General features: G+C 56.7%; 79 protein-coding genes, 2 tRNA genes and 1 pseudogene (1 of these 82 running past the window's edge). 47 read left to right on the plus strand and 35 right to left on the minus strand.

The window, feature by feature from the left end:
- Positions 1–451, plus strand: partial view of an MOSC domain-containing protein gene (locus ABJF76_RS02220; RefSeq protein ID WP_413821438.1) — the 3' portion only. 26 nt of this gene lie to the left of the window's left edge; 451 of the gene's 477 nt are visible here — the last part of the coding sequence; its start codon lies beyond the left edge, outside the window; its stop codon occupies positions 449–451.
- Positions 452–457: 6 nt separating this feature from the next.
- Positions 458–1,003, plus strand: coding sequence for a sugar O-acetyltransferase (locus tag ABJF76_RS02225; protein WP_413821437.1), 546 nt, complete (start codon positions 458–460; stop codon positions 1,001–1,003).
- Here ABJF76_RS02225 and ABJF76_RS02230 read toward each other — a convergent pair.
- The 6 genes from ABJF76_RS02230 to ABJF76_RS02255 all read right to left on the minus strand — a co-directional run bounded on the left by ABJF76_RS02230 (position 1,000) and on the right by ABJF76_RS02255 (position 7,857).
- Positions 1,000–2,811, minus strand: coding sequence for an ABC-F family ATP-binding cassette domain-containing protein (locus ABJF76_RS02230; protein ID WP_413821436.1), 1,812 nt, complete (start codon positions 2,809–2,811; stop codon positions 1,000–1,002). The two genes, ABJF76_RS02225 and ABJF76_RS02230, sit on opposite strands and share 4 nt — an antisense overlap.
- A 511-nt stretch (positions 2,812–3,322) precedes the next feature.
- Positions 3,323–4,999: a Na/Pi cotransporter family protein gene (locus tag ABJF76_RS02235; protein WP_413821435.1), complete on the minus strand. Its 1,677-nt coding sequence runs from the start codon at positions 4,997–4,999 to the stop codon at positions 3,323–3,325.
- Between the two features lie 473 nt (positions 5,000–5,472).
- Positions 5,473–5,685, minus strand: coding sequence for a hypothetical protein (locus tag ABJF76_RS02240; RefSeq protein ID WP_413821434.1), 213 nt, complete (start codon positions 5,683–5,685; stop codon positions 5,473–5,475).
- 58 nt (positions 5,686–5,743) lie between these two features.
- On the minus strand, positions 5,744–6,052 hold the full coding sequence (locus ABJF76_RS02245; protein ID WP_413821433.1) for a hypothetical protein: 309 nt from the start codon (positions 6,050–6,052) through the stop codon (positions 5,744–5,746).
- Between the two features lie 595 nt (positions 6,053–6,647).
- Positions 6,648–7,370, minus strand: coding sequence for a GNAT family N-acetyltransferase (locus ABJF76_RS02250; RefSeq protein WP_413821432.1), 723 nt, complete (start codon positions 7,368–7,370; stop codon positions 6,648–6,650).
- Between the two features lie 46 nt (positions 7,371–7,416).
- The gene (locus tag ABJF76_RS02255; protein ID WP_413821431.1) at positions 7,417–7,857 is read right to left on the minus strand and encodes an outer membrane protein assembly factor BamE; all 441 of its coding nucleotides are present in this window, start codon (positions 7,855–7,857) and stop codon (positions 7,417–7,419) included.
- A 102-nt stretch (positions 7,858–7,959) separates the two neighbouring features.
- Here ABJF76_RS02255 and ABJF76_RS02260 point away from each other — a divergent pair, with 102 nt between their 5' ends.
- The 8 genes from ABJF76_RS02260 (at position 7,960) to ABJF76_RS02295 (ending at position 14,308) form a co-directional block, all read left to right on the plus strand.
- Positions 7,960–8,517, plus strand: coding sequence for a YceD family protein (locus ABJF76_RS02260; RefSeq protein WP_413821430.1), 558 nt, complete (start codon positions 7,960–7,962; stop codon positions 8,515–8,517).
- 289 nt (positions 8,518–8,806) lie between these two features.
- Positions 8,807–9,013 carry a 50S ribosomal protein L32 gene (gene rpmF, locus ABJF76_RS02265; protein WP_413821601.1) on the plus strand — a complete coding sequence of 69 codons (207 nt, stop codon included), beginning with the start codon at positions 8,807–8,809 and terminating at the stop codon, positions 9,011–9,013.
- A 34-nt stretch (positions 9,014–9,047) separates the two neighbouring features.
- On the plus strand, positions 9,048–10,148 hold the full coding sequence (plsX, locus tag ABJF76_RS02270; protein ID WP_413821429.1) for a phosphate acyltransferase PlsX: 1,101 nt from the start codon (positions 9,048–9,050) through the stop codon (positions 10,146–10,148).
- Positions 10,145–11,116, plus strand: a complete 972-nt coding sequence (locus ABJF76_RS02275; RefSeq protein WP_413821428.1) for a beta-ketoacyl-ACP synthase III — start codon at positions 10,145–10,147, stop codon at positions 11,114–11,116. Before plsX ends, ABJF76_RS02275 begins: the two co-directional genes overlap by 4 nt.
- Positions 11,117–11,243: 127 nt before the next feature.
- The gene (gene ihfA, locus ABJF76_RS02280; protein ID WP_413821427.1) at positions 11,244–11,546 is read left to right on the plus strand and encodes an integration host factor subunit alpha; all 303 of its coding nucleotides are present in this window, start codon (positions 11,244–11,246) and stop codon (positions 11,544–11,546) included.
- 4 nt (positions 11,547–11,550) lie between these two features.
- A complete protein-coding gene (locus ABJF76_RS02285) occupies positions 11,551–12,969 on the plus strand; it encodes a MerR family transcriptional regulator (protein ID WP_413821426.1) in 1,419 nt (472 codons plus the stop codon).
- Positions 12,970–13,036: 67 nt separating this feature from the next.
- A tRNA-Pro gene (locus ABJF76_RS02290) sits at positions 13,037–13,113 on the plus strand.
- A gap of 100 nt (positions 13,114–13,213) precedes the next feature.
- Positions 13,214–14,308, plus strand: coding sequence for a 2'-deoxycytidine 5'-triphosphate deaminase (locus ABJF76_RS02295; protein ID WP_413821425.1), 1,095 nt, complete (start codon positions 13,214–13,216; stop codon positions 14,306–14,308).
- Here ABJF76_RS02295 and ABJF76_RS02300 read toward each other — a convergent pair.
- The 8 genes from ABJF76_RS02300 to ABJF76_RS02335 all read right to left on the minus strand — a co-directional run bounded on the left by ABJF76_RS02300 (position 14,305) and on the right by ABJF76_RS02335 (position 22,559).
- Positions 14,305–15,543, minus strand: a complete 1,239-nt coding sequence (locus tag ABJF76_RS02300) for a hypothetical protein (protein ID WP_413821424.1) — start codon at positions 15,541–15,543, stop codon at positions 14,305–14,307. The genes ABJF76_RS02295 and ABJF76_RS02300 overlap by 4 nt on opposite strands.
- 94 nt (positions 15,544–15,637) lie before the next feature.
- A complete protein-coding gene (locus tag ABJF76_RS02305) occupies positions 15,638–15,910 on the minus strand; it encodes a hypothetical protein (protein ID WP_413821423.1) in 273 nt (90 codons plus the stop codon).
- A 62-nt stretch (positions 15,911–15,972) separates the two neighbouring features.
- Complete coding sequence (scpB, locus tag ABJF76_RS02310) at positions 15,973–16,575, minus strand: SMC-Scp complex subunit ScpB (protein WP_413821600.1); 603 nt, start codon at positions 16,573–16,575, stop codon at positions 15,973–15,975.
- A 65-nt stretch (positions 16,576–16,640) separates the two neighbouring features.
- Positions 16,641–17,441 (minus strand): segregation and condensation protein A, encoded by an 801-nt coding sequence (locus ABJF76_RS02315; RefSeq protein WP_413821422.1) that lies wholly within the window; start codon positions 17,439–17,441, stop codon positions 16,641–16,643.
- Between the two features lie 21 nt (positions 17,442–17,462).
- Positions 17,463–18,452 carry a beta-N-acetylhexosaminidase gene (nagZ, locus tag ABJF76_RS02320; protein ID WP_413821599.1) on the minus strand — a complete coding sequence of 330 codons (990 nt, stop codon included), beginning with the start codon at positions 18,450–18,452 and terminating at the stop codon, positions 17,463–17,465.
- Positions 18,449–19,492 carry an SPOR domain-containing protein gene (locus ABJF76_RS02325; protein ID WP_413821421.1) on the minus strand — a complete coding sequence of 348 codons (1,044 nt, stop codon included), beginning with the start codon at positions 19,490–19,492 and terminating at the stop codon, positions 18,449–18,451. Before ABJF76_RS02325 ends, nagZ begins: the two co-directional genes overlap by 4 nt.
- Positions 19,493–19,605: 113 nt before the next feature.
- The gene (gene argS, locus ABJF76_RS02330) at positions 19,606–21,348 is read right to left on the minus strand and encodes an arginine--tRNA ligase (protein WP_413821420.1); all 1,743 of its coding nucleotides are present in this window, start codon (positions 21,346–21,348) and stop codon (positions 19,606–19,608) included.
- A gap of 62 nt (positions 21,349–21,410) precedes the next feature.
- On the minus strand, positions 21,411–22,559 hold the full coding sequence (locus ABJF76_RS02335) for a deoxyguanosinetriphosphate triphosphohydrolase (RefSeq protein ID WP_413821419.1): 1,149 nt from the start codon (positions 22,557–22,559) through the stop codon (positions 21,411–21,413).
- 81 nt (positions 22,560–22,640) lie between these two features.
- On the opposite strand from ABJF76_RS02335, the gene ABJF76_RS02340 reads away from it, so the two are divergent.
- Entirely contained in the window at positions 22,641–22,964 is a 324-nt protein-coding gene (locus tag ABJF76_RS02340; RefSeq protein ID WP_413821418.1) for a HesB/IscA family protein, read from the plus strand.
- A 2-nt stretch (positions 22,965–22,966) separates the two neighbouring features.
- Here ABJF76_RS02340 and ABJF76_RS02345 read toward each other — a convergent pair whose 3' ends face one another.
- Together ABJF76_RS02345 and ABJF76_RS02350 are read right to left on the minus strand one after the other, a co-directional pair.
- Positions 22,967–24,034 (minus strand): DUF6902 family protein, encoded by a 1,068-nt coding sequence (locus tag ABJF76_RS02345; RefSeq protein WP_413821417.1) that lies wholly within the window; start codon positions 24,032–24,034, stop codon positions 22,967–22,969.
- 46 nt (positions 24,035–24,080) lie between these two features.
- Entirely contained in the window at positions 24,081–24,482 is a 402-nt protein-coding gene (locus ABJF76_RS02350; protein WP_413821416.1) for a hypothetical protein, read from the minus strand.
- A gap of 375 nt (positions 24,483–24,857) precedes the next feature.
- On the opposite strand from ABJF76_RS02350, the gene xth reads away from it, so the two are divergent.
- Positions 24,858–25,640: an exodeoxyribonuclease III gene (xth, locus tag ABJF76_RS02355; RefSeq protein WP_413821415.1), complete on the plus strand. Its 783-nt coding sequence runs from the start codon at positions 24,858–24,860 to the stop codon at positions 25,638–25,640.
- A gap of 2 nt (positions 25,641–25,642) precedes the next feature.
- Here the strand turns inward: xth and ABJF76_RS02360 are convergent, their stop codons facing one another.
- From ABJF76_RS02360 to pdxH, 5 genes are all read right to left on the minus strand, one after another.
- Positions 25,643–26,200 (minus strand): hypothetical protein, encoded by a 558-nt coding sequence (locus ABJF76_RS02360; RefSeq protein WP_413821414.1) that lies wholly within the window; start codon positions 26,198–26,200, stop codon positions 25,643–25,645.
- Positions 26,201–26,464: 264 nt separating this feature from the next.
- A tRNA-Pro gene (locus ABJF76_RS02365) sits at positions 26,465–26,541 on the minus strand.
- 76 nt (positions 26,542–26,617) lie between these two features.
- Entirely contained in the window at positions 26,618–27,100 is a 483-nt protein-coding gene (locus ABJF76_RS02370) for a DUF192 domain-containing protein (protein ID WP_413821413.1), read from the minus strand.
- Entirely contained in the window at positions 27,090–27,629 is a 540-nt protein-coding gene (locus ABJF76_RS02375) for a cold-shock protein (protein WP_413821412.1), read from the minus strand. Before ABJF76_RS02375 ends, ABJF76_RS02370 begins: the two co-directional genes overlap by 11 nt.
- Before the next feature lie 115 nt (positions 27,630–27,744).
- Complete coding sequence (pdxH, locus tag ABJF76_RS02380) at positions 27,745–28,350, minus strand: pyridoxamine 5'-phosphate oxidase (protein WP_413821411.1); 606 nt, start codon at positions 28,348–28,350, stop codon at positions 27,745–27,747.
- A 137-nt stretch (positions 28,351–28,487) separates the two neighbouring features.
- Between pdxH and fabI the strand changes: the two genes are divergently transcribed.
- The 7 genes from fabI (at position 28,488) to ABJF76_RS02415 (ending at position 36,743) form a co-directional block, all read left to right on the plus strand.
- Entirely contained in the window at positions 28,488–29,294 is an 807-nt protein-coding gene (fabI, locus tag ABJF76_RS02385; RefSeq protein ID WP_413821410.1) for an enoyl-ACP reductase FabI, read from the plus strand.
- A 5-nt stretch (positions 29,295–29,299) separates the two neighbouring features.
- Positions 29,300–29,908: a LysE family translocator gene (locus ABJF76_RS02390; RefSeq protein WP_413821409.1), complete on the plus strand. Its 609-nt coding sequence runs from the start codon at positions 29,300–29,302 to the stop codon at positions 29,906–29,908.
- Between the two features lies 1 nt (position 29,909).
- Positions 29,910–30,428, plus strand: a complete 519-nt coding sequence (gene gpt / locus ABJF76_RS02395) for a xanthine phosphoribosyltransferase (protein WP_413821408.1) — start codon at positions 29,910–29,912, stop codon at positions 30,426–30,428.
- Between the two features lie 106 nt (positions 30,429–30,534).
- Positions 30,535–31,710: an aminotransferase gene (locus tag ABJF76_RS02400; RefSeq protein ID WP_413821407.1), complete on the plus strand. Its 1,176-nt coding sequence runs from the start codon at positions 30,535–30,537 to the stop codon at positions 31,708–31,710.
- 76 nt (positions 31,711–31,786) lie between these two features.
- On the plus strand, positions 31,787–33,631 hold the full coding sequence (locus ABJF76_RS02405; protein WP_413821406.1) for a peptidyl-prolyl cis-trans isomerase: 1,845 nt from the start codon (positions 31,787–31,789) through the stop codon (positions 33,629–33,631).
- Positions 33,631–35,139, plus strand: a complete 1,509-nt coding sequence (trpE, locus tag ABJF76_RS02410; protein ID WP_413821405.1) for an anthranilate synthase component I — start codon at positions 33,631–33,633, stop codon at positions 35,137–35,139. The genes ABJF76_RS02405 and trpE overlap by 1 nt, the downstream gene beginning before the upstream one ends.
- 74 nt (positions 35,140–35,213) lie before the next feature.
- Complete coding sequence (locus ABJF76_RS02415; protein ID WP_413821404.1) at positions 35,214–36,743, plus strand: hypothetical protein; 1,530 nt, start codon at positions 35,214–35,216, stop codon at positions 36,741–36,743.
- 97 nt (positions 36,744–36,840) lie between these two features.
- Here the strand turns inward: ABJF76_RS02415 and ABJF76_RS02420 are convergent, their stop codons facing one another.
- Entirely contained in the window at positions 36,841–38,460 is a 1,620-nt protein-coding gene (locus tag ABJF76_RS02420; RefSeq protein WP_413821403.1) for a divergent polysaccharide deacetylase family protein, read from the minus strand.
- Positions 38,461–38,639: 179 nt separating this feature from the next.
- On the opposite strand from ABJF76_RS02420, the gene ABJF76_RS02425 reads away from it, so the two are divergent.
- The 6 genes and pseudogenes from ABJF76_RS02425 to lexA all read left to right on the plus strand — a co-directional run bounded on the left by ABJF76_RS02425 (position 38,640) and on the right by lexA (position 43,594).
- Positions 38,640–39,221, plus strand: coding sequence for an anthranilate synthase component II (locus tag ABJF76_RS02425; protein ID WP_413821598.1), 582 nt, complete (start codon positions 38,640–38,642; stop codon positions 39,219–39,221).
- A pseudogene (gene trpD / locus ABJF76_RS02430) lies at positions 39,218–40,233 on the plus strand (anthranilate phosphoribosyltransferase). Before ABJF76_RS02425 ends, trpD begins: the two are co-directional and overlap by 4 nt.
- Positions 40,234–40,348: 115 nt before the next feature.
- The gene (gene trpC, locus ABJF76_RS02435) at positions 40,349–41,164 is read left to right on the plus strand and encodes an indole-3-glycerol phosphate synthase TrpC (protein ID WP_413821401.1); all 816 of its coding nucleotides are present in this window, start codon (positions 40,349–40,351) and stop codon (positions 41,162–41,164) included.
- On the plus strand, positions 41,165–41,638 hold the full coding sequence (gene moaC, locus ABJF76_RS02440) for a cyclic pyranopterin monophosphate synthase MoaC (protein WP_413821400.1): 474 nt from the start codon (positions 41,165–41,167) through the stop codon (positions 41,636–41,638).
- Entirely contained in the window at positions 41,635–42,810 is a 1,176-nt protein-coding gene (gene glp / locus ABJF76_RS02445; RefSeq protein ID WP_413821399.1) for a gephyrin-like molybdotransferase Glp, read from the plus strand. Before moaC ends, glp begins: the two co-directional genes overlap by 4 nt.
- Before the next feature lie 79 nt (positions 42,811–42,889).
- Complete coding sequence (lexA, locus tag ABJF76_RS02450) at positions 42,890–43,594, plus strand: transcriptional repressor LexA (RefSeq protein WP_413821398.1); 705 nt, start codon at positions 42,890–42,892, stop codon at positions 43,592–43,594.
- Between the two features lie 43 nt (positions 43,595–43,637).
- Here the strand turns inward: lexA and ABJF76_RS02455 are convergent, their stop codons facing one another.
- On the minus strand, positions 43,638–45,725 hold the full coding sequence (locus ABJF76_RS02455) for a ComEC/Rec2 family competence protein (RefSeq protein ID WP_413821397.1): 2,088 nt from the start codon (positions 45,723–45,725) through the stop codon (positions 43,638–43,640).
- Between the two features lie 80 nt (positions 45,726–45,805).
- Here ABJF76_RS02455 and gltX point away from each other — a divergent pair, with 80 nt between their 5' ends.
- The 3 genes from gltX to ABJF76_RS02470 all read left to right on the plus strand — a co-directional run bounded on the left by gltX (position 45,806) and on the right by ABJF76_RS02470 (position 49,620).
- On the plus strand, positions 45,806–47,206 hold the full coding sequence (gene gltX, locus ABJF76_RS02460; RefSeq protein ID WP_413821396.1) for a glutamate--tRNA ligase: 1,401 nt from the start codon (positions 45,806–45,808) through the stop codon (positions 47,204–47,206).
- A gap of 104 nt (positions 47,207–47,310) precedes the next feature.
- Complete coding sequence (gene gltA / locus ABJF76_RS02465) at positions 47,311–48,606, plus strand: citrate synthase (protein ID WP_413821395.1); 1,296 nt, start codon at positions 47,311–47,313, stop codon at positions 48,604–48,606.
- Positions 48,607–48,765: 159 nt separating this feature from the next.
- Positions 48,766–49,620 (plus strand): calcium-binding protein, encoded by an 855-nt coding sequence (locus ABJF76_RS02470; RefSeq protein WP_413821394.1) that lies wholly within the window; start codon positions 48,766–48,768, stop codon positions 49,618–49,620.
- 68 nt (positions 49,621–49,688) lie between these two features.
- Here ABJF76_RS02470 and ABJF76_RS02475 read toward each other — a convergent pair whose 3' ends face one another.
- From ABJF76_RS02475 to ABJF76_RS02520, 10 genes are all read right to left on the minus strand, one after another.
- Positions 49,689–50,465: an enoyl-CoA hydratase-related protein gene (locus tag ABJF76_RS02475; RefSeq protein ID WP_413821393.1), complete on the minus strand. Its 777-nt coding sequence runs from the start codon at positions 50,463–50,465 to the stop codon at positions 49,689–49,691.
- Between the two features lie 75 nt (positions 50,466–50,540).
- The gene (locus ABJF76_RS02480) at positions 50,541–50,996 is read right to left on the minus strand and encodes a cytochrome c-type biogenesis protein CcmH (RefSeq protein WP_413821392.1); all 456 of its coding nucleotides are present in this window, start codon (positions 50,994–50,996) and stop codon (positions 50,541–50,543) included.
- Positions 50,993–52,957, minus strand: a complete 1,965-nt coding sequence (locus tag ABJF76_RS02485) for a heme lyase CcmF/NrfE family subunit (protein WP_413821597.1) — start codon at positions 52,955–52,957, stop codon at positions 50,993–50,995. The genes ABJF76_RS02480 and ABJF76_RS02485 overlap by 4 nt, the downstream gene beginning before the upstream one ends.
- Before the next feature lie 146 nt (positions 52,958–53,103).
- Positions 53,104–53,676 (minus strand): holin family protein, encoded by a 573-nt coding sequence (locus ABJF76_RS02490; protein WP_413821391.1) that lies wholly within the window; start codon positions 53,674–53,676, stop codon positions 53,104–53,106.
- Entirely contained in the window at positions 53,667–54,278 is a 612-nt protein-coding gene (locus tag ABJF76_RS02495; RefSeq protein ID WP_413821390.1) for a holin-associated N-acetylmuramidase, read from the minus strand. Before ABJF76_RS02495 ends, ABJF76_RS02490 begins: the two co-directional genes overlap by 10 nt.
- An 84-nt stretch (positions 54,279–54,362) precedes the next feature.
- Positions 54,363–54,806, minus strand: coding sequence for a cytochrome c maturation protein CcmE (gene ccmE, locus ABJF76_RS02500; RefSeq protein ID WP_413821389.1), 444 nt, complete (start codon positions 54,804–54,806; stop codon positions 54,363–54,365).
- Positions 54,807–54,822: 16 nt separating this feature from the next.
- Positions 54,823–55,851, minus strand: coding sequence for an N-acetyl-gamma-glutamyl-phosphate reductase (gene argC / locus ABJF76_RS02505; protein WP_413821388.1), 1,029 nt, complete (start codon positions 55,849–55,851; stop codon positions 54,823–54,825).
- Between the two features lie 24 nt (positions 55,852–55,875).
- Complete coding sequence (locus tag ABJF76_RS02510; RefSeq protein ID WP_413821387.1) at positions 55,876–56,685, minus strand: glutamate racemase; 810 nt, start codon at positions 56,683–56,685, stop codon at positions 55,876–55,878.
- A 32-nt stretch (positions 56,686–56,717) separates the two neighbouring features.
- Positions 56,718–57,611, minus strand: a complete 894-nt coding sequence (locus tag ABJF76_RS02515; protein WP_413821386.1) for a lysophospholipid acyltransferase family protein — start codon at positions 57,609–57,611, stop codon at positions 56,718–56,720.
- A 146-nt stretch (positions 57,612–57,757) separates the two neighbouring features.
- Positions 57,758–61,159: an indolepyruvate ferredoxin oxidoreductase family protein gene (locus ABJF76_RS02520; protein ID WP_413821385.1), complete on the minus strand. Its 3,402-nt coding sequence runs from the start codon at positions 61,157–61,159 to the stop codon at positions 57,758–57,760.
- 165 nt (positions 61,160–61,324) lie between these two features.
- Here ABJF76_RS02520 and ABJF76_RS02525 point away from each other — a divergent pair, with 165 nt between their 5' ends.
- From ABJF76_RS02525 to purL, 3 genes are all read left to right on the plus strand, one after another.
- Entirely contained in the window at positions 61,325–62,230 is a 906-nt protein-coding gene (locus tag ABJF76_RS02525) for a LysR family transcriptional regulator (RefSeq protein WP_413821384.1), read from the plus strand.
- 378 nt (positions 62,231–62,608) lie between these two features.
- Entirely contained in the window at positions 62,609–63,013 is a 405-nt protein-coding gene (locus ABJF76_RS02530; protein ID WP_413821383.1) for a hypothetical protein, read from the plus strand.
- A 204-nt stretch (positions 63,014–63,217) separates the two neighbouring features.
- Entirely contained in the window at positions 63,218–65,377 is a 2,160-nt protein-coding gene (gene purL, locus ABJF76_RS02535; protein WP_413821382.1) for a phosphoribosylformylglycinamidine synthase subunit PurL, read from the plus strand.
- Positions 65,378–65,431: 54 nt separating this feature from the next.
- Here the strand turns inward: purL and ABJF76_RS02540 are convergent, their stop codons facing one another.
- The gene (locus tag ABJF76_RS02540) at positions 65,432–66,685 is read right to left on the minus strand and encodes a vWA domain-containing protein (RefSeq protein ID WP_413821381.1); all 1,254 of its coding nucleotides are present in this window, start codon (positions 66,683–66,685) and stop codon (positions 65,432–65,434) included.
- 58 nt (positions 66,686–66,743) lie between these two features.
- On the minus strand, positions 66,744–67,664 hold the full coding sequence (locus ABJF76_RS02545; RefSeq protein WP_413821380.1) for an AAA family ATPase: 921 nt from the start codon (positions 67,662–67,664) through the stop codon (positions 66,744–66,746).
- Positions 67,665–67,886: 222 nt separating this feature from the next.
- Here ABJF76_RS02545 and ABJF76_RS02550 point away from each other — a divergent pair, with 222 nt between their 5' ends.
- From ABJF76_RS02550 to ABJF76_RS02625, 16 genes are all read left to right on the plus strand, one after another.
- Positions 67,887–68,915 carry a glycosyltransferase family 2 protein gene (locus ABJF76_RS02550; protein ID WP_413821379.1) on the plus strand — a complete coding sequence of 343 codons (1,029 nt, stop codon included), beginning with the start codon at positions 67,887–67,889 and terminating at the stop codon, positions 68,913–68,915.
- Positions 68,912–69,538 carry a hypothetical protein gene (locus ABJF76_RS02555; RefSeq protein ID WP_413821378.1) on the plus strand — a complete coding sequence of 209 codons (627 nt, stop codon included), beginning with the start codon at positions 68,912–68,914 and terminating at the stop codon, positions 69,536–69,538. The genes ABJF76_RS02550 and ABJF76_RS02555 overlap by 4 nt, the downstream gene beginning before the upstream one ends.
- Entirely contained in the window at positions 69,538–71,904 is a 2,367-nt protein-coding gene (locus ABJF76_RS02560) for a glycosyltransferase family 2 protein (protein WP_413821377.1), read from the plus strand. Before ABJF76_RS02555 ends, ABJF76_RS02560 begins: the two co-directional genes overlap by 1 nt.
- A gap of 1 nt (position 71,905) precedes the next feature.
- Complete coding sequence (locus ABJF76_RS02565; RefSeq protein ID WP_413821376.1) at positions 71,906–72,595, plus strand: FkbM family methyltransferase; 690 nt, start codon at positions 71,906–71,908, stop codon at positions 72,593–72,595.
- Positions 72,592–73,638 carry a glycosyltransferase family 2 protein gene (locus ABJF76_RS02570; RefSeq protein WP_413821375.1) on the plus strand — a complete coding sequence of 349 codons (1,047 nt, stop codon included), beginning with the start codon at positions 72,592–72,594 and terminating at the stop codon, positions 73,636–73,638. Before ABJF76_RS02565 ends, ABJF76_RS02570 begins: the two co-directional genes overlap by 4 nt.
- An 88-nt stretch (positions 73,639–73,726) precedes the next feature.
- Positions 73,727–74,701 (plus strand): phosphoadenosine phosphosulfate reductase, encoded by a 975-nt coding sequence (locus ABJF76_RS02575; RefSeq protein WP_413821374.1) that lies wholly within the window; start codon positions 73,727–73,729, stop codon positions 74,699–74,701.
- A 34-nt stretch (positions 74,702–74,735) separates the two neighbouring features.
- Positions 74,736–75,767, plus strand: a complete 1,032-nt coding sequence (gene pyrC / locus ABJF76_RS02580) for a dihydroorotase (RefSeq protein ID WP_413821373.1) — start codon at positions 74,736–74,738, stop codon at positions 75,765–75,767.
- 81 nt (positions 75,768–75,848) lie between these two features.
- Complete coding sequence (locus tag ABJF76_RS02585; RefSeq protein WP_413821372.1) at positions 75,849–76,523, plus strand: orotate phosphoribosyltransferase; 675 nt, start codon at positions 75,849–75,851, stop codon at positions 76,521–76,523.
- Positions 76,524–76,833: 310 nt separating this feature from the next.
- Positions 76,834–78,339 (plus strand): replicative DNA helicase, encoded by a 1,506-nt coding sequence (locus tag ABJF76_RS02590; RefSeq protein ID WP_413821371.1) that lies wholly within the window; start codon positions 76,834–76,836, stop codon positions 78,337–78,339.
- A gap of 98 nt (positions 78,340–78,437) precedes the next feature.
- Positions 78,438–79,265 carry a DUF1194 domain-containing protein gene (locus ABJF76_RS02595; RefSeq protein WP_413822499.1) on the plus strand — a complete coding sequence of 276 codons (828 nt, stop codon included), beginning with the start codon at positions 78,438–78,440 and terminating at the stop codon, positions 79,263–79,265.
- Between the two features lie 101 nt (positions 79,266–79,366).
- Complete coding sequence (gene alr / locus ABJF76_RS02600) at positions 79,367–80,401, plus strand: alanine racemase (protein WP_413821369.1); 1,035 nt, start codon at positions 79,367–79,369, stop codon at positions 80,399–80,401.
- A complete protein-coding gene (locus ABJF76_RS02605) occupies positions 80,398–81,171 on the plus strand; it encodes an MlaE family ABC transporter permease (RefSeq protein ID WP_413821368.1) in 774 nt (257 codons plus the stop codon). Before alr ends, ABJF76_RS02605 begins: the two co-directional genes overlap by 4 nt.
- Before the next feature lie 61 nt (positions 81,172–81,232).
- Entirely contained in the window at positions 81,233–81,979 is a 747-nt protein-coding gene (locus ABJF76_RS02610; RefSeq protein ID WP_413821367.1) for an ABC transporter ATP-binding protein, read from the plus strand.
- Between the two features lie 60 nt (positions 81,980–82,039).
- Complete coding sequence (locus tag ABJF76_RS02615) at positions 82,040–82,477, plus strand: paraquat-inducible protein A (RefSeq protein WP_413821596.1); 438 nt, start codon at positions 82,040–82,042, stop codon at positions 82,475–82,477.
- 153 nt (positions 82,478–82,630) lie between these two features.
- Entirely contained in the window at positions 82,631–83,395 is a 765-nt protein-coding gene (locus ABJF76_RS02620; protein WP_413821366.1) for a DNA repair protein, read from the plus strand.
- 39 nt (positions 83,396–83,434) lie between these two features.
- A partial coding sequence (locus ABJF76_RS02625) for an ATPase domain-containing protein (protein WP_413822500.1) occupies positions 83,435–83,845 on the plus strand: 411 nt, incomplete at its 3' end.

Consider the following 83,845-nt stretch of genomic DNA (forward strand, 5'->3'; position numbering starts at 1 on the left):
CCATACAACACCGAAAGCACGCGCTCCGATGGTCGAACAAACCACGGCCGAGCTGATCGCGGGCGTCGGCATCACAGGGGATCGCTATGCGATTGGCACCGACACGGGCACCTATTCCGCCCAACCCGATGTGCGCGAAGTCACCCTGATCGAGGTCGAAACGCTAGAAGCCTTTGCGCGCGATCACGACATCACGCTTGATGCGCAAGAACACCGGCGCAACCTGACGACCCGCGATGTGCCGCTGAACCACCTTGTCGGGCGCCGGTTTCGCGTCGGCGACGTAGTGCTTGAAGGTGGGCGGTTGAACTTCCCCTGCCGCTACATCGATATGATCACCAAAAAGACGATCTGCGATCTGCTCGAACACCGTTCGGGCCTGAATTGCCGGATCATAACCGGCGGCATCATACGCCCTGGTGATGTGATCCGTTTAGATGTGGACAAGTAACACACGATGACCAGTGAACGGGCCAAGATGGCGGCAGGCGATTGGTACACCTGCCTTGATCCGGAGTTGGAGGGATTGCGCCTTGCTGCCCTCGAGGCCGTGCACGCACATAACCACCTGCCCCCAAAGAAACGGCGCACGTTAAGCGCACCGTTGCGCGCGCTGTTTGCGCAGGCCGGACCGGATTGTCTGATTGAAACCCCATTTCACTGTTCTTATGGGATCAATATCCACCTTGGCGACGCCGTGTTTATCAACAGCGGTTGCGTCATTCTGGACAGTGCGCGCGTAGAGATTGGGAATAACACCCTGATCGGCACTGGGGCACAAATCCTTTGCGCAGATCACCACAGAAATGTGGACAAGCGCCGCTTGGGTATCGAAATCGCGCACCCTATTACGATTGGCTCGGATGTGTGGATTGGCGCCGGGGCAATCATTTTGCCCGGTGTCACCATTGGAAACGGGGCAATCATCGGTGCCGGCAGCGTGGTTGCAAAGGACGTCGCGGCAAATAGCACCGTGGTCGGCGTACCTGCGCGCGTGCATTAAGCAGTGCTGGCCTTTTCCTCAAGCATCAGCCACTCTTCCTCGGCATCATCAAGACGGGCTTGACGTTCAATCAACGCGTCCGTCGCCTTTTGAAACTTCACCGGGTTTTCGGTGAACAGATCAGGGTCGCTCATCAATTCTTGCAGCTTGACGATCTCAGCCTCAAGGCGCTCCATCTCGGCTGGGATTACCTCAAGACGGTGCTTTTCAGTAAAGCTAAGGCCCGACGTTTCGGCCTCTTTCTGCTTTAACTTCCCACCAGCAGCCTTTGATTTTGCGACCTCTTCTTTGGACGCTTTGGGGCGGCGCTGACTTTGATAATCGCTCCAACCGCCGGCATAGGCCGTGGCCTTGCCATCACCTTCCATCGCGATGGTGGTCACGGTGACACGGTCCAAAAAGTCGCGATCGTGGCTGACGAGCATGACGGTGCCATCATATTGGTCGATCAAATCCTGCAACAGATCCAGCGTTTCCACGTCCAAATCGTTTGTCGGTTCATCAAGCACCAAAAGGTTCGATGGCTTGGCCATGATCTTGGCCAGCAACAGCCGCGCCTTTTCACCACCCGACAGTGATCGGATCGGCGCGCGGGCCTGTGCCTCGTCAAACAGAAATTCCTTAAGGTAGCCCACAACGTGTTTGGGCATACCGCGCACCATGACCTGATCGGCCTTGCCGCTGACACGCATATCAGGATCGCCGGTCAAGCTGTCCCAAAGGGTCATATCAGGATCAAGCTGCGCCCGCGTCTGATCAAACAGCGCGATTTCAAGATTGGTGCCAAGGGTCACAGTGCCGCTATCTGGCGCTTCGCGGCCCACAAGGATATTCAGCAGCGTCGTTTTGCCCACCCCGTTTGGTCCAACAAATGCGATGCGATCGCCGCGTTGAATGGTCAGCGAAAATGGCTCGACAATCAGCTTGTCGCCAAAGGATTTCGCGACGTCCTTAACCTCGATCACTTTGCGCCCGGATTTCGGACCCTGTTCAAACGCCATCGCTGCCGTGCCTTGGCGCGTGATCTGGGCTGAACGTTCGGCGCGTAATTCTTGCAATGCACGCACCCGGCCCTGATTGCGTTTGCGCCGCGCCGAAATACCTTCGACCGCCCAACGCGCCTCAGCCTTGATCTTGCGGTTCAGCTTGTGGCGCTGCATGTCTTCTTCGTCCCAAGTGGTATCGCGCCACGCCTCGAACGCATCAAATCCTTTTTCTTGGCGACGCACCATTCCTCTGTCGATCCAAAGGGTTGCGCGCGCCAATTCACGTAAAAATGCACGGTCGTGGCTGATCAGCACAAAGCCCGCTCGCGTCGATTTCAATTCGGATTCCAGCCAGCCAATCGCCTCAATATCAAGGTGGTTTGTCGGCTCGTCCAGCAACATCAGATCAGGTGCCAAAGCCATCAAACGGGCCAATGCCGCACGGCGGCGTTCACCACCCGAGGCGGTGGACACAGGGCGCGCAGGATCGAATTTCAACCCCTCGCCCGCGCGTTCGACTTTGTACAAATCCGACGCATCCAGACCATGCATGGCAAAGTCGCCCAACGTGGCAAAGCCCGCCATGTCAGGGTCTTGTTCCATGTAGCCTACCGAAACACCGGGGCCTGCAACGACTTCGCCGGTGTCAGCCTCGACAAGGTTCGCCATGACTTTCATCAAGGTGGACTTGCCCGAACCATTGCGCCCCACAAGGGCCACCCGGTCACCGGGCTGCACCACAAGGGACAGACCATCAAACACAGGATCGCCCCCAAATGTGAGCGAAATATCAGAGAGTTGAAGAAGGGGTACACGTGCCATGCACGCCAGCTAGAGCCTTGCTGTCATGGCGTCAACCAAACTTACCTTATAAGGGCGCCGGTCCACTCGTTTCGTGGGTGTGAACAGCGCTGAATAGCTGATTACATTCTGAAAAATTAAGGAAAGACTCGAACTGACCTACACAGTACTGCGAATGGTCGGATAAGAGGTGCCATGGCGCTCGATGCCGCATCAGACATTTTCGTGCTTGTAGCTTGCCGTATTGGACAGAATTCAAATTTTACCACCTACGCACGCGCAAAGCATCAAGGCGCCCTGTTGTCTCGGGGATGAAGGTGTCACCGACATTCAAGACGCCGTAAGCATCAAATACAAAAGCATCAACGTGACCCGCAGCCTCCATAAAGGAACCAATGGCCTATGTTTTCCGGGAAACGTGGCTGTGAGCAAGCGTTCCCGAGCGCATTGATAACAATCAAAGATGCCTTGGACGGTTGCCATCAGGCGTTTGGCTTTCAATTGATCGCGCGGTTTGTACAGGCACTTTTTCTTAGACGTTGGCTTTTGACTTTGTTGACAAGCGTGTCGACAAAAGATCGCCTGATCGCGCAGCAATCGGATGACCGATTGTCGCAAATGCGGCGTTGATCGTTTTAAGCGTGCGCAATGTGTCTTGATGGATGTGGCTTGTGTCAAAGCTGGCAGGGATATTTTTACGTAATCGCGCCAGATGACGTTCCTGCAGCTTTTGTTCAGCCTTGCGTACTTTGTCTTTGGCGCGCAGCAATTGCCGCGCGGCGTCTGGCGCGCCTGTCATTAGCACGCTTAATGCAAGCTGTGTGTTGCTCAGAACGCGGTCGTGGAAATCCGCTAGCTCTGACCAACCATCTTCCGAAAATTCCAGCCCATTTGCGCTAAGTTGCTCGGCTTGCGACACAAGGTTCTGTGAAATTGCATTTGCCGCAGTTTCTAAATTAAACGCGATGGAGGCCAGTTCACTCGCTTTATCTCGTTCCGTCTCTGATAGTTGCTTGTGATTTAGTCCTGCTAGAAACCCTTTGATGTCTGCATGCTGCTTACTGACGTCCTCGGACTGTTTGGTAATCGCTTTTGCATTGGGTACGTCCCAGGTTTGGAACAAGGCCATCGACGACCGTAGCATGGTCTCCGTCGCTTCGCCCATTTTCATGACCTCGCGCGCGGCACACGGCAAGGCACGCGATGGCCGGTCAAGTGTTGTCGGATCAAGGGCTGAGCTTTGCGAAAGCGGACTAACTGCATCTTCTCGGTCAGGCATCAACTTCAGCGTTACAGCAACGATCCAACCTAGGAGCGGCAGACAAAACAGCGCCAGCCCGATGTTGAAAACCAAATGCAGGTTGATGATCTGACGCGCAGCGTCGGCGCCCAGCCAGTTAAGATTGCCCGCGCTTTTGGCCAAGACCAAAAGGACCAGCGCCGCACCACCACCGCGCAGAACCAAATTGGCCATGACCATACGGCGTGCCGTCGTTGGCGCGGTCAGTGTCAGCACATAGGCCAATAACGCGCCGCCTGCGTTTGCGCCCAATACCATTGCAGCGGCCCCGCTTGGCGGCAAAAGCCCTTGTGCTGTCAAAGTGACAAAAAACAGAACGGCAGCCACAGACGAATGCACGCCCCATGCAAACAACCCGCCGATAAAAAATGACGTCACCAGATCGCCTGCCAGATAACCCATGACACCGGCAGTTGCAGGGCTGCCGATGAGGGGGCCAGTTGCTGCGCGGATCATGTCAAGAGAGACAAAGATCAACCCCACCCCAATCAACATGCGCCCCAATTGTCGGATTTCATTGCGTGAACTGCGCAGAAACAAGACAACTCCGCAGAGCAAAAGCAGTGGAATCAAAAACTCTTGGCGGACCAGCAAAATCTGGGACACAATCGCAGACCCGATGTCAGCCCCCAGCAAAATCGCCATGCCCGCCAGCAACCCAACGCCGCCCTTTGTTGCAAAGTTCGATACCAAAACCGCAACAGCAGTGGCACTTTGCAAGCACAGAGCAGCAAGCGCGCCGCTGACCAATGCCTGAAGCCTATTTGTATTGGAGCGGCGCAAGAAGGCGCGGAGTTGTACGGAAAACGCTCGCTCGACCCCAGTACGCAGTAAACGGACGGCCCAGATCAGAAGAGCGGCGGCACCCGCGACATGAAGTGCAAACAGGATAATACTTGTGTCATTCATGGATCAGGACTCAGACCATCTATTTGGATAGAACAAAAGTGGCCCGTCGTAATCGCCGACCGGAGCATGATGGTTGATGATACCACCACACACATCATGCATGAAAAAAGCCATTCGGTTCTTTGGTCAAGCAATTTGGCGCGCTTTCCTTAAGTTCCGTAGAGTCAGCGCACGAAACACCGGCCCCGTTCTGCCACACTACGTTATCAAACGGGGCCGCAATATTGCGGTGAGTATGCACGCAAGTCAGTCGCAACTCCCCCTTGTTGTCAGACAGGATCGATTTCAATTGCTTGCTTTCTCTTAGGTTTTGAATGTCCATCGCCTTGAAACCCCCTAATAATTGGCAGGTGATGCATTGTCACGACGGTGGTTTGTTCGTCTTGGCCCGCAAGCGTCATGGCTAAGAACGGCAACGTGACGTCGTGTAGGTACCTACGCGTAGCGCCCACAGCGCTGCGATCCATGCCAATCTACGCGACATCGCCAAGATGCGCCGCCCAATTGAACGGGCCATCGGCTGGTATCTGCGATCCGTCCACAAAGCATATGCGCATCACGTCGATGTTGTCATGGTCACCTGAAATGCCGATCCGGCAGTGAGTGCCAAGGATCGTTACGATTTCGACCTGACCGCGCAAGGGGCCGCCGTCGCCGACACGCACATCCCCGGCGCGCAGAAACATGGTTTGGTTCGCGCCATTTGCCGACAAAGTCCGCGACAAAGGATGAAGTTAGTTTGCATTATCGGCCCTTTGACGTCCCGCTTTGTGCCACTCGGCCATGCGACATGGCGGCGACATCATCGGTGAAGGCCATCGCTTTATCTTGGTCGTGGGCCACGAAAATTGCGATTATGTCCAATCCACGCAAAAGTACGGCCAATTCGTCGCGCAGGGTTTCGCGCAAGGATGTGTGCAGGGCCGACAATAGCTCGTCTAGCAAAAGAAATCTGGGACACGGTGCGATTGCGCGCGCAAGGACGACGCGATGGCGTTGAACGTCCGACATCGCGGTAATCGCGCGGCTGGCAAAGGCGTGAAGCTGGCACATGTCCAAGACGTCGGTGACCCGGGCGTCTACAGATCTAGGGACTATTTACAATTAATTGGGACTGAAGTCCGGATAGGTTCGCAAACGTTCTTCACACACGAAAATAGTCCACGTCAAAACAAGCTATAAACGCCGATCGATATCCAACCAATTTATTGGAAGGTAAGAACCACACCGGTATTCCACGTATGGAGGCGCTGAAGAAAGAGACGATTCTATTCTGTGGCTTTGACGGCTCAACATCACCCACAAATGAAAATGAGCTGACCCTATGTAGAGTGCAACAGTCGTCATTCTTGAGAAAATTGCATACGCGGGGCGGTCCCGTTTTGTCCCAAAAGTGAGCCATCCACACTTCCCACGTTAAGGGCATTTGATCTATTTTCCTCAGCCGTATCTGCGTTTCTTGGTCGCGACATTTGAAAATGTAGACTCCCGCTTCTGGAACAGTGATAGCTGCATTGCTTAGCATAGTGGATATTGGATCGTCGCGCTGTCAATGGCACCTAGAAGCACGGCGAGCTTAACCCATTCCACGTCGGAACATGGCATACAGCAAGGTTCAAAACACCCGCCCCTCAAGCCCCTGCCCCCTTTACCCCAACAGTGCGCGCAGCACGCGTTTGCGTGCGGCTGGAATGGCGCGAATCTCTACGCCGGTGAACACATGCAGCGTGTTCATCCGCGCATCCACCACCGCATGATCGCTGACCCAGCCACCCATCATCAGATAGGTGCGCAGCAAAGGCGGCATGCCAAGCTGCGCCTTTTTCGCATCCGGCTTACGCCGAAGTCGGGCTGCGAATCTAAAGACATGCGGCGCTTTCACCCGGGGCAGCCAGCGCTTGGGCGCCAAATGGCGCGCCTTGAGCATCGCAAAAGCATCCAAGTAATCATGCGTTTCAATGCCTGCAAAAGATGAGCACCCAAAAAGCAGCTCAACCCCGTTATCATCCACATAGGCCGTCATCGCGCCCCATGCCGCGCGCAGAATATCCGGGTCGTTCAGATCAGGATCAATGCAAAAGCGCCCCATCTCGACCATCTTGCCGCGATAAGCTGCCAGCGCATCCAAAGCGTAATATTGCGCGGAATAGCTGCGTGAAATCTCTGCGCCCGACAACGGCATCATGCGAAAACAACACACCAGCGCGCCATCGCTGTCACGGCTGATTAGGATATGCGTGCATTGGTGATCAAAGGCATCTTTGTCTTGCTCGACCCCAAAACAACGCGCGCGCAGGGCTTGTGCCGCAGCAATATCTTGCGCGTTTTGGGCATGATGCGCGCGGTAGCGTCCCTTTTTCAATCCGATCATGCCAGATACCTAACATGAATGACATGATCGGACCATGACGCCTTAACTAGCTACCAAAGCCCGGGCCAATGCGGCCGATGCTTCCTAAAAGCTGACGCAGGAACGTCCCGTTGGTCACACCATTGTCGGTCACACGACGCGACAAGACCACAACGCGACCATCCTCTAGGCCGAAGCTTTCGATATTACTTAGCACACCGCTGTCATCAAAAGACACGGCAAGGACCTCGCGGTTTATCACCTTAGGGCGACGCGGGCCAATGATGCGCAACGTGCTGCGCACGTAAAAGAAGTCACCGCCTTCAAGCACGCCACCCGCTGTGGGTGGGCCCACAATGTCCTCGACGCTGGCACGCGTGTCGATGCCAACGGCCAGTTCCTGCAACTGCTCTTCCGGCGGAATATAGCCATGGTTGCGAAAGGTTGGCGCGCATGCCGACACAGAGAGGGCAACTATTCCGACGATCAATACTGAAAAGGTCCGCATCGGGCCTCCCTTTTATACGCCGCCCCTTGCTCACGGGGCGTGGTGCTTATAACTCGACTTACCCAAGGTTTGCTCTTGGTTCAATAAACGAAAGTTAACGCAATGGCCAAGACTCAACCTTCAAGATCCGCTTTGCGGGTCTCGGACCTCGCTCAGAACAGTGCGACTGGCTTTGAAATCACCCCCGATGCAGGCGTTATGCGCGCCATCGCGGACGAATTGGATCTGACGTCTTTGCGCAAAATGCGCTTTGTCGGCGACGTCCGTGCGCAAGGATCGGCTGACTGGATTCTAAGCGGCACACTTGGGGCGACCGTTGTTCAGCCATGTGCTGTGACGCTGGTTCCGGTCACAACCCGCATCGACGTCCCTGTCCGCCGTGTATTTCTGCGCGACTTCGCCGATGACATAGACGAGCCCGAAGTGGAAATGTCCGAAGACGACGAAGTCGAAAAGCTTGGCGCGTGGATTGATCCTGAGGCTGTCATGATCGAGGCCCTCAGCCTTACGACCCCCGACTACCCGCGCGCGCCCGATGCCGCGTTGGGAGAGATCGTTCTAACAGAACCGGGCAAAGTCCCCCTGACCGACGAAGCGGCCCGCCCTTTTGCCGGATTGGCCGATTTACAGGCCAAAATGGGCAAAGGTGACACTGACTAAGCACATTACAACGTGTCTTTGGCCTTGAACTGGAAAAAGATGTAGGTATTTTGCCGCCTTCAGGTCATTTTGGGTTGGACATGGCTCAGGCCATTGCCTAAACGCACGGCACACCCCAATTGGGCGGCCAGTACATTGCCCGTCTTTGGGCGATCCGAATTGCGCCCCGTCTGGGGTGATTTATCCGCGCCCCTCTGGGGCAACCAAATCCGCGCCCCTCTGGGGCAACATGAAACACGCAACCGCGCATCTGCATGCGGCTCTGCCCGAATTCCAAAGGCCCATTCCAATGGCTGTGCAACAGAACAAAGTGTCAAAATCGCGCCGCAACAATCGCCGTGCCCACGACAGCTTGACGCCCGCGAACCCAAATGAATGCGCAAACTGCGGTGAGCTGAAACGCCCTCACCACATCTGTGCAGCTTGCGGTCACTATGCCGACAACGAGATTGTCGCGATGGCCGAAGAAGTCGATCTCGACGAAGACGCGGCATAAACAAACACGAAGGCGGCACGGTTAGCAGAAGTTTATGACGGCCCCACTCTCCGATAAGGCCGACACAGGCACCGCCCTCGCGTTTCCAATCATACTTTCGGTCGACACAATGGGCGGGGATCAAGGCCCCGCCGTAGTTGTGTCTGGCTGTTCTATTGCGGCCAAGATCAATCCCGACTTGGGGTTTATCCTGCATGGCCCGCGCGACGAGCTGGAAAAGCTTGTTGCGCGACGCAAGCCCTTACGCGGGCGCTGCGAGATTCGTGACGCCAGCGGCGTTGTCACCATGGACGACAAACCCAGCCACGTTGTACGCAACGGCAAGGGCACCTCGATGTGGTCCACCATCGAATCTGTGCGCGCAGGCGAAGCAACTGTCGCTGTCAGCTGTGGCAATACCGGCGCGTTGATGGCGCTGTCGATGATCCGGCTGCGCAAAATTCCCGGTGTGAACCGCCCTGCCATCGCGGTCCTTTGGCCCAGCCGCAATCCTCAAGGGTTTAACGTCATGCTGGATGTGGGTGCCGATGTGCGCGCGGATGCCGACGATTTGCTGCGTTTTGCATTGATGGGCGCGTCTTACGCGCGCAACGGCATGGGGCTGACCCGCCCCCGCGTTGGCTTGCTGAATGTCGGCACCGAAGAACACAAAGGTCGCACAGAACTGAAAGAAGCCTACGAACTTATCGGAACCCAAGCCGAAGCCGCCAATTTTGATTTTGTCGGCTTTGTTGAAGGCGGCGACATCCCCGGCGATGTGGCCGACGTCATTGTGACAGACGGTTTCACCGGTAATGTCGCCATCAAGACAGGCGAAGGCACGGCAGGGCTGATTGGCGATTTACTGCGTGAAGCGTTTAAATTTTCCCCCCTCTCCAGACTGGCCTATCTGTTGGCCCATACGTCTATGGGACGCCTACGAAAACGCATCGATCCGCGCCGCGTGAATGGTGGCGTTTTTTTGGGCCTAAACGGCACAGTCGTGAAATCGCATGGCGGCGCAGACGACACCGGCGTGTCGGCGGCCATCAGCTTAGCAGCACAACTGGCCGAATTGCGCTTTGGCGACAAATTGGCTGCCCGCGTCGCAGCCGCCACGCACAACAGTGATACCACCAAGGAGAGCGACACATGACCTTGCGCGCAGTTGTTCGCGGCGTGGGGCATTTTTTGCCCGCCCGCGTTGTCGAAAACGCCGAATTTGAGGCCTCGCTCGATACCACCGACGAATGGATCAAGTCCCGTTCCGGCATCGAACGCCGTCACTTTGCAACCGAATCCGACACAACGTCGAGCATGGCCACAGCCGCCGCCCAAGCTGCCCTTAAAGACGCAGGTATGGATGTCGACGATATCGATGCGATCGTTGTTGCCACCTCGACTGCCGACCTGACCTTTCCGTCGGCGGCGACGATGGTGCAAGCCCAGCTTGGCATGGAGCGCGGTTTTGCTTTTGATGTGCAAGCGGTGTGCGCGGGCTTCGTCTATGCGCTAAGCAACGCAAACGCGCTTATTCTGTCGGGACAAGCCGAACGAGTCATGGTCATCGGGGCCGAAACATTTTCGAAAATCATGGATTGGACAGACCGCAGCACATGTGTGCTGTTTGGCGACGGCGCGGGTGCAGTATTTCTTGAAGCACAGGATGGTGCGGGCACCAACGCAGATCGCGGTATTCTGGCCACTGACCTTAATTCCGACGGGCGACATCGCGATTTATTGTATGTGGATGGCGGCGTCAGCACCGGTTCAAGCGGGTATTTGCGGATGCAGGGCAATCAAGTATTCCGCCATGCGGTCGAAAAATTAGCATCGACAGCCCATACAGCGATGGACCGCGCGGGCGTCACGGCGGATGATGTTACATGGGTTGTACCACATCAGGCCAACATCCGTATCATCCAAGGCACCGCCAAAAAGATGAATGTCCCGATGGAGCGTGTCGTTGTGACGGTACAAGATCACGGCAACACATCAGCCGCATCGATTCCCCTTGCCCTGTCCACAGCCCGCGCGCGCGGGCAAATTAAAGACGGCGATCTGGTCGTCACGGAAGCCATCGGCGGTGGTCTGGCCTGGGGATCTGTCGTTTTACGTTGGTGATTCTCTTAGCTTTTTCATGCAATGGGCACTATTTCCCGTTCTGGTTGCACATTTCCGCAGTTACACAAGCCATTGATATTGACTCGTAATTTGGCATCCACTTATGTTCCATCAAAGGGGAGTTCACATGACCGATAAGACTTTGACGCGTATGGACCTAAGCGAAGCAGTGTTTCGCGAAGTCGGCTTGTCGCGTAACGAAAGCGCACAGCTGGTGGAAAGTGTGCTGGAACATATGTCCGACGCATTGGTGAAGGGCGAGCAAGTAAAGATTTCTTCGTTCGGCACATTTTCGGTGCGCGACAAATCTGCCCGTGTGGGACGTAATCCCAAGACCGGCCAAGAAGTCCCAATTAATCCGCGCCGTGTTTTGACTTTTCGCCCATCGCACCTGATGAAAGACCGCGTCGCCGCTGGCAATAAGTCCTGACGCAATGAGCAAATCCGCAGACGCCTTTCGCACCATTTCCGAAGTGGCCGACTGGCTGGGCGTGCAAAGCCACGTGCTGCGCTTTTGGGAAAGCAAATTTCCGCAAGTCAAACCGGTGAAACGCGCAGGCGGTCGTCGTTACTACCGTCCGCCGGATATGTTGCTGTTGGGTGGCATCCGTAAACTGCTGCACGAAGATGGCCTCACGATCAAAGGCGTTCAAAAGCTTTTGCGGGAAGAAGGTGTTGCGCATGTCTCGGACATGTCGCTGCCGCTTGATGACGATACCTCGGCGGTGTTGGAAGGCGATCTGGTTACGCATCAGCCGCAACCTTCAGAAACACCGCAGCCCGCACCGCAAGCTTCAGTTGTGTCCATCTATGACAACGCCACCTCTTTGGAAGCGGACGCAGATGACACGGACGAACAGGCCAATGACCCCCTGCCCGACGGGATCGACCACACACCGATCAATACCCTGCAACGCGAAGGCCCGTTTTCCGACGACGATGATGATGATGATGATGATGATGGCGAAATTGACGCCCCATACGTCGAAGAACAAGCCGCCGCTCCGCCCCCTGCTCAACCAATTCCTGTTCCGTCCTTTATGAGCACCCCTAAGTTGGACGCCGAAATTATCGCCAAAGAAGAGCGCGGCGAAGATGTACCAATATTGACCCCAGACTTTACGCCAGATCTGGCCGCCCCCACTGTTGCTGAAACCAACGAAACTGAACCGAACATAGAAACGGAACCACACGTGCCCACCGAGCCCGAAGAACAAGGATCGCTTTTTGGCACGCCGCCCGGGCCGTTTGAGACTGAAGAACAAGATCAGGCGAAACCTTCACAACAGGTTAGCGCGCTGGATTCTGCGCCTGAACCGATCGCAGACGTTACGCCAGAAGCCGATCTAACGCCCGATCCAACCCCTGCAAACACCCCGCAGGAAGAACCGCAAACGACGCCGACACCCCTGTTCCACCACTTTAAATCGGCGGAGCCCGAGGCACCGACCCCCGAACTTAAACCTGACCCTGAACCAATTCCGGAAGCATTTGCCGCGGAATCAGAACAACCGGTCACCGCCCCCGTGGTCAAGGCAGACGCACCCGCGCCTATCATCGATGAACAAGCCCCTGCGCCTGAAACCGTTGAACAGCTTGCGCCCGAATCCGTTGTTGAACCTTCACCCGAAACAGTTGAACAACCTGCCCCAGTCGCGATTGTACGGCCACGCATTGTGGATGTTCCAGATGATGACAACATCGATGAGACAGGCATCAAGGCCTCTGTGCTTACGAAAAGTGCTGTCCTCAGTCGGCTGACACCGCAACAATGTGATGCCATTCGCCCGCTTGTGGACCAGTTGACGGCGCTGCGCGACCAGATGGCTAACGCGCACGGCGATCACAACTAAAGAGTATCACGGGGATGCGAATTCTCCCTTGCCCCCGGCTAGAATTCGGGTATGACACGAGCAACGTCGGGCTATGGCGCAGCCTGGTAGCGCGTCCGTCTGGGGGACGGAAGGTCGCAGGTTCGAGTCCTGCTAGCCCGACCAAATCACCCTGCCCCAGCGCTACGGGGCATACGATTTTCACCCCGCCCATCGGGCACGCAGTGTCCTTTGCTTACACCGCAAACGACCACGAGGGCACGGGATGACCGGCGTACTTGCAGACAGCCAACTTAAGGACATGATTGCACGCGGCGACATTTCTGCGCGCCCCGCGATCACACCTGCCCAAATCCAACCAGCCAGCCTAGACCTACGCCTTGGGCAAGTCGCATACCGTGTGCGTGCCTCTTTTCTTGCAGGACACGGGCGCACGGTCGCGGACCGCCTTAGCGAATTTGAAATGCACCGCGTTGATTTGACAGAAGGCGCAGTGTTGGAAAAAGGCTGCGTCTATGTCGTTCCGCTTATGGAGCGACTGACGCTACCCAAAGGTGTGCAGGCCGTCGCCAATGCCAAAAGCTCCACCGGGCGGCTTGATCTGCTGACCCGCACGATCTGCGACGGTGGCACCGAATTTGACCGCATCGTGCCGGGCTATGATGGCCCGTTGTATGCAGAAATTTGCCCGCGATCCTTTTCGGTGCTTGTGCGCCCCGGCATGCGGCTGAACCAAATTAGATTTCGCGATGGCCAAGCTATTCTGAACGACGCAGACCTGTCTGCGTTGCACAGTGACACACCGCTGGTGAACGGACCGGCTGTCATTGACGAAGGCCTTGGATTTTCTGTTGATCTACGCCTTTCCGGTACTGACGGTGCCGCCGGATCAACGTTGGTCGGTTACCGCGCAAAACCGCATACGGGCGTTATCGATCTGGACAAGATCGGTCACTACGATCCAACCGAGTTCTGGGAAGAGGTCCACACGCGCGATGGCCATATCATTCTGGATCCCGGCGCATTTTACATTCTTGTCAGCCGCGAATCTGTATGCATCCCGCCCGATTACGCTGCCGAAATGGCACCTTATCTGGCAATGGTTGGTGAATTCCGCGTGCACTACGCTGGCTTTTTTGACCCCGGTTTTGGCTTTGACGCAGCAGGTGGCACAGGGTCACGCGGCGTGCTTGAAGTGCGATGCCACGAAGCGCCGTTTGTACTAGAGCACGGCCAAATCGTCGGGCGCTTGATCTATGAACGCATGGGACAACGCCCGGACCAAATGTACGGCGCGGGCATTGCGTCCAACTATCAAGGTCAGGGCCTAAAGCTGTCCAAACACTTTGCAGCGCCTTAAACAGACCCCTCTTTAGCGGCTTCGGCTTTCTGTTCTTCATCCTGCGCAATCAGTGCCTTAGCCTCTTCTAACTTGTCGAGGGCTGCACCTTCTGTGTTGAAAATACGTTTGCCTGCGGCTTGGATCGAAGCAAAGGCGTCCTCTGCCATGAAGCCTGACAAAAAGGCGACAAAGGCAACCGTGTACGGGCTAAGTTCGACGCTATGTTCGGCCCCACCACCGCCTTGGGTCAGCGCCAACATGCCTGCACCTGAAAACAGGAAAATGGCGATAGCTGCGGCAATGCCTTCGCCCACATTCACGAACAGACGCGAAAGCGACAGTTCATTTGCCGTTGTGTTAGAATAATAGCGCCGGGAAAAGGCGACGACCGTGCCCAAAGCCCCCGCCGCAATTGTGACGATCAGCGTCAGGAAAATGGTCGGAAAGCTAACAAGCCGCAACAGCAATTCAGGGGCGATCGGCAACTCAAGCGACAATGACGACAACCGCGCACGGATCACAGAATCCAATGGCAACGCACGCCGCAGTGCCGCGATATTTTCATCATACGTCACATTCTGTGCCTTTCGCGCGGCGATTTGTTCGTCAATGACAAGACCGGCCTGTTGCAGCTTGTGCGAGGCTGCATTGGCCAGTTCCACAGCATCAAGAGCGTCTTCCAATCCGCCTTTGGCCGCGCCGCTTAAGTCAGCAAAGGCATCGCGTCCAGCATCGTCAAGATCCGCATTGGCCATACCGCCATCAAGAACATTCAGAAGCTCGGTCAACTTGGCGAAAGGGTCCAAGCCTTCATCGTTTAACGCCAGCTCGTATTTGGTTCGATCCGTGTCGGTCATGGCGTATTGATATTTTGTTAGGTCCACAATTGTGCGGTTCACGAACAAGCGCAGTCCTTCGCGTTCACGATTGATCGGACCAAACGATTGTTTGACCAAAACCTGATTGTCGGCGGACTGACTGTGCAGGTCCCTGATCTCGGCCAGAATAAGTAACTTGTCGGCTTCAATGGATTTTTCGCGGCGCAACAGAAAGATATTGTTGTCGATATCCGTGTCTATTGCGACCTCACTTGCACCGTCTTCCACGACCGGCGGATTCGATTGCCACGTGGTGCGATAGATATAAGTCCCAAAGCCGAAGGTGACCAATGACACAAAGATCGCGTACATTACGATCACAGTGATCCCAAGCGACAACGAAGACGCGTGATAACCAATATTTTGATCCGCCATGACCCAATTCCCCAAATCAAATAAGTATTTGGAATGACGCTAGGTTACGACCTGCGTTCAATCAACGGGGGAATTCCTGACTGACCTTTAAAGGTCAGCCGCGCGGGTCGCTTCCATTCTGGCGCGCCTGTCTGGCTGCACGTTTGGCTTTGCGGGCTTGGCGCACTTCGGCTTGGGTCGGCCCCGATTGCGCCTTAGGTGGCGCGTTGCGCACCCCGCCGTCGTCCAACATCGGATCATAGTCATCGTGGTGCTGTTTCTGGCCACGTTTGCGCCCGCGCGACACCTTATTGATGCCCGCGTTGATACCCGAATTGATCGCCTTACGCATGATGATGCGCATAATCATATTGATGATCTGGTTCATACCCATTGGTATCCTGTTACTTTCTTGACCACACTATAGAACAAATTGCGGCGGTTTTCAGGTCAATCTTCGAAAAGCTCTGACTGGCCTTCGACTTCTTCGATATCATCGTCGTTTTCTGGCCCCGGCAACGCCGAAGGCGACGGTCGGTTTTCAAGCAACCCAGCCGCGCGCAATTCTTTGAGCCCCGGCAGATCACGCGCATTTTCAAGGCCGAAGTGATCTAGGAAATGTTGCGTAACAACAAAGGTCACCGGCCGCCCCGGTGTCATGCGACGTCGCCCAAACCGGATCCATTCCATTTCAAGCAATTGATCCACCGTCCCCCTGCTCACACTCACGCCGCGAATTTCTTCGATTTCAGCGCGGGTGGCGGGTTGATGATAGGCAATGATGGCCAGCGTTTCGATAGCCGCGCGTGACAGTTTGCGGGTCTCGATGGTTTCTTTTTGCATCAAGAACCCAAGGTCCGCTGCCGTGCGGATGGCCCACGCGTCGCCGATCTTCATCACTTGAACACCGCGTCCCTCGTATCGTTTGCGCAGGTACACCAACGCCTCGGCTGCGTCGCATCCATGGGGCAATCGCGCCTCAAGCTCGCGCACTGTGATGGGTTCTGCCGTGGCAAACAATATCGCTTCGATCATGCGTTCTTGTTCGGCCATAGGCGGCGCTTCAAATAGGCTTTCTTCTTTTTGTTCAGTATCTTGCGTCACGTTATTCACCTTAGTCAGGTTGCATCACGGGGTTCATCCCGTTTGCGCAATTGGATCGGTGCAAAACTTTCGGTCTGGCGGATTTCAAGGTGCCCTTCCTTGACCAATTCAAGGCTTGCCGCAAAGGTTGCCGCCGTGGCCGAGCGGCGCTTGACCGGGTCCAGTTCCCACCCTTCGGGCAGGTAAGACAAAATATCTGTCCAGTCGCCCGCATAGCCAATCAACCCGCGCATCCGGTCCAGCGCTTGTTCCATCGTGAACACCGCATCTCGGTCCATCACAAAGGGGCGGAATTCATCCTTGGTGCGGATGCGGGCATAACCTTGCATTAAATCAAGCAGCGTCGCCGAATAGGTGACTTTGCGCACGCGCGTCACCATCTCGGATTGGCCACGCGCAAAGAAATCGCGCCCCAGCTGATCACGCGCCATCAACCGCGCAGCCGCGTCGCGCATCGCTTGCAAGCGTTCCAATTGAAACGCCAGATGCGCGGCCAATTCTTCGCCCGACGGTCCCTCTTCGGTTGGGTCGGGGGGCAAAAGCAGCCGGGATTTCAAAAACGCCAACCACGCGGCCATCACCAAATAGTCAGCCGCCAGTTCCAGACGCAACGCCTTGGCCTTTTCCACAAAGGCCAGATATTGGCGCGCGAGTTGCAGCACTGAAATCTTACGAAGATCAACTTTTTGCGTCCGCGACAGCGTCAAAAGTAAGTCAAGCGGGCCTTCGTACCCATCCACGTCAATAATTAACGCCTCAGCGGCGAGGCGATCTGCGACGGAAATCTTGTCTTCTTCGAATGCGTCGTCAGCCATGCGCGTGCCCGATTTGTTGACTTAGGCCAAAAGCGCCTCAAGTTCAGCGTTCAGGTCGACAATGTCAACATTGTCGGGTGCGTGGCGCGCCTTTAGCGTGGCCTCGGCGCGGGTTTGAGCGGCGTCTGTCATGCGCCCTGCGGCATTTGCACAGGCAATCCGGTCTGCAAGGGACGCGTTGCAGTGCAAAATCACGTCGCATCCGGCCTCAAGCGCCCCATTTGCGATTTGGGGGATTGTGCCGCTCAGCGCCTTCATGCCGATATCATCGGTCATGATCAGCCCATCAAAGCCAATATCGCCGCGCACCAAATCCATCATATCGCGCGACAAGGTGGCCGGGGCATCATCGACGGCGTCGTACACAACATGGGCTGTCATCGCCATCGGCAGGTCGTTCAAATCACGAAACGGGGCAAAATCCGTTTCGCGTAGTTCATCCAATTCCGTGCTGACGCGCGGCAAGTCATAATGGCTGTCAAGATCAGCGCGCCCATGGCCGGGAATGTGTTTCAGCACCGGTAAAACACCACCATCCAACATGCCGTCAGCCGCCGCACGACCCAAAGCGGCCACATCTGTAGGCGACGCACCATAGCAGCGATTGCGCAGGAAATCGTGGGTTTCTTTCACGATCACATCGACCATCGGCGCGCAGTTGCTGTCAATGGAAAGCACTTTAAGTTCGTGAGCGATGTGCCTGTAACGCAAGTACATTGCGCGTTCGGCATTATCCCCGGCTTTGCGAATAAAATCGAGCGGTGCGCCCCAATCTGTCCAGTTGGGCGCGCGCAACCGCTGTACCCGCCCGCCTTCTTGATCGATGGTTATGACGGCGTCACGTCCAACCGCTTCGCGAAAGTCGCTACACAGCGCATAGACCTGATCTGCATCACTGATATTGCGGCCAAACAGGATAAACCCAAAGGGGTCCGCCTCGCGAAAAAAGGCCGTTTCGTCTTTGCTAAGGCGCAGACCTTCGGCGTCTAGGATTGTGGCGCCAAAGTTCATCGCGTCACGACCGGAATGCATTCGGCCCCCTCGGCGACCAAGGCCGAACAAAAGCGGCGTGCCTCTGAAAGGTCTGCAAATCCGTGGGCCCGTAAACGGTAAAATGTGCGACCACCGCTTTCCGCGGTTTGCACGATACGTTCTTTGCCCGCGAGGTAGTCGCCAAAGCGGTGCTGCATTTGTTCCCACTGAGCGCGGGCGATATCGGGGCTGTCAAATGCGCCAAGCTGTACCAAGCGCGTTCCAGCCGGAATAGTTGCCGCATCCAATTCGTTTGCACCGCTTGTCGCAGTCGTTGCAGAGGTCGACACAATCGACGTGGGCGCAGCCGCAGAGGCGGAAGATGTCGACGCATTGCGCGGGCGCAATTGCGGGCGATGCGATTGCTTTGGACCGGGGCCTGTGATCACGGCAGTCGTTTCAGCGGCGTCTGGTGCAGACAAGCTGGTCACGACCGGGGCGCTTTCGACGGTTTCGGCGTCGATCGGCTTTGCCCCTTCGATCAACTGACGCACAATTTCATCAACGTCTCGTTCTGCGGCGGCATCAACTGGTGCAACCGGGGTTGCATCGAGGCTGGTTGCAACGTCCAAAGGCGCAGGTTGCTGCACCGGTTCGGACTGTGGCAACGGTTCAGGCTGTTGCACAGGTGCCACCGTTTCGACCTGCATTGGCTGATCTTCGAGCGACAATTCAACCGGTTTGGGCGCGAGAATGACGCTATCGACGGGCCCTGCGGCCTCGCCGGCTGCTGCGACGGCATTCACTGCAAGACCTGTGTTTTGCGCCAGTTGACCACCGGGATTTTCAGGGCGAACGCGCATTTCACCAGCCGTGGCACGCACCACTGGAATGCCGGACACATCGCGCACCACAAGCTGATAGCCCCACACAGCAACCCCACCAATCAGCGCAAGGGACGTGACCGCACCTGCGATATTGGTGAATTTCCTCAGGGGATTAGAAGGCGCACTTGAAGTGGATTCCGAATCTGCATAACCCACATGACCCAAGTCATGGGAATAGTTCATATCTGCCATCTCTGCCTCATTGCCCGCGCCGATACATGCCAGCGCAGATCATCTGATTGTTGTCGCGCCCAGCGATCCGGGTGCTTAGGGATACGTGCCTGTGGTGCCCCTTTTGGCGGGGCTTAACGCAGCTCTTTGGCTGGTTCTACACCAAGAATACCAAGACCGGCCGCAATTACAACGCCGCAGGCGCGTGCAAGGGCGATTTTTGATTGAGTGGTCGCTGCATCATCCTGCACAAAGCGCAATTCGGGCACATCGTTGCCCCGGTTCCAAAGCCCGTGCAACGCGGCGGCCAGCTCGCCAAGGTAAAACGCAACCCGGTGCGGTTCATTGCTGCGCGCAGCCGTTTCGACCAAACGCGGCCATTCCGCCAACTTGCCCGCGAGTGCCAATTCGGCTTGGTGATCGAGCTTGGTCAGGTCAGCGCCCGCAAGGGTCGTATCATCCACTGCAACGCCTGCCTCAGTCGCTTTGCGCACCACGGATGCGACACGCGCGTGGGCGTATTGCACATAAAACACTGGGTTTTCGCGGCTTTGTTCCAACACTTTGTCAAAATCGAAGTCCAACATCGCATCGTTCTTGCGCGTCAGCATATGGAACCGCGTCGCATCCGCGCCCACCTGATCGACCACATCGCGCAGGGTCACAAAGGTCCCTGCCCGTTTGGACATCTTGAACGGTTCGCCGTTTTTAAACAGCTTCACCAATTGGCACAGCTTGATATCGAGCGGAACCGAACCACCAGACAGCGCCGACACAGCCGCCTTCATCCGTTTGACATAACCACCGTGATCCGCACCAAACACATCGATCAGCGCATCATAGCCGCGCTGCACCTTGTCAAAGTGATAAGCGATGTCGGGCGCGAAATAGGTCCAACTGCCGTCCGATTTCATGACAGGGCGATCCACGTCGTCACCATGTTCGGTCGATTTAAACAGGGTTTGGACACGCGGCTCCCAGTCCTCGGGCACTTTGCCTTTTGGCGGTTCTAGCGTGCCTTCATAGATCAGACCCTTGGACTTCAGGTCTTCGATCGACACTTCGATCAGCCCGGTGCCATAGAGCGACTTTTCCGAGAAAAACCGATCCATTTTGACGCCAAGTGCGCCCAGATCAGCACGTATCAGATCCATCATGGCCTCGGTCGAAAATTCGCGGACCTCTTGCAGCCAGAACTGTTCGCCCTTGTCGACAAAAGCGTCACCCACTTTGGTTTTTAACGCTTCGCCCACAGCGACCAGATAATCGCCGGGGTATGTCCCTTCGGGGAAGGTAACCTCTTGGCCGTGGGCCTCTAGGTAGCGCAGGTAAACAGAGCGCGCGAGCACATCGACCTGCCCACCGCCATCGTTGATGTAGTATTCGCGCGTGACTTCAAAACCCGCAAAATCCAGCAACGACGCCAATGCATCGCCAAACACAGCGCCCCGCGTGTGCCCCACATGCAGTGGCCCCGTGGGGTTGGCAGAAACATATTCAACGTTCACCTTCTTGCCCTGCCCCAGCCCCGAGCGGCCAAAATCGGTGCCCGCAGCCAGCACAGCTGCCACGACGCCCTGCCACAAGCTGGGCGACAGCCGCAGGTTCAAGAACCCCGGCCCCGCCACTTCGGCAGTTGTGACGCGCGGATCATCGGTCAGGCGCGCGGCTAATGCATCAGCGATGTCGCGTGGTTTCAAACCCGCAGGTTTGGCCAGCACCATCGCCGCATTGGTCGCCATATCACCATGTGTCGCATCGCGTGGTGGTTCGACCGTCACGTTATCAAAAGCAAGGCCCGCAGGCAGTTGCCCGGCGTCAACCATTGCATCAAGGTTCGAAGTCACAAGGGTACGGATATCGGCAAAGAGGTTCATGGCGGCTCGGTTCATCTTTTTAAGGGTTTTGGGCGGTGTATCACGACTGCACTGCGCGTCAATCAGCGCGCGCCAAACAGGCGATCATGTTCCTGAAGCGCGAAACGGTCGGTCATGCCCGCGATATAGTCGGCAGTGAGGCGCGCCAAAGTGGTTTTGTCGCCCTGCGCCGCAACCACCGCATCTTGCCAGCTTTCGGGCAGCAATTCGGGGCGCGCCAGCAACGCCGGAAACAGGTCTTCGACCACTTTTGTCACCTCTGCACGCTTTTCCATCACCGAAGGTGCGCGGTACATATTTGTGAACAGGTATTTACGGATCACTTGCAAATCGGCCCACACCCCGTCGGAAAACCGGATAACCGAGCGGCCGAGGTGGCGAATATCTTCGACCGATTGCGCCCCGCTGTCGGCCAAATGGCTGCGCGAGGTTTCGATCACATCGGCCACCATCACGCCAAAGACATGGCGCAAAGCCTCGTGGCGGCGGCGCATGGGATCAAGGCCGGGATACTCTGCATCCACCTGCGCATAGGCGGCGTCGGCAATGGGCAATGATGCGACTTCGGCCTCGTCCAGCAGACCCGCGCGCAAACCATCATGCAGATCGTGGTTGTTATATGCGATGTCATCAGACAGGGCTGCGGCTTGCGCTTCGGCGCTGGCATGGGTGGACAATTCCAAATCGTGTTCGGCATCATATTCGGCCAGTGCAAATGGCAATTCCCCAACCACAGGACCGTTATGTTTTGCAATACCTTCAAGGGCTTCCCAGGTTAAGTTCAACCCATCAAAGGCGGCATAATGACATTCAAGTGCCGTTACAATTTTGACCGCTTGGGCGTTGTGATCAAAGCCACCAAAGGGCGCCATCAAGGCCTGCAATGCGTCCTCGCCTGTGTGGCCGAACGGTGGATGGCCAAGGTCGTGGGCCAAGGCGACAGCTTCGGTCAATTCCCCGTTCAAGCCCAAAGAACCGGCGATCGTGCGGGCCACCTGCGCGACCTCAATCGAATGGGTCAGGCGCGTGCGGTAATAATCGCCTTCGTGTTCCACAAACACTTGGGTTTTGTGCTTGAGGCGACGAAAAGCCGAGGCATGAATGATCCGGTCGCGGTCGCGTTGAAAACACGAGCGAAAGGGCGATTCTTCTTCGGGCCAGCGCCGTCCACGGGCGCGTTTGGGGTCGCTTGCAAAGGGCGCGGACATCATCCTTATCCTTGTCGCCAGTTCATGGCGCCCATATATGTGACTTACGCGCGAGATTAAACGCGCGATTTCGGAGAAATGCAGATGCAATTGCCCCCCACTGTGACCCCCCGCGCCTTTGAACGTCTTGCCGAGATCAAGGCCGCCGACCAAGGTCAGGCCTTGCGCGTGGCTGTTGAGGGCGGCGGATGTTCGGGTTTTCAGTATGAAATCGCGCTTGATGCGCCCAAAGACGATGACCTTGTGCTTGAAGGGTCAGGCCAAAAGGTGGTGGTGGACGCGATCAGCCTGCCGTTTCTGTCCAATGCCGTCATCGATTTTTCCGAAGAGTTGATCGGAGCACGCTTTGTGATCGAAAATCCAAACGCCACCAGTTCTTGCGGCTGCGGCACTTCCTTTTCCATGTGAGACTAGGCGTGCACAGCGCTCGCCCGTGCAAAGCCCTGAAAAAACGACGCAAAATTTTCTGATGCTGTGGCGGTATCAAAAAGCAGTGTTGCCGCGTCGTCATTTAGCATCGCATAGACACTGCCCTGCATCGCACCCCAATCGCCACTGCGCGCGTGCCCCAGCGACATCAAGGCCGCCGACAACGGGCGCAATGCGCCATCGTCTTGTGTGTGGCGCGTAAAAACACAACGCCCAGCAGGCACCGCAGCCCCCCGATCCAGATGCCCCATGGACGACACCGCCCATGTGCAGACCAAGTATTCGTGGTAAGCATCAGATAACCCGGTGTCTTGCGCCTCGGCCACGCGAAACGCGCGCAAGCCGTGGCGCACTGCGTCTTCCCAAATCGGCAAAGGCACTTGGCCTGCCTGACGCAAGGCGATGCATACTTCGGCCAGCAGATCGAGGTTGCGATCCAGATGGGCAAGGATGCCGACATATTCCAGACTGATCAGCGCCTCTGGATCCAGTTTGGGGTCGAGCCGCCCGTATTCGGACAAGTAGAACACAATATGGGTCAGCTCATAGGCCGCTTTTTTGTTGGGTAAAGCAAACGTTGCGGGACGGTTGATAAAGGCGCGCAGCCGGTCATCAAGTCCTGCATCTGGGCGCGTAACACTGCCACGGCGCGCCAACAAACGTCGCGCTTCAGCCCTTTGCAGGTCGCTTAACTCAGCCTCGGGTAGCCCCTGATTAGCCACATTTGCGCACAAAGCCTCCATTTGTGATCCGGGCAGACCTAGATCCTCAAGATCAAGGCCAATCGAAAGAAGAAACCGATAATACTGTGGGAAAAAAGCCAAACGGGCGGGCAGATCTGCGTAAAATTCTGCATGGGCATCCAATGCGCTGCTCGGCACCTGCTGGCCAGTACACTCAAGAATGTTCAAAAGCTCTGCGTTTTCCTTGAGCCAATATACATCATCTTTAACCCTGCGCTGGCGGGCAAAACAATCAATCAACGCAGGCAAGCGTTCCGTCAGGGTGTCGCGGCGCGGCAGGGCGTTTAGGGCAATTACGTTCGACATCATCTGTCCTTTTCCAAAGCTTCAAAAGCGTCCTGCCGCGTCCAAGTCACGAACCGGACGAAAACAGGCCAGTCGCTGCGCCGTCTTTCATCGCGCCGGTGATCGGCGCTGAACCGGATGAAAACGAACCCGTTGCATCCCCCGACATTACCGACGTTGTCACCGGGGCCGAACCCGACGAAAACATATGCACGCCATCACCAGCATTCAGATCGGACGCAGCAGGGGTTGAACCAGAGGAAAACATTTCAATCGCATCACCTGATGCAATGTCATTTGATGCCATCGGTGCTGACCCAGACGAGAACATTGAAAGGCCGTCACCCATTGCAATTTCGCTCTGCGCAGGCCCGCTGCCAGAAGAGAACATTTCGACGGCGTCGCCACTGTGCATTGCGCTGATTTGGACTGTTGCGAGGGCGGTGGAGAGTTTGCGTTGTGCGGTCATTGGTTGATCCTTTGTTTAAGATTTCGCCTTAAGGTTGCGACATCTTTACAACTGCCCGTAAAAAGTGTGTTTGCAATTGTTTTTTCATCTTTAGGTAGAAAGCAATATCCAAACTTACATGAAACTTGCCGAGCAATTAGTTGATTTTCATCAACCTTTAACCGAAATAAAAATCTGGGAATTCCCTTGCAATCACGAGTGAGATTCGCTCAAATTTGGTTTAACCCATCACCAAAAGCGGGCTTTGAGGGCGAATCGAAGATTAACAAATGGTTAAATCAGCGTACGTCGTCCCCCGCGCAAACGCGTCGCCCCCTTGAAGTCACGCCCGTCATAGGTCACTTCTGAGCCACTCGGTTTTACAAAGGCTGCCTCATGAAAATCGCCACCTTCAACATCAATGGTATCAAAGCCCGCATCGATGCCTTGCCGCGCTGGTTGGATGCGGCACAGCCCGACGTGGCACTTTTGCAAGAAATCAAATCGGTGGACGAAAACTTTCCGGCCGAGGTGCTCGAAGAACGCGGCTACAACGTGCACACGCACGGCCAGAAATCGTTTAACGGCGTGGCGATTCTGTCCAAGCTACCGCTTGAGGATGTGACCTGTGGCCTGCCCGGAGACGACACAGACGAACAGGCACGCTATATCGAAGCCACCGTGATGGGCGAGCACACTGCGGTGCGCCTGTGCGGGTTATACCTGCCCAATGGCAATCCGGTGCCGGGGCCGAAATACGATTACAAACTGGCATGGATGGAACGCCTGCGCCAACGCGCCGCGGCCCTGCTGGCCGAAGAGACGCCGTTTTTGATGGCGGGTGATTACAACATCATCCCCCAAGCCGAAGACGCAAAGCGCCCCGATGCATGGCGCGAAGATGCGTTGTTTCGCCTTGAATCCCGCACAGCCTATCGCCGCCTGCTGAACCTTGGGCTGACCGAAGCATTCCGTGCACGCACCCATGGTCCCGGCCATTACTCATTCTGGGATTATCAAGCGGGCGCATGGAATCGCGATGACGGCATACGCATCGACCATTTCCTGATGTCGCCGGCCTGTGCAGACATGATGACCGACTGCCAGATCGACAAACAGGTCCGCGGCGAAGAAAAGCCATCAGACCACGTGCCCGTTTGGGTCGACCTGGCCGCCTGACTTCAACCTAACGGGACGGCCTTTGATTCCTCGGTAAAGACGCGGATGTAATCACCGGGCGATGATCCGGCCCAATAGACCCACAAACGATCCGGCAGGTCTTCGTCGATCCAAACGTAATCGCCCTGTTCCAGCCCGCGTAGTTCGGTGCTGATGTAACGCACATCTGTGTTGGCCAGAAAATCAGTTGCGCCCATCGTGTCTTGAAAGGCCGCGATGCCAAGAATCGCTGCATCGAAATCCACATACCCCACGTGCACGCCAGACAGGCTGTCAAAGAACACATAGTGGCTGGCCACCACCGTACCTGCCGCGATGCGCCCGTCCACGCCACCAATGTCGACGCGGATTGGGGATTCGAGCACGATATTTTGATCTTCGTCAAAGGCATAAAGGTTGTCATCATCAAAGGTGTCAGCGCCCACGGCGAAAGACCGATTGGGGTCCAAGACCACAAATTGACCAACACCCGTTTGGCGCACAATGTCCCCGTCGATCACCAGTGCAAACGCCGGAGCCTGCATCACAGCCAACGCACCCGCAATTATCACATTCCGCATAAGCGCCCCCAAAATCCTTGTCGTACGATGACGTAAACTGTGCGCGATGACATCCGCCTTGTATAGGGCTTTGTCGCGGTGAATAGGGCAGCCCAAAGCCGCATCGGCCATCTGGGGGTGCTATTCAAAGCTGGAAGCGGTGCACGTCATGACATCTGCGGAGTCGCAGCTGAAGGATCGTCGCCACGATGTAACAACTCAAAAGGCAGCCATTCCGCTTACCCTCGGGTAACCGCAATCATTGTAAAGCTGATGTTAGAAAACTGGTCGGAGCGAGAGGATTCGAACCTCCGACCCCCTGTACCCAAAACAGGTGCGCTACCAGGCTGCGCCACGCTCCGACCGTGCGCCCCTCTTAGAGATGCTTTCCGGGTTTGAAAAGAGCTAATTGGACGTCTTTTCCAGCTAACTTTAGACCTAGCAGGGCCAGATGGCGCCGTCTTGTGAAAAGCTGGGGTGGCGCAGCTGATCGCCGACCATAATCCCAAGGCGTTCTGCCAACCCACCGTTGATTTCCAACACATGGGTCAAATCATCGCCACCAAAAATAGATGTCTCATCTAAAGGAACAGCGCGGGCATGAATGTTGCGGATGACACCTGTTTCGTCGACGAACAGCATATCCAGTTCAATCAACGTGTTGCGCATCCAAAATGACAAGGCGCTTGGACGTTCGTAAACAAACAGCATGCCCGCCGAGACCGGCATCGATGGGCGGTGCATCAGCCCCGTCGCGCGTTCCTGTGCGTCATCGGCGATTTCTACAGAAAATCGGGCCTCGCCAAAGCCGCCTTTGATCCAGACCGAATCTTCACGGCATTCTGCCCATGCGGTAACGGCAAAGGCTGCGTTGAATGCCAGCGCCATGCCGACGGCTATGAGGGTTTGTTTAATCTTCATCAGTCTGATTGATGCCCGCTTCCCAAGGTAAGACCTCGGCGGCCATGCGCCCGCGTTTACCATCAATCACACGCATCGCCAGCGCCTCGCCCGGCCCAAGGTCCGAAAGACCCGAGCGGCGCAGCACTTCTACGTGCAAGAAAACATCTTCGTTGGAACCAAAACCGTTGGCAAAGCCAAAACCCTTGCCCTTATCGAACCATTTGACCCGCCCCGGTTCTAACGGCGCTTGCGCGATTTCCGCCTGATCGAGAAATGCAATGTCAGCCAAAGGCGCGACTTCGGTCGTCTCTGGGGGCTGAATGCTGAGCACTTCGACCGCTTGCACACCCCGTTCTGTTTTTTGAGTGCGTACACTCAATGACGCACCATCTGCCACAGAAGACTGGCCAAAGTTACGCAAGACATTGATGTGTAACAGAATATCAGGGCCTCCGACCTCGGAAACAATGAAGCCAAAACCTTTTACCGGATCAAACCACTTTACGGTTCCCGATACATCTTCCGTTGGTTCAGTGAGTACTGTCACGCCCTAGCTTTCCGACCTTCTGTTCAACCACCAAGACTTGCGCTATTTTGCGGGTGGTTTTCAAGCAGTAAAAGCCATTTATTTTCAAGTAATTACATTTCACGTCACATGAAATTCATGGGTTACGGCGCGTTACTTGCCAAACATCACCCGGGTTGGCCCTGCTCCAGCGGAACCTATCGTGCAGACGAAACGCACCGTCAGCCCAGAATTCGATCTCTGTTGGGATGATCCGGTAACCGCCCCAAAAGGGCGGGCGCTTGGGGTTCGGCCCGTGCTGGGCTGTGACCTTAGCGACCTTGGCCATGAGCGTTGCACGTCCATCCAAAGGCGCGCTTTGATCCGATGCCCACGCCCCCAAACGAGATTTAAGTGAACGCGAATTGTAATAGGCATCCGCTTGCGGGCCGTCTTCTTTTTCCACGTGACCTCGCACGCGCACCTGACGGCGCAGTGATTTCCAGTGCATCACAAAGGCCGCCTTTTGCGCGTGGTCCAACTCTGCTGCCTTGTGACTGGTATAGTTGGTGTAAAAAACAAAAGCTGCGTCTTCGACATCTTTCAACAATACCATTCGCGCATTGGGCATCCCGCTGGCATCTACTGTCGACAGCGCAATGGCATTCGGATCGTTGATCTCGGATGCGTCTGCCTCGTCCAACCATTGGCGCACAATCGCAAAGGGATCGTCACCTGCAAATTTTCCGTCACGATCTGCCATCAGATGCTCCTGTATTTGTTATCACTGACGTTAGAGCGCGTGCGTCTTGTCTTCAACCGCGTCGCGCTCTCTTGATGCGGTGTTGCCAATGGCCTAAAGCTGAACGACGAAAAATGTGGGAACGGGTGGGCAGCACAATGGCAACAGACCTGATGGCGGGCAAGCGAGGTCTGATTATGGGCCTTGCAAATGACAAATCAATTGCATGGGGCATTGCACGCGCATTGCACGATGCTGGGGCTGAACTGGCCTTTTCCTATCAAGGCGATGCGCTCAAGAAACGGGTCGATCCGTTGGCTGCGCAACTGGGCAGCGACATTGTTTTGCCCTGCGATGTGGGTGACGAAGCATCGATGGATGCGTTGTTTTCTGATTTGAAGGACCGCTGGGGCGGCATCGACTTTTTGGTCCACGCCATCGGTTTTTCCGACAAAAACGAATTGCGTGGCCGTTATGTTGATACCAGCCGCGACAACTTTAGCATGACAATGGATATTTCAGTCTATTCCTTTACGGCCGTGATGGCGCGTGCGGAAAAGATGATGAACCCCGGTTCCAGCGCAGTCACCCTGACCTATTACGGCGCCGAACAAGTCATGCCGCACTATAACGTCATGGGCGTGGCCAAGGCCGCCTTGGAAGCATCGGTGAAATATCTGGCCGAAGATCTGGGCAAAGACGGCATTCGCGTCAATGCGATCAGCGCAGGCCCGATCAAGACCCTTGCGGCCTCCGGCATTGGCGATTTCCGCTACATCATGAAGTGGAACGAATATAATTCACCCCTGCGCCGCAACGTGACCATCGAAGACGTAGGCAAATCTGCGCTTTATTTGCTGTCCGATCTGTCCAGCGGCACGACGGGTGAAAACCTGCACGTCGATGCAGGATATCACGTGGTCGGCATGAAGGCGGTGGATGCGCCAGATATGTCGAAAGGGTAAAGGGCATGAGCCTGCCCCTTGCCGATGTGCTGGCTTTCAACGCGATCTTATGCGGCGCATTGTTGTCGCCGGGCGCGGCCATGTTGTTCATCACCCGCGCGACCGTGACATCTGGGCGCGCCGCAGGAATCGCAACCGGCATCGGCCTTGGCACAGCGGCTGCTGTTTGGACATTGGCGGCATTGCTGGGGCTTGATGTAGTGTTTCGGCTGTTTCCGTGGACGTACACCGCCCTCAAACTGGGCGGTGCGATTTACTTGATCTGGATCGCGATCCAGACATGGCGCAACGCACATACCCCACTGGGCGAGGCCCCGATGCCAAAGGGACGCGCCTTTGTGTCTGGCATGCTGCTGAATTTCGGAAACCCTAAGTCCATGCTTTTCGCAGCTGCCGTCATCGTCGTGGTCTTTCCCCAAGGGTTGGCCCCCTTGGACATCGCGTTGATCGTTGCAAACCACTGGCTGCTCGAACTTGTGTTTTATACGATTCTGGCCTCACTACTAAGTGCGCCACCTGCCCGACGCGTCTATACTGGCCTCAAACCCATTCTTGACCGTATCGCGGCCACAGTGCTTGGCGCACTTGGGCTGCGCCTGATCCTGGAGAAATAACATGGCCGACCGCCTGCCCCATGAAAAAGGGTTCCACATCAGCTGGGACCAATTGCACCGCGACAGCCGCGCACTTGCGTGGCGCTTAGACGGCAAAGGCCCGAACGACGGCGCATGGCGCGCAGTCGTTGCCATCACACGCGGTGGCATGGCGCCCGCGATGATCGTGGCGCGCGAACTCGACATCCGCACGGTCGACACAATCTCAGTCAAGTCTTATCATTCTGGCGGCGGTAAAGCTGATGAGCGCCGCGACGCCGAAGTGCTGAAAGCGCCTGATGCGGAATTGATGGGGGAAGGCAATGGCGTCTTGATCGTCGACGATCTGGTGGATTCTGGCAAAACGCTAGAACTGGTGCGCGCGCTGTATCCCAAAGCACATTTCGCAACCGTCTATGCAAAACCCAAGGGCGAACCAATGGTCGACACGTTCATCACAGGCGTTAGCCAAGATACGTGGATCTTTTTCCCATGGGATATGGCATTGCAGTATGTCGAACCCTATCGTGGAACGGATTGATTTCAGTGCGCCTTCGGCGAGAGTATTTGAAGAACAATGAAGACAAAGCGCCTGCTCTTCATTGTTCCCAAAATACTCAAATCTTTTTGTGATTGAGAGACGCGCCATGACCCAGACACGAACCACCGCCACCTTCCCACCCCCCGTAATGGAGGCGCGTCGTTGGTTAGAGGGCGTTTCTTTTGACGTGGACCGTCCGTTGATCAATGTCAGCCAAGCCGCTCCGGTCGAGCCTCCTCCGCACGCATTGCGGCAGGCCATGGCAGATGCGGCATTGATGCAGGACGATGCGCATCTTTATGGACCCGTTCTTGGCATGCCGGCCCTGCGCAGTGCCCTGAGCACGCAAATGAATGCGCACTACGGTGCGAACACGCGCGCAGATCACGTTTGCATCACTTCGGGGTGCAATCAGGCGTTTGCAGCAGCGATGTCATCACTTTGTGCCGAAGGGGATGAGGTCATCCTGCCAACCCCATGGTATTTCAATCATAAAATGTGGTTGGATATGACAGGCGTGCACGCCGTCCCGCTTGCCGCTAGCGCCGATATGCTGCCAGACGTGGACGCGGCTGCTGCTTTAATTACCGACCGCACACGCGCCATCGCACTTGTCACCCCCAACAATCCGGCGGGCGTTGAATACCCAGCTGATTTGGTTCTGTCCTTCTACAACCTTGCCAAAGCCCGCGGCATTGCGCTGATTGTCGACGAAACCTATCGCGATTTTGACAGTCGCGCAGGCGTGCCCCACCCGTTGTTCCAACAAGACGGTTGGGAAGATACGTTCATTCATCTTTATTCCTTTTCCAAGGCTTACCGCCTGACGGGCCATCGTGTCGGTGCTTTGGTATCCTCGCCAGCGCGGTTGGCCGAGTGTGAAAAGTTCCTTGATACCGTCGCGATTTGCCCCGGTCAGATCGGTCAATATGCCGCCCTTTGGGGGGTCGAAAACCTAGGCCAGTGGGTTGCGGGCGAGCGGACCGAGATTCTCGATCGTCGTGCTGCGATCAGTGCCGGGTTTCCTTCCTTGCAAACCAAGGGTTGGAAGCTGCTGGGCCTTGGCGCTTATTTTGCTTACATGTCTCATCCATTTGAGATGTCTTCGGCAGACCTTGCCCCACTTTTGGTACGCGAGGCGGGTGTTTTGTGCCTGCCGGGCACCATGTTCTGGCCCGAAGACGCGCCCGAAGGTCAGCGCCAATTGCGCATTGCCTTTGCCAACCTAGACGCAAGCGGCATCCAAACCTTGTTTGATCGCCTTGCCGCGCTTGATCTCTAGGGCGAACCGCCCTTGCCCGTCGGGGCGCGCGCAGATAAACATCTCGAAACCGATTTAACCCCGAAAGAGGGCAAGCATGGCCAAGGGCTCGAACACGTTTTCCAAAACCGCAATCTGGATCCTGATGGGTCTGTTGATCCTTGGCCTTGGTGGCTTTGGTGCCACCAACCTGTCCGGCACCATTCGCACTGTCGGCAGCGTCGGGTCCAAACATATCGACGTTCAGGATTATGCGCGCTCGTTGCAGCAGGAAATTCAGAACGTCAGCCGTCAGACCGGTAGCCAACTGACCTTTGCACAAGCGCAGAACATCGGGCTGGATCAAGCCGTGCTTGCCAGCCTTGTGCGTGCCCGCGCGCTGGACAACGAAGCCGAACAGATGGGCCTAAGCGTTGGTGATGAAACGCTGCGTGATGAAATTCTGAACATTCAGTCTTTTCAGGGCCTTGATGGGTCATTTGATCGCGACGCTTATAGCTTTGCGCTGGAACAATCCGGCAGCAACGAGGCCGAGTTCGAAACGCAATTGCGTGAACAAGTGGCCCGATCATTGTTGCAAGGTGCCATCATGTCAGGTGTGACCATGCCCGAAACATATGCCGGTACGTTGGTGTCTTTCCTTGGCGAAACCCGCGACTTCACGTGGGTGCGCTTGGGCCAAGTCGATTTGGCCGAACCGCTCGCCGAAATTTCGGACGACGAATTGCGCGCCTATTACAATGACAACCTTGGCGATTATGAGCTGCCCGAGACCAAGCGCATCGCGTTTGTTGCATTGACCCCTGATATGCTTATCGACACCGTCGAAATCGAAGACGCAACGCTGCGCGCCGAATATGATGCCCGTGTGGATGAGTTCAACAGCCCCGAGCGCCGTCTTGTCGAACGCCTTGTGTATCTTGATGCCGAAGCCGCCGACCGCGCGGCTGCACAGCTTGAGGTCAGCGGCACGACGTTTGAAACCCTTGTCGAAGATCGCGGCCTTGCGCTGTCGGACATCGATTTGGGCGACGTGTCACGCTTGGAATTGGACGCCGCAGGCGAAGCCGTCTTCAACGCTGAAGTCGGCGACGTTGTCGGCCCCCTGCCCTCGACGCTTGGGCCAGCCTTGTTCCGTGTGAACGGCGTCTTGCCTGCCCAAAGCACCTCGTTTGAAGACGCCTCAGTGCGGCTGCGCCAACGCCTAGCCCAAGACGCCGCACGCCGTGAGGTTGCCGTCTTGGCCAGCGAATTTGACGACATGCTGGCCGGTGGTGCGACCCTCGAAGAGTTGGACACTGAAACCGAAATGGAATTGGGCAGCATCGATTGGTTCCCAGCCCAAGGCGAAGGCATTGGCGCCTATGACAGCTTCCGTGACGCCGCCGCCGTGCTGACGCTGGATGATTTCCCTGAAATTGTCTCGCTTGCAGATGGTGGCATCGTTGCCATGCGCCTCGAAGAAATTCTGCCCCCACGCCCTGCGCCCTTTGAAGAGGCCAAGCTGAACGTGCAAGCCAATTGGGACGCCGCCCAGACCGAGGCCGCCCTGACAGCCCAAGCCGAAGCCGTCCGCCCCGCGCTGGAAGCAGGCGAAAGCTTTGCCGAACAGGCCCTTGATTCCATCGTCGAAACCGATCTGGATCGCAGCGCATTTGTGCAAGGCACCCCTCCCGCGTTCATGCCAGCAGTCTTTGAAATGGACGCGGGCGAAGTGCGCATCATTCAAGGGTTTGGAACCGTTTTGGTGGTGCGCCTTGATAACATCACCCCAGTGGGATCCGACGACGAAGTCGTAGCCGAAACCACGCAACTGAGCGCAGAAATCGGTCAGACGGTTGCCACAGAATTGTTCAACATGTTCAGCGATGACGTGGTGCTGCGTTCGGGTTCACAAATCAACCAGCAGGCGCTGGATGCTGTTCATGTGAACTTTCCCTAATGGCACTTACTCCTGACTACGACACCTTTGCTGCGGCCTATCAGGCGGGCCACAATCAGGTGGTCTATACCCGTTTGGCAGCTGATTTGGACACGCCCGTGTCTTTGATGCTTAAACTGACGGGGGCAAAGAAAGACGGCTTTGTACTGGAATCCGTCACCGGCGGCGAAGTGCGCGGGCGCTATTCGATTGTGGGCATGAAGCCCGATCTGATCTGGCGCTGCCAAGGCAAAACATCGGCCATCAACCGCACCGCGCGCTATGATGCCGAGGCGTTCGTGGACGCCCCCGGCAACCCGCTTGATGTGCTGCGCGACTTGATCGCCGAAAGCCGCATCGACCTGCCTGACGACCTGCCCCAATCTGCCGCCGGGCTGTTTGGCTATCTGGGTTATGACATGATCCGGCTGGTCGAACATTTGCCAAATGTGAACCCTGACGCTTTGGGTGTGCCTGATGCGATCATGCTGCGCCCATCGGTGATTGCCGTCCTTGATGGCGTCAAGGGAGAGGTCACCGTGGTGTCCCCCGCTTGGGTGTCTGAAGGCCAAAGCCCGCGCGCCGCCTATGCACAAGCCGCCGAGCGGGTCATGGATGCGGTGCGCGATCTGGAACGCGCCATGCCGTCCGAAACACGCGATCTGGGCGATGCCGGTGCCGCGTCTGATCCGGTGTCAAACTTTACCAAATCCGGCTACCTTGAGGCCGTCGAAAAAGCGCGCGATTACATCAAGGCCGGCGATATTTTTCAGGTGGTGCCGTCACAGCGCTGGACGCAGGATTTCGTTGAACCGCCCTTTGCGCTCTATCGATCCCTGCGCCGCACCAACCCGTCGCCCTTTATGTTCTATTTCAACTTTGGCGATTTTCAGGTGATTGGGGCCAGCCCCGAAATCCTTGTGCGCGTGTTTGGCAACGAAGTCACGGTGCGCCCCATTGCAGGCACCCGCAAACGCGGTGCCACCCCAGAAGAGGACCGCGCCCTAGAGGCTGATCTGCTGGCCGACAAGAAAGAACTCGCCGAGCACCTGATGCTGCTCGACTTGGGCCGCAACGATGTGGGCCGCGTCGCCAAAATCGGCACCGTCCACCCCACCGAAGAATTCATCGTCGAGCGCTATTCCCACGTCATGCACATCGTGTCCAACGTGGTGGGCGAATTGGCCGACGGCAAAGACGCCCTTGATGCGTTCTTTGCGGGCATGCCTGCGGGCACTGTGTCGGGTGCGCCCAAAGTGCGCGCGATGGAGATCATCGACGAGTTAGAGCCCGAAAAGCGCGGCGTTTATGGCGGTGGTGTTGGCTATTTCAGCGCGGGCGGCGACATGGATATGTGTATCGCCCTGCGCACCGCCGTTCTAAAGGATCAAAAACTGTACATTCAGGCGGGCGGCGGTGTTGTCTATGACAGCGACCCCGAGGCGGAATATATGGAAACCGTGCACAAATCCGGCGCCATCCGACGCGCGGCCGAGGACGCAACCCGCTTTCGCGGCGGCAACGGGTGATGATCTAACGCCATCCCTTTCCACCTGCCCCGCTTTCCCGTTAGGATTGTTGCAAGGGTAGGACACGGGGACGTATGGACAAACAACTTTCGCGCATTGCTCAGGTGGTGGGCTACTGGGCCATACCACTGGGATTGGTTGTCGCTGCATTATCAACTTTTAAGCCACATTGGGCGATCTGGGTCTGCGCGTCGGTGTGGATCGTCTGTGCAATGGCGACTTTGGTGTTGGGCCAAACAGAACAACGCCGCGCGCGCCTGATCAAGCTGCTCTCTGACCCCACATATCGCCACGCCTATCGCGCGACGGTCGTGCGCCCGATGCGACGGCTGTGGCGCAAATATGCAGACCGTGCACCGCACGGGACATGGTTGTTTCGCGCAACACTGACATGGCGCACCTATGATGTGGCGCTGCGCATTGCTGTTTCCTATCCTGTCGTACTGCTGCTCGGTCCTTGGTTGATTTGGGGCGGCGACGTGGCGCTGAATGGCGAAGTGTTGCAAGCAGGCACGGCACAGTGGTGGCACATCTGGCCCGAACGCGCGCCCCTGCTGGGCGCATTTGCCCTGTTGATATTGGCATTTATCTTACCGATGCTGGCGTCAGCCAGTCAGCGGCGTGTCTTTGAAAAAGCCGCTGACTGGCTGAAACTCGGCGTAGTCGCAGGCGTACCCGCATTCGCAGTCGCAGGCGCAGGCGCAGTCGCATTCGCAGGCGCATCCGCATTCGCAGGCGCATCCGCAGGCGCAGGCGCAGGCGCATTCGCAGTCGCATTGGCATTCGCAGTCGCAGTCGCAGTCGCATTGGCATTCGCAGTCGCAGTCGCAGGCGCATTCGCATTGGCATTCGCAGTCGCAGTCGCAGTCGCAGTCGCAGTCGCAGTCCTATGGCTCGACATCAAACAAAAGCCGCGACTGGCGCGGGCGCTTTTGACCGGTGCTATTCCTCTTGGTTGGGTCACGGCGGCACAGTTTGGCAGTTTGGCAACGGCAACACCGGACCTTCAAATGCTGTTCATATTCCTTGGTGTCTTTCCGTTGATCAATGCGTTGTTTGACACTGTATCTTATGCCGCCACGCTGGCTTTGGTCCGTTGGGGCATTCGTTCGCCTTCACCCTTTGCAGGCGTGATGGCCGGGCTGTTGGATCTGGCAATCGCGGCGGTCCTGTTTGCGGGGTTAACCCTGACGTTGACGGCGGTCATCGCCGGATTGAACCGCATGCTTGGCGTTGACCTGCTTGATCTGGGCACGCTGTTTCGCGATTTGGATGCCAATCTGTGGTCGCACCCGTGGGTGCCATTGATGATCGCATCGACCTTACTGCCCACAGCGCTGCATTTTTGCGCCAGCTTATTGGCGTTGCAGTCCTTAACCCCATTTCGCGGAACCGCCGTGCGCCAGATTGAGCGTATAGGCGACGACATCGTGGCAGCACTTGTTGGCCCGTGGGTGGCCGGGTTTTGTCTGGCCTTTCCGCTGATCTTGGGCGGGTTGGCGATGTGGGGGCTGATCGCTTTGGCGATGCCGGGTTTGTCCGTGGCCGGGGGCTGGTATCTGGATCAATTGCTCGCATTGGCGGCTGTGATCGCAGGCCCGTAAGCGCAGGTTGCGCCGGAAAAAACGCAAGTTTCGACTGCGCCTATTGAGGCGATCCTTTTTAAAGCGCGCCTACTGAGGTGATCCTTTTTGAGCGCACCTATTGGGGCGCGACCAACTCCGTCAAAACCGCCGAAATCGGGGCAAGGGCCACACGCTCTGCCCGATCTTGCAAGCCCCACAACAACAGCGCCGAAATCGTATCAGGGCGCACCCGTCCCACCATGATCACCCCGCCCTCTTGGCCTGCGCGGAATGCGGCCTGATCCAAAAAGCGGCGGATCACAGTTGGGGTCTGATCCGCACTATCAAAGTCGCGAAAGACAAGGCCCGCAGGCACGCCTTCGCGCGCGGCCAGTTTTTGCGTCGTGTTCAGACCTTTGGATTGAAGCACAAGGCCGTGGCCCGTCGCCAAAACCGCCTGCGCGATTTGATCACCGGTCTCGCGGGTTTCTTGCACGCCGATGCCGGTGCCTTCCATGATGGCCACAGCCTCTGGCACCACATCGATCGCGACGGACAGCGATACTTCCGCATCTACCGGTGTGGCACCTTGCGGCAAATCGAGCAGCGCCATGACTTCGAAGCCTTCGGCGCGGTAATCGGCCATGCGCGTGCTGGCGTCAGACAGGCTGGCATCCACCGCAAAGGTCAGCGGATAAGGAAAGCTGCGCAAGGCGGCCAATCCAACAGGCCCGCCCGTCAGATCGATGCCGCTGTCGATCAGGACAATCGCCATAAGCGGTTTGTCGTCTGGATTGTCGAACGGCGCCGCATGGGCAACAATTGCGCGTGCGTCGGTTTCCGAAGGATCAGACAATTCTGCTTCGGCCTCTGGGCCGGCCGCATCCTCGGGCGCGTTTCGATCCACCAGTGAAACGCCGGGGCGTCCGATTCTTGGGCGCGCTTCTGCCGAGGGTTCTTGCGCGTTGGGCAGCCCTGCAATTTGCGCGTCCTCTTGCGCCGGTTCTTGTGCGGGTGCGTCTGGGTCCGACGCACCCTCTTCTTCTATTACTTCTGGCGCTTCAGCGGTTTCGACATCTGCCACCGGTGCCTCTGGCTCAACGACGTCCCGTTCCGGTGTTTCGGTTTCGGCAACCTCTGGTGGCGCTGCTGGGGTGTCCGCGCGCGGGGCGTCGGGCAAGTCTGCGATCTCTGGTCCTTGCCCGACTGCAGGCGTGTCAGGCGCTGGGGCTTCACCAATCGGAAGCGCCGGCGCATCCTCGCTTGTGTCAGCCACAAATGCGCCGGGGGTGTCGGTGACAACCGGGGCCGCGGGTTGGGCTGGATCCGTTGAAATCGAAAGTTCGGTTTCTTCAAGGGGCGCTGAAGGGGCTTGGGACTGCGCACTTGGGGCCACAGGGGTCACATCGCCCACGGTGACGCCGCCGCTCTGCGAAGTGGCTGCCGGATCTGCAAGATCATCAGCCCCACCCGCTTGCGGCACAGTCGGCGTATCAGCGCCAGCCGCATCCGCTGCGGCCACGGTGTCTGCCTCAAGTGCTGTGACAGGTTGTGCGTCGCTGGCGCGCGCGATGTCCGCGTCAGATACGGCCGCAGCCGTTGTCGCCTCGCCCGCCTCAGGGGCTGCGGCGCCACTTGGGGCCTGAACCTCGGCTTCAGGGTTTTTCGGGCCATCGGCGATCACAGACGCGGTGCCCGCCCCAATGACGCTGACCACGCTGCCCCAGATAATGCCGCTCAGAAATCCTCTGGCCATAATTTTATCCCTACGTCCCGTCTTGGCTTGGCCTCGTATTGTCGATGTGCCCAGCCTGTCTGCATCAGCCTCTCATGTCCATTGACCCACCCGTCCTCTTGACGCGGGCGTGCGAGCCTGAGCATGTATGCGTCAACTATAAGGGCCAATCGCCCCCCTTGGAACATGAGATTTTCACGATGCTGCTGCTGATCGACAATTACGACAGTTTTACGTACAATTTGGTCCACTATCTGGGCGAGTTGGGCACCGAAGTTGTGGTGCGCCGCAACGATACGCTGAACGTGCAAGAAGCAATGGCCATGCGCCCTGCTGGCATTTTGCTGTCGCCCGGCCCCTGTGACCCTGATCAGGCGGGCATTTGTCTGGCGCTGACGATGGCAGCGGCAGAAACCCGCACACCGCTGATGGGCGTGTGCCTTGGGCATCAAACAATCGGCCAGGCCTTTGGCGGCAAAGTGGTGCGCGCGCCCGATATCGTACATGGCAAAATGGGCACCATGCAGCACAAAGGGCGCGGCGTCTTTGCAGGACTGCCTAGCCCGTTTGAGGCGACGCGGTATCACTCGCTGACGGTCGAACGTGACAGCCTGCCCGACTGCCTAGAGATCACCGCCGACATCGAGGATGGCACCATCATGGGCCTGAGCCACCGCACATTGCCGATCCATGGGGTGCAGTTTCACCCCGAATCTATCCGCTCTGAACACGGGCATGCGCTGTTGAAAAACTTTACTGATTTGATGGCGGTGCCAGCATGAGCGACGCGTTAAAGCCCCTGATCGATGCCGCCGCCAACGGCCCGCTGACGCGGGATCAGGCCGAAACCGCCTTTCAAATCCTGTTTGAGGGTCAAGCAACCCCATCCCAAATTGGTGGTCTGCTGATGGCCCTGCGCACACGCGGCGAAACCGTCGACGAATACGCCGCGGCCGCTGCTGTGATGCGCGCCAAATGCAATGCGGTGCGCGCACCCGAAGGCGCGATGGACATCGTCGGCACAGGTGGCGACGGCAAAGGTACGCTCAATATCTCGACCGCCACCGCCTTTGTAGTCGCGGGCGCTGGCGTCACAGTCGCCAAACACGGCAACCGCAACCTAAGTTCCAAATCGGGGGCGGCAGACGCACTAACGCAAATGGGTATCAACGTCATGGTCGGCCCAGATGTGGTCGAATCCGCGCTGAATGGTGCTGGCATCGGCTTTATGATGGCGCCCATGCACCACCCCGCCATTGCCCATGTAATGCCCACACGCGCCGAACTTGGCACACGTACAATTTTCAACATCCTTGGCCCGCTAACAAACCCCCAGGGGTCAAACGGCAACTGACAGGCGCGTATCGGCGCGATCTGATCCGCCCAATGGCTGAAACGCTGGGGCAACTCGGCTCAGACGCCGCTTGGCTGGTGCATGGATCGGATGGCACGGATGAGTTGACCATTTGCGGCATCTCATGGGTCGCAGCCCTTGAAAACGGCGCCGTGTCCGAGTTCGAAATACACCCCGAAGAAGCCGGCCTACCGGTCCACAAATTCGAAGACATCCTTGGCGGCACGCCCGAAGATAATGCGCGCGCCTTTACTGCACTCCTTGATGGCACGCCCGGCGCCTACCGGGATGCCGTGCTACTGAATGCCTCTGCCGCTCTCAAAGTGGCGGGCAAAGTCACCGACCTACAGGACGGCGTTGCATTGGCACGCACAAGCATCGACAGCGGTGCCGCTAAAGCGAAAATTAAAGCCGTAGCCGACATCACACATGCGTCCTGATCCCCTTCATCTTGCCAAATAAACTCCGGGGGATTGTCCATTGTTCGCCATTGGTTCAAGAACAATGGACGATGGGCTGGCCCCCGCGTCTTCACTCGCAAAAAGAACCAAACTTATGACCGATACAATTCTGGACAAGATTAAAGCCTATAAACTGGAAGAGGTCGCGGCTGATAAAGCCGTCAAACCACTCGAAGCGGTTGAGGCCGAAGCCCAAGCGGCCAGCCCCGTGCGCCCCTTTGCAGACGCGTTGCAACGCGCCAATCGCGAAGGCTATGGCCTGATTGCTGAAATCAAAAAGGCCTCGCCCTCCAAAGGGTTGATCCGCGAAGATTTTGACCCCGCAGCACTTGCCAAAGCCTATGAAGATGGCGGTGCAACCTGCCTTTCGGTGCTGACCGACACACCCAGCTTTCAAGGTGCCAAAGACTTCCTGACCCAAGCCCGCGCCGCATGTGATCTGCCTGCCTTGCGCAAGGATTTTATGTACGACACCTATCAAGTGGCCGAAGCCCGCGCCCTTGGGGCCGATTGCATATTGATCATCATGGCCTCGGTCAGCGATGCCCAAGCTATCGAGCTCGAAGACGCTGCACTGCAATGGGATATGGATGTGCTGATCGAAGTCCACGACGCAGATGAACTGGCCCGCGCTTCTGTGCTGAAAAGCCCGCTGATGGGCATCAACAATCGCAACCTCAAGACCTTTGAAACCACCCTCGACACCACGCGTATATTGTCAAAACAAGTGCCTGCGGATCGCACTATTGTGGCGGAAAGCGGGTTGAACACGCCCGCCGATCTGGCCGATCTGGCGATGTACGGTGCGCGTACCTTTTTGATTGGGGAAAGCTTGATGCGTCAAGACGACGTTATGTCCGCCACGCGCACGCTGCTGGCCAATCCTTTGACCGCTGGCGGAGGCATGTAAATGGCGCTTACTCACTTTGATGCGCAAGGGGCGGCCCACATGGTCGATGTGTCCGATAAGGCCATCACCGACAGGATCGCAGTGGCGGAAACTTGGATTAGGATGCTGCCAGAGACTCTTGATATCATTACCGAAGGACGCGCCAAAAAGGGCGACGTCATGGGGGTCGCTCGGCTGGCCGGCATCATGGGCGCTAAGCGCACATCTGATCTGATCCCGCTGTGCCACCCATTGCCGATCTCAAAAGTCGCGATCGATCTCGAGGCGGATCCGACCTTGCCCGGCATACGCATCACGGCCACGGTCAAAACCACCGGCCAAACCGGCGTAGAAATGGAAGCGCTGACAGCGGCATCGACCTGCGCCCTTACCGTGTTTGACATGGCCAAGGCCGTGGACAAAGCGATGGAGATCGGTGGCCTGCGCGTGGTTCTAAAAGACGGCGGCAAATCCGGTCGGTTCGAAGCCTCATGATCACGGTCAATCAGGCACTCGATCAGCTATTTGCCCTTGCTGATCTGTTACCAGTTGAAACTGTGCCCCTGCGCGCCGCAGCGGGTCGCGTGTTGGCTGAACCCGTCACCGCCAATCGCACACAGCCGCCTTTTGCAGCGTCGTCCATGGACGGCTACGCCCTAAAAGGGGTCGAGGCGGATCTTCATGCGCAATTCAAAGTCGTAGGTGAGTCTGCCGCCGGGTCGCGTTGGGATGGCACGTTAAAGCCCGGTCAAGCCGTGCGCATTTTTACCGGCGCGCCCGTGCCCGATGGTGCCGACAAGATCGTGATCCAAGAAGACGTGACACGCAGCGGCGACATGATTTCGATCACCGATGATCCCGGCCCCAAGGACAACATCCGCCCAGCTGGCGTGGATTTTGAAAAAGGCATGGTGCTCGACGCGCCCCGCCGTCTTAGCCCCGGTGACGTGGCCCTTTTGGCATCAATGAACATACCCCAAGTGCCTGTGCGCAGCGCCCCCGTGGTGGCGTTGATTTCGACAGGCGACGAATTGGTTGTGCCCGGCGAAACGCCGGGACCGGATCAAATCATTGCCTCAAACACCTATGGTTTGGCCGCAATGCTTGAGGGCATGGGCGCAATCCCCCGCATCTTGCCGATTGCGCGCGATACGATCCCGTCGCTGACGGCCGTTTTGGAATTGGCCCAAGGCGCCGATCTGATCGTCACCATTGGTGGTGCTTCTGTTGGTGATCACGATCTGGTCGCGCAGGTGGCTGGTGATCTGGGAATGGAACGCGCGTTTTACAAAGTTGCGATGCGTCCGGGCAAACCGTTGATGGCAGGCCGTTTGAATGGCACGCCGATGGTTGGTCTGCCGGGAAATCCGGTATCGGCTATGGTTTGTGGTACGGTATTTGTCGAGCCGATGCTGGCTGCAATGCAGGGATTGGGCCATACTTTGACCCCACGCCAATCCATGCCGTTGGGGGGCGACCTTGCCGCCAATGGACCGCGCGAGCACTATATGCGCGCCATCATCGAAAATGGCGCCGTGCGCGATGCGGGTGCACAAGACAGTTCACTTTTGACTGTTCTTGCGCGCTCAAATGCGCTGATCGTGCGCCCTCCAAACGACGCGCAGCGCAGCACTGGCGATATGGTTGATGTGATAACACTCAGCTAATTGTTGACACAAAACGAGAACGTCCGTAGAACAAACCCAAACCACTGACAGGTGGACGGTTTTATTCGGAGGATGGCCTATGTTGACCAAGAAGCAGCTGGACCTGCTGGAATTCATTCATAAACGGGTGCAGCGCGATGGTGTGCCGCCCAGTTTTGATGAAATGAAAGAAGCGCTTGATTTGCGATCAAAGTCGGGCATTCACCGCTTGATCACGGCACTTGAGGAACGCGGGTTTATTCGCCGCCTTGCACACCGTGCCCGCGCCATCGAAGTTGTAAAACTGCCCGAAAGTTTGGGTGGGTCCAGCACCACAGCTGGCTTTACGCCGCGCGTGATTGATGGCGACAAACCGGACGGTCCTGCGCCTGCCTCTGCCATGGCGGTGGATGGTGCCCATGCGGTTGAATTGCCAGTCATGGGTCGCATTGCAGCGGGTGTGCCGATTTCGGCCATTTCCGAAGTGTCCCATTCCGTGGCTGTCCCCGGGCAAATGTTGTCGGGTCAGGGCGAACACTACGCCCTTGAAGTCAAAGGCGATTCCATGATCGAAGCCGGGATTAACAACGGTGATGTTGTTGTGATCCGTGAAACATCGGCTGCGGAAAACGGTGATATTGTTGTTGCTTTGGTCGAAGATCACGAGGCGACGCTGAAGCGCTATAATCGCAAAGGCGATACGATCGCGCTTGAGGCGGCCAACCCCGCCTATGAAACGCGAGTGTTCCCTGTGGGGCAGGTCAAAGTGCAGGGCAAATTGGTCGGTTTGATCCGCACCTATTGATCCGAATATTTGTGACGCGGTGGGGCGGACCAATAGGTCCGCCTTACTGCATTTTCTTTGCCAAGAGGTTTAAACGCTTTTTTAGCGACAATAGTGTTTGAGGATAGCGCGCCCAGCCAGACCACATACGGTCGCCACCTATATCGCGGGCGGATACAATGCGTGCGCCAGCCCCCTGCCCGATGATTGCGACGGCACCTGTTGTGCGCAACACTTTGGGGTCTAGCACAAGGCAGTTGTCAAGCATCTTGCCCTCGGGATCTGTGTTCATCACCACAATGTCGCCTTGTGCACAGCTTTGAAACGCGGCAGCGGCCCGTTTGCCACTGAGATGGACAAGGCGCAGTCCCGCTAGATCGACAGAAGGCCATCGCGCCGCGGCAAAGTCCTGTGCTACCCCGTCACCGTCGTTTTCCAACCAATTACGCGCCACAAAACCAGCGCCCTTTTCCTTGCTGAGCGCGCGCCCTTGATCCGTCATCACCCCAATCAGGCCGCCCGTATCTGCGATCAATACAGTTGGTCGTTGGCCAACCTGCCACAACGCAAGGGACATGCCGATCGCGGCAAGCCCGACAAAGCGCGTTCGCCCCTGCCACAATATGAAAACCAACGCCCCAATCGCCATTATGGGCAGCACCCATGCGTTCGGTCCCGCCACATATCCGCGCGCGCCATCAAGTCCCGCCACGGTGTCGGCCACCCATAAAATCCAGCGCAGCCCCCATCCCATGATCCATAACCCGATCCAATCAAGGCCCAGCGGCGCTAACACCAGCGCCAGAACAGCCGCCGGGATGACAAACACCCCCATCAAAGGCACGCTTGCGAGATTCGCAATCAACCCATAGTGCGCCACGGCATTGAAATGCGCGGCTCCGATTGGGGCCGTCGCAAGCCCCGCCACAGCTGAAGACAGCACAACCCCCAGAATGGGTCGTGCCCATTTGGGGCCCAAAGTGATCCGCCCGTCTCTCATCCAGCCAAATACGGCAACCAATGCTGTGGTCGCAGCAAAAGACATCTGAAATCCAGGCCCCATCAGAGCTTCGGGTCGCAGCGCCAGAACGATCATCGCCGCAATGGCCACAGCGCGCAGTGACAAGGCACGCCGATCAAACAGAACGGCACACAGCGCGACGGCCACCATAATAAAGGCCCGTTCGGTTGCGACATTACCCCCAGACAATGCGAGGTACACACAGGCCGCGATCAACGCGCCCACAGCGGCCATTTTACGTGCGGGCCAATGCAGTGCGATCATGGGAATCAGCGCAAAAACCAATCGCAGCCCCGCAAAGACGAACCCCGACAACAACCCCATGTGCAGGCCTGAAATTGCCAGCAAATGCGCCGTGTTCGAGGCCCGCAAATCATCCAACGCGTCTTTGGACATGCCACTGCGATCCCCGGTGGTCACCGCGGCTGCAAAACCTCCGACATCAGCGGGCAGCACCGCACGCACGCGCGCCGAAACGGCCATGCGGATGCGAAACACCTCTTGGCGCAGGTCGAATTCGGCCTGTGACACCGCCAAAAGTGGCACGCGGGTGTATCCAACGCCCCCCAATTCGGCGAACCACGCATGGCGCTGAAAATCAAAACCACCGGGCTCGACAGGTCCGCTTGGCGGGCTAAGATGTGCCGTCGTCATCACCCGCAGGCCTGGTTCAGGTGCGATTCCGAGGGCCCCGTTTCCATGCAGTGAAATGCGCACGCGGTGAGGTGTTTTGGCCGAGCTCACCCGATCTAATTTGACCCTATCCAATGTCAAACGCACAGCGTCCGATCCGCTGCGATCTATACCGACAATTCGCCCCTCGACTGGGCCGTAGTAACGCCATGTCAACACAGGCGCCGCGACAGAATGCGCGCGCCACGCCGCCATCACAAAACCAAACGCGATCAAGGCCATAAACACTGTGACGGGCGAAATCGCCTGATCCAGTGTGCGTGATAATACCGCCAGCCCCACAACGGCGACAGCCCCGCCTAAGATCATTACAGCGGACGGTTCAAACTTTAGCCCAAAGAACAGCGCGATGCCGCAGGCCATGCCGACAGGCAGCCATCCAAAAAGGTGCCCACGCTGGATCAACATCATTTGGCGCAACCGCCCGTTGGGTCCCATGCTTGCCCCTGTCGCCCATGGTGAGTATCACGACACCAACGTTAGAACCTTCATGGTTAAACAAAGGTAAACACATCCCCATGTCCCAAGCCGTCGTCACCCGTTTCGCCCCTTCGCCCACTGGTTTTCTGCATATCGGCGGCGCACGTACGGCGCTGTTCAATTGGCTGTTCGCCCGTCGCCATGGTGGAACTTTCCTGTTGCGGATCGAAGATACTGATCGCGCGCGATCCACCCCCGAAGCGACCCAAGCGATTTTGGATGGGATGGCGTGGCTTGGTCTTGATCATGACGGCGACGTCATCAGCCAATTCGAACGCGCCGGCCGACACGCTCAGGTGGCACATCAGCTGCTTGCTGAGGGCAAAGCATACAAATGTTTCGCGACCCAAGACGACATCGCCGCCTTCCGCGAAGCCGCAAAGGCCGAAGGGCGTTCGACCCTTTATCATTCGCCTTGGCGCGATGCGGCCCCGGATACGCATCCAGATGGCCCATTTGTTGTTCGCATCAAAGCGCCTCGTGATGGGCAAACCGTGATCCGCGATCAGGTGCAAGGCGATGTGACCATCCGCAACGACCAGCTTGATGACATGGTGTTGCTGCGCGGCGATGGAACGCCGGTTTATATGCTGGCCGTTGTGGTGGACGACCACGATATGGGTGTCACCCACGTCATCCGTGGTGACGATCACCTGAACAATGCGGCGCGCCAGATGATGATCTATGACGCGATGGGCTGGGATGTTCCTGTCTGGGCGCATATCCCGCTGATCCACGGGCCGGACGGCAAGAAACTGTCAAAACGCCACGGCGCTTTGGGCGCGCAGGAATATCAAGCAATGGGATACCCTGCCGCAGGCATGCGCAACTATCTTACCCGGCTGGGTTGGAGCCACGGCGACGATGAATTTTTCAGCGATGCACAGGCCCGCGCGTGGTTCAATTTGGACAACATCGGCAAAAGCCCTGCGCGCTTTGATGTCAAAAAACTCGAAAATATTTGTGGTCAGCACATGGCCCAAGGCGATGATGCTGCATTGCTGGATGAAATTTCCGCCTATTTGCGCGCCGCTGAACAGCCTGCGATCACAATTTCACAAGGCAAAGGACTGCTGGCCGCACTTCCTATCGTCAAAGAACGCGCGAAGACATTCCCAGAACTCCTTGATAAAGCGCACTTTATCTTGACAGAACGCCCAATCACAGCAGATGAAAAAGCGCAAAAGGCACTGAATTCGGTATCCCATGGTATGCTGAACCAATTGACGTCGGAATTGCAAAGCGTTAGGTGGGACCGTGACAGTTTGGAGGCAGTCCTGAACGACTTTGCGATGTCGCAGGACACTAAATTCGGCAAACTTGCAGGCCCCCTTCGCGCGGCCCTAGCAGGCAGGGCCGTGACGCCTTCGGTTTTTGATATGATGCTGGTTCTGGGGCGAGAAGAAACCCTTGCCCGCTTAAATGATGCTGCGATCTGAAGCGAGTTACTCGTCGTTTACGGTCGACAGTCTATAGACGGTCGTCGCACCTGCGGCGCCCCACGAGGCAGCCTAGCTGCCCTGCGATGAAAGGAACGACCCTGATGGCTGACACCACTAAATCTGCGACGCTCACGATTGGCGAAGATTCTTACGAATTGCCGATCTATTCGCCCACAGCTGGGCCAGATGTGCTGGATATCCGCAAGCTTTACGGTCAGGCGGGCGTGTTCACCTATGATCCTGGCTTTACTTCGACTGCAAGCTGCGACAGCACGATCACGTTCATTGATGGCGACGAAGGTGTTTTATTGCACCGCGGCTATCCTATTGGCCAATTGGCTGAAAAGTCTCACTTCCTCGAAGTGTGCTATTCCTTGCTATACGGTGAACTGCCCAACGCCAAGGAACTGGAAAAGTTCGAATCAACAATCACGAACCACACGATGCTGCACGAGCAAATGCAGAACTTTTTCCGTGGGTTCCGACGCGATGCCCACCCGATGGCTGTTATGACCGGCGTGGTCGGCGCGATGTCTGCGTTTTATCACGACAGCACTGACATTACAGACGAGCGCCAACGCGAAGTCGCCAGCCACCGCTTGATTGCCAAAATGCCAACCATTGCGGCCTGGGCCTATAAATTCTCGGTTGGTCAGCCTTTTGTGTATCCGCGCAACGATCTGGATTACGCTTCGAACTTCCTGCGCATGTGCTTTGCCGTCCCTGCCGAAGATTACGTGGTCAACCCGATCCTAAGCCGCGCGATGGACCGGATTTTCACGCTGCATGCGGATCACGAACAAAACGCGTCGACCTCGACTGTGCGTCTGGCGTCTAGCTCGGGTGCCAACCCGTTTGCGTGTATCGCTGCAGGTATCGCCTGTCTTTGGGGCCCTGCCCACGGTGGTGCGAACCAAGCCTGCCTTGAGATGCTCAAGGAAATCGGCACCGTGGATCGCATCCCTGAATACATCGCCCGCGCCAAAGACAAATCAGACCCGTTCCGCCTGATGGGTTTTGGTCACCGCGTTTATAAAAACCGCGACCCACGTGCGACTGTGATGAAGCAGTCTGCTGACGAAGTCCTCGACCTGTTGGGCGTCGAAGACAACCCCGTGCTGCAGGTGGCCAAGGAACTGGAAAAGGCGGCACTCGCTGATCCGTACTTCGTCGAGAAGAAACTGTTCCCCAATGTGGACTTCTATTCCGGCATTATCCTTGAAGCGATGGGCTTCCCCACATCGATGTTCACACCGATCTTTGCAGTGTCGCGCACCGTTGGTTGGATTTCGCAGTGGAAAGAAATGATTGCCGATCCACAAAACAAAATCGGGCGTCCGCGTCAGTTGTATTTGGGTGAAACCGAACGCGACTACGTCGACATCGAAAAGCGCTAAATTTGAAACCGCCCCCTGATCATCAGGGGGCGGTTTTCATTTCAATCCAATACTTTGACCAGAATTGTTTAAACTAACGAAACAAATTCACACAAGATTTGACAACCCTTCAAACTTACGTGATCAGAGCCTTCTGAATTAGTTAACGAGGGACGAAACATGTTTGGATTTGCGATTTTGGGGCTATTGGGCATCGGTTTGATCGTCAATCTTGTAGACGATGATGACTCAGAAAGCGCCGAAGGCTCTCAAAACGACGAAGACATGGGCACCGTCGACATGGGCGGCGACGAAACGGACACGGATGGCATGAGCGCAGTAGGCACATCCGACGCCGATCTAATCGAACCCGGCAATGGGGATGACACGGTGTTTGCCGGTGCCGGTGACGATGTCGTAATTGGCGGCGACGGTGACGACAGTATCTTTGCAGGTGAAGATAACGATTTGATTTTGGGCGGTGATGGTGATGATTTTCTGCGCGGTCAATCGGGCGCTGATTTCATCCTTGGCGACGCCGGAGAAGATGAAATCAACGGCGATGTGGGTAACGACACAATTTCAGGCGCTGACATCATCGATGGAGAAGGCCTGTTTAACGCCAGCCTAGAAGCCACGCTGCAAGGTCGCACGCTCACCGATGCCGAAATCAACAGCTTCAATGACCTGACAGCTGATCCAATGGAAGCCGACACTCTGAATGGTGGCTTTGGCGACGACGCGATCATCGCTGGCAGCAACGATGTTGTCGACACGGGTCTTGGCGAAGACGTTGTGAACGTTGGCGAATGGGTCGATCCTGACGCCCCGGTTGAGATCACCGGATTTACTCCGGCCGAGGACACAATCATCTATTCCTACACCGGCCCGATCGAACCCAATGTCAACTTTGGCGAAGATGAAAACGGATTGGCCACCTTGGACGTCGACGGTGAAACCGTCGCCACTTTCCCTGGCAACGATTTCTTCGATCTCACCGCTGAGTCCGCGATTCTGTTGGAACGTTTGTCCTGATCCACAGCCTTGTGCTGACTGTGTTTTTGCGCAAGCGTCCCATCTGGGGCGCTTGCGTTTTCGTGTAATTAACGCCCTTCAAAATCCGCTTTGCGCTTTTCGACAAAAGCCAACACACCTTCGCGGAAATCGCGGCTTTGACCGCAGGCACCTTGTTCAGATGCCTCGATGGCCAATTGCTCCTCAAAGTCGTTGCCCCAACTGTCGCGAATAATACGTTTGACGGATGCAAAGGCTTTGGTCGGACCCTGTGCCAAATGGGCAGCACGGGCACGCCAATGGGCGTCGAATTCGCCGTCTGCAATCGCTTCCCAAATCATACCCCACGCATCAGCCTGACGCGCGGTGATCTTGTCTGCGAACAATGCAGCCCCCATCGCCTTGGCCATGCCCATGGTGCGCGGCAGCACATAGGTGCCCCCGGCATCCGGGATCAGACCGATGCGGGTAAAGGCCTGCAAAAAGAACGCACTTTCTGTGGCAATCACCACATCACACGCCAGCGCAAGGTTAGCCCCCGCCCCCGCAGCCGCCCCGTTCACCGCCGCAATGGTCGGGACCGGACAGTCAACAATTGCGCGCAACATGGGCGCGTACTCGTCGCGCAAAGTCCGCTCAAGATCAAGGTTCGCAGCATTGGCGCGATCCCCAAGGTCTTGGCCCGAACAAAACGCACGCCCGGCGCCCGTCAGAACGACAACACGACCTTCTTTACCGCCAGCAAGTACCGCGTGCTGAATTTCAGCACGCATTTGCGTTGTCAGCGCGTTCATCACATCCGGACGGTTCAGCGTGATCAACGCCACGCCGTCTTCCAATTCATAAGTCAGAGTATCATAGTTCATACGCGCCCTCTTCCCCTTGTGGGTTCAAAAACATGCATATCAAACCGATTGGGTTAGAAAAGCCCCGACGCGCCGTCAATCTTTGAGAATTTCCGCCAAACGCTTGGATTCTTCGGCGCTTAAACCCGGATCAGCGGTTGCTGTTTCGGTGGCGCGCCCGCGCAAATAGCCAAAACCGGCACCCGCAGCCAGTAAAAACATCAGCGGCCCCGCGGCCCATAGCAGCCAATTGGACCCACCAGTACGCGGCGCCATCAGAACAAATTCGCCGTAACGTTCGACAAAAAAGTCCTCGACCTGCGTGTCCGTCAACCCAGCAACGATTTGTTCACGGATCACACGGCGCGCGTCAATCGCCCATTGCGCATTGGACGAGGCAACAGATTCCGACTGGCACACGACGCATCGCATCGCATGATCCAGCCCACGCGCGCGCGCCTCAAGGGCCGAATCATCCAGCATCTCGGATGGATCAAAAGCCAGCGCGACACTGCTCAACGCGAACCATAGGGCGATAGCAAGACGTATCATTCCGCAGGCACCGCTTTTTTGACCGTTTTGCGCGCAGGGGCGGCAACGCGGAACCGTCGATCACTTAGCGACAAGAACCCGCCAAGCGCCATCAACCCACATCCAATCCAAATCCAATTGGTCAGCGGTTTGATATAAGTACGCACCGCCCAGCCTCCGTTGACCTGTTCATCGCCAATCACAACGTAGACATCCCGCGCCAGATTGTAGTCAATCGCAGCCTCGGTGGTGGGCATCTGAGCGATGGGATATACCCGCTTTTCAGGCTCCAACTGTGAAATCACGCGGCCATTTTTGCCCAAAGTGACAAACGCTTTGGTGAACAGGTAGTTTGGCCCCTCGCCTTCTTCGACGGTGTTCAACGTCAGTGTATATCCACCGACTTCAAAAGGGACACCAACTTGGGCGACGCGAATATCTTCGGATTCCCACGACGTCAGCCCGGCTACACCCAGCATTGTAATGCCCAGCCCGCCATGCGCCACAGCCTTGCCCCAATCCGAACGCGGCAAGCGTAGCAATCGGGCGGCGTTAAACTTTTGCCCAGTCCGGCTGCCCAAATCAATCATCGCGCCCATGACCAGCCACGCACCCAAGAATGCACCCAACGGCCCAATCAAACTGCGCCCCGTTTGCAACGCCCAGACCAACCCGGCAACGGCGATGGCCAGCACAAACACGTAGCGCAGCGGGCGCATCGCTTTGGTGATCTGCCCGCGTTTCCACGGCATCATCGCCCCCACAGGCAGGATCAAGCCCAACAGAACCATGAATGGTGTGAAGGCGAGGTTAAAGAATGGTGGCCCAACGCTTAGCTTGCGATCAAAGAACATCTCGGCCACCAGCGGCCACATCGTGCCCACAAAGACAACGAAACAGGCCACTGCCAACAGAACGTTATTGGCAACCAAAGCGCTTTCGCGGCTCACCATACTGAACACGCCACGCGCCTCCATGGTGCTGGCACGAATGGCAAACAGAACCAGCGCACCGCCTGTGAAAAAGCCCATGATCATCAAGATGAACACGCCGCGTTCGGGATCATTGGCGAAGGCATGCACCGACGTCAGCAACCCCGAACGCACGATGAATGTTCCGATCAACGAAAAGCCAAAGGCAAGGATCGCCAGCAAAATGGTCCAGCTTTTGAGACTTTCGCGTTTTTCAACAACGATTGCCGAATGAACCAGTGCAGCCGCCAGCAACCATGGCATGAACGAAGCGTTTTCAACTGGATCCCAGAACCAGAAACCGCCCCAGCCAAGTTCGTAATAGGCCCACCAAGACCCTAGCGCGATCCCGATGGTCAAAAACACCCAAGCCGCCAACGTCCAAGGCCGCACCCAACGCCCCCATGCCGCATCCACGCGCCCCTCGATCAGGGCTGCAACGGCAAAGGAAAACGCCATACTCAGGCCCACATAGCCCAAATACAAAAACGGCGGATGAAACGCCAAACCAGGATCTTGCAGCAGCGGGTTCAAATCCTGCCCATCAAAGGGCGGCACAGCCAGACGCAAAAACGGGTTTGAAGTGAATAGAATAAAGGCTAGAAACGCAACACCAATGGCCCCCTGCACCGCCAAAACACGCGCGCGCAATGTGGGCGGCAGATTGTCACCAAACCACGCCGCTGTCGCACCAAACAAGGCTACAATCAGCACCCAAAGCAACATCGACCCTTCGTGATTCCCCCAAGTGCCGGAAATTTTGTACAGCATCGGCTTGGCCGAATGACTGTTCAACACAACAAGCCGCAGTGAAAAGTCCGATACGATAAAGGCGTACATCAACGCCGCAAATGCAAAGGCAATCAGTAAAAACTGCGCACTCGCGGCAGGTTCTGCGACCGCCATCAACCGCGCATCGCGTCGCCAAGCGCCATACATCGGCACAAAGGTCTGCAAAATTGCCACCAAAAAGGCGAGGATAAGGGCGAAGTGTCCGAGTTCTGTAATCATGCCAAGATCATAGACTGTCCCGGCCCCACCGCCAATGCTACAAAGGCGTGTCACCGTTCACAAGACCGCCATACGCCCATTTATGCCACCTCCCATCCCCTGCGACAGGCTCAGAACACCCGGGGGGCGAAGCGTCCCAACGGAGATCATCCCCTACGTCGCCACTCTTCAAGCGCCGAATTTACGTCAGGCGTAATCGCCGCCGCCGTCAAACGCGCATCTTCGCCCGTGGCCGCAACACCAACACTTTGCGCGCGCAACTTGCGCAAGGCCGCAACGTTTTTCATCACTTGGGGCACATGCGCCATTGTGCCAACAATCTCGCGCTGGAATTGCTGTGCCTTCACTTGGTGACGCGCACCAAAGTAAAACGACACAATGACCCCAAGCAACCACCACAACGGCTCGGGCACTAACGCAATGCCCTGCATGCGTTCGGCAAACCACAAGGGCGCCACCATCGCAGACACAAACAGGCCAAGAGTCCCCAAAGCCAATGCAGGACGCGGCAAACGGTTCAAACCATCCATAAAACGATCAAACCACCCTTGGCGCGGCGTGACAAACTCTGCGCCATATTCCTTCATCGCCTGCACTTGCACTGCATGCGCGCGCGCCGATCCCGCCTCGGCGTTCTCGCGAAACACTTCGACGGTGTCTTTGACCACATTGGTGCCACTGCCAAACAGCACGCCAAACATCCGATCCATCAACCCCATGTCGCAACCCTTTCCTGAAACTGCACAGCGCTCAGATGAAACCGGGGCGAGATGAACTCTTCGGCCCGTTTGATCCAACCGCCTTTGCCCCCTGCCCGCGTGCGCGCATATTTGCGGCTGGCCGGGCGGCGATCCGCGATGCAAAAGTAATAATTGCGCCGCGCAACACCGTAAGCATCCACAAGATGCTGAGGCGCCGCGGCAAAAGCCGCCCGAACCGCCGCAATCGATTGCGGCCCCAAAGCGCCATCAACAGTGCAGACATGCCCCATCTCGTGCACCAAACGCTGCAAGATTTTAACGGCATTGCCACCTGCATTCACATACATATCAAATACCGTGGCATGCAGCGACTCTGGCAGCTCCGCGATCAAGGGCCGCTCAAAATAATGCGTTACAAATATATCAACCGCTTGAGCCCGCGTCAGCCGCTTCACGTCGGCCACATCGACGTCGCCATCACGATCCAGATCAAGTCCAAGGCGGCGCATCGTGTGGATCGTCACACCAAAATTAGTGGCCCCACCCGGATCGTCCGGGTCGTTCACATAACCGCCTTCGCGGTCCACAATCTCTTTGGCAATATCTTTGACGCTTTGCATCACTGGCCCCCAATCGGCTGTCGTTCGGCACGTTGGGGTAAAGTTGCAGCAAGGTTGGTTAACGCGAGTTAACTGCTGCGTACGCTAGCCGTTTGGGTCCACATAAACGCCCTGTTCTTTCAGCGCGTCCACGACTTCCTTGGGCATATAAGTTTCGTCATGTTTCGCAAGTATTTCAGAGGCTTCAAAGACGCCATTGATGTAACGTCCCGTGCCAACCATACCTTGGTTTTCTTCAAACAGATCAGGCAACACCCCGGTATAGACCACAGGCACCGAAGCACCGCCATCCGTCACCTCAAAGTGAATCGATTCCCCCTGACCTCGGATCAAACTGCCCTCTGCGACCAGACCGCCAATACGAAATGTCTCGGACGGTCCGGGTGGCTCAGCCACAATTTGGCTTGGCGCGCGAAAGAAGTTGATCCCATCGCGCATCGCATACCCAATCAAACCTGTGGACACAGTCAACGCCACCGCAGCAAGGGCGATAACTTGAATACGACGTTGTTTTTTCAGGCTTTTCATCGGCTCACTTAGTATATCAAGGAAATAGTGGGGCCATCATCAGCCCCTCTGTCTCTGATATACCTAGCATCAGGTTGGCATTTTGCAACGCCTGCCCCGATGACCCTTTAGTGAGGTTGTCGAGCGCGGCCACCACAACAACCCGCCCCGGCAACCGATCTGCCGCCACACCTATGTAGCAAAAGTTCGATCCGCGGATGTGACGCGTGCTTGGGGCTTCACCCAAAGGCAGCACTTCGATAAACGGCTCATCCGCGTATGCGGCCACCATCGTTTCATACACCGCCTGCACATCGCCGCGCACATAAGCGGTGCCAAGGATACCCCGGTTGGCCGGAATCAGATGCGGCTGGAACTGAATGCGCACATCGCGCCCTGCCACCTTAGAAAACTCTTGATCGAATTCACCCAAATGGCGGTGCGTACCACCAAGCGCGTAGGCGTGATATCCTTCGGACAGTTCCGCATGCAGCAGATTTTCCTTCAGCGCCCGCCCCGCGCCCGACACAGCGGCCTTTAAGTCCAGCACGATTTCATCGAGATCAATCACCCCGGCTGCAATCAATGGACGTAAAGCAAACTGCCCCGTCGCCGCATTACAGCCTGTGCCAGCCACCAAACGCGCGGCCGAAATTTCATCGCGGTAAAATTCAGTCAGCCCATAGACCGCCTCGCCCTGCATCTCCAAAGCGGCATGCGGGTTACCGTACCATTTCTGATATTCTTCAGCATCACGCAGCCGGAAATCGGCGGACAAATCCACAATCTTCAGTGACTTAGGTAGGCCACTGATGACTTCTTGGCTGGTCTTATGCGGCAATGCGCAAAAACACAGATCAATGCCAGTCCAATCTATTTGATCAAAGGCTACCATGGGCGGTAAATCCAAATGACGCAGGTGCGGATACACCTGAGCCACGCTTTGCCCGGCCTTAGAAAACGCGCCCAGCGCTTTGATTTCAATAGATGAATGCCCGGAAATCAGCCGGATCAGTTCGGCGCCCGTGTAACCAGAAGCGCCCAGAATTGCGATAGAATACGTCATGTCAGTCTTTCGATAAGGTCAGGATCAAGCGGCTTCAAACGTGATCTGTCGTCGCAAAAACTGTGTCGCTCGCCGACTGACCTGCGCAGGATCACCTGTGGTCAGATAGGCAGATGCACCGCGCCCCATCTTGTCGGGGTGGCGTTCCAGATAATCGGCAAGGCTTTCCCCCACGAGGTCAGCCTGACTGTAAACAGACACATCCGGTCCAAGTGCATCCTGAAATTCGGCCTGCATCAACGGATAATGCGTGCAGCCCAAAATGGCCGCCTGCGGTTCAGGCATTTTACGCTTAAGTGCATCCACATGGCTGCGCACCAGCGCGTCTGCCAAAATCATATCACCGTCTTCGATCGCATCGACGACGCCACCACAGGCTTGTGCTTCGACATCGACACCGATGGCGCGAAACGCCAGCTCGCGCTGAAACGCACGGCTCGATACCGTTGCGGGCGTGGCAAACAGCGCCACATGCTGCACCCCAACCTGACGCGGGGGCGAATTGTCGCCCCACTGTCGCTCTGTCAGCGCTTCGATCATCGGAACAAACACACCCAACACCCGCTTGTCCGCAGGAACCCAGGATTCTTGCATACGCCGCAACGCCGCCGCCGAGGCCGTGTTGCACGCCAAAATGACCAAATCACAGCCCGCATCAAACAAGCGTTGAACCGCCGCACAGGTCAGATCATAAATGTCATCCGCTGTGCGTACCCCATAAGGGGCATGCGCACTGTCCGCGAGATACACAAATTCTACGTCCGGCAGACGGTCCTGAACGGCAGACATCACAGTCAGCCCCCCTAACCCTGAATCAAAAACGCCTATCGCCATATTCGCAGCCTCCGGCCCTACTCTTGCACTCTTCAGCCGCCGGGGCTGCGATGCTTATCCTCAAATTCATAGCCCAAATCAAAATGTTTGACCGGGCCCGGTGCCAGCTCATAAGTGCTTTTGCGCAGGAATTCCATCATGGCTTTGGACTCTTTGGCCAAAGGATCAAGTCGCGCGCGATCAATCGGATCACCAACGACCACTTTGACAGGTGTGTCCACCCGTTCGCGGAATTCGCGGATCAACAAACCCATGCGCAGATTGGCGTGCATGTGGCTGGCAATCTGGAATAATCGGCTGGTGTGCCCCTCAAAAAACAGCGGCACTACCGTCGCATTGGATTTGGCCACCATACGCGCCGTAAAACCGCGCCAACCGGGATCCATCGGTTTGGTCGAAAACGGATTGACGGCCGTGCTGACGGTACCGCCAGGAAAGATGCCAATCGCACCACCATCGGCCAAATAGTTCAACGCCGTTTTGCGCGTTTCAATGTTCTGCTGCATCGCCGCACGGGTGTCATCAAACGAAATGGGCAACACAATGCGGTTCAGGTCTTCGGCCTTGCGAAACACGCTGTTGGCCAGAATGCGAAAATCACCACGCAGCATGGACAGGATGTGCCCCATCATCAAACCATCCAAGATCCCATAAGGGTGGTTCGCAATCAAAATGAGCGGCCCCTCTTTGGGAATATTCGACAAGCTGCCGCCAATCACATCAAGGCTGAGCCCATAACGTTCGACCATCACTTGCCAAAAGTCCCGGCCCGCCGCGACTTCGTGCTCGTACCCTTCGGCGCGTTTGATAAGGCGCAAACGCCCGGTGGTGTTTTCCATCAAACGGATCAAAGCGCGCCCCGGTTTCGTCCCTGCCGAATGCGCATAGGAAATGTCACGGGCTATCTGACGTTGGCTGTTCGACATGACGGTTCAGTCTCACCTGATGACACGGATACCGGGTTCTTAAAGTGGCACGCCCCCTGTGCAAAGCACGAAAGCGCGCGATGTTTAACTTACCGCAAAAGGTCGCTTATCCCGCCTAAGTGGCGTGCAAAGTGCATGCAGTCCCATCACTCTGCCGCTTGCACCTGCACGGCGCCACCTGATGCGATGACACTTAACAGTTCTTCGCGCCGCTTGGCCGCTTTTGCCTCGTTGGCCAGTTTCACAGGGCCAAAGCCGCGAATGTCTAGCGGCAGGGACGCCAACGCCACCATCGCATCGCGCGTCCGATCGCTTAGCAAAGGTAATACGCGGGTGATATCAGCGGCATATTGTTTGATCAGTGCACGCTCCATGCGTCGTTCTTCTGTGCGCCCAAACGGATCAAACGGCGTACCGCGCAACCCCTTTAGCCGCGCCAACAGACGGAAATTGCGCATCATCCCCGGGCCATATTCCTTTTTGAGTGGCCGCCCGTTTGGTCCGTCCTTTGAGACCAATGGCGGGGCAAGGTGGAACTTCATTGTGAAATCCCCATCGAATTGTTCGCGGGCTTTTGTTTCGGTCTCAAGATGCAGGCGCGCGACCTCGTATTCGTCCTTATAGGCCAGCAACTTGTGGAACCCTTTGGCGACGGCTTCCTTTAGCGCCGGATCACTGATGCCATCCACCAACTTGCGATAACGTTTGGCCAAGCGCGCGTTTTGATACTTGACCAGATGATCCGCCCGAAAGGTAATCTTGTCTTCTACCGTCTTGGGTAAAGCGACCACTTTCGGCTCCGAAACCCGCTTGGCCTCCTCCGGATGCAGCACCGCCCAGCGCCCGATGTCAAAGGCACGCTTGTTTTTGTCGACAGCCGCACCGTTCAGATCAATCGCTGCCATAATCGAGTCGTGCGACAAAGGCAGCAAACCACGCTGCCACGCCGCTCCAAAGATCATCATGTTGGAAAAGATCGAATCCCCAAGGCTCGCCTTGGCCAAGTCAGAGGCGTCAAACATATCAACCTTCCCCTGCATGCGCGCCTCAAGCGCAAGCGACAAACGATCCGACGGCAACGAAAATTCTGTATCACGCGTAAAGTCGCCCGTGATGATTTCATGACTGTTGACCACTGCACCCGTGCGTCCAGATGATGTCAGCCCCAACGTCTTGGCCCCAGCGCTGACAACAAGATCACCGCCAATCAGCGCGTCAGCTTCGCCCGTTGCCACGCGAATGGCGCTGATGTCTTGCGGATCATTGGCAAGGCGGCAGTGGATGTGAACCGCGCCGCCCTTTTGAGCAAGGCCTGCCATCTCCATCATACCGGCACCTTTGCCGTCGATATGGGCGGCTTGCGCCATGACAGCGCCGATGGTGACAACGCCCGTGCCCCCCACTCCGGTGATCACAACATTCCAAGTGCCGCGAATGGCCGGAAGCAAAGGCTTGGGCAATTCAGGTAAATCCAGCGTCGTGGTCGCCTGCTTTTTCAGCTGTGCACCCTCAAGGGTTACAAAGGACGGACAGAACCCTTTGACGCAGGAAAAATCCTTGTTGCAGCTCGATTGATCGATGGCACGTTTGCGCCCCAGTTCGGTTTCAGCCGGAACGATGGACACACAATTGGATTGGACCCCACAATCGCCGCACCCCTCGCAGACATCCGTGTTGATAAACACGCGCTTGTCCGGGTCAGGGAACGTACCGCGTTTGCGGCGGCGGCGTTTTTCAGCGGCACAGGTCTGCACATAAACGATAATTGACACACCGTCCGTCTTTGCAAACTGTTCTTGTACAGCTTGCAAATTGGCGCGCTCATGGGTTTCAACGCCGACAGGAAAGCGCGCGATTTCCACGTCTTCTTTATCATCATAAACCACTGCAACGTTTTCGCAGCCCATCGCGCGGACCTCGTTGACGATGCGATAAGGATCAAGCCCGCCCTCATTGCCCTGCCCACCTGTCATGGCAACGGCGTCATTATACAGGATTTTGTAGGTGATCGTGGTGCCTGCTGCCAAAGCCGCACGGATCGCCTGCACCCCCGAATGGTTGTACGTCCCGTCCCCAAGGTTCTGGAACACATGGCCGCGCGTGGAAAACGGCGCTTCACCAATCCAATTCGCCCCTTCCGCCCCCATATGGGTATTTCCCAGTGTCTCGCGATCCATCCACTGCACCATATAGTGGCATCCGATGCCCGCATAAGCGCGGCTGCCATCCGGTACCTTGGTGGATGAGTTGTGCGGACAGCCCGAACAAAAATAGGGCAAGCGCGCTGCAATTTCCTCGGCATTGTCGGACCGGCGCGCCTCGTCCAACACCAGCAAACCAGCGGCGATACCGTCGCTGTTGCGCCCCTCGTCGATCAACACCTGACCAAGCTTGGTCGCAATCTCGACCGGATCAAGCGCCCATTTCGCGCCAAAGAACACCTCGCCATCCTTGGTGCCGCCATACACACGCCGTCCCTGACGGTTGTCAAACAGGGCCTCTTTGATTTGCACCTCAAGCAGTTTGCGCTTTTCCTCAATCACGATGATCAGATCCAGCCCCTCTGCCCAATCGTTAAAGCCCTTCATGTCCAGCGGCCACGTTTGACCGACCTTATAGGTCGTAATACCAAGCCGATCTGCCTCAGCGGCGTCGATGTTCAGCAGCGACAGCGCATGCACCAAATCAAGCCAGTTTTTGCCCGCCGCGACAAAACCGATCTTGGCTCCCGGCTTGCCGTGCATCCGCTTGTCCATCTTGTTGGCATTGGCGAACGCCTCAGCTGCAAAGCGTTTGTAATCGATCAAGCGCGCCTCTTGATCGACGCGATCATCAATCAATCGGATGTTTAGCCCGCCTTCGGGCATGGCAAAGTCAGGGTCCACAAATGAAAGCCGATGCGGATCACCATCGACCACTGATGTGACCTCGATCGTGTCTTTCATGGTCTTCAGCCCAACCCAGACACCTGCGAAACGGCTAAGCGCGATGCCATAAAGGCCGTAATCCATGATTTCCTGCACACCGGCAGGTGACACCACGGGCATGTAGGCATCGACCATCGCAAATTCGGATTGGTGCAGCACGGTCGAGGATTCACCCGTATGGTCATCCCCCATCGCCATCAACACGCCACCCTTGGCAGATGACCCAGCCATGTTGGCATGGCGCATCACATCGCCAGACCGATCTACGCCGGGCCCTTTGCCGTACCAAAGCCCAAAAACACCGTCGTATTTGCCCTCGCCCCGCAACTCGGCCTGTTGCGCGCCCCATAGGGCGGTGGCGGCCAAATCTTCGTTCAGGCCCGGTTGAAAGGTGACCTCGGCCTCAGCCAACGATTTGGCCGCGCGCGTCATTTGCATATCGACAGCCCCGAGGGGTGAACCACGATAACCTGTCACTAACCCGGCGGTATTCAGCCCAGCTGCAACATCACGCGCTTTTTGCATCAACATTAAGCGTACCAGCGCCTGCGTGCCGTTCAAAAGCACCGGGCTTTTGTCCAAGTTATACCGATCATTCAAGGAAATCTGTTGCTTGCTCATAGCTGGCCTCCCCCGCCGCGATCAGTCTTGCATATATTTCGGACAATAATAGGTCACAAATACTTACCTGTATACAGATAATATCACATTCTTGTGGTACAAGGCATATGGGCTGTGGAATACCATTGCCAAAGATCAAGAACAGTAACGAATTCGAGTGTGCAAATGGACTGGGACAAACTTCGCATCTTTCACGCGGTCGCCGAAGCAGGCAGCCTGACGCATGCCGGCGACAAGCTGAACCTTAGCCAATCGGCCGTGTCTCGCCAGATTCGCGGGCTAGAGGAATCGTTAAACGCCACATTGTTCCACCGCCATGCCCGCGGGCTTATCCTGACGGAACAGGGCGAATTGCTGCACGACGCGACCAGTTCGATGAACAAACGTCTCGATACGGCCAGCGCGCGTATCCGCGACAGCGAAGAAGAAGTGTTTGGCGATTTGCGCGTGACCACCACGATTGGATTTGGCACGCTGTGGCTCGCGCCCCGTCTGGTAAAATTATATGAAAAATACCCCGACATCCGTGTCGATCTCATGCTGGAAGAACGCGTACTAGATCTACCTATGCGCGAAGCTGACGTGGCAATCCGCATGAAAGAACCAAGCCAAGCGGATTTGATCCGCAAACGTCTGATGACGGTCAAGATGCAGTTATTTGCCACGCAAAAGTATCTGTATGCCAACGGAATGCCGAATTCTCTAGATGACCTGATCGAGCATCGCCTAATCTGCCAAAGCGTGCACGCCGCACAAGTCGGCGCCAGTTCCACGCTTGTCCAATCGCTGCTCACCAACGAAGTGGGCAGCATACTGACCGTGAACAACTATTTCGGGGTGTTGCAAGCCGCCCTTCAGGATCTTGGTATCGGGGTGCTCCCCGACTATGTCAGCGTCGAAGATCCCCGTCTTGTACAAGTCTTGCCAGAGGTCGAATCGGTCGATATTCCTGTTTTCCTCGCCTACCCCGAGGAATTGCGCCAATCCAAGCGGATTGCGGCCTTTCGGGACTTTGTCCAAGAAGAGATCACTGCTTACCGTAAGGTGCTGCGCGCAAAGAAAAATGCCTAAGCCATGCGATAGACGCATAGCGGGCATGTCATCGACCTTGTGCAAAATGCCTTGAAATGCAGCAAACGCAAACTTATTTCGACTATTGAAGAGACACGGCGCGTATGCGCCATCTTCACCTCCCTGTTGGACTTGGCCGAGCTTCGTGCTCGGCCTTTTTTTTTGGCCACTCCTTTACAGGGGCGGCCCGCACTTCGATTGATGTCGATGTGCGCGGTACAACGCGCCCCTGATCACCGCTGGTCATTTTATTCACTGACAATGCAGCCAAATTTCCGCGAGGCAACGTGACACGCGCGACACGAAGCTGTGACGAAACCTTTGTTTTCTATGGCTATGGCCCAATCTGTACAGGGCACCATGTAAAGGATGAAAACCATGCGTCCCCTGAAACGAACCCTTTCGACCCTTACTGTCGCGGCTCTGCTCGCCCTGCCTGCTGCCGTTGCTCAGGCAAAGCTAAGCGCCGCCGAAATATCCGCAATCGCTGGCAAAAGCGGCATCCGCGTGCTGACATCAGATGGCGCTTATGTCGGCACCACAAACGGCCTTAACATCGGCCAAGACCAAACCCGCATGTTTCTGCGCGTATTTCGAGGATCCATCTTTCGCGGTCGCAGCGACTCTGTTGTCGTCACAACAATCACTGACAATCTAACGCTGCGCGGCGCTGACCTCGTGCTTGCCGACAACAAACAGCGTGTCCGGAACAAAGCCAACTTTTCGACATCCGACCGCACGCGTCAGATCGAGGTTTTTCTACTGCAACGCAAAAGAACTTAGGGCATCGACTTCGGTTCACGAACAAAGAGCAGCAACGCCCCAGGCATTGCCCTCAATCAATGGTCAAAACGTTCCAATCGGCGCTTGCATGCCCTTTAAACAAAACCAATTGCCGCAGACCATGGCAGAACCTCCCTCCCCCTCTTCCCCCTTGGCGCTGCCTGCTCTAAAGAGCGGTCCAAAGGCGCGGCGGGGGCGATACACATGCAAGAACCACAAATTACTGATGACCTGATTGCGGCCCATGGCCTCAGCGCAGATGAATATGCGCGAATCCTCGACATCATCGGGCGCACCCCATCGTTTACAGAGTTGGGCATTTTTTCCGCGATGTGGAACGAGCACTGTTCTTACAAATCCTCGAAAAAATGGTTGCGCACTTTGCCAACCGAAGGACCCCAAGTCATCTGTGGACCCGGTGAAAACGCCGGAGTCGTCGACATCGGCGATGGGCAGGCCGTTGTGTTCAAAATGGAATCCCACAACCACCCGTCTTACATCGAACCATACCAAGGGGCGGCCACCGGTGTTGGTGGCATCTTGCGCGATGTCTTTACCATGGGCGCGCGCCCGATTGCTGCGATGAACGCCCTGTCCTTTGGCGAAGCAGACCACCCCAAGACCCGCCAACTTGTACACGGCGTCGTGGCCGGAGTTGGGGGCTATGGTAATGCGTTCGGCGTACCATGTGTGGGCGGCGAAGTCCGCTTTGATCCCGCATACAACGGCAACTGCCTTGTGAACGCATTCGCAGCCGGTCTGGCCGATGCGGACAAGATTTTCTATTCGGCGGCTTCAGGCGTCGGCATGCCAGTTGTTTACCTTGGCGCGAAAACGGGCCGCGACGGCGTTGGCGGCGCGACTATGGCGTCGGCCGAGTTTGATGACACCATCGACGAAAAACGCCCAACAGTCCAAGTGGGTGACCCATTCACCGAAAAACGGCTGATGGAAGCGACCTTGGAATTGATGGCAACAGGCGCTGTGATTTCCATTCAGGATATGGGGGCAGCCGGCCTCACCTGCTCTGCCGTGGAAATGGGCGACAAGGGCGGGCTTGGCGTGCGCCTTGATCTGGAATTGGTGCCAGTGCGTGAAACCGCCATGACCGCTTACGAAATGATGCTCAGCGAATCCCAAGAACGCATGCTGATGGTCCTGCGCCCCGAACTTGAGGCCGAAGCCAAAGCCGTGTTCGACAAATGGGACCTCGATTTTGCCATCGTAGGCGAAACAATCGCCGAAGACCGGTTCCTGATACAATTGAACGGCGAAACCAAAGCAGACCTGCCGCTGTCGAAACTGGCCTCCACCGCGCCAGAATACGACCGCCCATGGGTGCCAACGCCAGCTGCTGAACCGCTGGGCGATGTGGTCAGCGTCGATCCGATTGACGGGTTAAAAGCCCTGCTCGCCAGCCCAAACTACGCCTCAAAAGCATGGGTGTTTGAACAATACGACACCATGGTCATGGCCGACAGCGCCCGCACACCGGGCATTGGGGCCGGCATTGTACGGGTCCACGGCACCGATAAATCGCTAGCCTTCACTTCGGATGTGACGCCGCGCTATGTCAAAGCCAACCCTGTCATGGGCGGCAAACAAGCGGTGGCTGAAACCTATCGCAACCTCACAGCTGTGGGCGCAACACCTTTGGCGACCACAGACAATCTGAACTTCGGAAACCCCGAAAAATCCGAAATCATGGGCCAACTTGTCGGCGCGATCCAAGGCATCGGCGAAGCCGTCGCAGCCCTTGATATGCCAATCGTGTCGGGCAACGTCTCACTTTACAACGAAACGGACGGCGCAGCGATCCTGCCAACGCCAACCATCGGCGCTGTCGGCCTAATTGCACACCCCGACGACACCATCGGGTGCGACGTACGCGAAGGTCACGTCGCGCTTTTGATCGGCGACACGGACGGGCATTTGGGCCAATCCGCACTGCTGTTAGAAGTCTTTGCACGCGCCGAAGGTGACGCACCGACCGTCGACCTTGATGCAGAAAAACGCAACGGTGACTTCATCCGCGCCAACCGCGCCAACATTACCGCCTGCACAGACCTAAGCGATGGCGGCCTGGCGCTCGCAGCCTTCGAACTGGCCGAAGCCAGTGGCGTGGGTGTCACCCTAGACAGCAGCGACACGCCTTTCTTGTTCGGCGAAGACCAAGCGCGCTATCTGGTCGCGTGCAGCTTTGACCGGGCCGAAGAACTAATGGTCGCGGCAGGTCAAGCAGGCGTCGCGCTGCAAAGCGTCGGCAAATTCAGCGGCGATACCGTGTCGATTGGCGGATCAACGGCCTCTTTGAGCGAGCTGAGCGAAACATACCAAACAACCTTCGCCGCCACGTTCGCATAAATGGGTCGGTGGGCGGGCGCATTTCGACCCGATTAAGGGTCGGAACAGTCCCGCTCAGCGGCCAATCATACGGATTAAACGATCCCGTTCGCCGACATCATCACGTTTGGAAATCACGGCGGCCAAGTCTTCGAGCGAAGAAATAGAATGGCCTGCACGAAAGCTGTCCACATGGGGTAACATCGCCGCAATGCCACGTGCTTTGGGCGCGAATTCATCCCATCTTAACAATGGATTGATCCAAATCAACCGACGCGCAGACAAATGCAATCGCTGCATCTGACGGGCCAAGGCATCAGGATCATCCCGGTCCAAACCGTCTGTGATCAGTAACACAACTGCGTCCTGCCCCAACACACGGCGCGACCAATCGTGATTGAAGGTCTCGATGCACGTCCCAATGCGCGTGCCACCTTCCCAATCTTGCGCTTCAGCCCCCGCCGCACGCAAAGCTGCGTCGACGTCCCGCGTTTCAAGATGTCGAGTGATATTGGTCAGTCGCGTGCCAAAGGTAAACGCATGCACCCGCGCCCACCCCACCCCTTTGGCGTTCGAAACTGCGTGCAGAAAATGCAGTACGACGCGGGAATACTGGCTCATTGAACCCGAAATATCGCAAAGAACCACGAGGTTGGGATAGCGCAGTTTCGGTGTTTTCCACTTGAGATCACGGATTTCCCCGCCAAAGCGCATGGCACGGCGCAACGTCCGCGCTGCATCAATGCGCCCCGTAGCGGCCACTTGAGTGCGGCGCATCGCTGTGGGATCGATCGGCAAAGTCATACGCGCCAAGATCGCCTTGGCCTGCGCCATTTCAGCCGTGCTCATCTGTTCAAAATCAAGGCTCTTTAGCTTTTCTTCACCCGACGTGGTCAATGAGGCGTCAATCTCGATCTCGGTGCCCTGTTCTTCTTCTTGCTCTGGCGCATCGGGCATGCCCGCGCCATCTAGCAACGCCTCAGCCGCGCGCTTTTCAGCGGCTTGCGCGCCGCGATCTTCTTGCACGCCTCGGACTGCGGGCAACATCGCGGCCATCATATGTTCTAGGTAACGCGGATCGCGCCAATAAAGGCGAAAGAGCTGTGCAAATACTGCACGATGTTCAGGGCGTGACACGAAACAAGCGTGCAACGTCCAATAAAAATCGCGCTTTTCGGTAAAGCCCGCCGCCGCAACTGCTTGAATTGCATCGACCAATCGCCCAGGGCCAATAGGCACCCCCGCCCGGCGCAGGGCCCTTGCGAAATGGGTAATGTTGCCCACGAGTTTTGGGTTATCCGGCAGATCAATCGGTGCGTATTCTGGCATATGTTCCCGGGGGCCAGCCCCCGGACCCCCGGAGTTTACCTGGCAAGATGAAGGTGGATTAAGTCGGTTCGAGAGAGGCTTTGGCTTCGTCCAAAATGCGTTTGGCTTCTGAACCTTGCAGTTTTTGGATGTCATCCTGATATTTTAGAACCGCACCCAAAGTGTCAGCGATCACTTCCGGGCTTAGCGTCAGCGCATCCAAAGCCAGCAGGCATTTGGCCCAATCAATGGTTTCCGCCACGCCCGGTTTTTTGAACAGATCCTCGGTGCGCAGCCGTTGTACAAAGGCGACGACCTCGCGACTAAGCGCGGCCCCTGCTTCTGGCGCCCGGGCCGTCAGAATTTCCATTTCGCGGTCAAATTTTGGATAATCGACCCAATGATACAGACACCGTCGTTTCAGTGCGTCATGGACTTCACGGGTCCGATTTGAGGTCAGAATGACAATCGGCGCTTCTGGGGCTTTGATGGTCCCGAGCTCTGGAATGGTCACTTGGAAATCGCTCAGCGCCTCAAGTAAAAACGCTTCAAAGGGCTCATCCGTGCGATCAAGTTCATCGATCAAAAGCACGGGCGCTCCGTTTTCGTCCGGTTGCATCGCCTCAAGCAACGGGCGTTTGATCAGAAAGTCATCCGAGAACAAATCGGCTTGCAGTGCCTTGCGGTCCAACCCGCCTGCCGCTTCTGCAGCACGGATCGCCACCATTTGGGCCGGAAAATTCCACTCATAGACCGCACTGGAGGCATCAAGCCCCTCGTAACACTGCAAGCGGATCAAGCGGCGCCCCAATGCAGCGGCCAACGCCTTGGCGATCTCAGTTTTGCCGACACCGGCCTCGCCCTCAAGGAACAAGGGGCGTCCCAGTTTCAAACTTAGAAATACAATCGTGCCAAGCGCGCGGTCGCACACATAGCCTTGATCGTTCAACATCTTTTGGACGGAATCGATGGAAGATGTCGGGGCAGAAAGGTCAGGCATCAGGGGTCCTTTGCGTCGTGTGTTTCCAAACTGCACTGCTGATCGGTGCCGTCAAGGGCGACAATGGGCTTAACATTGACGTGATTCGTTGCAGATGCCATGATGCGCGCAACGAAACGCAAGCTTGCGTTCACCATAGAACAAGAGGTTTAGGGCATCACAGCACCTGAACCCGGGACAGAGGCGGCGGGCAATGGACCCCATAAAAAAGGCGGAATGCGCATGCGCGTCACGGCTGTAACTTGCGTGAAAAACGAAGGTCCATTCCTTTTGGAATGGATTGCGTTCAACCAATTGATCGGCGTCACCGATCATTTGTTCTATTCTAACGATTGCTCAGATGGCACCGACGCACTGCTTGACGCATTGGCGGATCGCGGCCTGTGCCAGCACCTGCCCAACCCCGCTGAGGGACGCAACTACCAGATGGAAGCGCTGAAAGATGCGCGCAAACAGGATATCGTGATCAATGCCGATTGGGTGTGGATTGCGGATGTGGACGAGTTCCTGAACATCCATGTGGGCGATCACACGATCCCTGCTCTGATTGACGCATGCGGTGATCCGCAGGCGATTTCTGTGAACTTTCAGTTTTTTGCCAACGACGGCATTGAGACGTTCAAAGACGCGCCAGTGATTGGCCAATTTACGCGATCGCATAACCCTGACATGTGGTGCGGCGAATCCGCCATCGAGGTTAAATCACTGGTCCGACATGATTTCCCACTGCAATATTACGGCGCCCACCGCCCGTTTCAAAAAGGAAAAGCGCGCCCAGAATGGGCCGATGGGTCGGGGCGCAAGGTGCCGCACAAGTTTCTGATCGCAGCCAATCCACGCCGCATTCGCCGCTTTCCCGCAAACGGAGCCCGCGCATTTGCCACATTGAACCACTATGCCCTACGCAGCCTCGACAGCTATTTGGTCAAGAACGACCGGGGCGATGTGAACCGCGAAAATCGCGCTTTTGACGACACCTATTGGCGCGAGCGCAATGATCCAGCATGGGAAGACACGTCAATCCAGCGCTACCTGCCGAATCTGAAAGCGGCTCTTGTCGAGTTAAAGAAAGACAAAAAAATCAAGGCCCTGCACGACGCTTCCGTAAAGGCCCACGTGGCCAAACGCGATGAATTAATGGGCCAACCCGAATATCAAGACATGCAGGCGCAATTGCGCGCGGCCTCTACCCTGCCCCCCCAAGAAGAGGCGATGTTGATCGAATTGGGTCTACTGGAGCCTGCGAAATGAAATTGCGTGTCGTCAATCTTGGCTTGCCAAAAACCGGCACCACGACGCTTGCGCGCGCGCTCCGCCGTGCCGGGTGCCGTGTGGTTGACCACAAAATCCGCAGCAAACAGACTGACAATACGGAACTGCATGGGGTCTATGCCGCCGACCTGCTTTATCGCGGGTATTATGAAACTGGCGACCCCGGCGCGTATCTCACTGAATTTGATGCGATTTCCGAAATGAGCGTGCTGCGCGAAGGACGCTCTGTCTGGCCGCAAATGGATTTTGGACTGATTATGGCGATCAAGGCGCATCATCCTGGCGTCAAATTTTTGGCGTCCGGGCGCGATGCGTTCCAAATTTCGCAATCCATGCTGGCTTGGTCGGACCTTGGTTCTGCGCGCTTGCCTTTGGCGTCTGTGCCTGGCCTGCCCGAAGGCTATGGCGAAACCAGCGGCGAACGCGTGCAATGGATCAACGCCCACTACGCGTTTTTGCGCAACATCTTTCGCAGTGATGACGATTTTCTTGAGTATGACGTGGCCGACCCCGCCGCCCGCGATCTAATCAGCGGTTTTCTGGAATTTCCGGTGAATTGGTGGGGCAAAAGTAATGTGAACAAGTTGAACGAGGTTGCGTGATGATAATCCACTTACATATCGGGCTGGAACAGGTCGGTGCGGACCGTTTGCAATCCGTGCTCGCCTCCAAACGCGATCAGTTGATATCCAAGGGCGTTCTGTATGCACGCAGCCCCGGCAACAAGAACCACACCCGCCTTTATATGGCCGTCACCGACCCTGATCACATCGACCCGCTGCGCTACAACCGTGGCTATATTACCGGGGACAAACAACAGGTTCTGCGCGATACCCTCATCAGTGATTTGACCAACGAGGTCGCGCAACACAGCCCCGATCACCTGATCCTTTCGGCGTCTCAACTTGGGGTGTCGTTAGCGGCAAAGTCTGAACTGGAAACCCTAAAGGCGGTGCTTACACCGCTTTCGGATGATATCCGCATTGTGGCCCACATTGATGAACCCGCCCGCCTGCTGACGCGCCAATACGCCGAACAGATCATGGAAGGGCGCGGCACACCGTTGGATCAAGAACTGTCCTTGGCCGGGTCAAAAACATGGTGGGCCGACGCATTGGCCCAAGCCCCCGAAACCAACGCGCAGGCCGGGGTTTTCTTGGAAAACCAAGGCGCGCCGTTTTGGCTGGATTACACAGCGCTTGAGGCGCATTGGAATGCCGTCTTTGGCGACGGCGCATTGCGTTTCCGTGCCTATGACGCCGAAGCGTTCGCTGCAGAAACCGTGACAGATGAATTGCGCGCCTGTTTCGACATCAAAGGCGCGATTGGCAAAGCATCGTCCGAAAACGTTCCCGCACCTTCATCCGCCGCGTGGATGGCACGCGGCCGCCAATTAAATGCGCTGATCCTACAAGTTTTAAACAGCGAAAAGCGCATCCTCCCGCGACAGTTGTGGCGCTCTTTTGTGAATGAAGTGGCGATCGAAGGCGACGCCATTGATCCAGCATCGCTGTCTGCAATCTCGAAAACGTTTGCGACACAGAATAAAGCCCTGCAAGTTGCGCACGACCTGCCCAAAGACCTGTTCAAAGCACCGCGCGCCAAGAAAGCCTGGACCGAAGCGGACCCAACCCTGGGATTCCGCGCCAGCCAATACCTGCTTGGTTTTATGTGGCGCATCGACAAGGCCACGCAAGAAGAACGCAAAACAAAGGCCGCAGACCTCGCCCGTATCGGTGGGACGCCCCTGCCGGTTGCCGACACCCCTTCGAACGATGATGGGCTGACGGATGTTGCGCGCGCGTTGTTACCCCCACTCGCCGTGCAGAATTTCGAAAAACTGCGCACCTCTTCTTTTGCGCCGCACAACAAACTTGGCTCAGTCAACGAAGAAGAATCCGCCCCCCCCTATACGCCCATTCAACCGCGCACATTGCCCAAAGGGTCCAGCGGCAACGTCATCGTCGGCTGCATGAAAAACGAAGGCCCATATATTATTGAATGGGTCGCCTATCACCGCGCCATGGGTGTCGACAATTTCCTGATTTACACAAATGGCTGCGAAGACGGGACATCCGAGCTTCTTGACCGGTTGCAAGACATGGGCGTCCTGCAACACCGCAGCAACGATGGATGGAAAGGCAATTCCCCGCAGCAATACGCGCTGAACCAGTCGCTCAAGGAACCGCTGATCAAAAACGCTGATTGGATTATCCATATCGACGTGGATGAGTTCATGAACGTACGCACGGGCAATGGCACCCTGCAGGACTTCTTTGACGCGGTACCAGATGCCACCAATGTCGCGATGACATGGCGGCTGTTTGGGCACAACGGCGTGACGGATTTGGCGGATGAATTTGTCGTCGATCAATTCGATCATTGCGCGCCTAAATTCTGCCCGAAACCGCACACGGTTTGGGGTTTCAAAACGATGTTCAAAAACATCGGTGCCTATGAAAAAATCAGTTGCCACCGCCCCAACAAGCTAAAGCCCGGCAAAAAAGACAAAGTGGCTTGGGTGAATGGTTCTGGCAAGGATATGACCAAAGAAGTGGCCGAAAACGGCTGGAGAAGTTCGAAAAAATCAATTGGCTATGACCTCTTGCAACTCAATCATTATGCTTTGCGCTCTGCCGAAAGCTTCCTGATCAAGCGGCAGCGCGGGCGCGCACTGCATGTCGATCGATCTATCGGGATCAACTATTGGATCCGCATGGACTGGTCCGATTTTCGCGACATCACCATCAAACGCAACGTCCCCCGCCTTAAGGCCGAATACGATCGGCTGATGTCGGATGACCTACTGCGCGGATGGCATGAAACAGGGCTGGCGTGGCACCGCGCCAAAGCAGACGAATTGCACGAAAATCCGGAATTCAAAGACCTGCTTAATCAGGCGCTCAAAGTCAAACTGACCGAAACCGAGCGGGTGGCCTATGCCCTCGCCCTCGATATGGAGAGCTGAGATGGACGGTGGCAACAACATTGACCCCACAGGCACAATCAAATCCCGTGCTCTGAAATTTCCCAAAGACGGCACCTATCTTACCGGCAAAGTGCGCGGACTTTTGCGTTCGGGTGATTACGAAAAAGACCTAACGGCCGCGGCCCTCAAGGCCACGCGTGCAGATGATCGAGTCCTTGATTTGGGGTGCGGTTTAGGTTTCGTGGCTGGCATGATCGCAAAACGACGCAATGTTGAGGCGATTTTTGGCTATGACGGCAACCCCAACCTTCTCACCTATGCCGAGGCCATGCTGGCCACCAACGGCATCTCGAATGTGACGTTGACCCACGCCGTCTTGGGCAAGCGGAAATCTTCTGTGCCATTCTATGTGCGCGCGCCCTTTGCCGGGTCTTCGCTGCTCGCCCAAGAAGGCGGAGACGGCACAGAAATCCAAGTCGACATGATAAACGTCAAGACCGCAACCAACGCACACAAACCCACCGTCGTGATCTGCGACATCGAAGGCGGCGAGGCCGATCTGTTCGACGACATGCCCCTTAAAGGCGTGCGCCAAGTCGTCGTCAAACTGCACCCCAGCCATATCGGGCATGACGGGATGATGGGATTGTTCAAGGCGATGGGTCAGGCCAACCTTGCCTATGATCCGCGAATAAGTGCGGGTCGCATTGTCGGGTTTTCAGCCGAGTGAACCACCTTGCCATCCTGTGCGTGCGCAACGAGGCCGCCTTTCTTTTGGAATGGCTGGCCCATCACCGCGCGGTCGGGTTCGATCATTTCCTTGTCTTTTCAAACGATTGCAACGATGGTACTGACGCCATGCTTGACCGTTTGGCCGATTTGGGCGGCGTGACACATGTACGCAATGATGGGCCCTATGATCAGGGTGGCATCCAATTTACCGCTTTGAAACAGGCCGCCAAGATGGATCTGGTCAAAGACGCCGACTGGATTTTACCACTAGACGTGGACGAATTCGTGAACATCCACGCCGGAGACGGCACCCTAGGCGATCTTCACACCGCCCTGCCCAAAGCCACCGCAATCGCCCTGACATGGCGCATGTTTGGCAACAATGGTCAGGTCCGTTTTCAGGACGCGCCCGTCACCGACGTGTTCGATCACGCCGCACCTGACGTGCTATACTGGCCCTGGCGCGCCTCAATGTTCAAAACGCTTTACCTGAATGACGGCACATATAAAAAACCAGGCGTGCATCGCCCACGCAGCCCCGACAAAGACAAGATTGACCGCGCCATGTGGTATGACAGTCATGGGCGCATTTTAAGCGATCAATTTAAGACGAAGCGGATTTTTTCTAATTTCGGCCAGCCCAATTATGGGATTGCCCAGATCAACCATTACCCGCTTGGCGCGATGGAAAGCTACGTTCTCAAGGCCGATCGCGGGCGCGCAGTGCATTCAGACGACCTTTTGGGTGTGGATTACTGGGTCGAGAGGAATTTTTGCAGCGATCAAGACACGACGATCCGCCGCTATGACACGGCCCGCGATGCCGAGTGGGCAAAACTGCGCAATGACGCGACCTTGAACGCGCTGCACCAAAAAGCTGTGGCTTGGCGTAAAGACCGCTTTGATGCCTTGATGGAACAAGAACCGTTTCGCGCCCTGTTTGGCCGCCTTTTGATGACGCCGCCGACGCGCCCTGTGCCCCCAAAGGCCGCCCGGTTTATGACTATGTACGCAAATAAGGCCCGCGCGAAGGCGCAATAGTCGCGCAAATTTTTCTTAATTCTGCCGTAATGCCTGCCTAACTTGGCCCAAACTCGCATCAAAAACAGCGAGACTGTGAGGTTATGTTATGCAGGATATCAATGTGTCCTTTGATCCAGATATTGCCGATTTGCCCAAGGCAGAATGGCTGAACCGCTTGGCGGGTGTCGCCGAAGAAAACGGTTTCTTCCAGCCACTTGGGGGCAAGCATTTCGCAGCCCATGTCCGGCGCGGCGATACGCTGATTGTGACGTTTGAAACGGTGCAAGGCATGCGTGCCCTCTCCGAAGATAGCGAACCGCTGGGCTGGAAACTGGTACGCGAACACGGCTGGTCGCATCTGTTAATTGCGTCAGACGGAGACACCTGGTTCCGAGATCGTCATGTTTTTGGGTTGTTTGACCGGATGATCGACGACGGCTTCTTTGACAATTTTGAAAACGTCCTGTTTTACGGCGCAGGCCCTTGTGGTTATGGCGCTGCTGCGTTTTCTGTGGCGTCACCCGGCGCGCGGGTCGTAGCGATTCAACCTCAAGCGACCCTTGATCCGCGAGTGGCGGAATGGGACGATCGGTTTGTTGAAAAACGGCGCGTGGATTTCACCTCTCGCTATGGCTATGCGCCCGATATGTTGGATGCCTGCGACCGCGCCTATGTGTTTTATGATCCCGTTGAACATCTAGACGCGATGCACGCCGCCTTGTTTACACGTGCGGGCGTCACTCAGTTTCGCATGCGCAACATGGGCGATGCGATCCAAAGCGACATGCTCGAAATGCGCATTCTACTGCCCCTGTTGGAAAAGGCCGCAGATGGTTCTTTGGACGACGCTGATCTGGCAAAACTATACCGCCAACGCCGCACCTATCCCGGATATCTGCGCCGCGTCATGGCAGCTCTTGATAGCGCAGAACGTACCGACCTGACCTATATGTTGGCCCAAAGCGTGACCGCGCGTATGAAGGCCCCACGTTTCCAGCGCCGCCTGTCTGAAATTGACGCTTTGCGCGCAATGCAGGGCAACAAGGGCGAAATCAGCAACGAACAAGACGACGAGGGCTAGAAACCGCCCCGCGCTCCGTGCTACCGCGCAGGCCATGACATCATTGACCATTGCCCGCCCCGACGACTGGCACCTGCACTTGCGTGACGGCGCAATGATGCGCGCCGTTCTTCCCCATACCGCACAGCATTTTGCCCGCGCGATCATCATGCCCAATCTGGTGCCGCCCGTTGTGACCGGCGCGCAGGCCTTGGCCTATCGTGACCGCATCCTTGCAGCACTGCCAGAAGGCATGGATTTCGCGCCGCTGATGACCCTGTATCTGACCGAAGACACGGATCCAGATGATGTTGAAGCCGCCCATGCAAGCGGATTGGTCAAAGCGGTCAAATTGTACCCTGCGGGGGCAACGACCAACTCTGCCTCAGGAGTGGCGGATTTTGGGAAAATCCGGGATACACTCGACCGCATGGCCAATATTGGCCTGCCACTTTGCGTCCACGGCGAAGTGACCGACGGTGACGTTGACATTTTTGACCGCGAAGCCGTGTTTATCGACCGTGTGCTTGATCCATTGCGACGCGCCACACCCGGCCTGCGCGTGGTGATGGAACATATAACAACGTCAAACGCGGTTGATTATGCCCGTGCTCAAGACGACACGTTGGGTGCGACAATCACCACGCATCACCTTGTGATCAACCGCAACCACATCCTGGCCGGTGGGATCAAACCGCACTACTATTGCCTGCCCGTCGCCAAACGTGAAGAGCACCGCCTCGCATTACGCCACGCAGCCACATTTGGCGAAGCACGGTTTTTCCTTGGCACCGACAGCGCGCCGCATACAGATGCAAATAAACTGCTGCCTTGTGGCTGTGCGGGCTGCTTCACCGCCCCCAACACCATGGCGATCCTTGCCCAAGTGTTCGAAGAAGACGCGGCCCTTGACCGCTTAGAGACCTTTACGTCGCGCAATGGCCCCAACTTTTATGGTCTGCCCGTGAACGAAACGACAATCACATTGACCAAAACCCCAAGCACAATGCCGACCCACGTCGACACTGAAGAAGGCCCAGTCACCGTCTTCGATCCCGGCTTCCCACTCGAATGGTCCGCAAACTGATCCATCTTCATCTTGCCAAATAAACTCCCGCCGGAGGCTCCAAGACCCTCCTCCCGCGCAAACGTCCGAAAGCAAAGCACCATGATCCCAACCAGCTATCCCACACCCCAAGAAATGGCCCGCCTGACCGCGCGGATGCTGCTGGAAATCAACGCGGTGCACTTCAACGCGGCTGAACCATTCACCCTGTCATCAGGCCTGCCCAGCCCAACCTATATTGACTGTCGCAAGCTGATCTCACACCCGCGCATTCGCAGCACGCTGATGGATTTCTTAACCGTGACCGTAATGCGAAACGTTGGGTTCGAAGCGTTCGACAACATCGCTGGCGGCGAAACCGCAGGCATCCCCTTTGCCGCGCTGGTCGCCGAACGCATGGCCCTGCCCATGACATATGTGCGCAAAAAACCCAAAGGCTACGGGCGCAATGCCCGCATCGAAGGCGACATGTCCGAAGGTCAAAATGTGCTGCTGGTCGAGGATTTGACCACCGATGGCGGCTCAAAACTCAGTTTTGTGGATGCGATCCGCGAAACCGGCGCCAACTGCGGGCACACGGCTGTCATCTTTTACTACGGCATCTTCCCTGAAACAGAAAAGACGCTGGGCGATCACGGCGTCGGGCTGCACTACCTGTGCACATGGTGGGATGTGTTGGCCGAAGCCAAAGCATCGGGCGCGTTCGATACTGCAACGCTGGACGGGGTCGAAGACTTCCTGAATGACCCCCGCGCTTGGCAAGCCGCGCGCACCTAACCCGCTGACGACCATTTAGTCACAAACGTCCGGTCACTTTTGCATCCTGTGGACAAGCTGTGTGCAGGTTCAAGGAATCTGTGGGTAACCCCCTTGTGGAAGGTCTGTGCATAAGACGATTCGGCGGCCCAGCGCGTGCACGATGTGGTGACAACACCTTTGAATTATACTACATATGGTCAAGTTTTTCGGGGTAGACACACTTCTCCACAGGCTTGTCCCCGGTTTTTTCCAGATAGCCGGGCACCCCACGCTGTGCCACTTCATCACGTTAACAGGCACTTAAGACAACAAAGCAAGGAACGGCGCTATGAACGAGATTGCAGCAATCAATCCAACCGGTGTTGCAGTGCAAGACGCCGATACCATGCCGCACTCGACTGAAGCGGAACAACAGCTTTTGGGCGCGATCCTGACCAACAACGATATCTATGACCGGGTCGCGGCCATCATCGGCCCCAGCCATTTTTATGATCCGGTGCACGCTCGCATTTTCGAAATCTCGTCCGCCCGCATCGCGAAAAACAATCTGGCCAGCCCCGTCACCCTTAAGGCGTTCATGGAAGACGACGAGGGCCTCAAGGAACTTGGCGGGCCCGCATACCTTGCCCGCCTCGCAGGGGCGGCAATCAGTGCTTATGCGGTGCGCGATTATGCGCAGATCATCTATGATCTGGCTGTGCGGCGTGATCTGATCCAACTGGGGCGCGACATCTCGGCCAAGGCTGCCAAAGTTGATGTTTCAAACGAACCCAAAGAACAGATCGTTGAAGCTGAACAGGCGCTTTATAAACTGGCCGAACAAGGAACGGCCGAGGGCGGCTTTCAAAGCTTTCTCAAGGCAGTAACGGACGCTGTTAATGTCGCAAATGCCGCTTATCAGCGCGAAGGCGGCCTTGCTGGCATCTCGACCGGCCTCAATGACATGGACAAAAAGCTGGGTGGACTGCACTCCTCTGACCTTTTGATCCTCGCGGGACGCCCATCGATGGGCAAAACTTCCCTAGCCACCAACATCGCCTTTAACATCGCCAAGAAATACAAACGCGGCATCAAACCTGACGGCACCGAAGGCGCGATTGAGGGCGGCGTTGTCGGCTTCTTTTCGTTGGAAATGAGCGCCGAACAGCTGGCCGCACGGATCTTGTCCGAAGCTTCAGAAGTGCCCAGCGAACAAATCCGGCGCGGTGATATGACCGAGCCGGAATTCCGCCGCTTTGTCGATGCCGCCAAAGCGCTAGAAGCCTGCCCGCTTTTCATCGACGACACAGCCGCCATCCCCATTGCCCAATTGGCCGCCCGCGCCCGTCGCCTGAAACGCACCCATGGGTTGGATGTTGTGATCGTCGATTATTTGCAACTGGTGCGCGGTGTCGCAGAAAACCGGGTGCAGGAAATCGGCGAAATCTCAATGGGCCTCAAGGCGATCGCCAAAGAACTGCAAATCCCCGTCATCGCGCTGTCCCAGCTGTCGCGTCAGGTGGAAAACCGCGAAGATAAACGCCCACAACTGTCGGATTTGCGTGAATCAGGATCGATCGAACAAGACGCCGACGTGGTTATGTTCGTGTTCCGCGAGGAATACTACAAAGAACGCGAAAAGCCCGGCGATCACGATCTGGAAGCCATGGGAAGATGGCAAGAAGAGATGGAGCGCCTGCATGGCCGCGCCGAAGTCATCATCGGCAAGCAACGCCACGGCCCCATTGGCACTGTCGATCTGTCCTTTGAGGGGCGCTTTACCCGCTTTGGCAACTTGGTTCAGGCATGGCAGCAAGATGGTGGCAGCGGCGGTGGCGGCGACGTTGGGTTCTAAACACCGCCGCATTTGAGCGTCATCGCGCTGAAAATCTGTGGATCGCTGGGCAATCCCTCAATCGTGATCGCACAAAGGCAGCACGGATTGCGGTTTTAGTGGACAGAAACCCGCCGCTCTGGCCCAATGCTGCGATGTTGCGCTTTGCCATATTGCTGCTGATCTGCGCCTTGCCCGCCCACGCTCAAGAGCGCACGGAGGTCGACGTCGAGCTGTTTTTAGCCGTTGACGTCAGCCGCTCCATGCAGCCATTCGAGCTGGAAATTCAACGCCGTGGTTACGCCGCCGCGCTGGTCAGCGACGAGGTCCAAACCGCCCTTGCTGCCGGCTTACTTGGGCGCATTGCCGTCACCTATGTGGAATGGGCGGGGGCCGATAGCCAGCGCGTCGTTGTTCCATGGACCATCCTTGACGGCCCAGAGACTGGCGCTCGCATCGCAACATCCATCACCGCCCATGTCCAAGACGCCCTGCGCCGTACCTCTATCACCGGGGTGCTCGATTACGCGGCCCAATCGGTTGAAACCAATGCATTCAATGGCTTGCGCCGTGTCATCGATGTGTCTGGCGATGGCCCCAATAATATGGGCGGCCTCATCACGCAGGCCCGTGATCGCGTTTTGGCGCGCGGCATCACCATCAACGGCCTGCCCTTGATGACCCAAGACGATTCATTCACCGCGCGCTACAATATCGACGATCTGGATGCCTATTATACCGCTTGCGTCATCGGCGGCACCGGAGCCTTTGTTCTGCCTGTCACCGACTGGGCCGAATTCGAAGACGCCGTGCGGCGCAAACTGGTGCTCGAAATCGCGGACCGCCCCCAAGAACGGATTTGGCGCGCCCAAACCTCAGCCCCCTATAATTGCAACATTGGCGAAGAAATCTGGCAACGAAATCAAAGCTTATTCGCCTACCCCTGATCTGGCGACCCAACCTTTTTGAAACGTTAAGGCTGGCAACGGGACCTTAATGCCGCCAATTCCCCCTTGACCCCATCCCGCTGCACGCCATTAAGGCTTTTATGACAACTGCGACCCTTTCCATCGATCTTGGCGCTATCGTGCGCAATTGGCAGGCCCTTGATGCCACCAGCACCTGCGAAACAGGTGCGGTGGTCAAGGCCAATGGATACGGCCTTGGCGCCCCTGTTGTGGGGCGTGCCTTGGTGCGTGCGGGCGTGCGCAACTTTTTTGTCGCCACTGCCGCCGAAGGTGCGACACTACGCGCCGCCATCGGCAACGGCCCCGTTATTTACGTTTTTTCTGGCCATATGGACGGCGACACCGGGGCCATTCGGGATGCCGCGCTGACGCCCCTGCTGAACTCCGTCGATCAAATGTTGCGCCACGTCGAAGCCTTGCCGGGTGCGCCTTTTGGCATCCAACTTGATAGCGGCATGAACCGTCTTGGCATGGAACCCGGCGAATGGTCCGCCGTTCGTGACATCGCAATCGCGCAAGGGCCGGTTATGTTGATGTCGCATCTGGCCTGCTCAGATGAACCCGATCACCCGATGAATGCGCAGCAACTTGGCGCCTTTCACGAGATGACTGATGGGCTCGACATCCCTCGTTCACTTGCGGCGACGGGCGGTACGATGCTGGGCACGGATTATCATTTCGACATGACCCGCCCCGGTGTCGGCCTGTACGGCGGCCTGCCCTTTATCGAAGCCGAGCCCGTTGTCACCCTTGATCTGCCCGTGATCCAAGTGCGCGACGTCGCGGTCGGAGAATCCGTAGGTTATGCCAACAGTTGGACCGCCCCTCGCGCCTCGCGAATCGCGACCATATCGGGGGGCTACGCCGACGGGTTGATCCGCGCGATGGGGCCACGCGCCACGCTTTATGCGGGCGATGTGCCTTGCCCCGTTGTGGGCCGCGTGTCGATGGATTTGATCACCGCTGACATCACCACGCTTGGCCATGACCCGTCACATCTGCAACTGATGGGGCGGCACCAATCGATCGACACTGTGGCCGCCGCCGCAGGAACAATCGGTTATGAAATCCTGACCCAACTAGGCCTGCGCTACGAACGGGTGTTCAGCGAATGAACTGGCTTGCCGCCATCGGGCGCGTCGTACTTGGCATATTGGCCGCCATTGGCCGGGTCAGCCAATTTGCAGGCGCCACACTCAGCCACATGATCCGCCCGCCATTTTATCCGCGCGAATTTGGCCTCGCACTGTTGAACATCGGTTGGCTGTCCCTTCCCGTTGTCGGCTTAACCGCCATCTTCACCGGCGGCGCGCTGGCCCTACAAATCTATGCAGGTGGTGCGCGCTTCAATGCCGAGGCCGTGGTCCCCCAAATTGTCGCAATCGGCATGGTGCGCGAATTGGGCCCCGTCCTCGTTGGTTTAATGATTGCTGCCCGTGTGACATCTTCCATCGCCGCTGAAATCGCGACGATGAAGGTCACGGAACAAATCGACGCGCTGGTCACGCTCTCGACACACCCCATGAAGTACCTGACCGCACCGCGCGTGCTCGCCGCGACGCTAGTTGTCCCAATTCTGGTGGGCGTAGGTGATATCATCGGAATCTTTGGCGGCTATGCCGTGGCCACAGGCACATTAGGCTTCAACGCCGCAGCCTATGTCCAAAACACCGTCGACTTCCTGCAATTGCGCGACATCACATCCTCACTTGCCAAAGGCGCCGTCTTTGGCTGGATTGCAGCACTTATGGGATGCTATTTCGGCATGAACTCAGGGCGCGGTGCCCAAGGCGTCGGACGCGCGACCAAAGGGTCTGTTGAGGCCGCAGCCGTCCTCATCCTTGCCGCGAACTTCGTGCTCACAGGGGTGTTCTTTTCACTATGACACATTCCATTTCATTGTTCTTAAAAATACTCGCACATAAACCCACAACGGGCGCGGCCTCATGATCACACTCGACGACGTGCACAAATCGTTTGGCAATAACCACGTCCTGCGCGGGGTGAACCTGCACGTGGCCAAAGGCACGTCTATGGTGATCATCGGCGGTTCCGGCACTGGCAAATCTGTGGCGATCAAATCCGTGCTAGGGCTTGTCACGCCAGACAAAGGCACAATCACCGTCGACGACACCGACGTGACGAAAGCAGACCGTGACGCGTTCCTCGCGCGGTTCGGAATGCTGTTCCAAGGGGCTGCACTCTTTGACTCATTGCCCGTCTGGCAAAACGTCGCCTTCCGCCTGCTGCGCGGCTCGCTTGCCAAACCCCGCGAAGAAGCCCGCGACATCGCCATCGAAAAGCTGCGCCGGGTCGGGCTGACCGCAGACGTGGCTGACCGCCTTCCCGCAGAACTCTCCGGCGGCATGCAAAAGCGTGTCGGCCTTGCGCGCGCCATTGCCGCCGATCCTGAAATCATCTTTTTTGACGAACCCACTACAGGGCTTGATCCGATCATGGCGGGCGTCATCAACGACCTGATCCGCGAGATCGTCACCGAAATGGGCGCAACCACCATGACAATCACGCACGATATGTCATCCGTGCGCACGATCGCAGATCACGTTGCCATGCTGCACGCCGGTAAAATCCGCTGGACCGGACCTGTGGGCGATATGGACACGGCGGGCGATCCTTATGTCGATCAATTCATCCATGGCCGCGCGACAGGACCAATCGAGGCCGTCAGATAAAGGGTCGGTGGGTGGGCGCCTTTGCGTAAGCAAACAGAACCAACCACCGACACATCAAACATGCACCGTTGGATAAACCTTTCCCTCCTCATCCTCTTTCCGCTCTCGTGGTTTGCACCACTGATGCGCGCCGGGCTCTTGCCACTCTTCAATCTCAAAGAAATCTCTGTGATGACGGGGCTGCAATCACTCTGGGGGACTGACATCTTCCTGGCGATTGTTGTCGCGGTCTTTGCGCTGCTTGCACCCTACCTCAAAACCATCACCCTAGCGCTGATCCATTGGCGTCTGCTTAGCCCGCGCGCGGGCCCCGTTCTTGCAATCCTCGGCAAGCTTGCGATGGCAGACATTTTTCTGATCGCACTCTACATAACGATCGCAAAAGGCATCGGCATCGGGCGACTCGAAACCGCTTGGGGGCTGTATCTTTTTACGGCCTGCATCCTCATCTCGATCTGGGTCAGCTGGCGTACTGAACAATCACCATCGCCCCCATAGACTGCTGCGAAATCCGAAACAATAAACGGAGCATTCAGCAACATTTTCAATGATTTGGGGGAGTAATACAATTTTTCATTGTGACACAACACATAGAAGCCGTAGTGTCTGCGTTAACCTCGCATTTACCAATTGTCTTCTGGGGGAAGGCCTGTGACCTATATCAGTAAGGCGCTTCGTGTCTTTGTAATTATCATGCAACGCGCCGCGCTGGTTAGCTTTGTTGTGCTCGCTTTGGCGCTTTTGGTCGGCACGACGCTTGCCGCCTTTGACGTGATCCCTTGGGTCACACTGCCCCTTGAATGGAACGGGGCTGCCGTCCCCGAAGCAGGTATCTACGCCCAAGTTGGTCTTACCATCTTTGCCCTCGCCTTGTGCTTTTTCCTGCCTTCCAACTGGCGGATGTTGCGGCTCGAAGAATCGCACCGCCGCTTTGAGCTGGGTGTAAATGACGTCACTCGCGCCTATCACGCCGCCCATGCCGCCGACCGCGAAGGCGTGTTTCGCACCAATGACGCGTTTGAAGACATGCGCGACCGTTTGGATTTCATGCGTGACCACCCTGATTTGGGCGTTTTAGAACCTGAGCTGTTGAACCTAGCGGCCAAAATGTCTCACGTCAGCCGTGATCTGGCCGAGGCCTATTCAGACGACCGTGTTCAACGCGCCCGCTCGTTCCTTAAAGAACGCCAATTCGAGGTGGATCGGTTCAATGAACGCCTTGCACACGCCAAGGCGATCCAATCCGAGTTTGCCAATTGGATCAATCGGATCGAACTGGATGAAAACGTGGCCCGCACCCAAATGGAACGCCTTTTGGACGAGTTGGAAACCATGTTGCCCGAAATGAACAAAGCGGCACCCGCAACCATCGAAGATTCGTCTAAAATCACCCAATTGCCCAAACGCGCGGAATAGGGCTTTACCCCGTTTCAACGGGCTGGCACATCTTTTGCCATGGCAAAATCTCCCTCCTATACCTGTAGCGCGTGCGCTGCGTCCTTTAGCAAATGGTCCGGACGCTGCGACGGTTGCGGCGAATGGAACACCATTACCGAAGATGCGGGGCTGTCCGTCGGTCCCGGCGCCAAGGCGTTGGGATCCAAACGCGGCACCGGCATCGCGCTCAGCGATCTCACAACCGAAGAAGCACCCCCACCCCGCACCCCGTCCAAAATGCAAGAACTCGACCGTGTGCTTGGCGGTGGGCTGGTTCCGGCTTCAGCGATTCTTGTGGGCGGTGATCCCGGCATCGGGAAATCCACCCTATTGTTGCAAGCCGCCGCGCAATTTGCGCGCACCGGGTTAAAAACCGTCTATGTCAGCGGCGAAGAATCCAGCGCCCAAGTCCGGATGCGCGCCAAGCGT

The sequence above is a fragment of the Tateyamaria sp. genome (genome assembly GCF_039940735.1).
Classification (GTDB): domain Bacteria; phylum Pseudomonadota; class Alphaproteobacteria; order Rhodobacterales; family Rhodobacteraceae; genus Tateyamaria.

Excerpts from the sequence above, each read along its gene's own strand:
- ABJF76_RS02225 (WP_413821437.1), top strand. The coding sequence starts at position 458 with ATGACCAGTGAACGGGCCAAGATGGCGGCAGGCGATTGGTACACCTGC.
- ABJF76_RS02230 (WP_413821436.1), bottom strand. The coding sequence starts at position 2,811 with ATGGCACGTGTACCCCTTCTTCAACTCTCTGATATTTCGCTCACATTT.
- ABJF76_RS02235 (WP_413821435.1), bottom strand. The coding sequence starts at position 4,999 with ATGAATGACACAAGTATTATCCTGTTTGCACTTCATGTCGCGGGTGCC.
- ABJF76_RS02240 (WP_413821434.1), bottom strand. The coding sequence starts at position 5,685 with ATGTTTCTGCGCGCCGGGGATGTGCGTGTCGGCGACGGCGGCCCCTTG.
- ABJF76_RS02245 (WP_413821433.1), bottom strand. The coding sequence starts at position 6,052 with ATGTGCCAGCTTCACGCCTTTGCCAGCCGCGCGATTACCGCGATGTCG.
- ABJF76_RS02250 (WP_413821432.1), bottom strand. The coding sequence starts at position 7,370 with ATGATCGGATTGAAAAAGGGACGCTACCGCGCGCATCATGCCCAAAAC.
- ABJF76_RS02255 (WP_413821431.1), bottom strand. The coding sequence starts at position 7,857 with ATGCGGACCTTTTCAGTATTGATCGTCGGAATAGTTGCCCTCTCTGTG.
- ABJF76_RS02260 (WP_413821430.1), top strand. The coding sequence starts at position 7,960 with ATGGCCAAGACTCAACCTTCAAGATCCGCTTTGCGGGTCTCGGACCTC.
- rpmF (WP_413821601.1), top strand. The coding sequence starts at position 8,807 with ATGGCTGTGCAACAGAACAAAGTGTCAAAATCGCGCCGCAACAATCGC.
- plsX (WP_413821429.1), top strand. The coding sequence starts at position 9,048 with ATGACGGCCCCACTCTCCGATAAGGCCGACACAGGCACCGCCCTCGCG.
- ABJF76_RS02275 (WP_413821428.1), top strand. The coding sequence starts at position 10,145 with ATGACCTTGCGCGCAGTTGTTCGCGGCGTGGGGCATTTTTTGCCCGCC.
- ihfA (WP_413821427.1), top strand. The coding sequence starts at position 11,244 with ATGACCGATAAGACTTTGACGCGTATGGACCTAAGCGAAGCAGTGTTT.
- ABJF76_RS02285 (WP_413821426.1), top strand. The coding sequence starts at position 11,551 with ATGAGCAAATCCGCAGACGCCTTTCGCACCATTTCCGAAGTGGCCGAC.
- ABJF76_RS02295 (WP_413821425.1), top strand. The coding sequence starts at position 13,214 with ATGACCGGCGTACTTGCAGACAGCCAACTTAAGGACATGATTGCACGC.
- ABJF76_RS02300 (WP_413821424.1), bottom strand. The coding sequence starts at position 15,543 with ATGGCGGATCAAAATATTGGTTATCACGCGTCTTCGTTGTCGCTTGGG.
- ABJF76_RS02305 (WP_413821423.1), bottom strand. The coding sequence starts at position 15,910 with ATGAACCAGATCATCAATATGATTATGCGCATCATCATGCGTAAGGCG.
- scpB (WP_413821600.1), bottom strand. The coding sequence starts at position 16,575 with ATGGCCGAACAAGAACGCATGATCGAAGCGATATTGTTTGCCACGGCA.
- ABJF76_RS02315 (WP_413821422.1), bottom strand. The coding sequence starts at position 17,441 with ATGGCTGACGACGCATTCGAAGAAGACAAGATTTCCGTCGCAGATCGC.
- nagZ (WP_413821599.1), bottom strand. The coding sequence starts at position 18,452 with ATGAACTTTGGCGCCACAATCCTAGACGCCGAAGGTCTGCGCCTTAGC.
- ABJF76_RS02325 (WP_413821421.1), bottom strand. The coding sequence starts at position 19,492 with ATGGCAGATATGAACTATTCCCATGACTTGGGTCATGTGGGTTATGCA.
- argS (WP_413821420.1), bottom strand. The coding sequence starts at position 21,348 with ATGAACCTCTTTGCCGATATCCGTACCCTTGTGACTTCGAACCTTGAT.
- ABJF76_RS02335 (WP_413821419.1), bottom strand. The coding sequence starts at position 22,559 with ATGATGTCCGCGCCCTTTGCAAGCGACCCCAAACGCGCCCGTGGACGG.
- ABJF76_RS02340 (WP_413821418.1), top strand. The coding sequence starts at position 22,641 with ATGCAATTGCCCCCCACTGTGACCCCCCGCGCCTTTGAACGTCTTGCC.
- ABJF76_RS02345 (WP_413821417.1), bottom strand. The coding sequence starts at position 24,034 with ATGTCGAACGTAATTGCCCTAAACGCCCTGCCGCGCCGCGACACCCTG.
- ABJF76_RS02350 (WP_413821416.1), bottom strand. The coding sequence starts at position 24,482 with ATGACCGCACAACGCAAACTCTCCACCGCCCTCGCAACAGTCCAAATC.
- xth (WP_413821415.1), top strand. The coding sequence starts at position 24,858 with ATGAAAATCGCCACCTTCAACATCAATGGTATCAAAGCCCGCATCGAT.
- ABJF76_RS02360 (WP_413821414.1), bottom strand. The coding sequence starts at position 26,200 with ATGCGGAATGTGATAATTGCGGGTGCGTTGGCTGTGATGCAGGCTCCG.
- ABJF76_RS02370 (WP_413821413.1), bottom strand. The coding sequence starts at position 27,100 with ATGAAGATTAAACAAACCCTCATAGCCGTCGGCATGGCGCTGGCATTC.
- pdxH (WP_413821411.1), bottom strand. The coding sequence starts at position 28,350 with ATGGCAGATCGTGACGGAAAATTTGCAGGTGACGATCCCTTTGCGATT.
- fabI (WP_413821410.1), top strand. The coding sequence starts at position 28,488 with ATGGCAACAGACCTGATGGCGGGCAAGCGAGGTCTGATTATGGGCCTT.
- ABJF76_RS02390 (WP_413821409.1), top strand. The coding sequence starts at position 29,300 with ATGAGCCTGCCCCTTGCCGATGTGCTGGCTTTCAACGCGATCTTATGC.
- gpt (WP_413821408.1), top strand. The coding sequence starts at position 29,910 with ATGGCCGACCGCCTGCCCCATGAAAAAGGGTTCCACATCAGCTGGGAC.
- ABJF76_RS02400 (WP_413821407.1), top strand. The coding sequence starts at position 30,535 with ATGACCCAGACACGAACCACCGCCACCTTCCCACCCCCCGTAATGGAG.
- ABJF76_RS02405 (WP_413821406.1), top strand. The coding sequence starts at position 31,787 with ATGGCCAAGGGCTCGAACACGTTTTCCAAAACCGCAATCTGGATCCTG.
- trpE (WP_413821405.1), top strand. The coding sequence starts at position 33,631 with ATGGCACTTACTCCTGACTACGACACCTTTGCTGCGGCCTATCAGGCG.
- ABJF76_RS02415 (WP_413821404.1), top strand. The coding sequence starts at position 35,214 with ATGGACAAACAACTTTCGCGCATTGCTCAGGTGGTGGGCTACTGGGCC.
- ABJF76_RS02420 (WP_413821403.1), bottom strand. The coding sequence starts at position 38,460 with ATGGCCAGAGGATTTCTGAGCGGCATTATCTGGGGCAGCGTGGTCAGC.
- ABJF76_RS02425 (WP_413821598.1), top strand. The coding sequence starts at position 38,640 with ATGCTGCTGCTGATCGACAATTACGACAGTTTTACGTACAATTTGGTC.
- trpC (WP_413821401.1), top strand. The coding sequence starts at position 40,349 with ATGACCGATACAATTCTGGACAAGATTAAAGCCTATAAACTGGAAGAG.
- moaC (WP_413821400.1), top strand. The coding sequence starts at position 41,165 with ATGGCGCTTACTCACTTTGATGCGCAAGGGGCGGCCCACATGGTCGAT.
- glp (WP_413821399.1), top strand. The coding sequence starts at position 41,635 with ATGATCACGGTCAATCAGGCACTCGATCAGCTATTTGCCCTTGCTGAT.
- lexA (WP_413821398.1), top strand. The coding sequence starts at position 42,890 with ATGTTGACCAAGAAGCAGCTGGACCTGCTGGAATTCATTCATAAACGG.
- ABJF76_RS02455 (WP_413821397.1), bottom strand. The coding sequence starts at position 45,725 with ATGGGACCCAACGGGCGGTTGCGCCAAATGATGTTGATCCAGCGTGGG.
- gltX (WP_413821396.1), top strand. The coding sequence starts at position 45,806 with ATGTCCCAAGCCGTCGTCACCCGTTTCGCCCCTTCGCCCACTGGTTTT.
- gltA (WP_413821395.1), top strand. The coding sequence starts at position 47,311 with ATGGCTGACACCACTAAATCTGCGACGCTCACGATTGGCGAAGATTCT.
- ABJF76_RS02470 (WP_413821394.1), top strand. The coding sequence starts at position 48,766 with ATGTTTGGATTTGCGATTTTGGGGCTATTGGGCATCGGTTTGATCGTC.
- ABJF76_RS02475 (WP_413821393.1), bottom strand. The coding sequence starts at position 50,465 with ATGAACTATGATACTCTGACTTATGAATTGGAAGACGGCGTGGCGTTG.
- ABJF76_RS02480 (WP_413821392.1), bottom strand. The coding sequence starts at position 50,996 with ATGATACGTCTTGCTATCGCCCTATGGTTCGCGTTGAGCAGTGTCGCG.
- ABJF76_RS02485 (WP_413821597.1), bottom strand. The coding sequence starts at position 52,957 with ATGATTACAGAACTCGGACACTTCGCCCTTATCCTCGCCTTTTTGGTG.
- ABJF76_RS02490 (WP_413821391.1), bottom strand. The coding sequence starts at position 53,676 with ATGGGGTTGATGGATCGGATGTTTGGCGTGCTGTTTGGCAGTGGCACC.
- ABJF76_RS02495 (WP_413821390.1), bottom strand. The coding sequence starts at position 54,278 with ATGCAAAGCGTCAAAGATATTGCCAAAGAGATTGTGGACCGCGAAGGC.
- ccmE (WP_413821389.1), bottom strand. The coding sequence starts at position 54,806 with ATGAAAAGCCTGAAAAAACAACGTCGTATTCAAGTTATCGCCCTTGCT.
- argC (WP_413821388.1), bottom strand. The coding sequence starts at position 55,851 with ATGACGTATTCTATCGCAATTCTGGGCGCTTCTGGTTACACGGGCGCC.
- ABJF76_RS02510 (WP_413821387.1), bottom strand. The coding sequence starts at position 56,685 with ATGGCGATAGGCGTTTTTGATTCAGGGTTAGGGGGGCTGACTGTGATG.
- ABJF76_RS02515 (WP_413821386.1), bottom strand. The coding sequence starts at position 57,611 with ATGTCGAACAGCCAACGTCAGATAGCCCGTGACATTTCCTATGCGCAT.
- ABJF76_RS02520 (WP_413821385.1), bottom strand. The coding sequence starts at position 61,159 with ATGAGCAAGCAACAGATTTCCTTGAATGATCGGTATAACTTGGACAAA.
- ABJF76_RS02525 (WP_413821384.1), top strand. The coding sequence starts at position 61,325 with ATGGACTGGGACAAACTTCGCATCTTTCACGCGGTCGCCGAAGCAGGC.
- ABJF76_RS02530 (WP_413821383.1), top strand. The coding sequence starts at position 62,609 with ATGCGTCCCCTGAAACGAACCCTTTCGACCCTTACTGTCGCGGCTCTG.
- purL (WP_413821382.1), top strand. The coding sequence starts at position 63,218 with ATGCAAGAACCACAAATTACTGATGACCTGATTGCGGCCCATGGCCTC.
- ABJF76_RS02540 (WP_413821381.1), bottom strand. The coding sequence starts at position 66,685 with ATGCCAGAATACGCACCGATTGATCTGCCGGATAACCCAAAACTCGTG.
- ABJF76_RS02545 (WP_413821380.1), bottom strand. The coding sequence starts at position 67,664 with ATGCCTGACCTTTCTGCCCCGACATCTTCCATCGATTCCGTCCAAAAG.
- ABJF76_RS02550 (WP_413821379.1), top strand. The coding sequence starts at position 67,887 with ATGCGCGTCACGGCTGTAACTTGCGTGAAAAACGAAGGTCCATTCCTT.
- ABJF76_RS02555 (WP_413821378.1), top strand. The coding sequence starts at position 68,912 with ATGAAATTGCGTGTCGTCAATCTTGGCTTGCCAAAAACCGGCACCACG.
- ABJF76_RS02560 (WP_413821377.1), top strand. The coding sequence starts at position 69,538 with ATGATAATCCACTTACATATCGGGCTGGAACAGGTCGGTGCGGACCGT.
- ABJF76_RS02565 (WP_413821376.1), top strand. The coding sequence starts at position 71,906 with ATGGACGGTGGCAACAACATTGACCCCACAGGCACAATCAAATCCCGT.
- ABJF76_RS02575 (WP_413821374.1), top strand. The coding sequence starts at position 73,727 with ATGCAGGATATCAATGTGTCCTTTGATCCAGATATTGCCGATTTGCCC.
- pyrC (WP_413821373.1), top strand. The coding sequence starts at position 74,736 with ATGACATCATTGACCATTGCCCGCCCCGACGACTGGCACCTGCACTTG.
- ABJF76_RS02585 (WP_413821372.1), top strand. The coding sequence starts at position 75,849 with ATGATCCCAACCAGCTATCCCACACCCCAAGAAATGGCCCGCCTGACC.
- ABJF76_RS02590 (WP_413821371.1), top strand. The coding sequence starts at position 76,834 with ATGAACGAGATTGCAGCAATCAATCCAACCGGTGTTGCAGTGCAAGAC.
- alr (WP_413821369.1), top strand. The coding sequence starts at position 79,367 with ATGACAACTGCGACCCTTTCCATCGATCTTGGCGCTATCGTGCGCAAT.
- ABJF76_RS02605 (WP_413821368.1), top strand. The coding sequence starts at position 80,398 with ATGAACTGGCTTGCCGCCATCGGGCGCGTCGTACTTGGCATATTGGCC.
- ABJF76_RS02610 (WP_413821367.1), top strand. The coding sequence starts at position 81,233 with ATGATCACACTCGACGACGTGCACAAATCGTTTGGCAATAACCACGTC.
- ABJF76_RS02615 (WP_413821596.1), top strand. The coding sequence starts at position 82,040 with ATGCACCGTTGGATAAACCTTTCCCTCCTCATCCTCTTTCCGCTCTCG.